The 115,343-nt window shown below is 70.1% G+C and carries 100 protein-coding genes and 1 pseudogene (2 of these 101 only partly in view); 36 read left to right on the top strand and 65 right to left on the bottom strand.

What is annotated here, in order from left to right:
* A protein-coding gene (locus tag EBN03_RS15155) for a M24 family metallopeptidase (RefSeq protein WP_199742778.1) crosses the window boundary here: on the bottom strand, window positions 1–1,036 show its 5' portion. Its footprint begins 92 nt before the window's first position; only the first 1,036 of its 1,128 coding nucleotides appear in the window; its start codon is at window positions 1,034–1,036; its stop codon lies off the left edge, out of view.
* Between the two features lie 154 nt (window positions 1,037–1,190).
* On the opposite strand from EBN03_RS15155, the gene EBN03_RS15150 reads away from it, so the two are divergent.
* On the top strand, window positions 1,191–2,150 hold the full coding sequence (locus EBN03_RS15150) for a 5'-3' exonuclease (protein WP_267899292.1): 960 nt from the start codon (window positions 1,191–1,193) through the stop codon (window positions 2,148–2,150).
* A 37-nt stretch (window positions 2,151–2,187) separates the two neighbouring features.
* Here the strand turns inward: EBN03_RS15150 and EBN03_RS15145 are convergent, their stop codons facing one another.
* The 12 genes from EBN03_RS15145 to dop all read right to left on the bottom strand — a co-directional run bounded on the left by EBN03_RS15145 (window position 2,188) and on the right by dop (window position 15,452).
* Window positions 2,188–2,919, bottom strand: a complete 732-nt coding sequence (locus EBN03_RS15145) for a DUF4333 domain-containing protein (protein WP_122188656.1) — start codon at window positions 2,917–2,919, stop codon at window positions 2,188–2,190.
* 98 nt (window positions 2,920–3,017) lie between these two features.
* Window positions 3,018–5,717, bottom strand: coding sequence for a DEAD/DEAH box helicase (locus EBN03_RS15140; protein WP_122188655.1), 2,700 nt, complete (start codon window positions 5,715–5,717; stop codon window positions 3,018–3,020).
* A gap of 3 nt (window positions 5,718–5,720) precedes the next feature.
* Window positions 5,721–6,719, bottom strand: coding sequence for a twin-arginine translocase subunit TatC (tatC, locus tag EBN03_RS15135; protein ID WP_122188654.1), 999 nt, complete (start codon window positions 6,717–6,719; stop codon window positions 5,721–5,723).
* 94 nt (window positions 6,720–6,813) lie between these two features.
* On the bottom strand, window positions 6,814–7,077 hold the full coding sequence (gene tatA / locus EBN03_RS15130; RefSeq protein WP_122188653.1) for a Sec-independent protein translocase subunit TatA: 264 nt from the start codon (window positions 7,075–7,077) through the stop codon (window positions 6,814–6,816).
* Between the two features lie 97 nt (window positions 7,078–7,174).
* Window positions 7,175–8,185, bottom strand: coding sequence for a 2-dehydropantoate 2-reductase (locus tag EBN03_RS15125; protein WP_122188652.1), 1,011 nt, complete (start codon window positions 8,183–8,185; stop codon window positions 7,175–7,177).
* Window positions 8,182–9,147 (bottom strand): helix-turn-helix transcriptional regulator, encoded by a 966-nt coding sequence (locus tag EBN03_RS15120; RefSeq protein ID WP_122188651.1) that lies wholly within the window; start codon window positions 9,145–9,147, stop codon window positions 8,182–8,184. Before EBN03_RS15120 ends, EBN03_RS15125 begins: the two co-directional genes overlap by 4 nt.
* A gap of 73 nt (window positions 9,148–9,220) precedes the next feature.
* Window positions 9,221–10,219, bottom strand: a complete 999-nt coding sequence (locus EBN03_RS15115) for a helix-turn-helix transcriptional regulator (protein ID WP_199742777.1) — start codon at window positions 10,217–10,219, stop codon at window positions 9,221–9,223.
* A gap of 228 nt (window positions 10,220–10,447) precedes the next feature.
* Window positions 10,448–11,806 carry a Pup--protein ligase gene (pafA, locus tag EBN03_RS15110; protein WP_199742776.1) on the bottom strand — a complete coding sequence of 453 codons (1,359 nt, stop codon included), beginning with the start codon at window positions 11,804–11,806 and terminating at the stop codon, window positions 10,448–10,450.
* A gap of 188 nt (window positions 11,807–11,994) precedes the next feature.
* The gene (prcA, locus tag EBN03_RS15105) at window positions 11,995–12,762 is read right to left on the bottom strand and encodes a proteasome subunit alpha (protein WP_122188649.1); all 768 of its coding nucleotides are present in this window, start codon (window positions 12,760–12,762) and stop codon (window positions 11,995–11,997) included.
* Window positions 12,759–13,601: a proteasome subunit beta gene (gene prcB, locus EBN03_RS15100; protein ID WP_122188648.1), complete on the bottom strand. Its 843-nt coding sequence runs from the start codon at window positions 13,599–13,601 to the stop codon at window positions 12,759–12,761. The genes prcA and prcB overlap by 4 nt, the downstream gene beginning before the upstream one ends.
* Complete coding sequence (locus tag EBN03_RS15095; protein WP_122188757.1) at window positions 13,598–13,792, bottom strand: ubiquitin-like protein Pup; 195 nt, start codon at window positions 13,790–13,792, stop codon at window positions 13,598–13,600. The genes prcB and EBN03_RS15095 overlap by 4 nt, the downstream gene beginning before the upstream one ends.
* A 160-nt stretch (window positions 13,793–13,952) precedes the next feature.
* Window positions 13,953–15,452: a depupylase/deamidase Dop gene (gene dop, locus EBN03_RS15090; protein ID WP_122188647.1), complete on the bottom strand. Its 1,500-nt coding sequence runs from the start codon at window positions 15,450–15,452 to the stop codon at window positions 13,953–13,955.
* A 208-nt stretch (window positions 15,453–15,660) separates the two neighbouring features.
* On the opposite strand from dop, the gene EBN03_RS15085 reads away from it, so the two are divergent.
* Together EBN03_RS15085 and EBN03_RS15080 are read left to right on the top strand one after the other, a co-directional pair.
* Window positions 15,661–16,797 (top strand): permease, encoded by a 1,137-nt coding sequence (locus EBN03_RS15085; RefSeq protein ID WP_233608398.1) that lies wholly within the window; start codon window positions 15,661–15,663, stop codon window positions 16,795–16,797.
* Window positions 16,798–16,813: 16 nt separating this feature from the next.
* Window positions 16,814–17,551, top strand: a complete 738-nt coding sequence (locus EBN03_RS15080) for a TIGR03943 family putative permease subunit (RefSeq protein WP_122188646.1) — start codon at window positions 16,814–16,816, stop codon at window positions 17,549–17,551.
* A gap of 109 nt (window positions 17,552–17,660) precedes the next feature.
* Here EBN03_RS15080 and EBN03_RS15075 read toward each other — a convergent pair whose 3' ends face one another.
* The 8 genes from EBN03_RS15075 to EBN03_RS15050 form a co-directional block, all read right to left on the bottom strand.
* Window positions 17,661–18,026: an arsenate reductase family protein gene (locus tag EBN03_RS15075; protein WP_233608397.1), complete on the bottom strand. Its 366-nt coding sequence runs from the start codon at window positions 18,024–18,026 to the stop codon at window positions 17,661–17,663.
* 324 nt (window positions 18,027–18,350) lie between these two features.
* Window positions 18,351–19,223, bottom strand: a complete 873-nt coding sequence (locus EBN03_RS15070; protein WP_122188645.1) for a 5-oxoprolinase subunit C family protein — start codon at window positions 19,221–19,223, stop codon at window positions 18,351–18,353.
* The gene (locus EBN03_RS15065) at window positions 19,220–19,882 is read right to left on the bottom strand and encodes a 5-oxoprolinase subunit B family protein (RefSeq protein ID WP_122188754.1); all 663 of its coding nucleotides are present in this window, start codon (window positions 19,880–19,882) and stop codon (window positions 19,220–19,222) included. Before EBN03_RS15065 ends, EBN03_RS15070 begins: the two co-directional genes overlap by 4 nt.
* 57 nt (window positions 19,883–19,939) lie before the next feature.
* A complete protein-coding gene (locus EBN03_RS15060) occupies window positions 19,940–20,689 on the bottom strand; it encodes a LamB/YcsF family protein (protein WP_122188644.1) in 750 nt (249 codons plus the stop codon).
* 127 nt (window positions 20,690–20,816) lie between these two features.
* On the bottom strand, window positions 20,817–20,960 hold the full coding sequence (locus tag EBN03_RS34140) for a hypothetical protein (RefSeq protein WP_158675626.1): 144 nt from the start codon (window positions 20,958–20,960) through the stop codon (window positions 20,817–20,819).
* 398 nt (window positions 20,961–21,358) lie between these two features.
* Complete coding sequence (locus EBN03_RS35545) at window positions 21,359–21,481, bottom strand: hypothetical protein (RefSeq protein ID WP_267899291.1); 123 nt, start codon at window positions 21,479–21,481, stop codon at window positions 21,359–21,361.
* Window positions 21,482–21,825: 344 nt separating this feature from the next.
* Window positions 21,826–23,586: a proteasome ATPase gene (gene arc / locus EBN03_RS15055; protein ID WP_122188643.1), complete on the bottom strand. Its 1,761-nt coding sequence runs from the start codon at window positions 23,584–23,586 to the stop codon at window positions 21,826–21,828.
* Window positions 23,587–23,897: 311 nt separating this feature from the next.
* On the bottom strand, window positions 23,898–24,731 hold the full coding sequence (locus EBN03_RS15050; protein WP_122188642.1) for a tRNA (adenine-N1)-methyltransferase: 834 nt from the start codon (window positions 24,729–24,731) through the stop codon (window positions 23,898–23,900).
* A gap of 49 nt (window positions 24,732–24,780) precedes the next feature.
* Between EBN03_RS15050 and EBN03_RS15045 the strand changes: the two genes are divergently transcribed.
* A complete protein-coding gene (locus EBN03_RS15045; protein ID WP_122188641.1) occupies window positions 24,781–25,611 on the top strand; it encodes a RecB family exonuclease in 831 nt (276 codons plus the stop codon).
* 4 nt (window positions 25,612–25,615) lie between these two features.
* Here the strand turns inward: EBN03_RS15045 and hisG are convergent, their stop codons facing one another.
* The 5 genes from hisG to EBN03_RS15020 all read right to left on the bottom strand — a co-directional run bounded on the left by hisG (window position 25,616) and on the right by EBN03_RS15020 (window position 30,522).
* The gene (gene hisG, locus EBN03_RS15040; RefSeq protein ID WP_122188640.1) at window positions 25,616–26,467 is read right to left on the bottom strand and encodes an ATP phosphoribosyltransferase; all 852 of its coding nucleotides are present in this window, start codon (window positions 26,465–26,467) and stop codon (window positions 25,616–25,618) included.
* A gap of 81 nt (window positions 26,468–26,548) precedes the next feature.
* On the bottom strand, window positions 26,549–26,812 hold the full coding sequence (locus tag EBN03_RS15035; RefSeq protein ID WP_122188639.1) for a phosphoribosyl-ATP diphosphatase: 264 nt from the start codon (window positions 26,810–26,812) through the stop codon (window positions 26,549–26,551).
* Between the two features lie 220 nt (window positions 26,813–27,032).
* Window positions 27,033–28,880, bottom strand: a complete 1,848-nt coding sequence (locus tag EBN03_RS15030; protein ID WP_233608396.1) for a choline/carnitine O-acyltransferase — start codon at window positions 28,878–28,880, stop codon at window positions 27,033–27,035.
* 40 nt (window positions 28,881–28,920) lie between these two features.
* Window positions 28,921–29,730, bottom strand: coding sequence for a class I SAM-dependent methyltransferase (locus EBN03_RS15025; protein ID WP_122188637.1), 810 nt, complete (start codon window positions 29,728–29,730; stop codon window positions 28,921–28,923).
* A 12-nt stretch (window positions 29,731–29,742) separates the two neighbouring features.
* Window positions 29,743–30,522: a HalD/BesD family halogenase gene (locus EBN03_RS15020; RefSeq protein ID WP_456093812.1), complete on the bottom strand. Its 780-nt coding sequence runs from the start codon at window positions 30,520–30,522 to the stop codon at window positions 29,743–29,745.
* A gap of 565 nt (window positions 30,523–31,087) precedes the next feature.
* On the opposite strand from EBN03_RS15020, the gene EBN03_RS15015 reads away from it, so the two are divergent.
* Window positions 31,088–31,819: a hypothetical protein gene (locus EBN03_RS15015; RefSeq protein WP_147471596.1), complete on the top strand. Its 732-nt coding sequence runs from the start codon at window positions 31,088–31,090 to the stop codon at window positions 31,817–31,819.
* Between the two features lie 8 nt (window positions 31,820–31,827).
* Here EBN03_RS15015 and EBN03_RS15010 read toward each other — a convergent pair whose 3' ends face one another.
* From EBN03_RS15010 to metH, 3 genes are all read right to left on the bottom strand, one after another.
* Entirely contained in the window at window positions 31,828–32,502 is a 675-nt protein-coding gene (locus EBN03_RS15010; RefSeq protein ID WP_122188635.1) for an HAD family hydrolase, read from the bottom strand.
* 6 nt (window positions 32,503–32,508) lie between these two features.
* Window positions 32,509–34,068 (bottom strand): serine/threonine-protein kinase, encoded by a 1,560-nt coding sequence (locus tag EBN03_RS15005; RefSeq protein ID WP_122188634.1) that lies wholly within the window; start codon window positions 34,066–34,068, stop codon window positions 32,509–32,511.
* Window positions 34,069–34,143: 75 nt separating this feature from the next.
* Window positions 34,144–37,737 (bottom strand): methionine synthase, encoded by a 3,594-nt coding sequence (gene metH, locus EBN03_RS15000; RefSeq protein ID WP_122188633.1) that lies wholly within the window; start codon window positions 37,735–37,737, stop codon window positions 34,144–34,146.
* A gap of 147 nt (window positions 37,738–37,884) precedes the next feature.
* Between metH and EBN03_RS14995 the strand changes: the two genes are divergently transcribed.
* Window positions 37,885–38,772, top strand: a complete 888-nt coding sequence (locus EBN03_RS14995; RefSeq protein WP_122188632.1) for a PAC2 family protein — start codon at window positions 37,885–37,887, stop codon at window positions 38,770–38,772.
* A 49-nt stretch (window positions 38,773–38,821) separates the two neighbouring features.
* Here EBN03_RS14995 and EBN03_RS14990 read toward each other — a convergent pair whose 3' ends face one another.
* Window positions 38,822–39,166, bottom strand: coding sequence for a hypothetical protein (locus EBN03_RS14990; RefSeq protein WP_122188631.1), 345 nt, complete (start codon window positions 39,164–39,166; stop codon window positions 38,822–38,824).
* 312 nt (window positions 39,167–39,478) lie between these two features.
* Here EBN03_RS14990 and EBN03_RS14985 point away from each other — a divergent pair, with 312 nt between their 5' ends.
* The 5 genes from EBN03_RS14985 (at window position 39,479) to EBN03_RS14965 (ending at window position 49,071) form a co-directional block, all read left to right on the top strand.
* Window positions 39,479–40,687: an XRE family transcriptional regulator gene (locus tag EBN03_RS14985; protein ID WP_199742775.1), complete on the top strand. Its 1,209-nt coding sequence runs from the start codon at window positions 39,479–39,481 to the stop codon at window positions 40,685–40,687.
* A gap of 18 nt (window positions 40,688–40,705) precedes the next feature.
* Window positions 40,706–41,476: a DUF2127 domain-containing protein gene (locus EBN03_RS14980; RefSeq protein ID WP_122188630.1), complete on the top strand. Its 771-nt coding sequence runs from the start codon at window positions 40,706–40,708 to the stop codon at window positions 41,474–41,476.
* 290 nt (window positions 41,477–41,766) lie between these two features.
* Window positions 41,767–43,257 (top strand): TIGR02677 family protein, encoded by a 1,491-nt coding sequence (locus EBN03_RS14975; protein WP_122188751.1) that lies wholly within the window; start codon window positions 41,767–41,769, stop codon window positions 43,255–43,257.
* A gap of 14 nt (window positions 43,258–43,271) precedes the next feature.
* Complete coding sequence (locus EBN03_RS14970; protein ID WP_122188629.1) at window positions 43,272–44,612, top strand: TIGR02678 family protein; 1,341 nt, start codon at window positions 43,272–43,274, stop codon at window positions 44,610–44,612.
* Window positions 44,613–44,850: 238 nt separating this feature from the next.
* Complete coding sequence (locus EBN03_RS14965; RefSeq protein WP_122188628.1) at window positions 44,851–49,071, top strand: TIGR02680 family protein; 4,221 nt, start codon at window positions 44,851–44,853, stop codon at window positions 49,069–49,071.
* Between the two features lie 194 nt (window positions 49,072–49,265).
* On the opposite strand, the gene EBN03_RS14960 is transcribed toward EBN03_RS14965, so the two are convergent.
* The 5 genes from EBN03_RS14960 to EBN03_RS14940 form a co-directional block, all read right to left on the bottom strand.
* Window positions 49,266–50,009, bottom strand: coding sequence for a MerR family transcriptional regulator (locus EBN03_RS14960; protein ID WP_122188627.1), 744 nt, complete (start codon window positions 50,007–50,009; stop codon window positions 49,266–49,268).
* Between the two features lie 38 nt (window positions 50,010–50,047).
* Window positions 50,048–51,472 (bottom strand): serine hydrolase domain-containing protein, encoded by a 1,425-nt coding sequence (locus EBN03_RS14955; protein ID WP_122188626.1) that lies wholly within the window; start codon window positions 51,470–51,472, stop codon window positions 50,048–50,050.
* Between the two features lie 141 nt (window positions 51,473–51,613).
* Complete coding sequence (locus tag EBN03_RS14950) at window positions 51,614–51,868, bottom strand: hypothetical protein (protein ID WP_147471595.1); 255 nt, start codon at window positions 51,866–51,868, stop codon at window positions 51,614–51,616.
* Window positions 51,869–52,020: 152 nt separating this feature from the next.
* The gene (locus EBN03_RS14945) at window positions 52,021–52,482 is read right to left on the bottom strand and encodes a M15 family metallopeptidase (protein WP_122188624.1); all 462 of its coding nucleotides are present in this window, start codon (window positions 52,480–52,482) and stop codon (window positions 52,021–52,023) included.
* 35 nt (window positions 52,483–52,517) lie between these two features.
* On the bottom strand, window positions 52,518–52,985 hold the full coding sequence (locus tag EBN03_RS14940) for a MarR family winged helix-turn-helix transcriptional regulator (RefSeq protein ID WP_199742774.1): 468 nt from the start codon (window positions 52,983–52,985) through the stop codon (window positions 52,518–52,520).
* An 88-nt stretch (window positions 52,986–53,073) separates the two neighbouring features.
* Here EBN03_RS14940 and EBN03_RS14935 point away from each other — a divergent pair, with 88 nt between their 5' ends.
* Window positions 53,074–53,397, top strand: a complete 324-nt coding sequence (locus EBN03_RS14935) for a rhodanese-like domain-containing protein (protein ID WP_122188622.1) — start codon at window positions 53,074–53,076, stop codon at window positions 53,395–53,397.
* Window positions 53,398–53,434: 37 nt separating this feature from the next.
* Here EBN03_RS14935 and EBN03_RS14930 read toward each other — a convergent pair whose 3' ends face one another.
* From EBN03_RS14930 to EBN03_RS14920, 3 genes are all read right to left on the bottom strand, one after another.
* Entirely contained in the window at window positions 53,435–54,655 is a 1,221-nt protein-coding gene (locus EBN03_RS14930) for an MFS transporter (protein WP_122188621.1), read from the bottom strand.
* A 95-nt stretch (window positions 54,656–54,750) separates the two neighbouring features.
* Window positions 54,751–55,230, bottom strand: a complete 480-nt coding sequence (locus tag EBN03_RS14925) for an RrF2 family transcriptional regulator (RefSeq protein WP_122188620.1) — start codon at window positions 55,228–55,230, stop codon at window positions 54,751–54,753.
* Window positions 55,231–55,294: 64 nt separating this feature from the next.
* Entirely contained in the window at window positions 55,295–56,029 is a 735-nt protein-coding gene (locus EBN03_RS14920) for a DUF2334 domain-containing protein (protein ID WP_147471594.1), read from the bottom strand.
* Between the two features lie 167 nt (window positions 56,030–56,196).
* On the opposite strand from EBN03_RS14920, the gene EBN03_RS14915 reads away from it, so the two are divergent.
* Window positions 56,197–57,642: an FAD-dependent oxidoreductase gene (locus EBN03_RS14915; protein ID WP_122188618.1), complete on the top strand. Its 1,446-nt coding sequence runs from the start codon at window positions 56,197–56,199 to the stop codon at window positions 57,640–57,642.
* Window positions 57,643–57,743: 101 nt separating this feature from the next.
* Here EBN03_RS14915 and EBN03_RS14910 read toward each other — a convergent pair whose 3' ends face one another.
* The 5 genes and pseudogenes from EBN03_RS14910 to EBN03_RS14890 all read right to left on the bottom strand — a co-directional run bounded on the left by EBN03_RS14910 (window position 57,744) and on the right by EBN03_RS14890 (window position 62,081).
* Window positions 57,744–58,304: a DUF2247 family protein gene (locus EBN03_RS14910; protein ID WP_122188617.1), complete on the bottom strand. Its 561-nt coding sequence runs from the start codon at window positions 58,302–58,304 to the stop codon at window positions 57,744–57,746.
* Window positions 58,301–59,632: a hypothetical protein gene (locus tag EBN03_RS14905; protein ID WP_233608410.1), complete on the bottom strand. Its 1,332-nt coding sequence runs from the start codon at window positions 59,630–59,632 to the stop codon at window positions 58,301–58,303. The genes EBN03_RS14910 and EBN03_RS14905 overlap by 4 nt, the downstream gene beginning before the upstream one ends.
* A gap of 52 nt (window positions 59,633–59,684) precedes the next feature.
* Window positions 59,685–59,939, bottom strand: a pseudogene (locus EBN03_RS35065) (WXG100 family type VII secretion target); the annotation flags it as partial.
* Entirely contained in the window at window positions 59,939–60,241 is a 303-nt protein-coding gene (locus EBN03_RS14895) for a WXG100 family type VII secretion target (RefSeq protein ID WP_122188614.1), read from the bottom strand. The pseudogene EBN03_RS35065 and the gene EBN03_RS14895, both read right to left, overlap by 1 nt.
* A 163-nt stretch (window positions 60,242–60,404) precedes the next feature.
* Window positions 60,405–62,081 (bottom strand): fumarate hydratase, encoded by a 1,677-nt coding sequence (locus tag EBN03_RS14890; RefSeq protein ID WP_199742773.1) that lies wholly within the window; start codon window positions 62,079–62,081, stop codon window positions 60,405–60,407.
* Between the two features lie 170 nt (window positions 62,082–62,251).
* On the opposite strand from EBN03_RS14890, the gene EBN03_RS14885 reads away from it, so the two are divergent.
* From EBN03_RS14885 to EBN03_RS14855, 7 genes are all read left to right on the top strand, one after another.
* On the top strand, window positions 62,252–62,758 hold the full coding sequence (locus tag EBN03_RS14885) for a MarR family winged helix-turn-helix transcriptional regulator (RefSeq protein ID WP_122188612.1): 507 nt from the start codon (window positions 62,252–62,254) through the stop codon (window positions 62,756–62,758).
* A gap of 156 nt (window positions 62,759–62,914) precedes the next feature.
* The gene (locus EBN03_RS14880) at window positions 62,915–63,808 is read left to right on the top strand and encodes an STAS domain-containing protein (protein WP_122188611.1); all 894 of its coding nucleotides are present in this window, start codon (window positions 62,915–62,917) and stop codon (window positions 63,806–63,808) included.
* Between the two features lie 18 nt (window positions 63,809–63,826).
* The gene (locus tag EBN03_RS14875) at window positions 63,827–64,219 is read left to right on the top strand and encodes an STAS domain-containing protein (protein ID WP_122188610.1); all 393 of its coding nucleotides are present in this window, start codon (window positions 63,827–63,829) and stop codon (window positions 64,217–64,219) included.
* Window positions 64,209–64,619, top strand: a complete 411-nt coding sequence (locus EBN03_RS14870; RefSeq protein WP_122188749.1) for an ATP-binding protein — start codon at window positions 64,209–64,211, stop codon at window positions 64,617–64,619. The genes EBN03_RS14875 and EBN03_RS14870 overlap by 11 nt, the downstream gene beginning before the upstream one ends.
* A complete protein-coding gene (locus EBN03_RS14865; protein WP_199742772.1) occupies window positions 64,612–65,256 on the top strand; it encodes a SpoIIE family protein phosphatase in 645 nt (214 codons plus the stop codon). The genes EBN03_RS14870 and EBN03_RS14865 overlap by 8 nt, the downstream gene beginning before the upstream one ends.
* A 28-nt stretch (window positions 65,257–65,284) precedes the next feature.
* Entirely contained in the window at window positions 65,285–67,633 is a 2,349-nt protein-coding gene (locus EBN03_RS14860) for a SpoIIE family protein phosphatase (protein ID WP_233608393.1), read from the top strand.
* Window positions 67,634–67,747: 114 nt separating this feature from the next.
* Entirely contained in the window at window positions 67,748–68,128 is a 381-nt protein-coding gene (locus tag EBN03_RS14855) for an STAS domain-containing protein (protein ID WP_325052078.1), read from the top strand.
* 48 nt (window positions 68,129–68,176) lie between these two features.
* Here EBN03_RS14855 and EBN03_RS14850 read toward each other — a convergent pair whose 3' ends face one another.
* On the bottom strand, window positions 68,177–69,214 hold the full coding sequence (locus tag EBN03_RS14850; RefSeq protein WP_122188608.1) for an LLM class F420-dependent oxidoreductase: 1,038 nt from the start codon (window positions 69,212–69,214) through the stop codon (window positions 68,177–68,179).
* 172 nt (window positions 69,215–69,386) lie between these two features.
* On the opposite strand from EBN03_RS14850, the gene EBN03_RS14845 reads away from it, so the two are divergent.
* Both EBN03_RS14845 and EBN03_RS14840 read left to right on the top strand, forming a co-directional pair.
* Window positions 69,387–70,043 carry a cyclodeaminase/cyclohydrolase family protein gene (locus EBN03_RS14845; RefSeq protein ID WP_122188607.1) on the top strand — a complete coding sequence of 219 codons (657 nt, stop codon included), beginning with the start codon at window positions 69,387–69,389 and terminating at the stop codon, window positions 70,041–70,043.
* A gap of 110 nt (window positions 70,044–70,153) precedes the next feature.
* The gene (locus EBN03_RS14840) at window positions 70,154–70,918 is read left to right on the top strand and encodes a L,D-transpeptidase (RefSeq protein WP_122188606.1); all 765 of its coding nucleotides are present in this window, start codon (window positions 70,154–70,156) and stop codon (window positions 70,916–70,918) included.
* 33 nt (window positions 70,919–70,951) lie between these two features.
* Here EBN03_RS14840 and EBN03_RS14835 read toward each other — a convergent pair whose 3' ends face one another.
* A complete protein-coding gene (locus EBN03_RS14835) occupies window positions 70,952–71,803 on the bottom strand; it encodes a bifunctional 5,10-methylenetetrahydrofolate dehydrogenase/5,10-methenyltetrahydrofolate cyclohydrolase (protein WP_122188605.1) in 852 nt (283 codons plus the stop codon).
* Between the two features lie 197 nt (window positions 71,804–72,000).
* Here EBN03_RS14835 and EBN03_RS14830 point away from each other — a divergent pair, with 197 nt between their 5' ends.
* Both EBN03_RS14830 and EBN03_RS35060 read left to right on the top strand, forming a co-directional pair.
* Window positions 72,001–72,846, top strand: a complete 846-nt coding sequence (locus EBN03_RS14830) for a YdcF family protein (RefSeq protein WP_122188604.1) — start codon at window positions 72,001–72,003, stop codon at window positions 72,844–72,846.
* Window positions 72,847–73,478: 632 nt separating this feature from the next.
* Window positions 73,479–74,264: a putative protein N(5)-glutamine methyltransferase gene (locus EBN03_RS35060; RefSeq protein ID WP_233608406.1), complete on the top strand. Its 786-nt coding sequence runs from the start codon at window positions 73,479–73,481 to the stop codon at window positions 74,262–74,264.
* Window positions 74,265–74,512: 248 nt separating this feature from the next.
* Here EBN03_RS35060 and EBN03_RS14820 read toward each other — a convergent pair whose 3' ends face one another.
* Window positions 74,513–74,896 (bottom strand): DUF3291 domain-containing protein, encoded by a 384-nt coding sequence (locus tag EBN03_RS14820; RefSeq protein ID WP_147471593.1) that lies wholly within the window; start codon window positions 74,894–74,896, stop codon window positions 74,513–74,515.
* A 270-nt stretch (window positions 74,897–75,166) separates the two neighbouring features.
* Between EBN03_RS14820 and EBN03_RS14815 the strand changes: the two genes are divergently transcribed.
* Complete coding sequence (locus EBN03_RS14815) at window positions 75,167–75,580, top strand: hypothetical protein (protein ID WP_122188601.1); 414 nt, start codon at window positions 75,167–75,169, stop codon at window positions 75,578–75,580.
* 45 nt (window positions 75,581–75,625) lie between these two features.
* Here EBN03_RS14815 and EBN03_RS14810 read toward each other — a convergent pair whose 3' ends face one another.
* From EBN03_RS14810 to EBN03_RS14795, 3 genes are all read right to left on the bottom strand, one after another.
* Window positions 75,626–76,300: a hypothetical protein gene (locus EBN03_RS14810; RefSeq protein WP_122188600.1), complete on the bottom strand. Its 675-nt coding sequence runs from the start codon at window positions 76,298–76,300 to the stop codon at window positions 75,626–75,628.
* Window positions 76,301–76,342: 42 nt separating this feature from the next.
* Window positions 76,343–77,923 carry a hypothetical protein gene (locus tag EBN03_RS14805; protein ID WP_267899290.1) on the bottom strand — a complete coding sequence of 527 codons (1,581 nt, stop codon included), beginning with the start codon at window positions 77,921–77,923 and terminating at the stop codon, window positions 76,343–76,345.
* An 841-nt stretch (window positions 77,924–78,764) separates the two neighbouring features.
* Window positions 78,765–79,973 (bottom strand): SPFH domain-containing protein, encoded by a 1,209-nt coding sequence (locus EBN03_RS14795; protein ID WP_122188599.1) that lies wholly within the window; start codon window positions 79,971–79,973, stop codon window positions 78,765–78,767.
* Between the two features lie 644 nt (window positions 79,974–80,617).
* Here EBN03_RS14795 and EBN03_RS14790 point away from each other — a divergent pair.
* Window positions 80,618–81,874 carry a cation:proton antiporter gene (locus tag EBN03_RS14790; RefSeq protein ID WP_122188598.1) on the top strand — a complete coding sequence of 419 codons (1,257 nt, stop codon included), beginning with the start codon at window positions 80,618–80,620 and terminating at the stop codon, window positions 81,872–81,874.
* Here EBN03_RS14790 and EBN03_RS35540 read toward each other — a convergent pair.
* From EBN03_RS35540 to EBN03_RS14775, 3 genes are all read right to left on the bottom strand, one after another.
* Window positions 81,808–83,889, bottom strand: coding sequence for a TPM domain-containing protein (locus tag EBN03_RS35540; RefSeq protein WP_122188597.1), 2,082 nt, complete (start codon window positions 83,887–83,889; stop codon window positions 81,808–81,810). The two genes, EBN03_RS14790 and EBN03_RS35540, sit on opposite strands and share 67 nt — an antisense overlap.
* A gap of 168 nt (window positions 83,890–84,057) precedes the next feature.
* Window positions 84,058–86,070: a phosphocholine-specific phospholipase C gene (locus EBN03_RS14780; protein ID WP_199742771.1), complete on the bottom strand. Its 2,013-nt coding sequence runs from the start codon at window positions 86,068–86,070 to the stop codon at window positions 84,058–84,060.
* Window positions 86,071–86,422: 352 nt separating this feature from the next.
* Complete coding sequence (locus tag EBN03_RS14775) at window positions 86,423–87,256, bottom strand: SDR family NAD(P)-dependent oxidoreductase (protein WP_122188595.1); 834 nt, start codon at window positions 87,254–87,256, stop codon at window positions 86,423–86,425.
* 123 nt (window positions 87,257–87,379) lie between these two features.
* Here EBN03_RS14775 and EBN03_RS14770 point away from each other — a divergent pair, with 123 nt between their 5' ends.
* Window positions 87,380–88,063, top strand: coding sequence for a TetR/AcrR family transcriptional regulator (locus EBN03_RS14770; RefSeq protein WP_122188594.1), 684 nt, complete (start codon window positions 87,380–87,382; stop codon window positions 88,061–88,063).
* A gap of 144 nt (window positions 88,064–88,207) precedes the next feature.
* Here the strand turns inward: EBN03_RS14770 and EBN03_RS14765 are convergent, their stop codons facing one another.
* The 4 genes from EBN03_RS14765 to EBN03_RS33750 form a co-directional block, all read right to left on the bottom strand.
* The gene (locus EBN03_RS14765; protein WP_122188593.1) at window positions 88,208–88,642 is read right to left on the bottom strand and encodes a hypothetical protein; all 435 of its coding nucleotides are present in this window, start codon (window positions 88,640–88,642) and stop codon (window positions 88,208–88,210) included.
* Between the two features lie 151 nt (window positions 88,643–88,793).
* Window positions 88,794–89,303, bottom strand: coding sequence for a hypothetical protein (locus EBN03_RS14760; protein ID WP_147471592.1), 510 nt, complete (start codon window positions 89,301–89,303; stop codon window positions 88,794–88,796).
* Window positions 89,304–89,331: 28 nt separating this feature from the next.
* Window positions 89,332–90,516 carry a DUF6973 domain-containing protein gene (locus EBN03_RS14755; RefSeq protein WP_122188591.1) on the bottom strand — a complete coding sequence of 395 codons (1,185 nt, stop codon included), beginning with the start codon at window positions 90,514–90,516 and terminating at the stop codon, window positions 89,332–89,334.
* A gap of 5 nt (window positions 90,517–90,521) precedes the next feature.
* Window positions 90,522–90,854, bottom strand: coding sequence for a hypothetical protein (locus EBN03_RS33750; protein WP_147471591.1), 333 nt, complete (start codon window positions 90,852–90,854; stop codon window positions 90,522–90,524).
* Between the two features lie 67 nt (window positions 90,855–90,921).
* On the opposite strand from EBN03_RS33750, the gene EBN03_RS14750 reads away from it, so the two are divergent.
* Entirely contained in the window at window positions 90,922–91,425 is a 504-nt protein-coding gene (locus tag EBN03_RS14750) for a hypothetical protein (RefSeq protein WP_122188590.1), read from the top strand.
* A 182-nt stretch (window positions 91,426–91,607) separates the two neighbouring features.
* Here the strand turns inward: EBN03_RS14750 and EBN03_RS14745 are convergent, their stop codons facing one another.
* Window positions 91,608–92,027: a Zn-ribbon domain-containing OB-fold protein gene (locus EBN03_RS14745; RefSeq protein WP_122188589.1), complete on the bottom strand. Its 420-nt coding sequence runs from the start codon at window positions 92,025–92,027 to the stop codon at window positions 91,608–91,610.
* Between the two features lie 181 nt (window positions 92,028–92,208).
* On the opposite strand from EBN03_RS14745, the gene EBN03_RS14740 reads away from it, so the two are divergent.
* Entirely contained in the window at window positions 92,209–94,521 is a 2,313-nt protein-coding gene (locus tag EBN03_RS14740; RefSeq protein ID WP_122188588.1) for an ATP-binding protein, read from the top strand.
* Between the two features lie 27 nt (window positions 94,522–94,548).
* On the opposite strand, the gene EBN03_RS14735 is transcribed toward EBN03_RS14740, so the two are convergent.
* From EBN03_RS14735 to recC, 5 genes are all read right to left on the bottom strand, one after another.
* The gene (locus tag EBN03_RS14735; RefSeq protein WP_122188587.1) at window positions 94,549–94,788 is read right to left on the bottom strand and encodes a hypothetical protein; all 240 of its coding nucleotides are present in this window, start codon (window positions 94,786–94,788) and stop codon (window positions 94,549–94,551) included.
* Window positions 94,789–94,794: 6 nt separating this feature from the next.
* Window positions 94,795–96,255 carry a flavin-containing monooxygenase gene (locus tag EBN03_RS14730; protein ID WP_122188586.1) on the bottom strand — a complete coding sequence of 487 codons (1,461 nt, stop codon included), beginning with the start codon at window positions 96,253–96,255 and terminating at the stop codon, window positions 94,795–94,797.
* A gap of 321 nt (window positions 96,256–96,576) precedes the next feature.
* Complete coding sequence (gene recD, locus EBN03_RS14725) at window positions 96,577–98,460, bottom strand: exodeoxyribonuclease V subunit alpha (RefSeq protein ID WP_122188585.1); 1,884 nt, start codon at window positions 98,458–98,460, stop codon at window positions 96,577–96,579.
* Between the two features lie 232 nt (window positions 98,461–98,692).
* Window positions 98,693–102,805, bottom strand: a complete 4,113-nt coding sequence (locus tag EBN03_RS14720) for a UvrD-helicase domain-containing protein (protein WP_233608391.1) — start codon at window positions 102,803–102,805, stop codon at window positions 98,693–98,695.
* Window positions 102,802–106,218 (bottom strand): exodeoxyribonuclease V subunit gamma, encoded by a 3,417-nt coding sequence (recC, locus tag EBN03_RS14715; protein WP_122188584.1) that lies wholly within the window; start codon window positions 106,216–106,218, stop codon window positions 102,802–102,804. The genes EBN03_RS14720 and recC overlap by 4 nt, the downstream gene beginning before the upstream one ends.
* A 380-nt stretch (window positions 106,219–106,598) precedes the next feature.
* Between recC and EBN03_RS14710 the strand changes: the two genes are divergently transcribed.
* The 7 genes from EBN03_RS14710 (at window position 106,599) to EBN03_RS14680 (ending at window position 113,122) form a co-directional block, all read left to right on the top strand.
* Window positions 106,599–106,760: a hypothetical protein gene (locus EBN03_RS14710; RefSeq protein WP_233608390.1), complete on the top strand. Its 162-nt coding sequence runs from the start codon at window positions 106,599–106,601 to the stop codon at window positions 106,758–106,760.
* A gap of 52 nt (window positions 106,761–106,812) precedes the next feature.
* On the top strand, window positions 106,813–107,667 hold the full coding sequence (locus tag EBN03_RS14705) for a class A beta-lactamase-related serine hydrolase (RefSeq protein WP_233608389.1): 855 nt from the start codon (window positions 106,813–106,815) through the stop codon (window positions 107,665–107,667).
* 100 nt (window positions 107,668–107,767) lie between these two features.
* On the top strand, window positions 107,768–109,177 hold the full coding sequence (locus EBN03_RS14700) for an NAD(P)/FAD-dependent oxidoreductase (protein ID WP_122188582.1): 1,410 nt from the start codon (window positions 107,768–107,770) through the stop codon (window positions 109,175–109,177).
* Window positions 109,178–109,275: 98 nt separating this feature from the next.
* Window positions 109,276–110,115, top strand: a complete 840-nt coding sequence (locus EBN03_RS14695; protein ID WP_122188581.1) for a hypothetical protein — start codon at window positions 109,276–109,278, stop codon at window positions 110,113–110,115.
* 211 nt (window positions 110,116–110,326) lie between these two features.
* On the top strand, window positions 110,327–111,412 hold the full coding sequence (locus tag EBN03_RS14690; protein ID WP_147471590.1) for a hypothetical protein: 1,086 nt from the start codon (window positions 110,327–110,329) through the stop codon (window positions 111,410–111,412).
* 302 nt (window positions 111,413–111,714) lie between these two features.
* On the top strand, window positions 111,715–112,458 hold the full coding sequence (locus EBN03_RS14685; RefSeq protein WP_122188579.1) for a crotonase/enoyl-CoA hydratase family protein: 744 nt from the start codon (window positions 111,715–111,717) through the stop codon (window positions 112,456–112,458).
* A 142-nt stretch (window positions 112,459–112,600) separates the two neighbouring features.
* On the top strand, window positions 112,601–113,122 hold the full coding sequence (locus tag EBN03_RS14680; RefSeq protein ID WP_147471589.1) for a hypothetical protein: 522 nt from the start codon (window positions 112,601–112,603) through the stop codon (window positions 113,120–113,122).
* 125 nt (window positions 113,123–113,247) lie between these two features.
* On the opposite strand, the gene EBN03_RS14675 is transcribed toward EBN03_RS14680, so the two are convergent.
* From EBN03_RS14675 to EBN03_RS14665, 3 genes are all read right to left on the bottom strand, one after another.
* The gene (locus EBN03_RS14675; protein ID WP_122188744.1) at window positions 113,248–113,892 is read right to left on the bottom strand and encodes an urease accessory protein UreD; all 645 of its coding nucleotides are present in this window, start codon (window positions 113,890–113,892) and stop codon (window positions 113,248–113,250) included.
* Entirely contained in the window at window positions 113,882–114,601 is a 720-nt protein-coding gene (gene ureG / locus EBN03_RS14670; RefSeq protein ID WP_122188577.1) for an urease accessory protein UreG, read from the bottom strand. The genes EBN03_RS14675 and ureG overlap by 11 nt, the downstream gene beginning before the upstream one ends.
* Window positions 114,602–114,715: 114 nt before the next feature.
* Window positions 114,716–115,343 carry the 3' portion of an urease accessory protein UreF gene (locus EBN03_RS14665; protein WP_122188576.1) on the bottom strand. The gene runs 2 nt beyond the window's last position, so the window shows 628 of its 630 coding nt (coding positions 3–630); the start codon is cut by the window's right edge — 1 of its three bases falls inside, at window position 115,343; the stop codon is at window positions 114,716–114,718.

Below are 115,343 nucleotides of genomic sequence, written 5' to 3'. Positions count from 1 at the left end.
GGCCGCGGAAGTAGATCCCGGGCTCGACACTGAACGCCATGCCCGGCTCCAGGATCAGGTCGTTGCCCGCGACGATGTACGGCTCTTCGTGCACCGACAGGCCGATCCCGTGCCCGGTGCGGTGGATGAACACGTCGCCCAGGCCGGCGGCGGCCAGCACGTCGCGGGCTGCGGCGTCCACCGACTCCGCGGTCACACCCGGCCGGGCGGCGGCCACGGCCGCCGCTTGGGCGCGCTCGAGCACCGCTACCGCCGCGGCGGTCTCGTCGTCCGGCTCGCCCAGGACATAGGTGCGGGTCGAGTCGGAGAAGTACCCGGGTTCGACCGGGCCACCGATATCGATCACCACCACGTCACCGGGCTCGACCACCCGGTCCGACACCTCGTGGTGCGGGTCGGCCCCGTTCGGGCCACTTCCCACGATCACGAACTCGGCGCCGGTGTGCCCCTCGGCCACGAGCGCGGCCGCGATGTCGGCGCCGATCTCGGCCTCGGTGCGCCCCGCCGTCAGCCATTCCCCCATCCGGGCGTGCACCCGGTCGATGGCGGCACCGGCGCGACGCAGGGCGTCGATCTCGGCGGCGTCCTTGGTCATTCGCAGCTGCCGCAGCATCGGCGTCGCCGACACCGGCATGGCGTGGAACTCCCCGGCCAGCGGCAGCAGGTGCAGCGCCGGCATCGAGTCGGCGACCGCGACCCGGGCCCCGACATTGAGCACCGAGCGCACCAGCCGGTACGGGTCGGTGCCGTCGGTCCAGTCCAGCATCTGCAGGCCGAGTTCACCGGCGGCCGAGGCGCCCAGCCCCGCGAGTTCCAGCTTCGGCACCACCACTGCCGGGGTCTCCCCGCTGGACGGGATCACCAGGCAGGTCAGCCGTTCGAACGACTGCGCCCGGGACCCGATCAGGTACTGCAGGTCGGGCCCGGGGGTGATCAGCAGCGCGTCCAGATGTGCCGCCCGAGTCAGTTCCGCCGCGCGCGCCAGCCGCGCCGCATAGACATCCACTGCGAACCGGGTCCCCGCGTCTGCACTCATGCTGTCCGACACTACGCCGCGGAACCGACCGGAACGTCCGCACCGGCACAGGAGCGTCGTTCACTCGGATGCGCCGCTGTGCGGCTGTCGCGGACCGCTTCCCCGCGCCGGGCACGACGGCGCATGTCACCCTCGCGGAGTACCGTCAGCACCCGTGACTACACCCGAGACCGGTCCGCTGCTGCTGCTCGACGGTGCCAGCATGTGGTTCCGCGCCTTCTACGCGATCCCGGAGAAGATCACCGCCCCGGACGGCCGGCCGGTGAACGCCGTGCGCGGCTTCACCGACATGGTGGCCGCGCTGATCACCACACATCGGCCGTCCCGGCTGGTGGTCTGCCTGGACCTGGATTGGCGCCCGGCCTACCGGGTCGCGCTGTTGCCGTCCTACAAGGCGCACCGGGTCGACGAATCCGCCGGTGCCGCAGCGGGTTCGGAGGAGGTGCCGGACACGCTGATCCCGCAGGTCGGCATGATCCTCGAGCTGCTCACCGCGGCCGGTATCGCCACCGCCGGCGCCGAGGGCCTCGAGGCCGACGACGTGATCGGCACGCTCGCGACCCGGGAACGCGCCGACGAGACGATCGTGGTGTCCGGCGACCGGGATCTGTTGCAGCTGGTCCGCGACGACCCCGCACCCCCGGTGCGGGTGTTCTACATCGGCCGCGGCCTCGCCAAGGCCGAACTGTGGGGCCCGGCCGAGGTCGCCGCGAAATACGGTGTGCCGCAAGGGAACGCGGGCCCGGCCTACGCCGATATGGCGACGCTGCGCGGCGACGCGTCCGACGGCCTGCCCGGGGTCCCCGGAATCGGCGACAAGTCCGCCGCCACCCTGATCTCCCGCTTCGGCAGCCTGGATGCCCTGATCGCCGCGGCCGCCGATCCGGCCACGGATCTGGCGCGCGGGGTGCGCGCCAAACTCGAGGCCGCGGCGGACTATCTGGCGGCCGCCGCACCCGTCGTGCGGGTGGTGCGGGACGCCGATGTCGTCGTATCCGGTCCCGACCTGCTGCCCGCCGCACCGGCCGACCCGGTGCTGCTGGCGAAGCTGGCCGCCGCGTACAACGCCGAACGGCCGGTCGCCCGCCTGCTGGCCGCCCTGGCGGCAGCCTGATCACCCGGCCCGGCCGCCGTCGGCCGGGCCATCGGAATCAGTTCGGGCGGCCGACCTCGTAGGTGCCGTCGTCCTTGGTCACCTTGATGGTGACGGTCTTCTGCTCGCCACCGACCTTGAGCGAGCAGGTGAAGGTGTTGCCCACGGTCACCTTCTGCCCGGACGGGCAACTCACCGACTGCACGTCGTCGATGCCGTAGGAGTCCTTGAGCACCTTCTGCACACCCTGTGCGACCGCGTGGTCGTCCAGCTTGTCACTGCCGAAGAACACGAAGCCCAGCACCGCCAGCACGACCACCACGACCGCCGCGACGACCCCGCCGAAGATCAGCGGCTTGCGGTTCTTCGCGGGCGTCACCGTCAGCGGATTCTGGTCCCAGGAGGTCTGACCGGCGGCCTGGGCCGGCGGCTGCCCCCACTGCTGACCGGCGGCGGTCGGCTGCTGCGCCCACTGCGGCTGCCCGCTCCACTGCTGCTGCGTGGACTCCCATCCCGGTTGCGCGGGCTGCGCGGGCGCGGCCTGCGGCCACGACGGCTGACTCTGCTGCGCCCACTGCGGCTGGCCGGCCGCGGGCTGCTGCGGCGTCGCCGGCTGCTGCGGCCACCCGGTCTGACTCTGCCCCCACTGCGGCTGGCCGGGCTGCGGAGCCGCCCACTGCGGAGCGGCGGCGGGCTGGGCGGCCGGCTGCCCGGTCCACTGCTCGGTCGGTTCGCTACTCCGGTCTCCCCCTGGCGCCGGGGCGTCGTTCGGACCATACGGGCCGCTCATGTGCCTGCCTCCACTCACATTCGTCGTACTCTGTCCCCCCGCGGGAATTCACTCACCACGGTGCGTAGCCAGTTTGCATCCAATCACAGTCGAATTCGCTACGCGGAGTCCACCGCGACGACACCCCGGCGCATCGCGCGCACCGCCTTCGCGGCCGTCGCGGCCACCTCTACATCATCGGCCGTGTTGTGGATCTGGTCGAGTAGGTCGATCACTTGCCGGCACCATCGCACGAAGTCACCGGCCGCCAGCGCATTGCCCTGATCGCCGCTGGCCAGCAGCGATTCGGCCAGCCCGTCGCCGCGCGCCCACTTGTGGATCCCGTCGACGAACCCGAGATCGGGTTCGCGGGTCGGCGGCAGCTTGTGCCGGGCCTCGTCGGTGCGCAGTTCGCTCCACACCGTGATCGTCTCGCCGACCGCGCGCCGGATCGGCGCGGTCGGTCCCGTCGCCGCGAGGAGGCCACCGGCCTCTTGGCGCGATTCGTACACCAGGATCGACACCACGGCCGCCAGTTCGGCCGGACCGAGCCCGCGCCACGAGCCCCGGCGCAGGCATTCGGCCACCACCAGATCCGCCTCGCTGTAGATGCGGGCCAGCCGCCGGCCGTCGGCGGTCACTTCGCCGTCGGCGACGTAGCCGCGCTCCTCCAGCAGGCCGACGATCCGATCGAACACGCGGGCAAGCGAATTCGTGGTGGCCGCCACCTCCTGCCGCATCTTCTCGGTCTCCCGCTCGAGCCGGACCATCCGCTCACCGATGCGGGCGAGCTGTTCGCGGTCCGGGCGGCTGTGCGCGGGATGCGAACGCAGTGCCCGCCGCAGCGTGTCCAGCTCCCGGTCGTCGGCGCCCTTGGACCGGGTGCCGCGGCGCTCCCGGCCGGGTGGGACCAGACCGGTGCTGCGCAGCGCCGACGCCAGGTCGCGGCGGGTGCGGGCGGTGCGGTGGTCGACGTGCCGCGGCAACCGCATCCGGCCCAATGTCTTCGCCGGCGTGGGGAAGTCGGCCGCCGACACCCGGCCCGCCCACTTGTCCTCGGTGAGCACCAGCGGCCGCGGGTCGCCCGGCGTCGCATCCGGTTCGAGGATGACCGCGAGCCCCTGCCGGCGGCCGCTCGGAATGGCGACCACATCGCCGCGGCGCAGCGACTCCAGCGCCGCCACCGCCGCACCGCGCCGATCGGAGCGCCCCTGCTGCTCCAGATCCCGTTCCCGACGGCGGATCCGGTCCCGCAGCGACATGTACTCCAGGAACCCGTCGTCCCCGATCTGGCTGCGCAGCTTGCGCAACTGGCCCTCGTTGCGCTCGATGCCGCGCACCAGGCCCACCACCGAACGGTCGGCCTGGAACTGGGCGAACGAACGCTCCAGCAGCGCACGGGATTCCGCCGCGCCCATCCGGTCGATCAGGTTGATCGACATGTTGTAGCCGGGCCGGAACGAACTGCGCAGCGGGAAGGTCCGGGTCGAGGCCAGGCCGGCCACGGCGCTGGTGTCCACGCCCGGACCCCACAGCACCACCGCGTGCCCCTCGACGTCGATGCCGCGGCGCCCGGCCCGCCCGGTGAGCTGGGTGTACTCCCCCGGTGTCAGCTCGGCGTGCGTCTCGCCGTTGAATTTCACCAGCCGTTCCAGCACGACCGTCCGCGCGGGCATGTTGATCCCCAGCGCCAGCGTCTCGGTGGCGAACACCGCACGGACCAGGCCGTTGACGAACAACTCCTCCACCGTGTGCCGGAAGGCCGGCAGGATCCCGGCGTGATGCGCGGCGAACCCGCGGTGCAGCGCCTCCCGCCAGCCCCAGTAGCCCAACACCTCCAGGTCCGCCCGCGGCAGATCGCCGGTGTGCTTGGCGATGATCGCCTCGACCTGATCGAACTGTTCGGGATCCGACAGGTCCAGGCGGGAGCGCACACACTGCGCTAGGGCCGCGTCGCACCCGGCCCGGCTGAAGATGAACGTGATCGCCGGGAGCAGACCCTCGTCGTCGAGGCGGGAGATCACCTCGGGCCGCGGCACCGGCCGGAAGTCGCGGCGCGGACCGCCACCGCGCCCGCGCGGGCCCGGACTCCACGAGTTCATCCGGTCGGCGGCCTCGCGCTGCTTGATGTACTGCTGCAGATCCCGGTCCACGACGATCTTGCCGGCACTGGACTTCGGGTCGAACAGGTCGAACATCCGCTTACCGACCAGCACGTGCTGCCACAGCGGCACCGGGCGGGTCTCGTCGACCACGACGGCGGTATCACCGCGCACGGTCTCCATCCAGGCGCCGAACTCCTCGGCGTTGCTCACCGTGGCGGACAGGCTGACCAGCCGCACATCGGGCGGCAGGTGCAGGATGACCTCCTCCCACACCGCGCCGCGGAACCGGTCGGCCAGATAGTGCACCTCGTCCATCACCACATGCGACAGCCCGCGCAGCGCGTCGCTGCCGGCGTAGAGCATGTTGCGCAGCACCTCGGTGGTCATGACCACCACGTCCGCGCCCGGATTCACCGACTGGTCGCCGGTCAGCAGGCCCACCGCGTCGCGGCCGTAGCGTTCGACCAGGTCGTTGTACTTCTGGTTGGACAGCGCCTTGATCGGCGTGGTGTAGAAGCACTTTCCGCCGGCGGCGCGGGCCATGTGGACCGCGAACTCGCCGACGATGGTCTTACCGGCCCCGGTGGGCGCGCAGACCAGCACACTGTGCCCGGACTGCAGCGCCGCGCAGGCCTCGCATTGGAACGGGTCGAGGGGGAACGGCAGTTCCGCGGCGAAGGCCGCCAATTCGCCTGTCAGCGACGGTGATGTCACCCGTCAGAGCGTATCGGACCAGTCCGACACCGGGCGCGCGGTTTTTTCCGCTGTCGCGGCGCCGGGGCCGCTGATCGGGGTGGCCGCGGCGATCGGCTCGGCGGCCGCCACCGGGGAGACCGCCGCGACGGCGTCCGTGCCGCCCAGCGGCGAGGCCTCGTCGTCGGACAGTTCGCCCCAGCTGTCGGACCGGCGTGCCTTGGTCTTGTCGCTGATCCGCGAGATCTGGACGGCCACCTCGAACAGCACGGTCAGTGCGCCGGCCAACGCCAGCATCGAGAACGGGTCCTGCGGGGTGACGACGGCCGCGAAGACGAACAGGCCGAAGATCAGCCCGCGCCGCCATTTCTTGAGCCGCTCGTAGGTGAGCACGCCGACCTGGTTGAGGCCCACGATCAGCAACGGCGTCTCGAAGCTGACCCCGAAGATGACCAGCAGCTGGATGATGAAACCGAAGTACTGCGAACCCGACAGCGCCGTGATCTGCACATTGCTGCCGATGCCCATCAGGAAGCTCAACGCGTGCGCGACCACCCAGTACGCGAGCACCGCGCCCATGACGAACAGCACACTGCCGCTGATGACGAAGGCCACCGCGTACCGGCGCTCCTTCGCGTACAGCCCGGGCGAGACGAACGCCCACAGCTGATACAGCCACACCGGGCACGCCAGCACCACGCCGGCGGTGAAACCGACCTTGAACCGGAGCATGAACTGCTCGAACGGCGCGGTCGCCAGCAGCCGGCAGGCACCGTCGGGGCTCAGATTGGCCCGATGGTCGGCAGGCAGCGAACAGTAGGGTCCACGCAGGATCTCACCGAGGCTCTCGACCCCGAAGAAACCGTGGGAGTACCACAGGAAGCCCAGCGTCGTGGTGACCGCGACCGCCAGCAACGCCTTGACCAACCTGGACCGCAACTCGTGGAGATGCTCGACCAGGGACATGGTGCCGTCGGGATTGACCCGGCGCTTGCTGCGCCGCGGGTCGAACGGTATCCGCATGGGTATGACTGCCTCGCTGATCGCCGGCGCCGGGAGAGGACAAGACCGGTCCCGGGACGAACTCGGTCGTCCCGGGACGGAGGAAACCCCAGGCTCAGGCCTGGTGTGCTTCGGGTTTCGGCGCCGCGGCGGGGGCCGGCTGCGCGGCCGGCAGTTCGGCCGGGGCGGCGGGCGCGGGGGCCGGCGCCGGGGCGGCGGTCTTGGCCGCGTCGGACTGCATCTCGCTCATCTCGCTCTTGAAGATGCGCAGGGAGCGGCCCAGTCCGCGTGCGGCGTCCGGCATGCGCTTGGCGCCGAACAACACCAGGACCAGCACCCCGATGATGAGCCAGTGTGTGGGCCCGAAAGTGCCACTCATCGAAAACCTCCAAAGACTGTGGTGCACCCGATGCTACCCCGAACCATGTCCGTGAACCGCTAGTCGCTCGAGTTCACGCCAGGACAGAGATGTCTGCTCACCGGGCCGTGGTCAACTGTGCCAGCAGTTCGGCACCGGTCCAGCGGCGTGGGTCACCCCGCTCGGCGCTCTCGATCAATTCGGTCAACCGCCGGTGGACCGGGGTGGGGACACCCGTTCGGTCGCCCAGCCGGATGATCTCACCGCTCAACCAGGGCATCTCCGTGATCCGGCCGGCGGCCAGATCGTCGGCCATCGACGAACTGGCCAGCGGATCCACCGCCAGCACCCGCCCGGCCACCCGCCGGAACAGCCAATCGGGAACGGTGAGCACCCGGCGCATCACGTTCGGCGGGATCGGCGTCAAGCGGGCCGGTGCGATACCTGCCGCACGCATGACGTTCAGCGCCTCGGCCTGGGCCAGCGCCAGACAGCGCCGGTAGTCGCGCCGGGCGAGTTCGTCGCGCAGGGTCCGCCCGGACAGCGCGTTGATCGGGTTGTTCAGGTTGAGCAGCAGTTTCGCCCACTGGACCGGCCGCAGATCCGGGTAACGCCGCAGCGCCAGCCCGGCCTGCGCGAAGACCGGCGCGAACCGATCCAGGGCCGGATCGTCGGCGACGGCGATGTACCCGTCGGAACCGCGGTGATATCGGCCCTCGCTCCGGTGCGCCACATTGAACAGCACCATCCCGGCGAGCACCACGGCATCGGGCAGCGCCGCGCGCAGCACCTCGTCGTTGCCGATCCCGTTCTGCAGGCTCAGCACCACCGTGCCCGGCCGGACCCGGCCCGCGAGCTGCGCGGCCACCGACTCGGTCGCCCCGGATTTCACGGTCACCAGCACCAGGTCGGCGGCGGCGGGATCCGGCTCGGTCGCCACCCGGAACGCCGACGGCTCGACCCGCTGGTCGCCGCCGTCGAGATCGGTGAGGCGCAGTCCGTGCGTGGTGATCTCCTCGAGTACCCTGGGCCGGCCCACGAACGTCACCTCGGCCCCCGCGCCCGCAAGTTTGCCGCCGGTGAACAACCCGATGCAACCCGCGCCGACGACGCAGACCCGAACGGTCATGCCACCTCGAGGTTTTCGTAGGCGGCCAGCGCGGCCCGGGACCGTTCCCGCACGGCGGTGACCAGCTCGGCCGGTCCGAGCACGGTTACTCCGGCGCCGAAACCGAGCAGCAGCCGGGCCATCCAGTCCAGGGTGGCGAACCGCATGGTGGCCTCGACACTGCCGTCGGGCCGCACCGACATCCGGTGCATCGGATACTGTTCCAGCACCCACCCGTAGTCGGGCCGGATCAGCAAGCGCGCCAACGGAACCGACGGATCGTCGGAGAACAGGTCCAGTGCGGCGGCCTCGTCGGTGGCGTGGTGCGGCGGACGGGCCGGCTCGTCGAGTTCGGTGGCCTCCTGGATCCGGTCCAGCCGGAACAACCGGGCGCCCTCGGCCTGCCGGCACCAGGCCTGCAGGTAGGAGTTGTTGTCCACCAGCACGATCCGGATCGGATCGACGACCCGCTCGGACACCGCGTCCCGGCTGGCCGAGTAGTACACCAGCCGCAGCGCGTGCCCCGCGGCGAGCGCGTGGCGGACCGCCGCCACCGCGGGCGCTTCCACCGGCGCGCCGGGAGCCGGTGCGTCGGCCGGCCGGTTGCCGGGAATGGCGGCCTCGATCTTGGCCATGGCGGCGTGCGCGGCCGTCGGATCGACCATCCCGGGCAGGTCGGCGATGGACCGCAATGCGACCAGCAGGGCGGTGGCCTCGATCGAGGTCAGCCGCAGCGGCCGATCGATACCCGCCGAGAACGTGACCTCGATGCTCTCCTCGGAGAACGACAGGTCGATCAGATCGCCCGGCCCGTACCCCGGCAGCCCACACATCCACAGCTGATTGAGATCGCTCATCAGCTGCTTCGTGCTGACCCCGAGCTCCGCGGCCGCCTCCTGGGCGCTGATGCCGGGATTGGCCAGGAAATACGGGACCATGTTCAGCAGCCGCGACAGCCGCGTGGAAAGCCGCCCGCCACTCATGCCGATACCCCCGTCGGCCTGGGCGGGGGCACTGCGTGGTTACGCTTCGCTGCCGCCTCCGCGCCTGACCCACTCATGCCGATACCTCCGTCTCCTCCAGCACGACGCGCAGCCGTCCGATGACGTCGGCGCGCAGATCCTCCGGGCCCAGCACCAGTGCGTCGGGGCCGAGCCCGGTGATCAGGCGGGCCAGCCAGTCGCGGGACCGGACCGGTACCTCGACCACGACGCCGGAGCGCCCGCCGACCTCCCGTTCCTCGAGTTCGGGTCCGAGCCGGCGGATCTCCTGACCGCGGTCCTTGGCCACCCAGACCGTCGCGGTTCCGATCACCGGCATCGCACCGGTGGCGCGAACCACCAGGGCCCGCAAGTCGGTGCCTTCGGGTTTGCGCACCGCGTCGGCGGGACCGTACGCGGTGACGTCGGATCCGATCCGAGACAGCCGGAAAGTGCGCTGCGCGTTGCGATCCCGATCGTGGCCGACCAGATACCAACGGCCCTGGTGGGTGACCACACCCCACGGTTCGACATCGCGCATCAGGTACGGCGCACTGTGCGAGCCGCGGTGTTCGAACCGCACCGCACGGCCCTCGTCGATGGCTGCGAGCAGCTTGCCCAGCGCCGCCTCCGAACCGCGGGTGCGGGCCGGCACCGACGGCACCGACGCCGGCACCACCGCCTCCGGGTCCACATGCACGCCGGCCGCCCGGAGTTTGAGCAGCGCGCCCTCGGCCGCGGTCGCCAGCTCCGGCGACTCCCACAGCTGGACCGCCACCGCGACGGCGGCCGCCTCCTGCTCGGTCAGGTCGATCTCGGGCAGCTCGTAGGCGTCCCGGTTGATCCGGTAACCCTCCTGCCCGGAGTGCCGCCCGACCGGCCCGACCTCCAGCGGAACACCCAGATCCCGCAGTTCGCTCTTGTCCCGCTCGAACATGCGGCTGAACGCCTCGTCGCTGGCCGACTCCTCGTAGCCGGCGACACTCTCCCGAATCCGCTCGGCGGACAGGAACTGCCTGGTCGACAACAGCGCGATGACCAGATTCATCAGCCGCTCGACCTTGGATATCGCCACGGAGACAGGATAGCTATATCGAACGGGTGACCATCATGCTGTCCAACCAACCCGCACGCCACCGTGCTCGGCCGCAACCGACGCAACAGTCCCGCTCCGGGTCGAACTTCCCGCCGGTGCGGCACGACGATGTCGCGCACCGGACGATCCGGTGTCCAACCAACGCGCCGCGCCCCGCCCGGACGGGTCGTCCGGGCGGGGCGCGGCGGGTTCAGCGGATTTCGGCGCCTACATCGAGGCGATGAGCCGCTCCACGCGCTCGTCGACGGCCCGGAACGGGTCCTTGCACAGCACCGTGCGCTGCGCCTGGTCGTTGAGCTTGAGGTGCACCCAGTCGACGGTGAAGTCGCGCCCGGCCTCCTGGGCGGCGGTGATGAAATCGCCGCGCAGCTTGGCTCGGGTGGTCTGCGGCGGGGTGGTGACCGCGGCGTCGATCGCCTCGTCCTCGGTGACCCGCTTGACCAGACCCTTGCGTTGCAGCAGGTCGAAGACACCGCGGCCGCGCTTGATGTCGTGGTAGGCCAGGTCCAGCTGGGCGATCTTCGGGTCGGACAGCTCCATGTTGTAGCGGTCCTGGTAGCGCTGGAACAGCTTGCGCTTGATCACCCAGTCCACCTCGGTGTCGACCTTGGCGAAGTCCTGGCTCTCGACCGCGTCGAGCACCCGGCCCCACAGCTCCACCACGGCGTCGACCTGCGGGTCGCGGTCACGGTTGCGCAGGTGCTCGACGGCGCGAGCGTGGTATTCGCGCTGGATGTCGAGCGCGCTGGCCTGCCGGCCACCGGCCAGCCGCACCGGACGCCGACCGGTCAGGTCGTGGCTGACCTCGCGGATGGCGCGGATCGGGTTGTCGAGCGCGAAGTCGCGGAATGCGACCCCGGCCTCGATCATCTCCAACACCAGCGACGCCGTGCCGACCTTCAACATGGTCGAGGTCTCGGCCATGTTCGAGTCGCCCACGATCACGTGCAGCCGGCGGTACTTCTCCGCGTCGGCGTGCGGTTCGTCACGGGTGTTGATGATCGGGCGCGAGCGGGTGGTCGCCGAGGAGACGCCCTCCCAGATGTGCTCGGCCCGCTGCGAGAGGCAGAACGTGGCCGCCTTGGGCGTCTGCAGCACCTTGCCGGCGCCGCAGATCAGCTGGCGGGTGACCAGGAACGGCAGCAGCACGTCGGAGATCCGGGAGAATTCCCCGGCCCGGACCACGAGGAAGTTCTCGTGGCAGCCGTAGGAGTTCCCGGCGGAGTCGGTGTTGTTCTTGAACAGGTAGATGTCACCGCCGATCCCCTCTTCGGCGAGCCGCTGTTCGGCGTCGATCAGCAGTTCCTCGAGTACTCGCTCCCCGGCCCGGTCGTGGGTGACCAGTTGGACCAGCGAGTCACACTCGGCGGTCGCGTACTCGGGATGGGAACCGACGTCCAGATAGAGCCTGGCCCCGTTGCGGAGGAACACGTTCGAGCTCCGCCCCCAGGAAACCACGCGGCGGAACAGATACCGGGCCACCTCGTCAGGACTCAACCGACGGTGACCGTGGAACGTGCACGTCACCCCGAATTCGGTCTCGATCCCCATGATTCGTCGCTGCACACCAACGACATTACCGCTCCGGCCACCGCGAAACCGGAAGTGCCGACAAGCGATTGCATACGTCTTCGCAACGATTCGGCAGCCGATGCAATTCTGCATTCGATGCAAGGACCGGCAACGGGCAAGACCCCTTACGCCGGAGGACTTCCGGCGTAAGGGGTCTCGAGGTTCCGGTTCGTGCGGTAGAGCTACGGGTTCGACGGATCTCCCGCGGAGGGCGTTTCGTCGGACGACTTCTCCCCCGACTTGTCGTCGGTGGCCAGCAGCCGCTGCAACGACTCGCCCTGCACCCGGCGGAAAGCCCGCCGCGGCCGGGCCTGCGCCAGGGTCGCCACCTCGAGGGCACCGACACCGAGCGCACGCTGCTTGTCCGATTCCGGCGCCGCCTTGCGGAGCGCCGCCACCGCCACCTGCACGGCCTCGTCGAGCGTGAGACCGGGCCGGTAACTCGCCTTGAGCGCGGTGACGATCGGATCGGTGTTGCCACCCATCACCACGAATTCGCGCTCGTCGACGATGGATCCGTCGAAATTGATGCGGTACAGCACCGCCTGCTCGGCCTGCTCCGGGTACCCGACCTCACCGATGCAGATCTCCACCTCGTAGGGCTTGAGCTGGTCGGTGAAAATGGTGCCCAGGGTGGAGGCGTACATGTTGGCCAGCGCCCGCCCGGTGACATCGCGCCGGTCGTACTGGTAGCCGCGCAGGTCGGCCTGCAGGATTCCGCCGCGACGCAGGCTCTCGAACTCGTTGTACTTCCCGACGGCCGCGAAACCGACCCGGTCGTACAACTCGCTCACCTTGTGCAGTGTCGCCGAGGGGTTCTCGGCGACGAACAGCACGCCCTTGTCGTACACCAGCACCACGACCGACCGGCCGCGCGCGATGCCCTTGCGCGCGAGCTCGGTCTTGTCGCGCATGATCTGCTCGGCGGACGCGTAATACGGCAGTGTCACTGCTCGACTCCCCCTTCGCTGCGGCCGGCCACGATCTCGCGGGCGATGGCGGCGAGCCGCTCGTCGTCCACTTCGACCGCGCCCTCGGCGTCAATGACCACCGCCGTCGGGTAGATACCGCGCAACAGGTCGGGACCACCGGTGGCGGTGTCGTCGTCGGCGGCGTCGAACAGCGACTCCACCGCGATCCGCAACGCCCGGTCCTGATCGATGCCCTGCTGATAGGTCTTCTTCAACGACGACTTGGCGAACATCGAGCCCGAACCGACGGCGGTGTACCCGAAGCGTTCCTCCGAACGGCTGCCCACCACGTCGAACGACACGATGCGCCCGGCCCGGTTCGCGTCGGTGGCCGCCGGGTCGTAACCGACCAGGATCGGGACCACCGCCAGGCCCTGCATGGCGGCCGGCAGGTTGTCGCGCACCATCTTCGACAACTTGTTGGCCTTGCCGTCGAAGGTCAGCGAGACACCCTCGATCTTCTCGTAGTACTCGAGCTCCACCGCGAACAGCCGGATCATCTCCACCGCCACGCCCGCGGTACCGGCGATGCCGGCCGCGGAGAATGTGTCGGTGATGTAGACCTTCTCCATGTCCCGGCTGGCCAGCAGGTTGCCCTGCGTGGCCCGCCGGTCACCGGCTATCAGTACGCCGCCGCGGTAGGTCACCGCGACGATGGTCGTACCGTGCGGAGCGAGGTCCCCCGCGTCGCCGACCGGGCCGGCGGCGCGGCCGAAACCGTTGGCGGGCAACAGTTCCGGTACGTTCTCGCGCAAGTATTCGGAAAAGGAGGACAGGGCGTAACCCAGGTGGAGGCGCAACGGGTCAGCGGCTGTCACTGGCCGCCCTTCTGGACGTACGCACGCACGAAGTCCTCGGCGTTCTCCTCGAGCACGTCGTCGATCTCGTCGAGCAGATCGTCGGTCTCCTCCGCGAGCTTTTCTCGACGCTCCTGGCCTGCCGCGCCGTCAGTGGCCGGGCCCTCGTCCTCGTCTCCACCACCGGCGCGCTTGGTCTGCTCTTGTGCCATGGCAGCCGACCTCCTCTTCACTGATCACACTGTGCTGATCATCGGCGAGCACCGGAATCCTCCGATGCTCGTGTCACCAACACTACCCACGCACACCGACAACATGCCGGATTACACCGCAATGTGGCCGGTCCGCGACCGGCCACACTGCGGTTTTCGATCAGTGGGTGAGCTGGCGCACCAGTTCCGCGGCCGTGCTCACGCCGTCGAGCAGCTTGCCGACGTGATGCTTGGTACCGCGGCGCGGTTCCAGCGTGGGGATCCGCACCAGCGAGTCGCCGCCCAGATCGAAGATCACCGAATCCCAGCTCGCGGCGGCGATATCGGCGCCGAAGCGGCGCAGGCACTCGCCACGGAAGTAGGCGCGGGTGTCGGTCGGCGGGTTGGTCATCGCGTCCAGCACCTGCTGCTCGGTGACCAGGCGCTGCATGGATCCGCGCGCCACCAGGCGGTTGTAGAGGCCCTTGTCCAGCCGCACATCCGAGTACTGCAGGTCCACCATGTGCAGCTTCGGCGCCGCCCACGACAGGCCCTCCCGCTGGCGGATCCCTTCGGCCAGGCGCAGTTTGGCGGGCCAGTCGAGCAGATCGGCGCAGTCCATGGGGTCCCGCTCGAGCAGATCCAGCACGTGCGCCCACTTCTCCAGGATGTCGGTGACGCGGGCGTCGTCGGTGCCCTCCCGGCTGTGGAACTTCTCCACCCGGTCCAGGTAGATCCGCTGCAGCGCCAGACCGGTCAGCTCCCGGCCGTCGGTCAGCGCCACGGTGGCTCGCAGCGTCGGGTCGTGGCTGATCGCGTGCACGGCGGTGACCGGGCGGGCCAGCTGCAGGTCCGAGAGGTCCTCGCCGGCCTCGATCAGGTCCAGGACCAGGGCGGTCGTGCCCACCTTCAGGTAGGTGGACCATTCGGCCAGGTTCGCGTCGCCGATGATCACGTGCAGGCGGCGGTACTTGTCGGCGTCGGCGTGCGGTTCGTCGCGGGTGTTGATGATGCCGCGCTTGAGGGTGGTCTCCAGGCCGACCTCGACCTCGATGTAGTCGGCGCGCTGGGAGAGCTGGAAGCCGGCATGGTCACCGGACTGGCCGATTCCCACCCGCCCCGAGCCACAGATCACCTGCCGCGAGGCGAAGAACGGCGTCAGGCCCACGATGATCTGGGTGAACGGCGTACTGCGGCTCATCAGGTAGTTCTCGTGGGTGCCGTAGGAGGCGCCCTTGCCGTCGACATTGTTCTTGTACAGCTGCATGCGGGCCGCGCCCGGCACGCTCGACGCGTAGCGGGCGGCGGCCTCCATCACCCGCTCACCGGCCTTGTCCCAGATGACCGCGTCCATCGGGTCGGTGACCTCGGGGGCGGAGTATTCGGGGTGCGCGTGGTCGACGTAGAGCCGCGCGCCGTTGGTCAGAATCATGTTGGCCGCGCCGACCTCGTCGGCGTCGATGACGGGCGCGGGGCCGTTGAGCCGGCCGAGATCGAATCCGCGAGCGTCCCGCAGCGGGGACTCCACCTCGTAGTCCCACCGGGTGCGCTTGGCCCGCGGCACCCCTTCGGCCGCCGCGTAGGCCAGAACGGCCTGCGTGGAGGTGAGAATGGGGTTGGCGGTCGGCTCGGTGGGAGTCGAAATGCCGTATTCGACCTCGATCCCGATGATGCGCTGCATCCGTCGAGCCTATCGGTGAGCGCTGCACGCGCGCAGGCGCACGCCTCGGTTGTGCCCTGGATGTGTCACGGGGTTCGCGCAGCGGCGGCAGCACGAATCCGCTGTGCGGCTGTTCTGCCGACCGTAGGCGAGGCCGACGCTCTCGGCTAGATTCGAAGGGCGGGCCGGATGCGCTCGCGGTTCCGGCGGCCGAGCGCGGGAGGGGACGATGGCGCAACCGCAGACCGGTCCACCGGCCGAGCCGGTCACCGAACCGGACGATCTGCCACACACGGTGCACCAGCACGCCGATCGCGGCCGAGAGCAGGCGGGACCCCCGTGCTCGGTTCCGGTCGAACACCCCGGCCCGGAGCACGCGGACCACGGCGCTCCCCGCTCGGCGGGCAGCTCGACCTACGTCCTGGCTCTGCTGCTGGCCGCCGGACTGATCTTCGCCGGGCCGCTGTCGCGCTGGGTGGGCGGCAACGCGCGCCTGTCCACCGCCACCACGGTGTTCACCGGGGTCTTCGTGCAGGCGGTGCCGTTCCTGGTCCTGGGGGTCGCGATCAGTGGCGCGATCGCCGCGTTCGTGTCGCCGGAGGTATTGCGAAAGATTCTGCCGCGCAACGAATCCGCGGCCGTCGGGGTGGCCGGGCTGGCGGGGATCGCGCTGCCGGGTTGCGAATGCGGAGTGGTACCGGTGTCGCGGCGGCTGATCGATCAGGGTGCGCCCGGGGCGGCGGCCTTCGCGTTCCTGCTGTCGGCACCCGCGGTGAATCCGGTGGTGCTGGTCGCGACCGCGGTCGCGTTCCCGGGCGAGCCCGGCATGGTGGCCGCGCGGTTCGCGGGGTCGCTGGCCACGGCGTTCGTCATGGGGCTGCTGTGGTCGAGATTCGGCCGCCCGCAATGGTTCACGCCACGGCCGCGCGGGCACGAGCACCGGTCGGCGGGCCGGTCGCGGTTCGAGACCTTCACCGAGGCCGCCCGGCACGACTTCCTGCAGGCCGCCGCTTTTCTGACCGTCGGTGCCGCCGCGGCCGCCGCGCTGCGCGTGCTGGTTCCGGCGACGTGGTATCAGGGCCTGTCGCACCGACTCTGGGTGTCGATTCTGGTGATGGCGTTGCTGGCGGTGGTGCTCGCGCTGTGCTCGGAGGCGGACGCGTTCGTGGCGTCGAGCATGTCGAGCCTGCCACTGCTCGCGCGATTGGTGTTCCTGGTGGTCGGGCCGGCGGTGGATGTGAAGCTGTTCGCCATGCAGGCCGGCACCTTCGGCCGGCGCTTCGCGATCCGCTTCGCACCCGCTACCTTCGTGGTGGCCACGATCTGCGGCACCACCGCGGGATATCTGCTGGTGGGTGCGCGATGAGACCACGGGAGGCCCGATGAACCGGGTGGCACAGAACTTCGTGCTGCTGCTGATCGGCGGTGCGATCTGCAAGATCGCGCTGGACGGCACCTACCTGCGCTATGTCAAGCCCGGACTGCACCCCTACCTGGTGGTGAGCGGGGTCCTACTGGTGCTGCTCGCGCTGTCGGCGATCGGCCGCGACATTCGCGGCCGCGACGCCGGTTCCGGACACCACACCGAGCGCCCGCACTGGCTGCTGCTGGCACCGATCGCCGCACTGCTGATCGTCGTCCCGCCGGCCCTGGGCGCCCGGTCGGTGCAGACCGGCGCCGCGGCCCAAGCCGACATCGCCAAACCGGCCGGTGACGACGGAAAATTCGCCTTCCCGCCGCTGCCGTCCGGCGCCGCGCCGACCATCCGCCTATACGACCTGATCGATCGCGCGGCCTACGACTCGAGCGGTTCCCTGGACACCCGCGACATCACCGTCATCGGGTTCATCGTGCACACCGCCGAGGACGGGACCGCGCGCCTGGACGGCTCACACGACGGCCTCGATCTGGCCCGGCTGGTCATCACCTGCTGTGTGGCCGACGCCCAGACGATGCGAATCCACTTGGGCGGCAATGTCCCCGAGCTCTCCGACGACACCTGGGTGCAGGTCCGCGGCCGGGTCGTCCCGGGCAGCGCCCGCCCGGACAACCAGATGACGCCCACGGTGAATGTCGTTTCCCTGCAGCAGATTCCGCAACCGGCCCGAGTCTACGGCTGACCCGATGCCGGAGGGTACGGGCGGCTGCCGACCGGACCTCGTGGAACACACCGGATCCCGGAGCACGCCCGGGATCGAGGCGCACCGGTGGCCGAGCCGCGCCCCGGACTTACGTCAGCGAACGCAGGGTTTCTTCGTTGCGGGCCACGACCGCGTTCCCGTCCCCGGTGATCACGATCGGACGCTGAATCAGCTTGGGGTGGTTGGCCAGTGCGTCGATCCAGCGCGCGCGGTCGGCGTCGGTGCGGGTCCAGCCGGCCAGGCCCAGTTCCTTGGCCTCGGCTTCGCCGGTGCGGGTGATGTCCCAGGGCTCGAGCCCGAGGCGGCCGAGGATCTCGGTCAGTTCGGCGACGGTCGGCGCGTCGTCGAGGTAGCGGCGTTCGACGTAGGCGATTCCGGCCTCGTCCAGAGCCGCCTTGGCGGCCCGGCTCTTCGAGCACTTCGGGTTGTGCCAGATCTCCATCTGCTCACTCATGGCGCCAGCCTATCCGCGCCGGATCGGCCGGCCGGCCGGTGGTGTGCGGCCGACCCCCGGCATCGGCCGCACACCCGCGCCCGCTCGCGCTTACGCCCCGGAGCTCACGCTCTGCAGCAGGATCAGCAGGCCGCTGACCAGGCCGACCGCGGTGGACAGCGTGCTCGAGCCTGCGGCGCCCATGTCGAATGAACCCTGGAACATCTGACTTCCCTTCGCGAAACGACATCCCACTTGTGTGGAACGTGCGCATTTCATCCTAGGCGCAGCAGCCGCCGAGCAACCCGGAAATCATCCCATGATCCCACTACTTGAACGGGTCGGTCAGCCCCAGGCAGGCGCCGGGCGGAACACGATCCGCTGCCCGGGCCTCGCCTGCGCCAGCAGATCCACATCGTCGGCCACGACCGTCCCGATCACGGGATACCCGCCGGTGATCGGATGGTCGGCCAGGAAGACCACCGGCTGCCCGGACGGCGGAACCTGGATCGCGCCCAATGCCATTCCCTCGGTGGGCAACTCACCGGCGTCCAGCCGCGTCAGCGCCGGCCCGGACACCCGATCCAGGCGCGCGCCGACCCGATCGGTGTCGGTGGACACCCGCCAGGAACCGGCGAACAGGTCACGCGGCCGACGGAACCAGTCGTCCCGCGGGCCCAGAATTACCCGGGCGGTGACCGGGCCGGACGTGACCGGCGGCACCGGCGCCACGTCGACGTTCGGCCAGCCCCGGCCCGGCCGGCCGATCGGGACCACCGCACCGGCCCGCAGCGGCTCGGGCCCCAGCCCGGCGAGCGTGTCGCGGCTGCGGGAGCCGAGCACGGGCGGCACGTCGACTCCACCGCGCACGGCGACATAGCAGCGCAACCCGGCGGAAGCCACGCCGATCCGCATCCGCTGCCCGGCACGCAGGAACAGCACCGAATCCGTGGGCTCGGCCCGGCCGTCGACGGTGAGCGGCACCGGCGCGCCCGTCACCGCCAGCACCGCGTCGGCGGCGGTCTCCACTTCCATTCCGCCGAGCAGACATTCGAGTACCGCGGCGGATTCGTCGTTGCCCACCAGGCGATTCGCGAGCGTGAGCGAGCGGCGGTCCGCCGCACCCGAGACTCCGACCCCGGCATGGAACCAGCCCGGACGGCCCAGATCCTGGACGGTGCACAGGGTTCCGGACCGCACCACCCGCAACTCGGTCATCGCGCGCTCTCCTCGACAAAGCGCACCCTGGTCCCCGGCCGCACCAGCGCGGGCTGCGGCCGGTCGACGTCCCAGAAGACCAGATCGGTGCTGCCGATCACCTGCCAGCCGCCCGGCGAACTGCGCGGATACACCGCGCTGTAGCCGGCGGCGAGCGCGACGGCACCGGCGGGGACCCGGGTGCGCGCCTGGCTGCGGCGCGGGACGGCCAGCCCGGCGTCGGGCGCCTCCAGGTAACCGAACCCGGGCGCGAAACCGACGAAGGCACACCGCCATTGCGCACCGGTATGCCGTTCGATCACCTCCGCCGGCGAAATCCGCAGCAGCGCGGCCACTTCCGCCAGATCGGCGCCGTCGTACCGCACCGGGACCACCAGCTCACCGGATCGGGCGCCGGCCGAATCGGCGGCCGGGGTGAGCGATCGCAACCGGTCGGCGACCCTGGCCAGCGCGCCCGGGGCGACGGTGACCAGGACGGTCCGGGCGGCGGGCAGGATGTCCCGCACTCCCTCGGGAGCGTGGGTGCGCAGCGCGTCCACCAGCCCGGGCAGCGTCGCGGGATCGTCGGGTTCCAGCAGCAGCGCGCGGTCGCCCGCCGGGAGCACACGCAACCGGGCGGAGCGGCCGTCGACGGCGTCCGCGAGGCTCCCGTGCGTCACCCCGGATGTCACCACACCAGCATCCCACGGCCGCGGCCGGCGCTCGGCCGCTTCCGGTCAGGAGAAGGGCCGCAGCTCGATCCCGTTGCCGATCAAGGCATCCCGGATCGCGCGGGCCATGTCCACCGCACCGGGCGAATCGCCGTGCACACAGAGGCTGCGGGCCGCGACCGGCACCGGCGCACCGTCCACATCGGTCGCGGTGCCGGCGGTCGCGATCGAGACCGCTTGGGCCAGGGCCGCTTCCAGCGGCAGGACGCTGCCCGGGAGTTCGCGGGCGACGAGACCACCCGCGGGAGTGTAGGCGCGATCGGCGAACCCCTCGCCGTAGTGCTCCAGGCCGGCGGCGGCCGCGGCCGCGAGCAGCTGCGAGCCGGGCGGGCCGAGCACCGCGGGGACGCCGGCCGCGACGGTGGCCGCGACGACGGCGTCCGCGAGCGCGCGATCGCCCGCCGCGGCGTGGTACAGCGCGCCGTGCGGTTTCACATACCGGACTCGGTCGCCGGCGGCGCGGGCGAAGGCCGCGAGCGCGCCGATCTGGTACAGGCATTCGTCGGCGAGTTCGGCGGGCGGCACACTCATCGCCCGGCGGCCGAACCCGGCCAGATCGCGGTAGGACACGTGCGCGCCGATCCGGACCCCGCGCGCTACCGCCGCTTCGCACGTGCGCCGCATGATGCCCGGATCGCCGCCGTGGAATCCGCAGGCGATATTGGCGCTGGTCACCAGGTCCAGCAGTGCGGCGTCGTCGCCCATCCGCCAGGCGCCGAATCCTTCGCCGAGATCACTGTTGAGGTCGATCGTCACCCTGCCAGCATGGCACCGTCGGTAACCGGCGTTCCGGGCGCTCCGGCCCCGGACACGGCGCGAGCCCATCGGGAGGGGTCCCCATGGGCTCGGACGGCTGCCGGTGCCGACGCCGGCCGATCGGCGATCAGCCCGAGAAGCTGGCCGGCTTCGGCTGCGGCTGGCCGCTGGCGCTCGCGCAGAACGAGGCGAGCAGCTGCTCCGCACCGGCGACGACACCGGCGGTCAGGGCCGCGCCCAGCACCGAGGGGACGAGGGAGGCAGTGGACATGATGTCTCCTAGCAGGGTCGATCGGGGGTCGAAACAAGTGAAGCATGGCGTATTCAAACCAGTTTGGCACCGGTTCGGCGAAAATCGAGCGCCGACCTGGCAGCCGAGGCGACGAGCCCACCCGGCACACCGTGCCCGATGAGCTCGTCGAACTCACATCCCGACAGCTCAGATGTGGTACATGGCGCTGAGCGCCGAACTGCCCAGCTGGCCACTCTCGGTGGCGATGACCTGCAGGATGGCCTGGGTCAGGACGTCGGTCCCCACGGTGGTGGCTGAACCCATGATGAAACTCCTTCAAGGATGAGAAAGGCTTCGAACCATGCGCCCACCGGGTCCGCGCTCCCGGTGGGCACAGGCGCTACGCGGCGTGATCACTCAGCCGCGCATCGAGGCACTCAGTGGTGGCCGCTCAGGGAGCTGCTGCCGGCGGTGATTTGAGCGCTCTCGGTTGCGATCACCTGGTTGAGCGCGCCAACGAGGATGTTCGCAAGCAGCGTGGAAGCGGAACCGGTGTCCATAGTCTTTCTCTCCTTTGTCGCCATCGAAATGAAACGGCGAGTGAAGCATGCCCGATTCACACCGGATTCGTGCCGGATTCGCAGAATCCGGACAGCTGCCTCGAGCAGCGAACCACGGGGTGAGCGGGTGTGGAATTGGTGGCGGCGCGAGACGAACGCCGACGCCACACCGGCGCCCGGCATCGAGCTCGCGATCCGGAACGCCCTCGGGCGGACGGACAATCTGAATAATGACCGATTCAAATTGTCTGCGTACGTGATTCGCAGAAAACGGACCACTGTACGGTGCCGCACGACAACGGGGCCGCGCTCCGAAGAGCACGGCCCCGGCGGGATCCGACGAGCTACAGGTACTGACCCGTGTTCGACTCGGTGTCGATCGCACGGCTGGCACTGGCGTTCTTGCCGGTGACCAGGGTGCGGATGTAGACGATGCGCTCGCCCTTCTTACCCGAGATGCGCGCCCAGTCGTCCGGGTTGGTGGTGTTGGGCAGGTCCTCGTTCTCGGAGAACTCGTCCACGATCGAGTCGTAGAGGTGCTGGATCCGCAGCCCCGGGTTGCCGGTGTCGAGGACCGCCTTGATGGCGTACTTCTTGGCCCGGTCCACGATGTTCTGGATCATGGCGCCGGAGTTGAAGTCCTTGAAGTACAGGACCTCCTTGTCACCGTTGGCGTAGGTGACCTCCAGGAAGCGGTTGTCCTCGCTCTCGTCGTACATCCGCTCGACGACCCGCTCGATCATGGTCTCGACGCACTTGATCCGGTCGCCGCCGAACTCGGCCAGATCGTCGGCATGCAGCGGCAGGTCGCCGACCAGGTACTTGGAGAAGATGTCCTGGGCCGCCTCGGCGTCGGGCCGCTCGATCTTGATCTTCACGTCCAGTCGGCCCGGCCGCAGGATGGCGGGGTCGATCATGTCCTCACGGTTGGAGGCGCCGATGACGATGACGTTCTCCAGGCCCTCGACACCGTCGATCTCACTGAGCAGCTGGGGCACGACCGTGGTCTCCACATCGGAGGAGACACCCGAGCCACGGGTCCGGAAGATCGAGTCCATCTCGTCGAAGAACACGATCACCGGGGTGCCCTCGGAGGCCTTCTCCCGCGCCCGCTGGAAGATGATCCGGATGTGGCGCTCGGTCTCGCCCACGAACTTGTTCAGCAGCTCGGGACCCTTGATGTTGAGGAAGTAGGACTTGGCCTCCTTCGCGTCCTCACCGCGCGCCTCGGCGATCTTCTTGGCCAGCGAGTTGGCCACCGCCTTGGCGATCAGGGTCTTACCGCAACCGGGCGGGCCGTAGAGCAGCACACCCTTGGGCGGACGCAGCGCGTACTCGCGGAACAGATCCTTGTGCAGGAACGGCAGCTCGACCGCGTCGCGGATCTGCTCGATCTGCCGGCCCAGGCCACCGATGTCCTCGTAGCCGACGTCGGGCACCTCTTCGAGAACCAGGTCCTCGACCTCGGCCTTGGGGACGCGCTCGAAGGCGAAACCGGCCTTGGTGTCGACCAGCAGCGAGTCGCCGGGGCGCAGCCGCCGGATCGGGCGGTCGGGGTCTTCCTCGTCGTCGGTGTCGACCAGCTTGGTGAGCGGACCGGACAGCCAGACCACCCGCTCCTCGTCGGCGTGGCCGACCACCAGGGCGCGGCGGCCGTCGTCGAGGATCTCGCGCAGGGTGCCCAGCTCGCCGATGGAGTCGAAGAGACCGGCCTCGACCACCGTGAGCGCCTCGTTCAGCCGCACGGACTGCCCGTAGGCCAGCGTGGCGGTGTCGATGTTGGGCGAGACGGTGAGGCGCATCTTGCGGCCGGAGGTGAACACGTCGACGGTCTGATCGTCGTAGACCGAGATGAGCACGCCGTAACCGCTCGGTGGCTGTCCGAGCCGATCGACCTCCTCACGCAGCGCCACCAACTGCTGACGAGCCTCTTTCAAGGTGTCCATCAGCTTGGTGTTGCGAATCGTCAGCGAATCGACGCGGGCTTCCAATTCCCTTGCGCGGTCCGGCGAATCAGCAAGTTGCCTGCGGAGTGCAGCCGCCTCGGCACGTACCGCCTCGAGTTCCCTCCAGGCCGCCGAATCCGAATTCTCGATGGGGCTCATGATGCCGCTCCTCCCAGTCCCGGTCTATCAACGCTACCGGGCGCGAACCGTTTGCGCTTTCCGACATGGTTTCTTCGTGATCACATCTCAGCGGCGGTCAGCTGCCGAGTGGCCGATGGTAGCCCGGGCCGACCCACCCGGGGTACGGATTTTCGGCAGTGCCGCATGCCGTTACGACCATTCCAGCATGCGCCACCGACAGATTCCGGCGATCGGTGTTCGCCGCCAGCGGACGGCCCCGGCCGGGGCCGTCGCGGCAGGTCGAACCGCCCGGACAGATCGGACGGAACGCCCGTCGGGCGGCTCGTTCGTCAGCCCTTCGACGGACGCCGCTGCGGCTTGGGCGCCACCGCGCCGTCGGCCAGGCGGCGGGCACTGACCAGGAACGCCGTGTGCGCCTGCATCCGGTGCTCCGGACGCACCGCGAGCCCCACCACGTGCCACGGCCGGACCATGGACTCCCAGGCGTGCGGTTCGGTCCAGCACGCCTGCCGGCGCAGGGCCTCCACCACCTCCGACAGCTGGGTTGTCGTGGCCACGTACACCACCAGCACACCGCCCGGGACCAGGGCTTTCGCGACCGCGTCGAGCGCGTCCCACGGCTTGAGCATGTCCAGGACCACCCGGTCGACCTGCTCGCCGTCGTAGTCGGCGAGGTCGGCCAGCTTGTACTCCCAGTTCGGCGGCACCTCGCCGAAGAACTTCTCGACGTTGCGGACCGCGTGCACCAGGTGGTCGTCCCGGATCTCGTAGGAGATCACCTTGCCCTCGGGACCGACCGCGCGCAGCAACGAGCAGGTCAGCGCGCCGGAACCGGCTCCGGCCTCCAGCACCCGGGCCCCGGGGAACACGTCGCCCTCGTGCACGATCTGGGCGGCGTCCTTGGGATAGATGACCGCCGCGCCGCGCGGCATGGACAGCACGTAGTCGGTGAGCAGCGGCCGCAGCGCCAGGTACGGGGTCCCGTTGACGGTCTGCACCACCGAGCCCTCGTCGGAGCCGATCAGATCGTCGTGCTGGATCAGCCCCTTGTGGGTGTGGAATTCCTTGCCCGCCTCGAGGACGACCGTATGCTTGCGGCCCTTGGCATCGGTCAACTGCACCCGGTCGCCGGCGCTGAAGGGGCCGGTCGGTCTGGCGGTCATGGATCTCCGTTCTGCGTGTTTGTCGGTACCTCTGGTTAGCCTGCCAGGTATGTCCACGTCACCGACGACTACCCCGGCCCCGGACGCCACCGAGGAACGCGCGCCGGCGTTGTCGCCTTCGCGGGCAATAGATTTCAAGCAGTGCCCGCTGAAATACCGCTTCCGCGCCGTCGACCGGATTCCCGAGCGCCCGTCGCGATATGCGGTGCGCGGCACCGTCGTCCACGCCGTCCTCGAGTCGCTCTACGAGCTACCCAGCAGTGAACGCGACGTCGAGCGCGCTGCGGCCCTGGTGGCGCCGACCTGGGCCCGTTTGCTGGCGCAGGAGCCGCGCCTGGCCGAGGTGCTCGACGACGGCGACACCGATTCCTTTGTGGCCGAAGCGGATCGGCTGGTCCGAGGCTACTACCGGCTGGAGGACCCGACCGCGTTCGACCCGCAGTCGCGCGAGGAACTGGTCGAGGCCACCACCGCCGACGGCACCCCGTTGCGCGGCTACGTCGACCGCATCGACGTCGCCCCGACCGGGCAGCTGCGGATCGTCGACTACAAGACGGGCCGCACCCCCAGCACCGAACGCGAGGGCGCGGCCCTGTTCCAGCTCAAGTTCTACGCGCTGATCCTGCTGCGTTCCCGCGGCATCCTCGCCGACCAGCTGCGCCTGCTCTACCTGGCCGACGGCGAGATCCTCACCTACGCGCCCGACCGCACGGAACTGCTGCGATTCGAGCAGATCCTGGCCGCGCTGTGGCGGGCCGTCAGCGCCGCCCGCGAGTCCGGCGACTTCCCGCCGAACCCAGGAACCTATTGCCGCTTCTGCGACTTCCAGCCGCTGTGCCCCGCGTTCGGCGGCACGACGCCGCCGTACCCGGCGCAGTGACGGCTCAGAAGGCGCGGCAGGAGCGGATGTCGGTGGCCAGGATCGCCTTGGCGCCCAGCTCGGCGAGCTGATCCATGACCCCGTTGCCCTGCTTGCGCGGCACCAGCGCGCGCACCGCGACCCAGGCCGGGTCGTTGAGCGGGGACACCGTCGGCGACTCCAGGCCCGGGGTGATCCGCACCGCCTCGTCCAGCAGCGCCTTCGGGCAGTCATAATCCAGCATCAGGTACTGCTGCGCGAAGACCACGCCCTGGATGCGAGCGACCAGCTGATTGCGGCCCTTGTCGTCGTGGTCGGCGCCGGCGGCCTCGATCAGCACCGCCTCCGAGTCGCACAGCGGGTCGCCGAACGGGGCCAGCCCGTGCTGGCGCAGCGTGCGGCCCGATTCGACGATGTCGGCGATGGCGTCGGCCACGCCGAGCTGGATGGAGATCTCCACCGCGCCGTCGAGCCGGATCACCTCGGCCTCGATCCCGCGCGCGGCCAGATCGGACCGGACCAGGTTGGCGTACGCCGTCGCGATGCGCTTGCCGGCCAGGTCCTCGACCTTCCACTCCCGGCCCGCGGGCGCGGCGTAGCGGAACGCCGACCGGCCGAAGCCCAGCTGCAGCCGCTCCTGTACGGGGGCGCCGGAGTCCAGCGCCAGATCGCGGCCGGTGATGCCGAGGTCCAGCTCACCCGAGCCGACGTAGATGGCGATGTCCTTGGGCCGCAGGAAGTAGAACTCGACCTGGTTGTTGTGGTCGAGCACCGACAGGTCACGCGAATCGGTGCGCTTGCGGTATCCCGCCTCGGACAGGATTTCGACGGCAGAAGTGGACAGGGCACCCTTGTTGGGTACGGCAACGCGAAGCATCGGAGGTGGTGTCCTTTCCGGACAAGCTGAGTGTGTGCCCGGCACCGCCGGGGGTGTGATCGGTGAGCGCGCGGGGCAGGCTCACAGATGTCGGTACACGTCCTCGAGCCGCAGACCCCGGCCCACCATCAGCACCTGAACCCAGTACAGCAACTGCGAGATCTCCTCGGCCAGGTGCTCGTCACTCTCGTGCTCGGCGGCGATCCAGACCTCGCCGGCCTCCTCCAGAACCTTCTTGCCCTGCGCATGCACCCCGGCGTCCAACGCCGCGACGGTCCCGGACCCTTCGGGCCGGTTGACCGCACGATCCTGCAGCTCGCCGAACAAGGTTTCGAAAGTCTTCACGGGCGTTCATACTAGCCGGACCGCCACCCCTGACCGATTCGCGGGCAGCCGAGCGCGGCCACCGGTCAGCTAACCGTCGCGGCGGTCACCGAGGACACCGATTCCGACCGTACCCGGCGAGTTACCCAGGCCACACGACAGTGATCCGCAGCAGCGGCAGCGATTCCCACCGGCCACCCGGCCACCGAATCGAATCCGGCGGCCGGGTGCCGACGAGTCCCTACTCTCCGCTCAGCAGTTCGGTCAGCTCGGTGGCGGCGATCCGCAACTGGGCCGCGAACTCGTGCATCTCGTGCTCGACCGCCGTCGGGGTGGCCAGGTACAGGTTCCACCGGTCCGGCAGCAGCACGTACGCGATGCCGATGCACTTCGGGCTGGTGCAGCCGAAACCGAAGTAGTGGATGTTCTTCGACGGCGCCGAACTGGTGCTCAGGTAGTCGTCCCGGGTGATCACCCAGCCGGGGCTGTCGAAGAACGGCATGGGCTCGGTGGCGCCGAGCTGTTCACCGCGGCGGCGCTGGATCCACTGCAGCTCCCACAGGTGCTGCTCGGGGGCATCGCCGCGCTGGCACTCCTTGGCCCGTTCGACGTGGGCGTCGGCGGCGGTGCGCAGCGCGGCCAGCTTGCCGGCGGCGTCTGCGGCCGGGTCATCCATGGTGTCGACGAATGCGACCATCTCCGGAGTGACGACCCGCATCGCCTCGGTACGGCCGTTGCGGTACTGCCGGGTGGCGATGGACTCGTAGGTCGCGCCGGTCAGGCCCTTGCTGCGCCGGTGCGCGAGCTGGTAGGCGAGCTGGGCGAACGCGTCGGGCGAGATGCGCAGCGACTTGGCCTTGTCCGTGCCGAAGTCCGGGAAGGACACGGTGAGGGTGGCGTTGTCGGCCGCGAACTGCGCGAAGGCGGCCGCCGCGGACGCGACCGTCGCCCGCTGCAGCGGGTTGAACGCGAATTCGATCCGCTCGTACGCGGGCACGCCCTGCTCGCGCGCGCCGGACCGTTCGGCGTGGTCGGCCACGCCGGACTCCAGCAGCATGTCCACGAAGGACAGGATCGTGGTGCCGTCGAGACCGCAGTGTTCGACGTTGATCCCGGTGTCGCCGTTGCCGAACACCACGAACGACACCGCCTTGTCGAACCAGCGGTTGCCGCTGTCACCGGCGAGCAGCGCGTCGCAGGACTCTTGCAGATCGGCCGGGTCGACGTCGTCGAGGCAGACGCAGAACAGCGCGGTCTCGATGGTGTCCAGCGCGGCCCGGTTCACCGGGTCGGCGGCGAGTTCCGTACGGACACCGGCCCATTCGGCCCGCGCCAAGGTGGTCAGGTGCCCGGCGGCGAGGTCGGTCGGCACCGGCTCACGCACCGCGCTCAGGATCTCCCGCAGTCCCGCGGCGAGGTCGGCGGTGGCGTAGGGCACGCCCTCGGCCCCGATCACGTCGAAGCGGAACATGGCGCCGCGGCGCAGCACCACGATGTGGCGGGCCCGCGAGGGGCCGGGCCACTCGTCGGTGTAGGGCACGCGCACGGAATCCTGTGGGCTGCCCGGGATCCGGGTCTCGGAGAACAGGAACTTGTTCTGCGCCATGGACAGTCGCGTACCCCGTTGGGTCGCCGGCGGGATCGCCTCGACGTCGAGGCCCAGCTTGTAGTTCACCGCGGCGGTGATCAGCGCCGCGGCGCGGTCGGCCTGCTCGGCCGAGGTCGACCGCGCCAGCGGTGTGTCGTCGCGGAAGTGGAAGAAGAAGTTCGCGTTCAATGCGATCCGGTCGCGCCGGCCCAGATACCGGGAGGGCCAGAACTCGTCGAGCCAGCTGCCCACGCCGGGTTTGGCGTCGAAACGCTCCAGATCCGCGGCCAGGATGCGGCCGGGGCCGTCCGGGCGCAGCAGATCCGCCACCGCCCGCTCGGTCTCGGCGTACTCGGCCTCGGTCAGCAGCGGTGCGCACCAGCGCAGGAAGCGCGCGCAGCTGTCGTCCAGGGTCGGCAACGGCACACGGGGAAGCTGGTCGTCGAAGGCGAAGGTGCCCTCGCCGGTATCGGGAAGGTCGGTCCAGGTCGACACTGTCACTGATTGTCCTCTTCGAAGAAGGGGGGCAGGTTACGGGTCTTCAGGCACGGGCGGGTTCATCGGGCACACACAGAAACAGCTCCGCATGCAGCCACCCGTCGGCCTCACAGCCGGTCGGGTCGATTCCTTTGGCGTGCAACGACTTCAATACCTGATCGCGCTCGGCCTCGGAGGCGAATCGGCGCTGGGGGAAGGTACCCGGCACCCGTTCGATCCGGTACCCGAGGTCGGCCAGCTGCCGTGCCATCGGCTCGAAACTGAACATGCGCAGTACGAAGTGTGCCATCCGCGGCAGGCGCTGTCCCGAGGCCCTGGCCACTTGCAGCAGCGTGCGCTCGGTGACGTAGCCCACGCAGCCGGTGGAGACGACCAGATCGGCCGACGCCAGCAGTTCCCGCTGCGCCGGGGTCGCCTCCCCGGACTCCAGATCGGCGTGCACGTAGTCGTGCAGCAGGCCGGCCGCGGTCGCGTACTCCAGGGCCGGGGCCGCGATGTCCATGCCGATGAACCGCACGTCGGGCAGGAGATCGCGGGTGGCCAGCAGTTCCCGGTCCCGGGCGATGTGCGTGGCGGTGTCGCCGTCGCGATAGTGCTCGCTGAGGTACTCGACGGTGGTGTCCAGCCGCAGCAGGGCCGCGATGACCCCGTAGGAGCAGCCGATGTCGAGCACGGTGGGCGCGGCGCCGGTGTCGGTGCGCCAGTCCTCGATCAGCTTCTGGAAGGTCGGTTTGGCCAATTCGGGTATCCGATAGTCCAATTCGGACATTCGGCGGTAATAGTCGCGAGGATCGGGCCGCTCGTAGATGTCGTCGAACGACGCTTTCCCGGTGGTGTCCAGCGAAACCGTCACGGGATTCCCCTCTCAGTCGAGCAATTGATCGCCGCGAACCGAATTTCCGGTCGCGGCCAGATGAGCCGGGAGAACGCGCCCGAACAACTGCCGGGTGCGTTCGACGGCGCCGATGACGCCCGGCTGTTCGCTGTAGGCGAAGATCGCGGTGTGCCGCTGCCGCGTGCCCGCCACCGGTGAGACCCGGTGCAGGGAGAACCGGCCCTGGAAGAGCTGCAGGTCACCGGGGCGCAGCGTGATCCGGCGGATCAGGTCGTCGCCGGAGCCGGTGAGCACCCGCCGGACGTCGGCGAGGTTCTCCGCCTGCGGCGAGCGAATGGCCGGGCAGTATTCGAAGACTCCCCCGGATTCGGGCTCCTGGGTGAGCATGCTGACGGTGAATTCGTTGGTGTCGAAATGCCATGGATGCGACATACCGGGCGACACCACGTTCAGTACCAGACCGGCGAGCGGGTCGGTGTATTCGTGCAGTTCGGCCAGGCCAAAACAGTCGGCCACGAATCGCCGGAACTGTTCGTGCGAGTACAGCACTTCGATGAGCGCCGTCGCCGGAATGAGATCCCGGGCAACGAACGCGTTACCGCGTTCCATCACGATCCGGGCCGGATGATCCGCGGGCAGCTCGGCGTCCAGCGGAATGTTGTAGGCATTGACTCGCTCCACCGTGTAATAGCCGTGGGGCGCGAGTAATTCGCCTTCCGCGCGTAACTTTTCCAGAAGTTCGGCCCGGACGAATCCGGGAAGAATGCAGCAGCCGTCGGCTGCCAATTCGGCCCGAGCGCGGTCCAGCACCGCCGCGCGTCCGGCCGCTCCCGCCTCGAGAGGGTACCGGTCGGTATCTACCAGATGACCGATTCCACCCGGATTCCCTTGCGCTGCCCCGTCTTCCGAGCCAACCCCCGTCACCTGCCCCGCACTCGACGTCATAAAGCCATTCTGACGGCAACGGCCGGAAACCGCCTCCCGTTCGCGAGATATCGGCGCGATTCGGCATGCGACCCATGCGGGCCGGTACATCACAGCAACTTTCGAAATGTGCGACTTTCGCGGAATCCGGACAGCATCGGCGGCAGGAGGTTTCACGAGGCCGCATATGGGCACCGAATGGACACACCGGAATTCGGCCGCATCGATTTCGGCCGGAGAAGCGGCACGGACGCCGGATCGGCAACCGGCAGGCACACCACCGGTAATAGCGCATCGACATAGTTCCGCGACCTACCGTGATTTCGATACGCCCGTGCGCCACTGCGACATTCGGCCTGAACCGGACCGGTAGACTGACTCGGATCCTGTTCCACCGGTTCCACGCCCCCACGGCCCGTGAACCGGGCATCGTTGTTGTGGAGGCGAATCCGTGGCCACTGCGATGCTGCTGGTGTTCCTGGTCGCCGGCTCGGTCGCCTACTACGACTACAGCAGCGGCAGTCCGGAATTCGGCACCATCTTCGGGCTCATCGCGCTGGCGCCGCCCACGATCTGGTTCGTGCTCCTGGTCCCCGCCGGCTACCGGAAGTTCATCCTCGTCGGTGTGGCGGGAATCATGGCGCTGCTGCTCGGCTATGCCGCCTACTGGACGGTTTTCGCGCCCAAGCAGCACGTCGGCGACGTGCGCCAGCTGGCGGACCTGCAGCAGGCCTGCGCCGGGCGGATGGCCCGCCAGTTCTATCCGCAGACCTCCGCCTACCGCGGGGCGCGACCGCACCCCGTGGCGCTGTTCATCGAGGACAGCACCGACACCATGGTCCGCCCCGACAAGCTGCCCGCCGACCGCGCCACCGAATGGTCCGGCGACGACCTGAACCCGCGCAACGTCCAGTTGGTGGCCTGCATGGACCGCGACGACGACGGCAGCTTCCTGGCCGACTGCCCGATGGGTGACCGCTCGGTACCGCTGTTCCAGGCCAGCTACCTGGTGACGATCTTCGAATCCGCCACCGGCCACGAGATCGGGCACGACCGGCTCGCGGGCAACCCGCAGGCCACCTGCCCCAAGTTCTCGCTGAGCTACAGCAAGAACCCGAAGATCTTCGCGCAGCCGCTGTTCAGCGAGTACACCCGGATCCTGTCCCGCTACGTCGAGCAGTAGCTAGCGGGTCACCCCAGCGCGATCCGGTCCACCCGGCCGGCCAATTCGGCGACCGTGAGCCCGATCAGCGTGTCGCGGAACACGATTCCCGGCGCCGGCGGCACCACGATCTCGCACGGCACCACCAGCACCACGCAGCCGGCGGCGACCGCCGACCGGCTGCCGTTGATCGAATCCTCCACGGCCACACAGGCACTCGGGTCGACACCGAGCAGCTCGGCGGCGCGCAGGTACGGGTCGGCGGCGGGCTTGGGCGCCGACACCTCGTCGCCGCAGACCGTGGCCGCGAACCACTCCCGCCCCAGCGTGTTCAGCGACAGCTCGGTGATCGACCGATTCGTATTGGTGACCAGCGCCATCGGGACACCGGCCGCCCGCACCGCCGCCAGCGCCTCCCGGGCGCCCGGCCGCCACGGGATCGGCCCGTCCATCAACTCGCTGACCCGCGCCTCGAGCCAGGCGGCGGCCTCGTCCAGCTCGGCGGGTGTGGGCTCGCGGCCCACCGCCCGGAACACCGTGACGAGCGAATCCAGGACCGGCGCACCGACCAGCGCGTGCCGGGTCGCCTCGGTCAGCGGGCCGCCCAGCGCCAGCGACAGTTCCCGGACCGCGACGTCCCAGAGCTTCTCCGAATCCAGCAGCGTGCCGTCCATGTCCCACAGCACCCCGGCGAGTTCGGTCATCGGAGTTCAGCCGATCTGCGAGTCGAGGATCACCTGGTGCCCGCTGCCGTCGTTGCCGACCCGGAACCAGCGGTGCTCGGAGGTGGTCGAGCCGTTCTTGTAGGTGTAGGTGACCGTGCCGGAGGTGGTGTCACCGTTCTGGTTCAGGCCGGAGACGGCGACCGCCGCGAACTGCGCCCAGAACTGTTGGTAGCTGCCGTAACCGCCCGCCGCCGACTGATACGACGGCGACAGCATCGACCAGGCGCCACCGACGTTGCCCGGAAGCATGCCGTAGTACCCGGCGACGAAACCGGCAGCGTTGGCCGCCACCGGGATCGGCGCGGCCGAGGTGGTCGTGGTCGTGGTGGAGGTGGCCGACGCGGACGCGGACGTGGACGTGGCCGAGGTGGTCGTCGTGGTCGGACGCGCCGCGGTGGTCGTCGCCGCCGTCGTCGCGGGCGACGTCGCCGACCCGGAATCGGCGGGCAGCGGCGCGACCGGCGGTGCCGTCGACGTCGCCGAGGCTTGCACCTGCGGGCCGTCGGACCCGTTGCGCATCACCAGAACGACACCCAGCACCACCACCAGCACCCCCACCGCGACGGTGAGCATCACGACGGTGGTGCGCTGCGAGTTCGGCGCCGCCACCGGGACCGGCGCCGCGGCCGCGGCCGGCTCGGCCGCCGCGGTGCCGCCGGGCAGGACCGTGGTCTCGTCGGCGGCGGGCTCCTTCGGCTGCGGCAGCACCAGCGTCGCGGAAGGCGCCCGGCCCTCGGCGACCGCCTCCAGTTCCCGCTGCGCCTCGAGTGCGGTAGGCCGCGTCGCGCGGTCGGCTGCCAGCAGGCTCATCAGCACCGGGCCCAGCGCGCCGGCCCGCACCGGCTGCGGCACGTCGGCGCCGGCCACCGAATGCAGGACCGCGAGCGGGTTCTCCCCCTCACCGAACGGCGGCGCGCCCTCCACTGCCGCGTACAGCGTGGAACCCAGCGCGAACACGTCCGACGACGGCTCCGGGTCCTCACCGCGGGCCACCTCGGGCGACAGGTAGGCGGGGGTACCGGCCAGGAATCCGGTCGAGGTGACGGTGACATCGCCGGTGGCCCGGGAGATGCCGAAGTCGGTCAGCTTCACCGTGCCGTTGTCCGCGACGAGGATATTGGCCGGTTTCACGTCCCGGTGCACGATTCCGGCCGTGTGCGCGGCCGCCAGCGCGGCCGCGACCTTGGCACCGATGTCGGCGACCTGCTGCGGCTCCATCTTGCCCTCGTCGCGCATCAGGGCGGCGAGACTGCGGGCGTCGACGTACTCCATGACCAGCCAGGGCTGGCCGTCCTCCTCGGTGATGTCGAAGACGGTGACGGCGTTGGGATGGTGCAGGCGGGCGGCGATCCGCCCCTCCCGCATCGCGCGCAGCTTCGCCTCCAGCGCCTGCGCCTTGGTCAGGCCGGGCGCAAGCAGCAGCTGCTTGACCGCGACGGTGCGTCGCAGCCGCACGTCCTCCGCGCGCCAGACCACTCCCATGGCCCCCGAACCGACCGGATCGACTAGCCGATACCGCCCCGCGATCAGCCGGTCTGCCGTCATCGTCTTGCACCCCTCCTGAGAGCTCACACGCCGAGCCGCCCTGCGAATGCGTGCGGAGCCCGAACCTGAATCAACCTATGCGCTGAAGTATTTCGCCTCCGGATGCAGCAGCACGAAAGCATCCGTGGACTGCTCCGGATGCAACTGCAACTCCTCGGACAAGGTCACACCGATGCGCCCGGCGTCCAACAGCGAGACAAGTTTCGCACGATCCTCCAACTCCGGGCACGCGCCGTAGCCGAACGAGTAACGCGCGCCACGATATCCGAGCTTGAAGTACTCCGACACGTCGGCCGGGTCCTCCGTGGAGACCGAATGTCCTTCCAGCACAAGCTCTTCGCGGATACGACGGTGCCAGTATTCGGCGAGCGCCTCGGTGAGCTGCACACCGATGCCGTGCACCTCCAGGTAATCGCGGTAATTGTTCTCGGCGAACAGGCGATTCGCGAAGTCGGCAATGGGCTGACCCATCGTGACCAGCTGGAACGGCAGCACATCGACCTGGCCCGTTTGTACCGCCAGCTCGCGGGAACGCACGAAATCGGCGATACACAGGAATCGGTCCCGTTGCTGCCGTGGGAAGGTGAATCGAACCCGTTCGGCCGCATTCGGATTCGGCTCGGTGAGAACAATCACATCGTCGCCCTCGGAAACCACCGGGAAATAGCCGTACACCAGCGCGGCGTGCTGCAGCACACCCTCGGTGGACAGCCGGTCGAGCCACGCCCGCAGCCGCGGCCGGCCCTCGGCGGCCACCAGTTCGTCGTAATCGGGCCCGTCGCCGCCGCGCTGGCCGCGCAGGCCCCACTGCCCCAGGAACAGCGCGCGCTCGTCGAGCATGCCCGAGTACTCGGCGACCGGCAGGCCCTTCACCACGCGCGTGCCCCAGAACGGCGGCACCGGGACCGGCAGGTCGGCCGCCACGTCGGACCGCGCCGGCACCTCGACGGGCACCTCGGCGGCCTTGCGCTCGGCCGCGATGCGCTTGGACCGCTCGTGCCGGGCCTTGCGCTCGGCCGCCTTGGCCTTGGCGGCGATCGCCTCCGGACTGTCCGGGTCGAGCCCGCCGCCACGCTTGACGGTCATGATCTCGTCCATCAGCCGCAGGCCCTCGAACGCGTCGCGTGCGTAGTGCACCTCACCGGCGTAGATGTCGGCGAGGTCGTTCTCGACGTAGGCGCGGGTCAGCGCGGCACCACCGAGCAGCACCGGGAACTGGTCGGCCACCCCGCGGACGTTCATCTCCTCGAGGTTCTCCTTCATCACCACCGTCGACTTGACCAGCAGGCCGGACATGCCGACGACGTCGGCCTTCTTGTCCACGGCGGCGTCGAGGATGGTGGCGATCGGCTGCTTGATGCCGAGATTCACGACCTCGTAGCCGTTGTTGGACAGGATGATGTCGACCAGGTTCTTGCCGATGTCGTGCACGTCGCCCTTGACGGTGGCCAGCACGATCCGGCCCTTGCCGGAGTCGTCGGTGGACTCCATGTGCGGTTCCAGGTACGCCACCGCCGTCTTCATGACCTCGGCGGACTGCAGCACGAACGGCAGCTGCATCTGGCCGGACCCGAACAGCTCGCCGACGGTCTTCATGCCCGACAGCAGGGTCTCGTTGATGATCTGCAGCGGCGGGACCTCGGTCATGGCCGCGTCCAGGTCGGCCTCGAGGCCGTTGCGGTCACCGTCGACGATGCGCTGGGCCAACCGCTCGAACAGCGGCAGCGCCGCCAGCTCCTCGGCCCGCGACGCCTTCGACGAGGCCGCCGAGACACCCTCGAAGAGGGCCATCAGCTTCTGCAACGGGTCGTAGCCCTCGCGGCGGCGGTCGTAGACCAGGTCCAGCGCGGTCTCGCGCTGCTCCTCGGGGATCCGGGCCATGGGCAGGATCTTCGAGGCGTGCACGATCGCGGAATCCAGTCCGGCCTGGACACATTCGTGCATGAAGACCGAGTTCAGCACCTGCCGCGCGGCCGGGTTCAGACCGAAGGAGATGTTCGACAGCCCCAGCGTGGTCTGCACGTTCGGGTGCCGGCGCTTGAGTTCGCGGATGCCCTCGATGGTTTCGAGGCCGTCGCGCCGCGACTCCTCCTGGCCGGTGCCCAGGGTGAAGGTGAGGCAGTCGACGATGATGTCGGATTCGTCGAGCCCCCAGTTGCCGGTGATGTCGGCGATCAGCCGCTCGGCGATCTCGACCTTCTTCTCGGCGGTGCGGGCCTGACCCTCCTCGTCGATCGTGAGCGCGACCACGGTGGCGCCGTGCTCGGCCACCAGGGCCATGGTCTGCTGGAAGCGCGACTCCGGGCCGGCGCCGTCCTCGTAGTTGACCGAGTTCACCGCACAGCGGCCGCCGAGCTTCTCCAGACCGGCCTTGAGGACCGGCGTCTCGGTGGAGTCGAGCATGATCGGCAGCGTGGACGCGGTGGCCAGGCGACCGGCCAGCTCGGCCATGTCGATCGCACCGTCACGGCCGACGTAGTCGACACACAGGTCGAGCATGTGGGCGCCGTCGCGGGTCTGGTCCTTGGCGATGTCGACGCAGCGCTGCCAGTCCTGCGCGAGCATGGCCTCGCGGAAAGCCTTGGAGCCGTTGGCATTCGTCCGCTCACCGATCATCATGATCGAGGCGTCCTGCTCGAACGGCACCGTGGTGTAGATGGAGGAGACGCTCGGCTCGTGCTCCGGGTGCCGCACCGCGGGCTGCACCTCGGCGACCGCGGCCGCGACCTGCCGGATGTGCTCCGGTGTGGTGCCGCAGCAGCCGCCGACCAGCGACAACCCGAAATCGGTGACGAAGCCGCGCAGCGCGGTGGCCAGCTCGTCCGGCGCCAGCGGGTACTCCGCGCCGTTGGCGCCCAGCACCGGCAGGCCCGCGTTCGGCATCACCGACACCGGGATCTGCGCGTGCTTGGACAGATGCCGCAGATGCTCGCTCATCTCGTCCGGACCGGTGGCGCAGTTCAGGCCGATCATGTCGATGCCCAGCGGCTCGAGCGCGGTCAGCGCGGCACCGATCTCACTGCCGACCAGCATGGTGCCGGTGGTCTCGACCGTGACGTGGGTGATGATCGGGATGCGCCGCCCGAGCCGGGCCATCGCGTCGCGGCTGCCCAGCACCGCCGCCTTGACCTGCAGCAGGTCCTGGCAGGTCTCGATCAGGATGGCGTCGGCGCCACCGTCGAGCATGCCGAGCGCGGCCTCGAGGTACGCGCCGCGCAGCACGTCGAAGGTGGTGTGGCCGAGCGTGGGCAGTTTGGTGCCCGGGCCCATCGAGCCCAGCACGTAGCGCGGGGTGCCGTGGGCGGTGAGTCCCATCTCGTCGGCGACCTCGCGGGCCAGCCGGGTGCCGCGCTCGGACAGGTCGCGGATGCGGTCGGCGATGTCGTAGTCGCCCAGATTCGACAGGTTGCAGCCGAAGGTGTTGGTCTCGACCGCGTCCGCGCCGGCCTCGAAATAGGCCCGGTGGATGTGACGCAGGACATCGGGCCGGGTCTCGTTGAGGATCTCGTTGCAGCCTTCCAGACCGCGGAAATCGTCGAGCGAGAGATCGGCGGCCTGGAGCATGGTGCCCATGGCGCCGTCACCGATCAGGACACGCGACGCGAGCGTGTCGAGCAGTGAGGTGTCGAATGTGGAGGTATCGAACCCGGCGCGAGAGGACCCAGACATGCCCCCAAGCGTAGTGGGAGCCGCCGACACGAACCCCACACGCCCGACAACCGTGGCCGTTACCCGATTCCCGCCCGGTGCCGCGCGACACGCGCGTTCGCTCGATATGCGATGAAGACCCGCCGCCTTACACCGTAGGCTTGCCGGGTGAACCCCAGTGCAACACCCGATCCGGACCTGCCGACGTTGCGTAATCCGATCCTCGTGGCGGCGTTCGAAGGGTGGAACGACGCAGCCGACGCGGCCAGTGGAGCCGTGGAACACCTGGAACTGATCTGGGACGCCGAACCCCTCGCCGAGCTGGACTCCGAGGACTACTACGACTACCAGGTGAACCGTCCGACCGTCCGCCAGGTCGACGGGGTCACCCGGGAGATCCAGTGGCCGTCGACGACCCTGTCGGTGTGCTCCCCGCCCGGCAGCGAACGCGACGTGGTGCTGCTGCGCGGCGTCGAACCCAACATGCGCTGGCGCAGCTTCTGCACCGACCTGCTCGAGGTGGTGGAACAGCTCGGTGTGACGACGGTCGTGATCCTGGGCGCCCTGCTCGCCGACACCCCGCACACCCGGCCCGTGCCGGTGACCGGCACCGCCTACAGCAAGGAGGCGGCCGAGCGGTTCAACCTCGAACAGACCCGCTACGAGGGGCCGACCGGGATCACCGGTGTGCTGCAGGACGCCTGCGTGCGGGCCGGTGTGCCGGCCATCTCGTTCTGGGCGGCGGTGCCGCACTACGTCTCGCAGCCGCCCAACCCGAAGGCCACCATCGCGCTGCTGCACCGGGTGGAGGACGTGCTCGACATCGAGGTGCCGCTCGGCGAGCTGCCCGGCCAGTCGGAGGACTGGGAGTCGGCGGTCGACGAGATGACCGCGGGCGACGACGAGATCGCCGAGTACGTGCGCTCGCTCGAGGAGCGCGGTGACGCGGCCGTCGACATCGACGACGCGATGGCCAAGATCGACGGCGACGCGATCGCGGCGGAGTTCGAGAAGTACCTGCGCCGCCGCGGCGGCCCGGGTGGCTTCGGCATCTGACGGCAGCGCGGTGGGCGCCGGCCACCCGGCCGGCGCTACCCGTACCGGTTCAGCGCACCTGGCCCCGCCGCGGTGCGGTCGGCGGGGACAGCTCGTCGACGGCCCAAACCCGTGCCGCCGCTTCGGAAGCCAGCTTCGCGATCAGCAGGTCGCGTGGGATCGTCTGCCCGGCAAGGTGATCCAACGACGGCACCACGACGTGGTGCGCGTCGGCTCGTTTCAACTCGGCGGTCAGCTCCGCGAACGCGGTGCCGTCGCCCGGAGTCGATTCATGGAACGTGGCCGCGAAGCACAAGCCTTCCGACGCGGCCAGCGTGCACATGGCGTCCTCCAGCTCCGCGACATGGTCGTCCGCCAGATCGTCACGCACGTATCCATAGATCAACGCTTCCACCCGAACCTCCGTTTGGATGTAATGGGACTCGCTGTTCTGTTGTCGGACATTTCCCGCATGATCCGGGCCGTTCGCGGGAGTCACCCTTTGCGGCCTCGGCTCCGGCCACCTGCGCGGCTCGGCCGATCACGGGGAAACCGACTCGGCTGCTGCCGGAATCGTCGCCCGTGTACAGGATGACGTACGCACAAATGCAATTGCAGATGTCAAGACGGTGACATCCATGTGCCCTATCCGGGCCATCTTGCGTTAACTGGTGGGATACTAACAAGCGTGCCGTCGGGAGACGATCGACCAGTGTGGGCAGTCCGCATGCGTTCCGAACGTGACGCGCGCGGCTGGTCCCAGGCCGATGCCGTTCGAGCCATGCGCGCCAAGGCGAACCACAACCTACCCACGGACAACACACTCCTGCGGAATTGGCGCCGTTGGGAATCCGGCGAGTCGCGCCCCGACGACTTCTACGCGCCACTGATCTCGGCCGCCTTCGACACCGTGACCGCGGCGTTCTTCCCGCGGGTCCGCCCCAACCGCGACGACGAATTGCTTTCCGCCACCGGCATGGACACGCTCGAATTCGTGAGTCGTCTTCGCATGTCGGACGTTTCGGACGCAACCCTGGACGCCATCACCATCACCGCCGACCGGCTGTGCCACGAATACTCCCGTGCGGAACCGCACGACCTGCTGCTCGAGGGCACGGCCTGGCTGCGCCGGATCACCTCGCTGCTCGACGGCCGGCTGACCCTGGCCCAGCACCGGCGGGTCCTGGAACTGGCCGGCTGGGTGGCGCTGCTGGTCGGATGTGTCGAATACGACCTGGGCCATCGCGGCGCGGCGGAGGCCACCCGGTGTGCCGCGCGATCCCTGGGCGAGGAGGCCGAACACGACGAATTGGTCGCCTGGGCAGCCGAACTCGCCGCCTGGTTCGCGCTGACCCAGGGCAACCGGCGCGGCGCGGCCGAGATCGCGGCGAGCGCCGGTGCCGCCGCGGGCCACACCGCCGCGGCGGTCCAGCTGGCCGCCCAGCAGGCCAAGGCCTGGGCCCGGCTCGGGGACCGCAGCGCCATGGAGACCGCCTTGCGGCACGGCCGCGCGGTCCTCGACCATCTGCCGCAACCGGTCGATCTGGACAACCACTTCGCCGCCGACGCACAGAAATTCGACTTCTACGCCATGGACTGCTACCGCGTCGCCGGCGACGACCGTCGCGCCCGCGACCACGCGACCGAGGTGCTGCGCACCGCCGTCGGCCCGGAAGGAGTGGAACGCGCCCCGATGCGGGTCGCGGAGGCGCACTTGACCCTCGCGGTGGTCGCGGCCCGGGCGGGCGATCTCGAACTGGCTGTGGCCGAGGGCGTGCGCGGGCTCGACGGGCGCCGCCGTTCGCTGCCGTCGCTGCTGTTCATCGCCGGCGAGGCGGCGCAGGAGCTGTCCACGCGCTTCCCCGGCGATCCCCGCACCCGCGCGTATCTCGAACCGCTGCGCGCGTTGACCGCCGACTCGGCGCGGACCTGCTGATCCGGATAGTCTCGCGCAATGGATTTCGCGCTCAACAGCTGCGCCTGGTCAGGACACGAGACCTACGGCCCCACCGACCACCCGGAACTGGCCGCGCGACTGCGGGTCGACACCGCCGCTGGGCAGGCGTGGCGCTGCCTGCGCTGCGGCGATTTCGTGCTCGGAGACCCACGCCGCAGCGGGCCCGCCGAGGATGCCCCGGAGATGCCGTCGGGCCGGTTGCTGCGCGACCGGCTGATCATGCGTTTCCTGGCCGTCGAACGGGTGCTGCGCGGGGTGGTGTTCCTGGCCCTGGCCTACGGCGTGTACAAGGTGCGCGGTTCCCAGCACAAGCTGAAGGACGCGTTCGATCGGGAGATGCCGCTGATCCGCCCGCTGGCCGACCAGATCGGCTGGAACCCGGACTCTTCCAAGATCGTGCACTTCATCGAGAAGGGCTGGACCACGTCGCCGACCATGTTGACCTGGGTGGCCGTCGGTTTGGCCGCCTATGCCGCGATCGAGATCATCGAGGCGGTCGGGTTGTGGCTGGTGCAGCGCTGGGGTGAGTACTTCGCGGTGATCGCGACCGGTATCTTCCTGCCGCTGGAGGTCTACGAGCTCACCGAGAAGGTGACCGTGCTGCGATTGGGCGCGTTCCTGATCAATGTGGCCGCGGTGGTGTGGCTGTTGTGGTCGAAGCGGTTGTTCGGCCTCAACGGCGGCGGTAAGGCCTACCACGCCGAACACCACGCCGAGAGCGTGCTGACCGTCGAGCGGTCGGCGCTGGCGGTTCCCGCCGCCGACTGAGGCGGGTGTGCGGCTGGGTGTGCGGCTGGCGGGTGCGGCGACGGGATCGGCGGTGACCGTACTACTCTGGGCCGGTGACCGAGTCCGCTGGGGGATTGCTCCGACCGGGATCCGAACCGCCGACAGCGCCGTCACCTGTGCCGTCCGCCGATACCGGGCGATACGCTGACGCCGCCGTTCCGGCGCCGGACCCGGCCCTGTTCGACGCTGCCGGTGCCGGCCTGTTCGACGGCCGGGCGCGAGTTCCGTTCGCGCCCGCCGGAATCGACGCCGCCACCGCCGAGGACCGGCTGCGCCTGTTCTCCTTCGCGACCGCGGACAAGCGCGGCGAATATCTGTGGGTGCTGCGGGCGTTCGATCACGCGCGCGGCGCCTATGTGGTTCTGCTGCACGCCAGCGAGGTCGCCGACACGCTGACCCGGCTGCCGGGCGCGCCGCAACGCACCGCCACCGAGGTCGGCCCGCTGCTCGAGCAGCTGCATCGGTGGGGTGTGCTGGAACGCAGCTACGACGGCAGCCGCGCCGCGACCCTGGCCGAATATCGCAACCGGCACTTCGTGTATCAGTTCTCCCAGGCCGGCTACCACGCGTACCGCACGGTCACCGAGGTGCTGGGCGCCCGCCTCGACGAAGCGGCCCTGTCCCGGCTGGTACTGCCGGAACTGCTCGCCGATCTGGAGGCGCTCGCCCAGGCCAATCGGGCCGGTGACGCGGAACGGGTGTACCGAGTGCTCAACCGCCTCGACACCGCGCTCTGCGAACTGGCCGACCGGGCGGCGCACTTCTATCTCACCCTGGGCGATCTGGTCCGGACCACCGAGGCCACCCCGAAGGCGTTCCTGGCCCACAAGGACGCCCTGCTGGCCCATATGCGCGAATTCAGTATGGACCTGGCCCGTTTCGCGCCCCGGATCGCCGCCGCCATCACGGCGGTCGAGGACACCGGGATCGAGGAGCTGATCGCCCGGGCCGGCGCGTGCGACGAGCGCGTGCTGCTCGGTGTGGACGAGCGCGCCGCCGATTGGCGTTCGCGCTGGCAGGGATTGCGCGGCTGGTTCGTGGCGGCCGCCGATTCCGGCGACGGGCATCTCGGTACCGAGGCCGACCGGCTGCGCGAGGCGACCATGAGCGCCATCGCCGCGGTGCTGTCGCTGTTGCGCCGGGTGACCGAGACCCGCCGCGGCGGGGTCAGCCGCGAATCCGCGCTGCGCCATCTGGCCGGCTGGTTCGCCGCCGCGCCCACCGTCGAGAGCGCGCACGCCCTCTACGACGTGGTGTTCGGTCTCGGCCGCCCCCGCCATCTGGGCCTCACCCACCCCGACGCCGATATCATCCCGCCGCACCGATCCTGGTGGGAGGCACCGCCGTTGGAGATCGCGCGCACCCTCGCCGAGACCGGCCGGCCACCCACCCCGGGTGCCCCCTCCCGGATCCAGCGCAACGACGCCGGGATCCGCCGGCTGCGCCAGGCCCAGCTCGACGCGCAGCGCACTCGCGCCGCGGCGGCCGCCGGGCTCGCGGCCGCCGGCCTGGACGAGCGCGTGCTCGACGAGCGGGAGACCGAGGTCCTGCTGCGGCTGCTCGACGCCGCCTCCACGGCCTGGGTGCCGGTGAGCGGGCGCACCGGCACCAGCGGCTCGGACGCCGGTGTCACCCTCACCGTGCGCGAACATCCCGGTTCCACCGTGGTGGCCACCGCGCGCGGCCTGCTGCACCTGAACAACCGGCGGCTCGAGATCCGCGAGAGTACCCGGGGCCGAACCGGTTCGGGGTCGTCGTGACGCACGCGCGGACCATGGATCCGCTCACCCTGGACAGTTACCAGCGGGCCGCCCGGGTCCTGCTGGCCAACCATCTGGTCACTGCGACCTATCCGGATCGCATTGCGCTGCCGCTGATCCGGCGCTGGGCCACCGAGCTGCGGGAGGACTTCGCCGAACTGTTCGGCTACCGGCTCGAGGTCACCGAGACCACGGCCCGGTTGTTCCCGGTGCTGGACCGCCTCGACACCGGCCGCCCGGCCCGCACCCCGCACGATCGGGTGTTCGACCGCCGCCGCTACGCCTATCTCGCGCTGGCGCTGGCGACGCTGGGCCGGGCCGGCGATCAGATCACGTTGTCCGAGTTGGCCGATCACGTCGCCGCGCACGCCTCCCGGGTGCCGGGCCTGGAACTGGAGACCGATCGGGCGGGCGACCGGGACGCCTTCGTCGACGCGGTGGCCTGGCTCGCGGCGCGCGGCGCGGTGACCCTGGCCGACGGCGACGCCGGCGGCTGGGCCGCCGACCCGACGGCCGGTGAGGCCCTCTACGACATCGACCGATCGGTGTTGTTCGCGCTGTTCCGGCCGTCGCGGGCGCTGCAACAGCTGGCCGGGGTCGCCGATCTGCTGGGCGAGGACGGCGAGGGCCGTTCCGCCGGAACCGAATCCGCGAAGGCGGCGCGCGCGGTGCGCCGGGCGCTGATCGAGCGCCCGGTCGTCTACGGCGCGGATCTCGACGCGACCGGGCGGGCGCTGCTCGGCGGGGAGCAACTCGTCGCCGACGTCGAGCAGGTCACCGGTCTGCGCGCCGAACGCCGCGCCGAGGGTGTGGCGCTGATCGATGTGTCGGGTCGCTTCACCGATGTGCGTTTCCCGGGCACCGGCACGCTCGCCCAGGTCGCGCTGCTGCTCATCGGTGAAATCGCCGACCTGGTCCAGGATCTCGACCATCCCCTGCCCCGCTGCCCGTTCCCGGTCGATACCTATTCGGCCGCTGCCGAGCTGGACGCCGCACTCCCCCGCCACGCGCTGCCGGCCCCGATCGCCGAACCCGATGAGCCGGAAGAGGTTCCGGACGACGCCGACCCACCGGTGGACGAATACCCGGTCGTAGCCGGTGCCTGGGTCGCCGACACCGTCCGTGCACTCGCCGACCGCTACGGCAGCACCTTCGCCGCGCAGTGGCAGGCCGACGTCGGGACGCTGACGACCGAGGTCGTCGGCCTGCTGACCCGGCTGCGACTGGTCGCACCGGTCGGTGACGGTCTCGCGGTCCTGCCGGCACTGGCCCGATATCGCGGCGTCGTGGTCACCGTACGCACCCGCGCCGAGACCGAACTGTTCGCCTCGGCCGCGTCGGCGGGGTCGCAGTGAGCACGGCGATCACCGGTCGCGTCCTCTGGCCGCGAATCGCGGCGCAGCAAGCCAGCGCAGCGCGGTATCGCTCGGCGAGTCGGAGCGGCGGTTCCACGTGCGACGGCGGCGCAGTGCGACACAGCGATTCGACCCAGCCCGGCGAACAAACGCACCGTGCTGCCGCGGCAGGCAGCTCGGGACGGCAGAGGTCGGCGGCGCGAGAGTGTTCGGTACAGCAGGGGAAGGAATTCCGACGATGACCCTCATTCACGGTGGTATCCGGTTCGTGCCCACCCGGGCGGGGATCATCAACCTGTGGGACTACCGGGACCAGGAGTTCTGCTTCGCCGACGGGCGGCTGGTCCTGCGCGGGCCCAACGGGTCCGGCAAGACCAAGGCGCTCGAGGTGCTGTTCCCGTTCGTGCTCGACGGGCGGATCGAGCCGCGGCGGCTCAACCCGTTCGCGGGCGAGGAACGCACGATGAAGTCGAATCTGCTGTACCGCAAGCAGGAATCGGCCTACTCGTATGTGTGGATGGAGTTCGCGCGCGGCGAACTGGAACGGCCGGAGGTGGTGACGGTCGGGATCGGGATGCGGGCGTCCCGATCCTCGGACAAGGTGACCCGCTGGTACTTCGTGGCCGACGGCCGAGTCGGGGTCGACTTCTCGCTGATCGGCCCGGACGACCGCCCGCTGACCCGCAAGCAGCTCGCCGAGCAGATCGGCATCGACGCCATCACCGACCGGCCGGTGGACTACCGGGCCGCGATCGACGCCCGCATGTTCGGCCTCGGCCTGCAGCGTTACGACCAGCTGATCAATCTCATTCTGACGCTGCGCCGGCCACAGCTGGCCAAGAACCTGGACCCGCGCGGCCTCTCACAGGCGCTCACCGACGGGCTGCGCCCGCTCGACGACCAGCTGGTGCTCGACGCCGCGCGGTCGTTCAGCGATATGGAGGAAGTCGGGCGCACGCTGGAGGGCCTGGTACAGGCCGACACCGCGACCCGCAAGTTCCTCACGGTGTACCGCAAATACCTTGCGGTACAGGCCAGAACGGATGTGGATCAGGTCCGCGCCCGCCTCGACGCGGTCACCGCGGCCACGAGTGCGCTGTTCGCGGCGGACGCCTTGCGCGAACGCCGCGACGCCGAGCGCACCGCGGCCGACGCCCGGGCCGAGGAGGCCGACCGGGGCTACGAGCAGGCTCTGACCGATCGCGAGACCCTGCAGCGGTCCAGCGCCTACGAGGGCAAGCAGCAGCTCGACGATCTGGCCGGCGCGGTCCGCCGCCTGGAGGCGTCCGCGGCGGTGCACCGGGACAAGGCGACCAAGGCGGCGCAGGCCGTCTCCCAGCGCGCCGACGAGGCCGAGCGTGCGACCGCCGCCGCGACCGCGGCCGCCGCGGCCCTGGCCCGCGGCGAGGACGAACTCCGGGCCGCGGCCGAGGAGGCCGGGATCGCTTGGGCCGCACTGCCGGAGCAGGCGCGCGGCGACCACCTCATCACCACGGTCCGCAGTCACGCCGAGGAGCGCGACGCCGACGTCCGGGCGGTGCGCCAAGCGCTGTCGCTGGTCGAGGCCGCCGGTGCCGATCGTGCCCGCGCCGAACGGGCCGGGCAACGGGCCACGGCCGGGCGCGACGCCGCGGCCGCCGCCCTGGCCGAGGCCGAAGCCGGTGTGGCACTGGCCCGTTCGCGGGCCGCCGCCGCGCTGCGCGATTGGTGGGATCTGCACCGCGACAGTTACGGCCCGGTGCGGACCGGGCTGTTCGAGGCGCTGGACGCCGCGCTGGCGAACGTGGGCGACGACGAGGCCCGCAGTCCGGCCGAGGTGCTCGGCGAACACACCGAACCGCTGTTCGAGCAGTTGCGGGAGCGGCGGCGCCTGGCCCGCGCCGCGGCGGCGGCCGCGCGGGAACGGACCGCCGAGCTGCGCGCCGAGCAGCGCCGCATCGCGGACGAGACCGACGACGCACCGCCGCCTTCGCTCGCCCGCACCGCGGACCGCACGGCCCGGCCGGGTGCGCCGCTGTGGCGCGCGGTCCGCTTCGCCGACCCGGTCACCGCCGAACAGGCCGCCGGGATCGAGGCCGCCCTGCAGTCCGCGGATCTGCTCGACGCCTGGATCCTGCCGGATCCCGCACTGCCGCACGATGATTCGGACCACTACCTGGTCGCACTGCCCGAATCCGACCGACCGGCGGGCCGCACCCTGGCCGACTTCCTGGTCCCCGACACCGGCACCGACCGGGCCCTGGGCGAGTCCGGTTCCGTGCCGCCCACCGTCGTCGCGGCCATCCTCGCCTCGATCACGGTGCACGACGGCGTGCTCGACAGCGACAGTGCCGCCCCCGCCGTGACCGTCACCGGCAAGTTCCGCCAGGGCGTGCAGCTCGGCGGATTCGGCAAGGACCACGCCGAATTCATCGGCGCGACGGCCCGGGCCCGGCGCCGCGCCCTGCGGCTCGCGGAACTGACCACCGGTATCGCCGACAGCGAGGCGGCCGAGGCCGCGGCGCGTGAGGCGGAGGCGGCTGCCGACGCCGAGCTGGCCGCGATCACCGCGGCCGGCAAGGCGCTGCCGCGCGCCACCGCCGTGCCCGCCGCACTGCGCGCGGTGGCCGAGGCGGCCGGGGTGCTGCGGTCCCGCGCAGATGCGGTGGCGCAGGCCGAGCGGGATCTGGATCAGGCGATCGCCGACGGCGCCGCGGCGGACAAGAAGGTCCGGGCGGTCGCCGCCGAGCGGCACGCGCCCCGCGACCCCGCCGAACTGGACGCGCTCGCGGCCGCGATCCGGCACTTCGAGACCACCGGCACCGGCCTGCTGCGGCTGCGCGGCGACCATCAGCGTGAAGCCGAGCGCGCGCGGGAGACCGGTGACCGGCTCAGCGAATCCCGTGATCTCGCCGAGGCTTTCGCCGAGGAGGCCGAGGCGGCGAACACCGGGTACGAGGAGCAACTGCGCACCCTGGAGACGTTGCGGGAAGCCTTGGGCGCCACCGCCGCCGATATCGACCGGCAGCTGGAACAGGCCCGCGAGCGGATCGATGCCGCCCGGGCGGAACAGAAGTCGGCGCGCAAGGCCGCCGCCGACGCGATCGAGGCGGCCGGCACCGCCGAGGGCGCCTACCGGGCCGCGCACACCACCCTGGGCACCGCGCTCACCGAATTGCTCACCGACGTGCGGCAACTCGCGCCGTACGCGCATCCCGACCTGCTCAGCCTGCTCGGCGCGGCCGGCGAGAGCCGGTGGCCGGCGACGGAGGCGGCGTTCTCGACCACCGACCAGCTGCTCTATCGGATCGGCACCGCCACCGCCGACACGGTGCCCCCGGTACTGCCCGCCGAGGTCACGGCCCTGTTCGAAAGTCTCGCCGCGGCAACGTCTTCGGTGCGAGCCGGGGAGTCGGCGCGCAAGTCCACCCGCAGCGCGGTCACCGCCGCGCTGCAGGAGTTCGACTCGGCCCTGTCCACCACCCACCAGGACTACCGCGTGCACTGGGACGCCGCCGACGGCCTGACCGTCGTCCAGGTCCACGACGACCAGGGCATCGCCACCCTCGCCGATTTCGCCGACCGCATCGCGGCCGCCCGCGCCGACCAGGAGCTGCTGCTCACCGACGCCGAGCGCCGCATCCTCGAGGATGCCCTGCTCACCGGCCTGGCCCAGCAGATCCACGAACGTACCTGCGACGCCCGCGATCTCATCGCCAAGATGGGCGCCGAGATGAAGCAGCGCCGCATGTCCTCCGGCAATACGATCGGGGTGCACTGGGTCCTGGCCGACAACCTCACCGAATCGGCCCGCGCGGTCTGCAAACTCCTCGACCGCGACACGACCGACCTCGGTGCCGACGAACTGGCCACCATCCGCGCCCACTTCGCCGCCGAGATCCGGGCCGCCCGCGCCGCCCACCGCGAACGCTCCTACCCCGAAATCCTCGCCACCACATTGGATTACCGCACCTGGCGGGTGTTCTCGTTCAGCATCGTCACCGCCGACGGCGCCGAGGACCGGCTCACGGTGGCCCGCCACAGCGCGCTCTCCGGCGGCGAGCAGTCGGTCTCCCTGCACCTGCCCCTGTTCGCCGCGGCCCACGTCATGCTGGATTCGGCCGACCCGCAGGCCCCCCGCCTGCTGGCCCTGGACGAGGCCTTCGCCGGTGTCGACGACAACGGCAAGAGCGAACTCCTCGGCCTGTCTGTCGATTTCGACCTCGACCTCTTCATGACCGGCTACGACCTGTGGATCACCTACGCCCACGTCCCCGCCTGCGCCCACTACGACCTGGCCCATTCCGCGGCCGAACACACCGTGAGCGCCACCCTGCTGGTCTGGGATTCCGCCGACCTGCTCGCCGAACACGACGGCGGCGACCTCACCGCCGCGCTGGGCTCCCCGGACCGCCGCCGCGTCCCGCACTCGATCGAGGGCGGGATTCCGTTGGTCGAAGCCCTGGAGCTCACCTCATGAGCCGCTGCCAGGCATACCACCCGAGCCGCAGGTCGGCGAGCTCGCGCGGGGACGGTCTGCGCCGGAGAATTCCGGGCCGGCGGTAGCGCCCGAAGCCGCTGTCCAGCACGGGTTCCGGATCGTCGGTGCGGAATTGCCACCCACAGTTCGGGCATGGACCGGTGCGGTCCGTTTCCGCGCTGATGCGGTCGGATTCAGTTCCCCGAGCGGCCGCGACGGCTGCGGCGCCGTGCCAGCGACGTGAGTTCGTCCCAGGCCGGTGACAGCTGTTCGGCGCTCTCGGCCGCCAGTTGTGCCGCACCGGGATCTGACGGTGTCTCGGCCCGTTCGGCCTGCTCGCGCTGTTCCATCCAGCGCTGGGACCGTTCGGCGAGTTCGGCGAGGCGGGGGTCGTCGGGCGCCCAGTCGAAGGCCGCATCGAATTCCCGGTACAGGGCGACGAATTCGGGGTCGCGCAACGCGTCGAGTTTGTCCGCGATCCAGGTGGCGGCGTCGTCGGGGTTGGTGGCCTGCATGAGGATCCAGCCGTCGCGCTCCATTTCGATGGTGCGCTTGCCGATGCCGAGCTCGCGCAGGGCGTCGAGATAGTCGGCGACGTCTTCGGTGACGAACAACCTGTCGCCGGAACGCAATTGGGCGATGCGGGCGCGAGTGCGGCGGATCTCGGCGGCCTTCGCGCGCAGGGCGGCGTCGACGTCGCCCAGCGCGGCGCTGAATTCGTCGGGGTCGGCGGCCAGGAGTTCCTTGATCCGGGCCAGGGGCACACCGGCCTGCGCCAGGGTTTTGATCTTGATCAGGTCGATGGCGTCGCGGGCGGTGTAGCGGCGATAGCCGGAGGCGTCGCGTTCGGGCTCGGCGAGCAGGCCCTTGTCGTGGTAGACCCGCACCGCCTTGATCGTGACGCCGACATAGCCGGCGAGCTGTCCGATGGTGATCATCTCGTTCTCCTGTCGAATCGGCTCGCCGGCAACGGAACTCACTGCTGCGCCCGCCTGGTCATCCGGCCTCCGGCGCTGCGGAAGCGGGCACCGTCCGGGCCGACCTCCAGATAGCTGACCAGCAGTTGCCGGCAGTATCCGGAGAACAGCGACGCGGGCATGCCCGCCGGGGCGAACAGGTCCGGGCCGACCGGCACGTAGCGTCGCGGCGGCGCCTGGAACGATCCGCCCGCGAAGTTCGTGAAGATCCGTTCCTGTTCCGCGTTCACCGGCTCGTAGCCGAACCTCTCCTCCAGCTGTCCGTCGACGATGGCGACGTCCACGCACAACTGGTTCGACCGATAGGTTCCCACATACGGCGTGAGGTCGGCGATCGGGTACGAACCCGACACCAGGTCCGGCACGTCGACACCGAGGTGGTCGCGCAGGATGCCCAGCAGCACTTCGTCGTGCAGCATCAGTGAGCCGGGGCTGTTGCCGTACGCCGCCAGGACCAGGTCGTGCTCGGGCACGACGACCAGAACCGAGACGCCGCCGGGGGACGCGCCGGACATCGTCCACACCGTGGTGTCGCCGAAAGGCATGAGCAGCCAGCCGAATCCGAGCAGCGGGATGTGTGCGGCACCCGGGTCGAACTGCACCGCGTGCATGGCCGCGGCCGATTCCGCGGCCAGCAGCCGGGCACCCGACGGCGCGACACCCTCGGCGAGGTGGGTGCGGCCGAAGGCGAGCAGGTCGCCGACGGTGCCGGTGGCACTGCTGCCGGCGCCCGCCCAGGAGTCGGGCAGTTTGAACATGTCGGTGACCCGCGGCGCCGTGGTCTCCGGGTCGAGGAAGTGGCCGACTGCGGTGCTGCGCAGGATGGCCTGTTCGGCGCTGGTGCCGGCGCCGGTCATGCCGGCGGGGGCGAAGATGTCCCGTTGCACCAGTTCGAGATACGGCGTGCCGGTGACCACTTCGAGCAGCCGGGCGGCGAGGTTCATCCCGCCGTTGGAGTAGCTGACCTGGGTGCCGGGTTCGAACAACGCTTCGCAGTGCTTCGCCATCCCGTCGACCAGCACGCTCAGCGCGCCGGGGCCGTTCGCGTCGGGGCAGTACAGGTCGGCGTCGATGCCGTTGGTGTGAGTGAGCAAGTGCCGCACCCGGATCCGTTCGGCGGCGCCGTCGGTGGCGAGCCGGAACTCGGGCAGGTGGTCGACCACGAGGTCGTCGAGGCCGAGGGTGCCGCGCTCGACCTGCTGCATGATCAGGGTCGCGGTCAGCACCTTGGTGATCGAACCGAACAGGAATCCGGTGTCGGCGGTCATGGGTGCGCCGGTGGCGAGGTTGGCGGTGCCGTGCGCGACGACCACCTGCTCGCCGCCCTGGTACACCCCGGCCACGAAACCGGGGACGCCCTGTTCGGCGTGGCGGACTGCCAGCTCCGCGATCCGCTGGGCCACCGACTGCAATGCGTGCGACATCCGTCTCACCTTCCGTTCGTCCCCGGTGTCTCCGGGGTCTCACGAAAGCTTCCGACTCTGCCCCGGGGGCAAGGTCAAGCCGGGATGTCGGCGACGTTCGAAATCCGCTTACCGGACCGTCCTACCCGCTTCGTTCGCAGGTCAGCGGCCCGGATCCTGCGGGGCAGGGGCCACGACGGCCGCGCGCGGGCGGTCTGTGTTGTCGTGCTGGAGGTAGCCGAGCCAGCCGGTGCCGACGAACGCCGCCAGCAGCAGCGCCGTCGGCAGTTCCAGCAGCATCCAGCCCGGAGACCACAACGGCGCCGGCTCGGTGCCGCGCCGCACGCCGGTCCCGCCTGCCCGGGCGACCCGCTGGACCGGAACCGCCCATCTGGCACCCGCATCCTGCCGTCCCACTGGACCTCCTCACGGTTCACGACGGCAGCTCCCGGCGTTTGCCGGACGGTGCCGTCGATAAGTCAGAATGGCGGATCCGCGCCGGATCCGTAGGTGTTATGCGCAGGATTCACCCGCCGTACGGCCGATTTCACCCGCCGCCGGGCGATTACTCAGCGGTCGCTGGCATCCGGCAGCCGCGGCGGACAGGGCATTCCCGGCACGGTGGCCAACTCGAAATGCCACCACTCGTTGTCGAACGATCTGCACAGTCCCCACCGGTCGCCGTGGTCCTCGAGCCACTGCGCGCCCTCCCGCGGACCCACATCGACCGCGTGGCCTTGGACGTGGGTGGACTCCTCCGGCGGCAGCACCCAGTGCCGGGCGGCCTCCGGGCTCCCGTAGGTCACGATCCCGTCCTCCCACAACGCTTCCTGCTGTTCGGGCGTGCGGTAGCCGGAGGTGATCGACAGCGGGACCCCCTCCTCGTGTGCCTCCGCCTCGGCGGCGCTGTAGGCCGCGGCGAGCATCGGGTCCAGGCCCTCGATTCCGGGTGCGTCGGCCCGGGCCGCCGGTGCGATAGCCCCCACCCCACCCCCGACAAGCAGCAACACGACAGCAATCCCGGCACGCATGATCTCGATCCTAGATCATCCGGGCGCGCGGCAGTTCAGCCACGCAACGCGGGATCAGGCAGGCCGGCCGGGCCCAGCACGGTGCGCAGGGTCGCGGCCAGCGCCTTCAGGTCGGCGGCGGGTACCGCGGCGAAACGCTCTTCGATCCCGGACAGGTAGTGCGGCGCGGCGGCGCGCAGCCGTTGCCGGCCCGGCTCGGTGATGGCGACGAACGCCGAGCGCCCGTCGTCGGGGTTGGATTCCCGGCGCACGAGGCCGTGGGTCTCCATTTCCGAGACCAGCCGGCTCACCCGGGTCCGGCTGAGCACGACCCGGTCCCCCAGGTCGCTCATCCGAAGGCGTTGCGGCGCATCCAGTTCCAGCAGGACGTCGTACCAACTCAAGGGCAGACCGGTGGCGCGCCGCAGGTCGGCGTCGAGTTCGGGCACCAGTGTGGCGTGCACCCGCAGCAGGGCCGACCAGGCGGCGACGGCTGGGCGGGTTCGGTTCGCGGGTGTCGGCACCGCACCAGCATAACCGTTTGCGTGCACGCGCACATATTTAGTAGCGTGCACACGCATATAAATTTCGTGTTCGAGAAAGGCCAATGTCATGACCGCACTTATCACCCGCGACGAACTCGCCCAGCTGATCGAGACCGGATCGGTCACCGTGATCGACGCGCTCGGCGCCGAGTACTACGACCGGGCCCACCTGCCCGGCGCGGTGAACCTGGTCGTCGCCGACGTGGAAACCGCCGCACCGCGGCTACTTCCGGACAAGTCGGCCACGATCGTCACCTACTGCTCGGACACCACCTGCGGCAACAGTCAGCAGGTGGCGACCAAGCTGGAAGCCCTCGGCTACACCGATGTCCGCAAGTACCGCGAGGGCATCCGGGACTGGGCGGAGGCCGGGCTCCCGATCGAGAGCTGACCGTGGATGGGCCGGCCGCGGTGCTGCCGCGGCCGGTTCAGACGGTGTCCGGCTCGCCCTGCGGGCGCGGGTCACGTGCCGTCCAGCGGACGTACCCGGCGGTCGCCGCGGCGAGGACCGAGGCCACGCTCAGCAGCGTCACCGGTTCGGACACCAGCAGTCCCCCGCACAGGGTGCCCAGCCCGATGCCCACATAGATGCCGGAGGCGTTGAGCGCCACCACGATTGCGGCCTGCGCGGGCGCTGCGGTGATGAGGCGGTGCTGTTGGGGCGGGCTCTGGCTCCAGCTGGCCGCGCCCCAGCCGACGGCGGCGAGGGCGACCAGCGGGACCGGGGCCGTGTGGGTGGCTGCGATGATCGCCAGGGTCGCGAAGGTGAGTGTCGAGACCAGGTAGCCCGTCGAGAGCACCCGGACCGCTCCCCTGCGGTCGGTGCTCCAGCCGGCGAGCAGATTGCCCGCGACGGCGCCGAAACCGTAGAGGCACAGCATGATCGCCACGGCACCGGCGCCGATGCCGACCGCGCCGAAGACGGGAACGGCGTAGGCGTACGGGAGGTATGCGGCGGCCATGCCCAGCACGGTCGCGGGCAGCACGGCGAGCACGGATCGGTTGCGCAGCACCGAGAACCGTTCGCGGACACCGATAGCCGGGCCGCCGGGCAGTCGCGGGATCAGCAGGGCGACGCCGGCGGCCGCGATCAGGCACACCGCGGCCACCGCGGCGAGCGCCGTGCGCCAGCCGGTCCAGTGGCCGATCACGTCACCGGCGGGCACGCCGAGCGCGGTGGCGACCGTCAGCCCGCCGATCACGATCGCCAGTGCCCGGCCCCGCATCCGTTCCGGCACCAGCGCCGACGCCACCGCGCCCGCGTTCGGGGTGTAGGCGGCGGCGCCGACGGCGGCCAGCGCCCGGGTCGCGAGCAACACCGGGAAGGTCGGCGCCACAGCCGATCCCAGGTTCGCCAGGCCCAGCAGGGACAGCGCCGCGACCAGCACGGTGCGCCGGGGCAGCCGGGCGGTCGCGGCGGCGAGGACCGGTGACAGCAGTGCGTAGGTGGCCGCGAAAATCGTGATCGCCCACCCCGCGACCGCGACCGGTACGTGCAGCGCGGCCGCGGTGTCGGGCAGGAAGCCGGCGAGGACGAAGGCGTCGGTGCCCACCGCGAAGGTTCCGAGGGCGAGCACCGGAATGCGACCGAATTCCGCTCGCGCCGTGGTGGAACCGGGACCCGCGGGTGAATTCAGGATAGTTTCCATCCCGATTTTCCTTCCGAAAATGCCCGGCCGCGCGGCCGGGCTCGATCAACGTTCGCCGGCGGACGTGCGCCGGTCGCGGACGACCTACTCGACGGTCAGCCGCCGAGCCGGTCGTAGTACCGCCTGGTCCGATCCCGCGCGGCACGTGGTGTTCCCGCGACGAGGTCGGCCACCGTCTGCCCGGCCAGTTCCCGGCGCCAGGCCAGTTCGGCGCGCCGCATGGCGGCCGAGATGCCACAGGGCTCGGCGAAGTCCGCCGCCACGGCGGTGGTCCCGGCGCCACGCTGCCGAATCTCGGTGCACCGGAACGCTTCCACCCGCCCCTCCACGGCCGCGACCACGTCCATCAAGGTGACCCGTTCGGGCGCGGTGCCCAGCCGATACCCTCCGCGCGCGCCCGGGGTCGACTCCAGAACCCCGGCCCGCACGAGCGGCTGCAGCCGCTTCTTGAGGTATTCCGGCGGCAGGTCGAACAGCTGCGCCAGCCGCGCGGTCGGGATCGGCGCCCGATCCTCGAGCCAGGTCAGCACCACACAGCAGTGCAGCCCCCACTCGACGCCCTCACCCATGAACATATCCGGGATACTACACGTCCCGATTGCCCCGCCGGAAGCTCGAGCCGGTGGTGATGCCGCAGACTCAGCGGAAATCGCTCTCGGCCAGCAGATCCCGGATCAGCGCTGGCCGAAACCCGCGAGCAGTCAAGCTACGGATCCGCCCCACCGCGTCGCCCACCGTGCGATTCCACACATCGGCCGGCCGCAGCACGACAGTGGGCACCGCACCCGTCCGCAACGCCGCGATCCGGGTCGCGACCGCACCGGCCCGCGACGCCATCGTGAATCGCGACATGTTCGGGATCCGGGTGGCCAGCCGGATCGAACACCCGTCCACATCGGCGGCCGAGGCCCACCCCACTCGGTAGCGCAGACCCGCCGCGGCCAGCACGTATTCGTCCACCGCGCCGAATCGGTATCCAGGAGGCAGGAATCCGTCGATCCGCACGCCCAGTGCGTCGCCGAGCAGGTCGAGCCCGTCGCGCAGCGCCGTCTCGGCTTCGTCACGGTCCAGACCGGCGAATTCGTCTATGCCGCCGGATGTTACGGAGATCACACCGGTGCCGCGCACCCGCCGGTGCCGATAACCGTGCAACAGCAGTTCGTCGGCCCGGCCGACGATGATCCCCGCGTCGGCGGCGGTGAACGGCTCACCACCCCAGCAGGGCACGACCGCGGCGGACAGCGAAGTACCGATCATCGGCTGCACGGCGTCGAGGATCTCCGCGATCTCGCTCGCCCACACCGGAGCCACATCCAGCACCGAGACGTGAAAGAGGCCGGGCCGACCGCCCGACATGCCGGACGATGTCCCCACGCCCGAAACATAGCATTCCGCACCGGAATACGGCTACCAACGGGCACACTGACTGACTGAGGTTCGAATCGGTGCGGCGTCGCGTGTCGGGACGTGTCCGCCGCCGAACATCCTTCGGACCGCCGGGCGGGCGTCCCCGCAGGCAGATACGACACAGGGGTGTGGGTATGCGCGGCGACATCGGGCCGGAGCGCGGCTCGGCTGTTTCTCGTCGCGCCCTGCTGTCGGCGGCCGCGGGTGCCGCCACGTTCCTCGGCACCGGCATCGGGCGCGCCGATCCCCCGATCGCCGCCGGTGCCTGGGACGGCCTGCGCAAACAGTTGCGCGGCAGCCTGTTCCGGCCCGGCGACGATCGCTTCGCGACCACCAAACAACTCTTCGATCCCCGCTTCGACGGCTCCGACCCGGTCGGGGTGGTCACCGTCGCCGATGTCGCGGACGTGCAGGCCGCGGTGCGCTTCGCCACCGCGAACGAGCTGCCGATCGCCACCCGCGCCGGCGGCCACTCCTACGTCGGCGCCTCGGCCACCAGCGGCGCGCTGGTGGTGGATATGCGCAAGCTGACCGGCGTGGACGTCCAGGGCGAGCTGGCGATCGTGCGGGCCGGCACCACCCAGCATCCGGCGCTGACGCTGATGGATCCGGCCGGTCTGGCCCTGCCGGTGGGCACCTGCCCCACCGTCGGCCTGGCCGGGCTCACCTTCGGCGGTGGCCTGGGCCCGGACTCCCGCGCGTACGGATTGCTGTGCGACCGACTGGTTTCCGCGCAGGTGGTGCTGACCGGCGGCGACGTGATCGACGTGTCCGAAAACCAGCTGCCGGACCTGTTCTGGGCCCTGCGCGGCGGCGGCGGCATCATCGGCGTGGTCACCGCCATGACCTATCGCACCATCCCAGCTCCGGCGAGAGACGTTGTGCGCCTGCTATTCCCGGGCGATCATCCGGCCCACGTGCTGTCGGCGTGGGCGGACTGGATGTCCACCGCGGACCGCTCGGTGTGGGCGGGCCTCACCGTCGCCACCGCGCCGCACGGGGTGGCGGTGACCGCCCGGCTCGTCTGCCCCGCCGGTACCGGCGCCACCACCACGGCGGCCCTGGCCGGAGTGGTCGGTACCGCGCCGGTCGTCATCTCCCAGGCCACCGTGAGCCATCTCGACGCGGCGCTGGCGCTGGGTGGCGGCACCACGGCCACGCCGCGCACCGTGCAGGTCGCGGGCTCCGACATCGTGTCCGCCCTCACCCCCGCGGTGGCCGAAACCATCGTGGGCGTGATCGCCGACCGGTCCCGCGCCGGCGGCAGCGGCATGGTGTTGCTGGACCCGCTGGGCGGCGCGATCGCCGACACCGCCCCGGACGCCACCGCGTTCCCCTGGCGCCGGCACGCCGCCGTCCTGCAGTGGCTGGTCGAGGCGCCGCCCGACCCGGCCGCGGCCCGCAACTGGATCACCACCGCGCATCGTGCGGTGGCCCCGGTTTCCTCGGGCGCCTACCTCAACTACCTCGAGGTCGGCACCGACGCCCGCCGCTACTTCGGCCGAAACCTCTCCCGGCTGCGTACGATCCGCTGGTTCACCGACCCGGATCACCGCCTGGCCAACGGGATTCCGCGCTGAGCTGCTTTCAACGGCGGCAAATTCAGCCCGGGATCGCGGCCCCGGGCGCGGTGACGCATGATGGGCCACGTGTGTAATCGCGGCCGGTTGTCAACGCGGCGTCACAGCGGCGGGAGATCGATGCGCCGCTCCACAGTTGGCGCATTACCGCACTCCACGCCTGGATCCACCGCCTGCCGATATCCGGTTCCGAAGCGCTCCTGGCCGGCCCGGACATACGCCGCCCAGCGATCCATGAGCCCGGCGGCCCCCGGCTCGGCGCCCGGAGTCAGCGGCATATAGCGAACGAAGGGCCCCATCGAGTCCGGGTAGTCGAGGTCCGCATACAGCATCTCGACCGCCTGTAGCGGATCCTCGAATTCAGCGGCGTTGTCCAGGAGCCAATTACACGTCAGCCATACCCACACATCGGATTCGGCCACCGCGAGCTGCGCGACGAGCGCGGGGACCCTGTCCAGCTCGTCGGAAAGCAGAAGCGAAAGCTCCTCGACAGCCCCGGACGCCTGCGGTTCGGGTACCACGTTGTTCAATGCGAGTCTTACGACATCAGGCGCAGTGAGCCAACCCTGGTCATATCCGAACTTCAATTCACGGGGAGTCAACCGAGTACGGCACTCTACGAACTCCGCCGGAATCCTGAATTCGATCAGTTTGTCGGTCATTTCGTAATCGGCACCCCATTGATCGTTCCATTCTTGACAAACATCTGGTGAGTAACCTTGTCACCGTCGACGATCCATTCAAATCTGCCAGAAACACCATTGACTTCACCGGGCATCTGGACCAAGGTTCGGGTTACCCCGTCGCCACCTGTTATCTCGTATACGGTGCCCTTCTCCGCAATCTCGTCGACCGGGAAGGAAGCCGACCGATGCCAGGGATCGCCCTTGAGTCCGGATCCGGTCCGGTCTGCCTGCTCGATAATATCCTGAGCCTGCTGCGGCGTGGGCTTGGACCCGCCCGGCCCCGCCGAGTCCGGCGCGGACGTCGATTCTTCCAGTCCTTCGTCGACGTCCTGGCGAGTGAGGCTTCCGATCTCCTGCAGGTCGTCACCGGCACTGGCCAGTACGTCCTCTTCGGCCGCAGCCGATTCCAGGATTCCACCAGCCCCTTCGATTGCGGCGTCAGTCACAGCTTGCACCGTCTCATCAGCCGCGATATCGACAGCCGCATCCGCTGCGGCCACTTCGGCCGGAGTGAGACTGGTAGCGGCACCGGCAGAGAAGAAGTCCGCCGCAATCGACAGGATCAGTCCACCGGCGAGGGCCAAGTCGAGAGTATCCAGGATCTTATTGATCCGCTTACGCAGATCGTCGAGCGCCTTCTTCAGTTTGAGGACGTCGTCGATCAGTTGATTGCTTGTCCCCCACAGGTGCCGGGCCGTGTCGTAGAGAGTCGTGAGCTGCTCGGTGATATCGGCGATCTCGGGTGAATCCTGGGCCGACATCTGCTTCATGATGTCGTTGATATCGACGTCGGCGTTGGCCACGGTGTGGTCCTGGTTGAATGCCTTCCACGCGGTGGCGGCCGCACCGAGCTTGTCGGTGTTGCCGTCTGGAATATGGATGTGGATCTTGTCCAGCAGTTCAGCAATCGAAACCAGGCCGTTGCCCGGCCCGCCGGCAGAGGGTGGATGAACCCAACACAGATCGACCGGCTGCACGACCTCCGCCGGTTTCGTCGGCGGATCACCCTTGTTCGGATCTATATTCGCCTTCCAGTCCGCGTAGGCGTGGTTGTACCCGGCAAGCGCGATGAGAGAGCCGTAATACGGCAGGGTTTGACCCAGCTTGTGCGCGACGTCGACCGCGTGACCAGCGCGCTTGTCGTACGCGGTGGCCCATTTCTTCGAAGAGCCACTCGAACCGGACATCGAGCCGGTACCGGCCAGGGCTTTCATCAACGCCGTTGTGGCCGTCTCGATACCGGCACCGATATCCGTGAGCTTCTTCGCCGCGTCGTTGTAGACACGGACATCGACGTGGGACATCGACGACTACCGGCAGGAACATGCGGGTGTTGGCGGAATGGGCCCCGGTGTATGCGGTATGCGCAGCCTTCACCGCGTCCGACAGATCTCCCACTCCGGTATTGAATTCGCCTGCGGCAGCTGACCATTTGTCGTGCGCGGAGCGGTGAGCAGCAGCGGCGACACCGTCCCACGTTCCGCCGGTGTGCAGTGCTGCCACCCGGCGGTCCAACTCGGCAAGATGGTCGCTGATAAATCCGTTCAGGTTGCGCAACTGCGTGGTCAAGTTCTCGAGTGCATCGGTGTCGACGTGGATGTCCTCATCCATCACAGTGGCGGCAGGTCGAGGCTGGACGACTTCAATTCCGCAGCGAACTGATTGTCCGCGCCCGCGTGGGTCTCGGCGGTGACGCCGAGTGAATTCGCCATAGTGGTCAGGGCATCGATGATGGCCTCGCCGTTGACGCGACACTCATCCCAGCCCTTGGCGAAACTCTTCGAAGCGGTACTGCGCCAATCACTTCCGCAGGTCCTATCGACTTCCTTCGCAGCCGAACCAAGTGCGTTACGCAGAACGTCAGCAAGATCGTAGGCATATGTTCCCAGCGCGGACACCTCCGCCGGGACGATCGAGAGGTCCGGGCTCCCCCCCAGGATGGCTCATGAACGCAAGCGTAACAGGGCTTTTCCGGCGACGCAGCCTTGTACTTTGTCACTGCCCGGCACACGAGGGGCTGGCAGGAACAACAAGGGGGCCTGACCGAAACAGTCAGGCCCCCTTGCAGATACCGAGTTACACGCGTTCCTTCGAGCGTTCCCGCACGCGCAGTGCGATCGGCTTGGAGGTTTCGGCGAAGAAGTCGTTGCCCTTGTCGTCGACGACGATGAAGGCGGGGAAGTCTTCGACCTCGATCTTCCACACCGCTTCCATGCCGAGTTCCGGGTACTCCAGTACCTCGACGGACTTGATGCAGTCCAGGGCCAGGCGGGCGGCGGGGCCGCCGATGGAACCCAGGTAGAAACCGCCGTGCTCCTTGCAGGCCTTGGTGACCTGCGCCGAGCGGTTGCCCTTGGCCAGCATGACGAAAGAGCCACCGGCGGCCTGGAACTGGTCGACGTAGGAGTCCATGCGGCCGGCCGTGGTAGGGCCGAACGAGCCTGAGGCGTAGCCGTCGGGGGTCTTGGCGGGGCCGGCGTAGTAGACGGCCATGTCGCGCAGGTACTGCGGCATGGGCTCGCCCGCGTCCAGGCGCTCCTTGATCTTGGCGTGCGCGATGTCGCGGGCCACGACCAGCGGGCCCGACAGCGACAGCCGGGTCTTCACCGGGTACTTGGACAGCTCCGCGCGGATCTCGGCCATCGGCCGGTTCAGGTCGATCTTGACCACGTCGCCGCCGAGGATGGCGTCGGTCTGCTCCGGAAGGTACTGCGCCGGTTCGGTTTCCAGCTGCTCCAGGAACACGCCCTCGGGGGTGATCTTGGCCAGCGCCTGCCGGTCCGCCGAACAGGACACCGCGATCGCGACCGGGCAGGACGCACCGTGGCGGGGCAGACGGATCACGCGCACGTCGTGGCAGAAGTACTTGCCGCCGAACTGGGCGCCGATCCCGAAGGACTGGGTCAGCTTGAAGACCTCCTCCTCCAGCTCCAGGTCCCGGAAGCCGTGCGCCGCCATCGATCCCTCGGTCGGCATGTTGTCCAGGTAGTGCGCCGACGCGTATTTCGCGGTCTTCAACGCGAATTCCGCTGAGGTGCCGCCGATTACCACCGCCAGGTGGTAGGGCGGGCAGGCCGCGGTACCCAGCGAGCGGATCTTCTCGTCCAGGAACTCCAGCATCCGGGTCGGGTTCAGGATGGCCTTGGTCTCCTGGTACAGGAACGACTTGTTCGCCGAACCGCCGCCCTTGGCCATGAACAGGAACTTGTACGCCGGGTTGGCCGGGTCACCGGGGGTCGAGTACAGCTCGACCTGCGCGGGCAGGTTGGAGCCGGTGTTCTTCTCGTCCCACATGGTGATCGGCGCCAACTGCGAGTACCGCAGGTTCAGCTTGGTGTAGGCGTCGAACACACCGCGGCTGATCCACTCGGCGTCGTCGGTGCCGGTCAGCACACCCTCGGACTTCTTGCCCATCACGATCGCGGTGCCGGTGTCCTGGCACATCGGCAGGATGCCGCCCGCGGAGATGTTGACGTTCTTGAGCAGATCCAGCGCCACGAAGCGGTCGTTGCCCGACGCCTCCGGGTCGTCGATGATCCGGCGCAGCTGCGCCAGGTGCGCGGGCCGCAGGTAGTGGCTGATGTCGTGCATCGCCGTCGCGGTCAGCAGGCGCAGCGCCTCCGGCTCGACCTGCAGGAAGGTGCGGCCCCCGGCCTCGAAGGTGCTGACCCCCTCGGTGGTGAGCAGCCGATAGGGGGTGTCGTCGGCCCCGGTCGGCAGCAGGTCCGAGTACAGGAAGTCAGGCGCGGTCACGAGTCGCACTCCTTCGGGCAGTGAATTCAGGCCCGGTCAGCGTATCGAGGGCGTCCCGGCCGGTCACATGCGGGCCGCGCCCCTCCGGTTGCACCTTCAAGTTCGGGCGTGTACCTCTCGAAGCAGGGCGCCACCGGCTGCCCCCGCCCGACACGACCTGGAGAGGAATCGTGACCGTAGCTCGTTCACTCGACGATCTCGAGATGCGGACCTGGCTGGGCTACATGGTCACCCGGGACCTGATCGCCACCGCCGTCCACCGCGACCTCGCCGTCGCGGCCGAATGGGACCCGGCGCTACGCGCCAACCTCACCGTCGTCGAGTACGCGGTGCTCACCCAGCTGGCCGTTGCCCCCGGTCAGCGCCGCGGTTTCACCGAACTCGCGGAGGTGCTCGAATGGTCGCAGAGCCGTCTGTCGCATCAGATCACCCGCATGCAGCGGCGCGGCCTGGTGACCCGGGTCGCGGTTCCCGACGACGCCCGCCGCACCGCCGCCGCGCTCACCCCGCAGGGCGCGGAGCTGCTCGCCGTGGCCGCGCCCGCGCACACCGAGAGCGTGCGACGTAATCTGATCGATGTCCTCGATCGCGACCAGCTGCACGCGCTGGCCGAGATCTACGCCACACTACTGAACCACCATCGCGGCCGCCCTCCGGACGAGCCGGCCGCCGTGTGAAATACCGCACCCGCGTGCCGGATTCGACGCGCCCATGTTTGGTTTCCTCCCCGAAGGGCAACGGGTAGGACTAGGCTCGGCACCGGCGAGCAGCCGGGGTGCGAGCCCGATGAGGAGCGAACCGAGCTTCCCTCTACCGAAAGGGGCAGGACTTTCATGTCCGACGTGTCCATCGGCCTACCGCCGGAATCGATGCCGGCCGGACCGGTCGACATCCTGCTGCCACAGCTGGTCGAGCACCTGCGGCAGAACCGGACCGAGCTGCGTGAGGAATGGGCGCGCCGTATCACCGACGCCCAGCTGCTGACGGCCATGACGCCGGAGGAGATCTTCTCCGAGGCGACCTCGGTCTATGACAACTACGTCGAGGTGCTCGAGACCGGTAGCGTCGAGGCCCTGCAGGCCTACGCCCGCGACCTGTCCGAACGCATCATCCCGCGAGGCGTCGAAACCGACGAGGTCCTCGGCATCGTGCTGCTGCTGCGCGACGTGCTCGCCCGCTCGCTGTTCGAGAAGTACCAGACCGACTTCGAGCTGCTGAACAAGGTGCTCGACGCCTACGAGCCGGCCGCCAACCGCATCGCCAACACCGTGGGCGTGTCGTTCGTGCAGGAGCGCGAGCGCGTCATCCGCCAGCAGCAGGAAGCCATCCGCGAGCTGTCCACCCCGGTGCTGCAGGTGCGCGAACAGCTGCTGATCCTCCCGATCATCGGTGTGCTGGACTCGCAGCGCGCCCGCCAGCTGACCGAACAGCTGCTGCGCGCCATCCGCGCCAACCGCGCCAAGGTCGTCGTCATCGACATCACCGGTGTGCCCGCCATCGACTCCACCGTCGCCAACCACCTGGTCCAGACCGTCGACGCGTCCGGTCTGATGGGCGCCAACGTCATCATCACCGGCCTGTCGTCGGAGATCGCGCTGACCCTCGTCACCATCGGCCTCGATCTGTCGAAGATGAACGCGGTCGGTGACCTGCAGGGCGGCATCGAGGAGGCCGAACGCCTGCTCGGGTACGAGGTGTCCCGGGTCACCGACCGAGACGGACGGTAAGCCGAGGGGGCGGGCGCCATGCCGGTACCGATACTCAAACAGGGCACCTACCTGATCGCTTCGGTGCAGTCGGCGCTGACCGACGCCGATACCGAACGCCTGCAGGACGATCTGATGACCTACGTCAGCAAGTATCGAGCCCAGGGCATCATCGTCGATGTCACCGCCATCGACGTGATGGACTCCTTTGCCGCACGCTCACTGCGCACGATCGCGCACATGACCAAACTACGGGGTGCCGACACCGTCATCGTCGGCCTACAGCCGGAAGTCGCGTTCGCCATGGTCCAGCTCGGCCTCACCTTCGAGGACATGCACACCGCCCTCGACCTCGAGGAGGGCCTGGCTTGGCTGAACCGGAAACTGCCCGTCGTGCGTAGCCGGCCAGACGGACGTGATCGTGGTCGATGAGAAGGTGATCGCGGTGAAGGTGTCCAACGACATCGTCACCGCACGTCAGGCAGGACGGGAACTGGCCGCCGAGCTGGGTTTCTCGCTGACCGACATCACCATGATCTCGACAGCCATCTCCGAGATCGCCCGCAACATCACCAGTTACGCGGGTACCGGGGAGATACGGATCGCGGTGGCGGATCGCGAGGGCCGCCGGGCGCTGGTCGTGCAGGCCCACGATCAGGGGCCGGGTATCCGCGATATCGGGCGGGCGCTCGAGGACGGCTACTCGACCGGGCGCGGCCTGGGTTTGGGGCTGCCGGGAGCGAAGCGGCTGATGGACCGGCTGCAGGTGGATTCGGCGCCCGGCAGTGGCACCTTGGTGGAGATGTGGAAGTGGGTACCCTCCGGTGCATGACGACGGCTACGTCGGCGCGGTGGAGTGGGCAGTGGCCGGACGCGCACTGCCAGGCCAGCGCGTCTCCGGCGACCGCTCGGTCGTCCTCGACACCGGCGGCGGCTCGGTGCTGTTCGCGGTGCTGGACGGTCTCGGGCACGGCCCGGCGGCCGCCGACGCGGCCGACCGCGCGGTCCAGGTGCTCTCGGAGAACCGCGCCGAACCGCTGGATGTGCTGATGGTCATGTGTCATCGGGCGATGGCCGACACCCGGGGTGCCGCGGTGTCGCTGGCGCTGTTCGACGCGGGCGACCGGCTGCAGTGGCTCGGTGTCGGCAATGTGGACTGCCGGGTGATCGGCGCCGGTCCCGGGAAGCCCGTGGTCCGGGCGACCGCGCTGCTCACCGGTGGCATCGTCGGCTATCTGCTGCCCTCGAATCTGCAGACCCAGACGGTGCCGGTGCGGCCCGGAGACTTGCTCGTGATGGCCACCGACGGCATCGTCGGCGAGATGGTGGAACGCATCGATCTGCGGGCACCGACGGTCGAGATCAGCCGCGCGGTGCTGGCCGGGCACGCGAAGGACACCGACGACGCGCTGGTGCTGACCGCCCGGCGCCGCGGCGCGGTCCCCGATCCCGGGGCGGCTGCGGTATGAGCGCCGCGCATCACCTACGGAGGCCGTCGTGACCGTCCTCGCCGCCTTCCGGGAGTCGTATTCGCAGGCGCTGCGGCTGCATCTGGACCAGCCGTCCCAGGACACCCTGTCGGAGGGATACGAACTGGGCCGCCGTGCCCTGGTCGAGGGCATCAGCATTCTCGACCTGACCGAACATCATTTCCGGCTGCTGGAGGGTGTCGGGCTCGCCGATCCCGAGCACCGGACGCAGGCGGGGCCGCAGCGACCCAGCGGCGACCCGAAAGCCGAAGCGGCGCTGGAGTTCCTGCTGCAGACCCTGGCCGCACTGGACGTGGCGACCCGTGGCTTCCTGGACTCCACGCGCAGTTACGAACGGCAGCGGCTGCGCGCCGAGGATCTGGCCGGGCGCGACGCGTTCCGCACCGCGCTGGTCGAGTCGCTGCAGGACGGCTTCTTCGTCGCCGACGCGGACGGCACTGTGGTGGAAGTGAATTCGGCGTTCGGCGACCTGACCGGTTTCGGTGCCGCGGGCCTGCCCTATGCCGAACCGTACCCGTGGGCGCTGCCCGAGGTGCACGACTATCCGACGTTGGGCGCGGTGCTGCGGCAGGCGCCGCCGGCCGCCCGGTTCGAGATGCCGGTCCGGCACCGCGACGGCCGGCGGCTGTGGCTGGCGGTCAGCACCTCGTCGCTGCTGAAACCGGAGAACGACGAGCGGGTGTTCGTCGGCACCGTGCGCGACACCACCGCCGAACACGACGCGCAGGCCCGCGACCAGGCGGTGTCCCGGCTCGCGACCGCGGTCGGCGCGGCCACCAGTGTCGACGAGGTACTGACTGTCGGGCTGGAGGAACTGCGCCGCGCGGTCGGTGCCCGCAGTGCGGTCGTGTCGGTGTGGCCGAATCGCCTGACCGGCCCCGAGTTCTACGTCTGTGACCCCGACTCCGGTTCCGGCACAACCGATCTGCTGTCCCGGCAGGTGCTCGACGCGCGGGCGCGCGCCCTGCTGGAGGCGACCCGGCGGCTGCCCGGCCGGGCCGTGCACGCCATCCCGGAGGGCGCGGCCAGTCCCGAGGGGATCGTGGCGCCGCTCGGCGAGACCGGCGACGCCGCGGTGTGGCTGTCGTTCGCGGCGCCGCGCGCGGTGAGTGCCGGTGACTGGGCGCTGTTCTCGCTGCTGGTCGGTCATCTGAGCCTGGCGGTGCAGCGGGCGCGCAACTTCGACGCCGCCCGGTCCACCTCGCTCACACTGCAGCGCGCCATGCTCGGGCCGATCGAGCTGCCGCCACGGTTCGCAGTCCACTACGAGCCCGCGCTGCCACCGCTCGAGATCGGCGGCGACTGGTACGACGTGGTTCCGTTGCGGGACGGCACGATCGGGCTGGTGGTCGGCGACTGTGTCGGCCGTGGCCTGTCCGCGGCCGTGGTCATGGGCCAATTGCGCACGGCCGCACGGGCATTGCTGCTGCGTGGCGCCGGACCGGCCCAACTGCTGGCCGAACTGGACACCGTGGCGGCCCGCATCCCCGGCGCCATGTGCACCACGGTGTGCGCCGCGGTGCTGGATCCGGTGGGTGGCACCGTGCGCTACTCGAACGCCGGGCACATGCCGCCGATCCTGGCCGAGGCGGGCGCTCACGGCCGCGAGCTGGACGGCGGCCGGTCGGTGCCGCTGGCCACCTTCGATCCGCCGCGCCGCCCGGAGGCCACCACCGAACTGCCGCCGGGCTCGACCCTGGTCCTGTTCACCGACGGCCTGGTGGAGGAGCGCGGCGTCGACATCGATCTGCGGTTCGGCGACCTGAGCGACGAACTGGCCGGCGCGGCCACCCGGTCACCGCGCGAGGTGGCCGACGCCGTGCTGTCGCGGTTGCGCCCGCCTGCCGGCTACGACGACGACGTCGCCATGGTGGTGTACCGGCAGCCGCCGCCCCCGCTGCGGGTGGAGATCCCCGCCGAGGCCGCCCGGCTGTCCGGGGTGCGGCGGGAGCTGGCCGCCTGGCTGGTGGCGGCCGCGGTACCCGCCGAGACGGCCGGCGATGTGGTGGCGGCGGCGAACGAGGCGTGCAGCAACAGCGTCGAGCACGCCTATCTGGGCGGTCCGGCGGGTGCGGTGCGCCTGGTCGCCGACTGCACGCTCGACCGGATCACTCTCACGGTGACCGATACGGGGGTCTGGCGGCCGATGCCGCCCGACCCCGGCTATCGTGGCCGGGGGATCGCGATGATGCGGGCACTCAGCGACGAGCTGTCCATCGAACACCCCGAGGGGGTGGGGACCGTGGTGCGGCTCACCGTCGCGCTGCCTGCGGTCGAGTTCTCGGCGGCCGGTCGTTACCAGGGAGTGTCGCGCCTGGGACACACCGGCGCATTGTCGCCCGCCACCAACCCTTGATTCACCGAATATGCTGCGTACCTTTATATTCCACGACCACTACGAATCCGGGCCGACCGGCGAAGTTGACCGGGATGCAGCGCGCTGCGCGGGTTCGTGGCAGATTGGTTTGTTGTGACCAACATTTCCGGAGACACGAATCCCGTCGCCGAGTCCATGACCACCACGGTCACGGCAGGCGGCGAAGCGACGGTGCTCACGGTTACCGGCGAGGTGGATCTGGCGACTGCGCCCGCACTGGAGACCGCGATCGACGCGACCCTGGCGGACAACCCGGCCAACCTGATCATCGACCTGGCCCGCGTGACCTTCCTCGCCTCGGCCGGCATGGCGGCGCTCGTCGCCGCGTACCGGCGGGCCGGGGAACGGACCCGGATCGCGATCGTCGCGGAGGGCCCGGCCACCAGCCGCCAGCTCAAGATCACGAACCTGGACCAGGTCTTCGAACTCCACTCGTCACTGGACGCCGCACTGGCGGCGATCAGCGGCCGCTGAGCCGGGCCGCCCGGGTGGGTACGAGAACCGGACCCACCCGGCCCGCGGTCACACCAGCGCGCGCAGCTGCTCGATCAGCTTGACCCGCTCGGCGGCGGTCGCGGCGATCGGCGTCACGTTCAGCACGGTCACACCGGCCTCCTTGAACGCCTGCACCCGCTCGGCGACGAACGACGGCGAACCGATCAGCGAGATGTCGCGGACCAGCTCGTCGGGCACGACCGCGGCCGCGGCCTCCTTCTGGCCGGACAGATACAGCTCCTGGATCCGGTCGGCCTCGGCGCCGTAGCCGTAGCGGGTGGCGAGGTTGTGGTAGAAGTTCTTGCCCTTCGCGCCCATGCCGCCGATGTAGAGCGCCAGATGCGGCTTCACGAACTCGCGCAGTCCCTCGACGTTGTCACCGATCGCCAGCGCCGGGCCGGCGTAGACCTCCATGGCACCCAGCGCGGGGTCACGCTTGGCGGTACCGGCACGCAGCGCGTCACCCCAGACCGAATCGGCCTTCTCCGGCAGGAAGAAGATCGGCTGCCAGCCCTCGGCGAGCTCCGCGGCCAGTTCCACGTTCTTCGGGCCGAGAGCCGCGAGCAGCACCGGAATCCGCTCGCGGATCGGGTGGTTGATCAGCTTGAGCGGCTTGCCCAGCCCGGTGCCCCGACCCTCCGGCAGCGGGATCGTGTAGTACTTGCCCTGGTACTCGAGGCGCTCGCGGCGCCACACCTTGCGGCAGATCTCGATGATCTCGCGGGTGCGGCCGATCGGCGCGTCGTAGGGCACACCGTGGAAGCCCTCGATCACCTGCGGGCCCGAGGCGCCCAGGCCGAGGATGAAACGGCCGTCGGACACGTAGTCCAGGCCGGCCGCGGTCATGGCGGTCAGCGTCGGGGTGCGGGTGTACTGCTGCAGGATTCCCGACGCGAGCTGCACGCGGTCGGTGATGGCGGCGAGATAACCCAGGGCGCTCACCGCGTCGTAGGAGTAGGCCTCCGGTACGAAGATGATGTCGACCCCGGCGCGCTCCAGGTCGGCCACCTCGGTGGCCACCGCTTTGAAGCCGTCGGTGTAGTTGATACCCAGTCCGATACGCATGACCGGCACGCTACTCGCGCCGCCGGATATCCGGCGCAGGCACCCGGGCGAATCGGGCAGCAAAGTGTCGGCCGCGGGTCCGCGGGGGCCGGTCGGCCGGTTACTAGTACGGTATTGCGGGTATCACGCCCATTGTCCCACCCCACGTCACGTTCCGGAGGGTCGTTCGCTCATGTCTGCCGAATCCACGTTGTCGCACGGTGTTTCGTCCTTCGCCGACGCGACGGTAGGCGGCTATCTGAGCGACTTGGCGGCGAAGATCCCGGCACCGGGCGGTGGCGCGGTGGCGGCGCTGCACGCCGCCCAGGGCGCCGCGCTGGTCGCGATGGTGGCCCGCTATACGACGCGCGCCAAGGACGCCGACAACCGTCCGGTGATCGAGCGCATCATCGACGCCGCCGACGCGGCGCGTGAACGGGCCCTGTCCCTGTCCGACGCCGACGCCGCGGCGTTCACGGCGGTGGGCGCGGCCTACAAGCTGCCCAAGACCGACGGCGCCGAGTCGGCCGTGCGCGCGGCGGCGATCACCGCGGCGCTGCTGACCGCGGCCCGGGTGCCCGCCGAAGTGGTCGCCGTGGCCGACGATGTGGTGGCCCTGGCCGCCGATCTGCTACCGATCGGCAACCCCAACGTGATCACCGATATCGGAGCCGCGGTGGATTGCGCGCGGGCCGCCGTCACCAGTTCCCGGCTGAACATCGCGATCAACGTGGGCCTGCTGCACGACGGCGAGGGCGCGGAGTTCGCCCCGATCCTGGGCCGGATCGAGGAAATCGTGGCCCGGGCGGACGCGGTCGCCGCAGAAGTTTTCGCCGCGGTAGCCGGCTGAGATCACATCCGCCGGTCCGGGCACCGTTACGTCACATTGACTGTTCTGCGGCATATGTCCAGTTCTAGAATGGGACGTTCCTTGCCACAACCACTCGAAAGGGTGGAAACATGCGGACGTCATTTCGGCGGTTCTCTCTCGTGCTCGCCGTCGCGGCCACCTCGGTCGCGACTACGGCAGCAGTCACCGGCACAGCCGGCGCAGCCAGCATCGCGCCTCGCGTCTTCGCGGTGAGCTCGGTCTCCCCCTCATCCGGTGAACGGGTGGGTGTGGCGGCACCGATCAGCATCCGGTTCGCAAACCCGGTTTCCGACCGGGCCGCGGCCGAACGCACAGTCGCTGTCAGTACAGCGGCCGGCCCGCTCGCGGGCTCGTTCCAGTGGAGCGACGATCAGAACCTGGTGTGGAAGGCCGCTGCCCCGTTACCGGCGAACACCGGCATCGGCGTGCAGGCCGGCAGGGCCCACACCGATTTCACCACCGATTACGGCACCACCGCCGACGCGGACATGTCGGCGCACACCTTCACGGTGTACATCCCCGGCCAGGCGCCGCGGGTGATGCCGGCCTCGATGGGACGGCCCGGGCACGAGACCCCGGTCGGCACGTTCCCGGTCATGGAGCGCGACCGCTACCTGCAGTTCGACTCCGCGACCATCGGCATCCCGCGCAGCAGCCCGGACGGGTACTACTTCGTGGGTGACTACGCCGAGCGGCTCACCTCGGGTGGCGTGTTCGTGCACTCGGCGCCGTGGTCGGTCGATTCGCAGGGCGTGGAGAACGTGAGCCACGGCTGCATCAACCTGGCCCCGGACGACGCCGAGTGGTACTACGAGAACGTCAGCGTCGGCGACCCGGTGACCACCCACTGGTGATCACCGGGCTACCGGGCGGCGACGCCCGGTAGCTCAGCCGAGTGCCTCGGCCGCGGTCACCACGTGCCGCATCAAAAGTGCGGTGGTGACCGGGCCGACCCCACCGGGTACCGGACTCAGAGCGGCGGCCTTGCCGTCCACCGAAGCGGCGTCGACGTCACCGACGATGCCGCCGTCCGGACCCTCGTTGGTGCCGACGTCGATCACGACGGCACCTTCGCGAACATGGTCGCCGGTGATCAGACCGGCGCGGCCGACCGCCGCCACCACCACATCGGCGGCAGAGGTCGCCGCGGGCAGGTCGGTGGTGCGGGAGTGACACACCGTCACGGTGGCGTCCTCAGCCAGCAACAGCTGGGCCAACGGCTTGCCCACCACGTTCGATCGACCGACCACCGCCACATGCCGCCCCGACAGCGGCACGCCGTGGTGCTTGGCCAACTCCACGACCGCCTCGGAGGTCGCGGGTGGGAAGCCGGGCAGGCCGGCGGCGAGCAGGCCCAGTGACGCCGGGCTGACGCCGTCGACGTCCTTGGCCGGCGCGATGGCGATGCTGACGTCGTTGAGGCCGACCCCGGCCGGCAGCGGCGTCTGCAGCATCACTGCGTCCACCGCCGGATCGGCACTGAGCGCGTGCAGCCGCTCGCGGATCGCCTCTGCGGTGGCGGTGGCACCCAGATCGAGTGTGTCGCAAATGATTCCGAGTCGTTCCGCAGCGCGCTGCAGCGACTTCACGTACCAGCCGCTGGCTGGATCGTCGTTGGCGACCACCAACATCAGCTGCGGCGCCCGGCCGCGCGATTCGGTCAGCGCGGCGGCGCGCTCACGGGTGGCGGAATTGAGAGCGGCGGCAAGTTCCTTGCCCGGTAGCGAACTGGTTTCCACGGTTCACACCATATCCGGCGCGGTCGTGCGGGCGGCCACCGCGCCGCGGTGTCCGAATCCCATTCGGGACAAATCCGCGACTCGGCCGAGTTGCACCCGTATCGTGGTCGTGACGGTCAGTCACTTTCCAGCAACAAAAAGGTAAAACCCCGTTTGGTTCGAAAGGTGCCCTAGTGAGAATCCCTCGCTGCCTACGCATGGTCTTCGCGGCCTGCGTCTCCGCCATCGTCGTCGCCGGGCCGGCGGCCGGTATCTCGTTCGCCGACCCCACCGACGACCTGTACAACACCGCCCAGAACAACTTCGTCAACGGTGACGACCGCGGCGGCCTCGGCGCCCTGGCCGCCCTGCTCGCGCAGAACCCCGACGACACCCAGGCTCTGGCCCTGCAGGCCATCTGGTCCGACTACGTCGGCGACCTGATCACCCGGGAGGCCGCGCTCAACCGGCTGGCCGGCGTCGACGGCGGCATGGCGCAGGGGGTGCGCGGGGTGCTGGGTGCGATCGGCGCGGCTGTCGGCACCCTGCCCGTCCCGCTCCCGGCCCTGGTCGGCCCGCAGACCGGCATCGTGGTGCTCGGTTACGGGCTGCTGCCCGACGGCACGATGCGCTCGGAACTGCTGGAACGGCTCGGCGCGGCCTGGCTGCAGGCGATCGCGGCGCCCATGTCGCCGATCGTGGTGACCGGTGGCAACCCGCAGAACGGCATCTCCGAGGGCGCGGCCATGGCCGGCTGGCTGATCGGGCACGGCATCCCCGCCTCGCGCGTGCACGTCGAGGACCGGGCCGGCTCCACCGTGGGCAACGCCCTCTACAGCAGCCAGATGCTGCGCGACATCGGCGCGAACAGCGCGGTCGTGGTGACCTCGCCCAACCATATCCGGCGGGCGGTCGGCGACTTCATCGTCACCGGTATCCCGGTGGTGGGCGCCATGACCTCCGCCAACGAACTGGTGTCGTCGCTGCTGCCGCCGACGCGCCCCGCACAGCGCGGTATCTACGTCGACGTCAGCCGCACCTTCGGGCTGCCGGGCTCGCGCTGAGCCGCTGATCCACTGATGTGCCGAGCCTCGGGGCCGGCCCGCTCGGGCCGGCCCCGGCGCGTGTCCGGGGACGGCACAGCTCGCCGGCGGACCGGCGCACCCGAATGCCGACGGCCTCGGCTGCGCGGAGTGGGCATCGGCTGCGCGGGGTGGGCATCGGCCGCACGGGTGGTCCTCGGCCGCGCGGAGTGGGCATCGGCCGCACGGGTGGTCCTCGGCCGCACGGAGTGGGCATCGGCCGCACGGGGTGGTCCTCGGCTGCACGGGTGGTCCTCGGCCGCGCGGAGTGGGCATCGGCCGCACGGGTGGTCCTCGGCCGCACGGGGTGGTCCTCGGCTGCACGGGTGGTCCTCGGCCGCGCGGAGTGGGCATCGGCTGCGCGGACCGGGCCTCAGCCGCGCGGACCGGGCATCGGCTGCGCGGACCGGGCACGACAGCGTCGGCCGAGCCTGCCCGGGCGCAGCCGAACCTCCGCCAGCAGCGATTTCTCGGGCCGCCGTATAAATGCGGCCAGGCCGTTGCAGACCGGCATCGGGGACCAGCGCAGAATTGCGGTCGTGAGGACCGATGATCAGCACCACCCGGCACAGGCCGAGCCCGTACCACCGGCGGATTCGGCGACCGCGGCGGTCGTGGCCCGATTGCGGGCCGCCGGGTGTGTGTTCGCCGAGGACGAGGCGCGGCTGCTGATCGAGGCGGCCGGATTCGGGGACGAGCTCGACGCTCTTGTGACACAGCGGGTTTCGGGTACTCCGCTCGAGCATCTGTTGGGCTGGGCCGAGTTTCGCGGGCTGCGGGTGCGGGTCGGGCCCGGTGTATTCGTTCCCCGGCAGCGCACCGGATGGCTGGTGCAGGTGGCGCTGACGCGGGCGGCCGATACGGATCGCCCGCTGGTCGTGCTCGACATGTGTTGCGGCTCCGGCGCTCTCGGCCTGGCGATCGGCACCGAACTGCGGGCGGCGGGCCGGGCCGCGCAGGTGTGGGCCGCCGATGTCGAGCCGGCCGCGGTGGCGTGCGCGCGCGTCAACCTGGCGCCGTTCGGCGGCCGGGTCTGCGCCGGTGACCTGTTCGACGCGTTGCCCGCCGAGCTGGCCGGCCGGGTGGACATTCTGGCGGCGAACACCCCCTACGTGCCCACCGATCACATCGCCGACATGCCGCCGGAAGCCCGTGACCACGAACCACTTTCGGCTCTCGACGGCGGCGCCGACGGCTTGGACCTCGCCCGCCGGGTCGCCGCCGCGGCACCGCACTGGCTCGCCCCGGGCGGCACGGTACTGGTCGAGACGAGCACCGCGCAGGCGCCGGTGCTCGCCGAGGTCTTCACCGGGCACGGACTGCGAGCGGCGATCGAATACTGCGACGACCTCGACGCCACCGTCGTCACCGGCACGCGCATCCCGGATTCGACCGGGTAGGACCACCCGAAACCGTCGCCCGACCGGTCTTCGTCGATCCCGGCCGTAGTTGCGGCGCGGCCTCGCGCCGCCGGCCCGTGGTCCCGCAAGTCCTGTACTAGCAGGTGGTCTCGGCCGGACCCGTGGATGTCCAGCGATGCGGGCGCCGAGGTCGACCTGGCGCACCGAACCGGTCGGCGCCGCGATCGTCTAGGCGGTGTGCTGCGACCGGCGGGCCGTCACCACCGCCGCGCAACCGTAACGCTCGGTCAGCCGATACGGGTCCGGGCCTCGGCCCAGGACAGCGGCAGCTGGTCCGGCGTGGCTCGGGTCTCCACGAAATTCGCTTCGCCGAGCCGGCCGCGCATGTCGGCGAGCATCGCGGCGTGCGTGCCGCTGCCCGCGAAGGTGTCCATGGCCTGCTTGTCGGACCAGGCGGACAGGGTCCAGAACGTCTTGCGCAGGAGCTTGGCGTCCAGGGTGTATCCGACGCAGCCGGGGGCGGTCGCCAACTGGCGCCGGATGCGCAAGGTCCAGTACAGGAATCGCGGCACGTCGGTGAAGCGGGTCAACGGCAGCCGGGAGGTGAGCACGTGCAACTGGTCCGCCGCGGCGGGACGGTGCGATCCGGCGGTCCAGGGCAGGACGGGCATGACGGAATCCTTCGCCTCGTTCGAGCTTTCGGGCACGGCCGGTGCCTGGGGGCAGTGTAGGCCGCCCGGCGGGCACTCACCGGCACCGGGAACGATCACGGCGCGGCACCCGCATAACACCGCGGAATCGATGCGATTCAGTTTGCGCCACAAAATGATTCATAATTCGAACAGGTGTTCATAGGATCCGCTCCCCCGCCGATACTTTCACATATCGAGTCCGAATTGCCGGGACCGGCCGGCGATCGGTCGGGAACGGGAGTAAGAGACATGAACATTCGACTTCGGGGTGCCCGAATCGCGGTCGCCGCAACAGCGTTGGGCGCGGCGGCGCTCGCGATCGCATCGACGGCCCCCGCCGCGTCGGCGGACATCACCAGTGTTTCGGTGTCGTCCGGCCTCGGTATCGGCGGCGCGGGTGTGTACGGCACCGGTTGTCAGTACACGGTGACCGCAACCGTCAATTCCGATGACTCGGTCTATTTCTACGACAACCTCACCGGCTTCCTCGGTATGGCGACCAGTCCCGCCTACGGCACCGCGCAAGTGAGCTGGACTCCCGTCGGTCCCGGCGTGCACACGCTGTCCGCGGTCCAGTTCAGCTACTGGGGTGTCGCGTCCCGCAATATCCAGGTCCAGGTCGCGCCGGGCCTGAACTTCGGTTCGGTGTGCCTGGCGCTGTGAGGAATTCGCGGCCGGGGGCGGGTCGCCCCCGGCCGCGGCGGTCGGTCAGAACCGCCGGGTCTCGTCGGACGGGCCGGCCGCGCCGGGACCCTCCGCCTCCGGGTTGCGCGGCGGCTGCCAGGGTGCCGCGGGCGCGCTCGGCGGCGGCTCGATCGGCACCGACAACTGGGTCGGGGCGTCGCGCGAGGTGAGGTACGGGCTCGGCGGCACCGGACCGCCCGCGCCCAGACTGCGCTGGATGAGCGCGGCGTCGTCCACCCGGGCCTGCACCAGCGCCAGATCGGCGTCCAGCGCGGCCGCGTCGGGTTTGGTTGCCGCCGTGGCATATTGGGCGACACCGGCCTCGATGGCCTCGACCGCCCGGGTGGCCTCGGGCAGCTGGCGCTCCCGATGCGGCTGGGGCAGCGCGGAAATGGCGACCAGGTTGTCGTCGAGCGCCAGCGCCTGCTGTTCCAGCGCGACCCGCAGCCCCAGCGAGGCCGCGGTGTCGTAGGCGTTGACCGCGTGCAGCGCCTTCATGGCGTCCCGCAACCGCCGGTGCAGGCGGGGCTCCGGATCGTGCGACCCGGCCCAGGACAGCGGCGCGCGGCTCGGTGTCCCGGCGACCACCTGGTTGTCCGAGGTGAGCTGCTGCTTCTGACCCCGAGCGATCGCGAACACGACCGCGACCACACCCCCGGCCAGCACCAGCAGGGCGAGCAGAACCAGAAGCAGGATCATCTGCGACCTCCGTGTGTTGTGAGTTCCGGTGCGGCGGATGCGTTACCGATGATGGGTGGCGGGTGGCGGCGAGTAGTGGTGAGTCGGTGTCGTGTGCGGATGCCTGGTCGCCACGAAGATCGCGATGATCGCGACGATCACCAGCACCGCGGCGAGGATCGCGAAGAACAGCTTCACCTTGCTCCACGGCCGCTCACCGGACACCTCACCGGTCAGGCCGTTGATGTAGACCTGGAACGGCTTGTCCCCGTAGACGACTGTGAGCAGCCAGATCGGCAGCAGCACATGCTTGTACGCCAGCTGGTTCCAGGTGGACCGCAGGTCGTGGATGCGCTGCTGGTCACCACCGATATCGGCGCGGACCGTGGATTCGATGGCGCTCTCCATCTGCTGGCGCGCCTCGGGGAAGGCCTGTTCGGCGTCCTGGTCGTAGGTCCGGGCCAGGTGGCCGGCGAGGTACTCGGGCGAGTAGCTGATCGCCTCCGCGATCGGCCACGGCTCCAGCGCCTTCACCCGGCTGCGGTCGATCTCGGTGTTGGCCAGAACCGGCAGGTCGGCGAACTCGTTGTCGACCTGACCGGAGACCGGATACCAGTTCACCCGGGTCTCGTAGATCGGGTCGCCGTCGTCGTCGCGGCCCACCTGCACGGTGTACTCGATGCCCTGCTCACCGGTGTACCAGGTGCTGGTCTCGGCGTCGTAGGTGAAGTACGCGTGATAAACGCTGGCGAACGACCCGAGCCGCTTGTACTTCTTGAAGTCCGACGGCGCGAACCACCGGCCGGACACCCACTTCTCGACCAGCGACCGGCCGGTCTTCTCGTCGATCCGGAACGGCAGGACGCCGTCCACCGGCAGCCGGGCCGGCGCGTTGTACACATCGTCGCGCTGGATCGGGGTGGCGCAGTACGGGCACCGGGTGGCGGTCAGCGTGCCCGCGAAAGCCGTGGTACCACCACAGTTCTGGCATTTGACCTCGTGGTCGCCGGTCAGCTGCGGACCGGCGTCCTCGGCCTGCCATTCCCGCAGCTGCGCCATGGCCGAGGCCAGATCGTGGGCCACGATCTGCTCGCGCGGCGCGCTGATCTCGGCGTAGTTGCCGCAACTCGGGCAGCGCAGCTTCTGACTGGCCGGATCGAACGCCAGCTGGGAGCCACAGTTCGCGCAGGGATAGGTGCGGGTGAGCTCGGTGCGGTGCAGCATCGCCCGGTCGCCGGGGTTCGGATCGTCGGATTCCGATGCGGGCGCGGCCTTCTCGACCGGCGGCTGCGCGGACGGGCTGAAGGTGACCCCGATCGCCGGGCCGCCGGCCGCGGGTGGCGCGAATCCCGGTGCGCCACCGGGCCCTGGCGCGTACCCGGGTGGCGGGCCGAATCCCGGTGCGGGAGTGCCGTACCCGGGCGGCGGAACCTGCCCGTACCCCTGCGGCGCGGGCGGCATGTTCCCGGGAACCAGCGGCGGCGCATAGCCCTGCGGACCGGCCGGCGACGCATACCCCTGTGCACCGGGCGGGGGCGGCGGCACCTGGCCCTGGGGACCGCTCGACAGCGGCGGCGGCACCTGCCCCTGCGGTCCACCCTGGAGCGGGGGCGGCGTATTCCCCTGTGCACCAGCAGAAGGCAACGGCGGCACCTGCCCGTGGGGACCTGCCGACGGCGGCGGCACCTGGGGGCCGGGCGGGGGCGGCGGCACCTGGCTGTGGGGACCACTAGACAGCGGCGGCGGCACCTGCCCCTGCGGTCCACCCTGGAGCGGGGGCGGCGTATTCCCCTGCGCGCCAGCAGAAGGCATCGGCGGCACCTGGCCGTGCGGCCCGGGCGGGGGCGGAGGCACCTGACCCCGCGGATTACTCTGCGGCGGGAGCGGCGGGTTGCCCGGCGCACCGGGCGGCAGCGGCGGGGGCGCATAGCCTGGTGCGCCGGTCGGCGGCGGCACGGCGCCCGGCCGCGCCGGGGGCGGGAGATGTCCGCCCGCGCCGGAGTTTCCGCCGTAGACGACGGTGGGTGGCGCGGGTTGGGCGGGCGTATTCGGCGCGCCGCTGGGCAGCGGCGGCGGGCCCGCGGGGCCGGCGGAGTTGCCGGGGAGTGGCGGCGGGGCGCCGGCACCCGGCAGCGGAGGTGGACCGCTCGGGGCCGGCGGCGGGGCGGACGCGTCGCCGTCCCGGCGGCCCGGAAGCGGCGGGGGCACGTCAGAGGGGCTGCCTGTCACTGGGTCGATCCTCCAGCACTCGAATCCTGCGGCACGACAGGATTCGCACCACCCGATATCACAACATTTGCGCCGGCCGTACGTCGACCGCAGCGGACGCGGGACCGGTTGCGGCGCAGCGAATCGTGCTGCGCCCGGGGCGTCCCGTCCCCCGTGCGGCGCCCTCCGGCACCGCCAGCGGTCCCATCCGGTGAGTGGCGGGATCGGTTGCGGCCGTGGAGTTCTCTCCGCGGCCGCGAACCGGTCCCGCCCGGCGTCACTGGGCCGACGGCGGGGGCGGCGGCGTGCCCGGCAGCGGCGGCGGCGCGTTGAACAGCGGCTGCAGCGCGGGCACGGTCGACGCGGCTGCCCACGCGGCCATTCCGTTGCTCCAGACGTTGGTCTGCGGGGTCAGCTGGCCGTTGGACACCAGCTGGCGCAGCTGGTCCAGCGGGTACGGGCCCGCGGCCTGGCCGCCGATCTCGACGTGGAACAGCTGCTGGGTCGGCAGCGGCGGCGGGGCCGCCTGACCGTAACCCGGCTGCTGCTGCGGATAGCCCTGCTGCTGCGGGTATCCCTGCTGCGGATAACCCTGCTGGGGGTAGCCCTGCGGCGCCATCGCACCGGCCATCTGCCCGCCGAGCATCACACCGAACCCGGCCTGCACCGCGGCACCGGCGGCGCCGCCACCCTCGTTCTGCGCGGCGGCGAGCATGGCGTCGGCGGCCTGCGCCTGCGTGTAGCGGTTGAGGTCGACGTTGTTGATGAATCCGCTGGCCTCGACACCCTTGGCCACACCGCGGGTCATCGCCTGCTGGATCTCCTCCGGCAGCGAGATCGACATGGTGATGTCGTCGACGCCCAGACCGAAAGACTCGACCCGGGTGGCGACGAATTCGCGCAGCTTGCCGGACAATTCGACCTGCTTGCCCTGCAGGTCGATGGCGCCGAGGCCGCTGGCCAGCACCATGTCGGAGAAGGCGAGTGCGACGTTGCGGCGGATCAGATCGGTGATCTGCTCCATGTCGACGTTGCTCTCGGTGCCGATGACCTGGCGCAGGAACACCGCCGGGTCCTTGACTCGCACGGTGCCGGTGCCGTTGGCGCGCACCTGCACCATCTTGAAGTCGGGGTCGCGCACGGTGACCGGCTGCGGTGTGCCCCAGCGGATCTCGGTGACCGGGCGGGTGTTGATGTAGTACACCTCGGACCGGAAGGGGCTGTTGAAGCCGTACTTCCAGCCCTGCAGGGTCGACATGACGGGCATGTTCTCGCTGGTCAGGGCGTAGTGGCCCGGACCGTACTGGTCGGCGAGCTGGCCGCGGTAGACGAACATCGCCCACTGGCCCTCGCGCACGATCAGCTGCGCGCCGTTCTTGATCTCGTTGTCGTAGCGGGGAAACCGCCACGCCAGGGTGGTGTTGCCGTCATCGAGCCACTCGATGATGTCGATGAACTCACCCTTGATCATGTCCATCAGGCCCATGTCAGGTTCTCCGTCCTCCCTCGGGCATTGCCCGTCCCACCTGGGCCGATTGTGGCACAGGAGGCGCCCCCGAACACACGGGACCGACAATGTATCGGCCACGGCGTCCGGGCCGTTTACATAGCTCCTCCGACCCTACCGCGCGCGGCGAATTCCCGCCGTCGGCTACCCCGGCCCGCAGCGCGCACCGCGGCCCGCCGGCCACCGGCCGCGCGGCACGGTCGCCGGTTGCGCGCGACCGGCGGCCACTCGATCGGCAAAAGGCGCAATTTCCCACCCGGAACGATTCGCAGAATTACCCAATCCGTGCGAAATGTGCGCGTTTCGAGGTCAATTATCGAGTTGGCGTTGGAAATTCGGCCGGTGCGGTAGTCTCCCGACTACGCGCCGCGCACTGGGTACGGCGCCGGAATTCCGGAAGGGGTACGCGCATGATTATCGCTTTCTTGACGAATGTTCTCGCCAATTCCATCGACTTCCTGAACTGGCTGATCTGACCTCGGTCCGATACCGCCGCTCCACCGGCGCAACGGATTCGGAAGGACGCAGGGGCGCAGCTGAAATCGGCTGTACCCCTGCGATATTCGAATTGTCCCCGCTCGCCTACCACTACCCGCGGCGCCGATCCACTAGCGTCTGCCGTCATGTTCCTCGCGATCACCGCGACGATGGCGGTCATTCTGGCGTGGGCGTGCGTCTCGGGAGCCTTCGCCCGCTGGAGCGTCACCGCTCCGGTGGCGATGATCGTGGTCGGCCTGGTGGTCGGTGCCACCAGCGAACACTGGATTCTGGAGAGCCTCAATACCCATACCGCACAGCGGGTGGTCGAGTTCCTGCTCGCGCTGTCGCTGTTCGACGATGCCACCGAGATCCAGGCCCGGGTCGTCGGCCGCACCGGCGTGGCCCGCATGCTCGTCGCGTTCGTCGGCAGTCTGGCGCTGGCCACTTTCGCGGGAAAGTATGTGCTGGACCAGAATTCGTGGGCGTTGCTGCTGCTCATCGCCTGCGTCGTGATGCCGACCGACCTGGTGCCCGCGCGGGCCGTCCTCACCGACCGGCGGATCACCCAGCGGGTCCGGGACACGCTCAATATCGAGAGCGGGCTCAACGACGGCTTGGCGGCACCGATCTTCCTGTTCGCGCTCGAGGCCTGCAAGCGCAGCGCCGACTCCGACCAGGCACTCGAGGCATTGGGCCACGCGGTGCCGGCGGTGCTCAAATCCGTGCTGGTCGGCGTCCCGGTCGGCGCCGCCGCCGGAATCCTGCTCACCCGGTGCGCGACCCGCGGCTGGACCGAACCGCACACCGTGCGCTGCGGCCTTCTCGCGGTCCCGGTGCTGACCTACGCGCTCGCGGTGCTGATCGACGGCAACGGCTTCGTGGCGGCCTTCCTGGCCGGCCTGACCTACCGCACCGTGCACGGCGACATCCCCGGCGAGCCACTGGAACTCACCGAGGGCCTGGGCCGATTCCTCAGCCTGGGCCTGTGGTTCATCGTGGGCAATATCGCGATCGGCATTCCCTGGCTCGACTGGCACGCGCTCGTCTACGGGCTGCTCGCGCTGACCGTGTTCCGCATCGTCCCGGTCTGGCTCGCGCTGCTGGGCTCCCATTTCACCACCGCGGAACGGATCATGTTGTCCGCCTTGGGCCCCCGCGGTGTCGCAACGATCGTGTTCGGTCTGCTGGCGGTCAACGGGCTCACCGCCCGATCGGATATCAGACTGCTCGTGGGTGTCACCCTGTTCGTCGTCACCGGCAGTGTGCTGCTGCACGGCATCGGTGCCCCGCTGCTCGCCGACCGACTGAGCCGCCGACCGGAAACGGCTGCGGCTCAGAACCTTCCGCCACGGCTGATCCGGCGCGAACCGTCCGAACCGCCGAAGGAACCCGGCCCGTAGCCGCCGCCGCCGAAACCACCACCGCCCCAACTGGATCCACCACCCCAGCCGGATCCCGCGCCCCCGCCACGCAGCATGCTGTCGATCAGGATCCCGCCGAGAATCGCCCCGGTCGCGGAGCTGCCGGAGGTGGCGCGCTGCTGCCGCGCCTGCCATTCGCGCACCGAGGTCTGTGCGGTCTGCAGCGCCCGTGCGCCCAATTCGGCTGCGCGCTGGCCGAATCGGAGCGCCTGGTCGGGATCGGCGGCCGCCTGTTGTTCGGCCTGGTCCAGGCTGCGCTGCGCCTCGGCGAGACGAGTGCGCGGCTCGGCGTCCACGCCGCCGCGCCGGGTGCTGATGTAGTCGGCGGCCGCGTGCACCTGGCTGCGGGCAGCGGTCAGCGTCTGGTCGAGTCGGTGGCGCAGTTCGTCGGCGGCGCGCTTGCGATCCGTGGCGGCCGCGACGGCCTGATCGAGCGCGGTATCGGCGGCCACGGCCTGCTGGAAGGCACCGAGCGGATTCTCGGCACCCTGGGCGGCCGCCCGCTCCAGGGCGGTCCGCGCGGCCGCGACGGCCGCGGGCAATTCGGTGCCGCCGTGCTCGGACAGGCCGGCCGCGCCGACCAGATCGCGGCGCAACTCCTCGATCATGGCGGGCAGCCCGGCGCGGGCCTGCTCGATATCGGTCGCTGCCGTGTCGACCGCGTCGAGCAGGGTGCGCGCGGCATCCACGGCCGATTCCGCGGCCCGGATATCGGCGACCGCCGCGCCCTGCCGGCCCACCGGCCGGGCCGCCGCGGCGCGGCCGTCCGCGATCGCCTTCTCCGCGAACGTGATTCGCTCTCGCGCCATACCGACGTTGTCGCGGACGGGCGCGAGCACCGACGCCGGATGTCGCGCCACCAGCTCGGCGAGCGTAGCCTCCGACCCCGGCAGCCGCGCCATCAGTTCGACCGTGCCCTGGGTCAGTGTGTCCAGGCGTTCGCCGGCATTGATGAGCAGATTGCGCATGTCGTCGAATTCGGCGACCTTGGCGTCCAATTCACGATTCGCGCCACCACAGCTGCTGATCAGATCGACCAGCATCCCCTGCTGCTGGTCCGGAGTTTCGGGAATATCGTCGTCGAGCTGCTGGCGGATCGCGAACGCCTTCGCGAGGGCGTTGCGCGCGGCCTGCAGCGCGGCGGTGAAGGGGGCGGTGGCGGTGGTCCCGAATTCGTCGGTGGCCAGCCGTAATTCCTCGACACTGGTGCGGATGGCATTGTCGGTGTCGACCAGCGTGTCCTTGGACAGGGCATCGAGGACGGGTAGCGGGAGAGCCCGTAGTGCGGTGAGGTCGGCCGGATCGATGCGGCGGGCCGACTCCAGGGTCGAGCGGGCGCGCCGGGCTGCCCGCCGTCGCGACCACAGCCACACGCCCAGCACGGCCAGCGCTACGAGTGCCGCCAGGATCACCAGCGGAACCAGGTCGACGCCGCCGGACTTGCCGGTGGCGTTCGACAGCCCGGTCGCCGTGGCCAGGCCGGCGCCGGCCCAGTCCCCCGCCCGCAGCTTCGGCTCGACCTGATCGGTGAGCATCCGGTCCAGCTCCCGGTCGGTGATCGACTCGGGCACGGTTCCGCTGAACGCGTAGGCGCGGTCGTCGACGGCGACGGCGAGCAGTACGTCCCGCTCGCCGAAGCCGGACAGCCGCGCGGTCTGTTCGCCCCACGCGTGGGCGTCCAGCCCGGCGAAGTCGCGCACGTACGCGATCCACAGCCGCTCGTGATCCCGCGCGTACAACGTGTCGACGGCCTGCTGTAGTTCGGCGGTCTGCCCGCCGTCGAGCACCCCGGCGTTGTCGGTGACGTAGCCCGCCAGGCGCAGCGGGGCGTCGGCGCGCGCCGGTGCGGCGGGCCCGCCCGCCAGGACCAGCAGCGTCAGCACGCCGATCACGAGGAGCGATAGCAGCTTCGACGTCCACCGCCGCCGGACCGCGTGGCAACGGCCCGGCGGCCAGGCGGGGATGGGCTCGTAGCAGGCGCCCAGCCGGCTCATCCGTCACTCCCGTCCGTAGCGGGCCGAGAACTCGGCTCCGACGAGTTCGCTGCGGCCGGCCGATCACCGGCCGCAGCGTACAGCAGCGAGCAAATATCGAGCTATCCTACGCAACGGCCGGTGACGGGAGCGGCCTCGTGCGGATCTTGTGATGTTCGCGAATCCCGGTCAGCCGCTGATGCTGGCAGCCCCCGTTTCGATGTGGCCGGTGAAACGGCGGGACCACGAGGAGTCGGCGGAGCAGGTGAGGGTGAAGTCGTACCAGCCGTTGTTGTAGGCCACCGCGTTCCAGAAGTCGCTGACCGTCTGCCCGGCCTTCGCGGTATAGGTCCAGGGGCCGTCGGTGCGGTAGTTGTTCGACTTCACGGTGAACGTCACCTGGGCGGAAGTGCCGTTGACCATGTCGATCCAGAACGCGAGCTTGCCGGTGCCCGACTCCACGGCGATCCGGGTGTGGGCCTGCAACTGCTTGCCGGCGCCGGTGCCGTTGCCGATCAACCGGACCAGGAACCGGTTCGGGCCGACCGCGGTGAGGTCGTAGGCGTTCGACGAGACCGCGACCGTCGCCGAGGTCCGGGTGCCGCCCGCGACGGTGTACTGGCCCGGCACCGCGGTGGTCGTGTTGTCGTAGACCGCGAAATGCGCTGCGGCGGAATCGGAATTCGCGAGGGTGAGCGTGGCCTGGCCGTTGTTGCCCTGCCACGACCAGGCCGACTCGTAGGCGGTCGGCTGGTACGGCAGCGCCCGGGCCGGGCGGGTGCCGGACTCCGGTGTCGGCTGCGCGTTGGTGGTCGGGATCGGGTTCGCCAGCACCGAGCAGGTCGCGGCGCTGATCGCCGCGCCGGGCGTCGGCAGCGACGGCAGACCGGTGACCGGCTTGGTGAAGTCGAACGCGGAGGTGAGGTCACCGCACACCGACCGGCGCCAGGCGCTCAGGTTCGGGCAGGGCGCCGATCTGCCGATCGCCTTCGACCAGGTCTCCATGAACCGGATGACCGAGGTGTGGTCGAAGACCTGCGAGTCGACCCAGCCGCCCTTCGACCACGGCGACACCACGAGCATGGGGACCCGGAAGCCGAGACCGACCGGGACACCGTTCACGAATTCGTCGGCCACGCCGGCCGCGGGCGACGGCGGCGGCACGTGGTCGAAGAATCCGTCGTTCTCGTCGTAGGTGATGAACAGCGCCGTACTGTTCAGGACATTCGGATCGGCATTCAGCGCGCCGAGCAATTCGCTGACGAATCGCTCACCGTTGACCGGCGGCCCGATCGGATGTTCCGAAGTGATCTGGTCGGTGACGATCCAGGAAACCTGTGGCAATTTTCCGGCCAGCACATCGCTCTTGATTCCGGCGACGATATCGGTCGATGTCGCGCCCGTTCCGGTCGGAACGCTGGACATTCCGTTGATCCACAACGGCGAGGTGTGCGCCGCACCCGTGAATTGCGAGAAGTAGGCCAGTCCGTTGTCACCGTAATTGTCCGCGGCGTTCTGGTAGACCTTCCAGGTAATTCCGGCGTTCTGCAACGCCTCGGCATAGGTCTGCCAGCTGAGGCCGGATTCCGATCCCCCGTCGTAGGCGGGGCCGCCCTGACCGCCGGCCGCGTGGACGGTGCCGCTGAACAGATAGGTCCGGTTCGGACCGGTGGCGGTGAGGCCGGAGCAGTGGTAGCCGTCGCAGATGGTGTAGGCGTCGGCGAGTGCGTAGTAGAAGGGCAGGTCGGAGCGCTGCAGGTAGCCCAGCGTGCCGATCTTGTTCTTGGCGGCCATCCAGGAGTCGAGCCGGCCGTTGTTCCATGCCTTGTGCTGGTCTGCCCACGCGTGCGGCAGGTCGCCCTGGCACTGCGCCATCGTCTCGCCGGTCGATCCGGTGGCGTCCAGTGCGAACGGGTATTGCCGACCCGAACCGTTCGGCTGATCGAACACCGATTTGCCGCCGGGCAGCATGATCGTGGCGCGGTCACCGAATCCGCGCACACCTTTCATCATTCCGTAGTAGTGGTCGAAACTACGGTTCTCCTGCATGAGGACGACAATGTGCTGGACGTCGGCGATGGTGCCGGTGGCCGCCCGTGCCGTCGGGGCCGAAATTCCCGCGGACACCGAACCCAGAACTGCGCCGCCCAGTGCGGCGGCCGACCCGGCCAGAAAAGTACGACGATCGACAGAGGGCAACACGGGGATTCCTTCCCACACTCGCCGTCGCGGGTGCGTGGAAAGGCACCGGCGATGGTGGCGAGACCAGCTGGACACCGATATGAATCGGTTCCCAAACGGTGAGTGGGAAGTTCGTCGCGGGAATGACTCGGGCGTGACGCGGCGGCCAACTGGTCGTGACCGTTTCCGCATGAGGAACGGGCGCGTTAATTCCGCACCACGGATCGCCCCGCCGGCCGATTCGAGCTAATCAGGAATTCACCGACGGTTGCCGCCACGGGCGCCGGCTGCTCATCCGCGTGCGCCGCGAACGAACGCGGGGCGCAGCCGGATTCGACTGCGCCCCTTGCTGTCTCGGCCTCGCGGCCGACCCTCAGTTCTTGTGGCCGGTGAATTCGTCCATCGAGTGGTAGACGCCCACCGCGTTCAGGTAGAAGTCGCGCAGGCGCTGCGGCATGAGGCCGCCGATGGCGCGGTTCATCCGGGAGGTCCAGGGCATGATGTTCACGGGGGTGCCGTTCTTCATGCCGTTCCACGCGGTGTCGACCGCGTCCTCCTGCTTGATCATCGGGGTGAACAGCACGCCCTTGGCACCGTCGAACATGCCGGTGTTGATGTAGGTCGGGCAGAAGGTGCTGATCTTGACGTGCTTGTTGCCGGACTGCTCCAGCTCCAGGCGCACCGAGTCCGACCAGCCGAGGGCGGCCCACTTGGAACCGGCGTAGACGGCCATGCGCGGGTTGGACACCAGGCCCGCGGAGGAGGCGATATTGAGGATGCGCGACTCGGTGCCGGTGTTGGCGACCATGGCGGGCAGGAACTCGAGGGTGATGTACATCGGGGCCAGCGAGTTGATCGCCATGGTCTTGTCGATGTCGGCCTTGTTCTCGGTTTCCCAGAAGTAGCCGTTGCCGCGCACGATGCCGGCGTTGTTGACCAGGATCTCGATGTCGCCCACCCGCTCGCGCACGGCGGCGGCGGCGTCGGCGATGGCCTGCGGGTCGGAGACGTCGACCTGCTGGTGCACGATCTTCGCCTTGCCGCGCGCCTGCAGTTCGGCGGCCGTCTTCGCCAGCGCGACCTCGTTGATGTCCCACAGCACCACATCGCTGGCGCCCTCGTCGATCGCCCGCTCGGCGAACGATTTACCCAGGCCCATCGCGGCGCCGGTGACCAGCACCTTCTTGCCGGCGATAACGTTGCTCATACGAAGTCCTCTCCTGCAGTCCGCCGCGACCCCTGGCATGCGCGGTCGGCCCTGTTATTTCTAACAGTAGTGTTACATTAATAGATGGGGCGCGGCAGCTCAAGGAAACCGGAGGAAACGCCCATGACCGGCGACGTAGCAGACATCAGGACCCGGCGCGGGCGGCCACCACAGACCGCCGAGCAGGCCGAAGAGGTCCGAGCGCGCATCGTCGACGGCACCGCCGCGGTCTTCACCGCGCACGGTTCCCGCGGCCTGTCCGTCGCCCGGATCATCCATGCCGCCGGCATCTCCAGGCCGACCTTCTACCGCTACTTCGCCAATGCCGAAGGGCCGCTGCACGTCCTGCTCACGGCCTCCAACACCGGCCTGGTCGACGGCATCCGCGCCGCACTCGGCGACGTCGACGACCCGGTCACCATGGGCATCGGCCTGATCGACGCCTACCTCGACTGGGCCCGCAGCCACGGCCCGATGCTGCGCCCGGTGTTCGCCGAACTCCACGACCCCGGCTCACCCGTCTCCGGCTACCGCGTCCAAGCCCTCGACGGCGTCCGTGCCCTGGTCCGCGACCGCTTCACCGCCCTCGGCCGCACTCAGCCCGACCCCCTCAACCTCGACACCGCACTCCAGGTCTGCGAATTCTGCGTCTACCGCGTCACCACAGACCTCGAGCCCGACACCGAACCGACCCCCGAGGCCGTCGCCACCGCTCGCCTCACCATGATCCGCAGCGTGCTCGTCACACTGGGCGAGCGCACGGATATCGAACGGGCACTGGAGATTCCGGGGTTGTTCGACAGTTAGGCGGCCGGGTTCGAACAACCGCCGTGCAGGGGCATCGACAAAAAGGCATGCAACGGACGGCGCAGGGAAGGACGTTCTTGCGATGCCAGCGGATCAGTGGACACCGCAACAGGATTCACAACCGCAGGAAAAGGAAACCGGGGATCATGGTGCGAAGCTTTCGATCTCGGCCCGCCAGTAGTCCGGGGGTTGGTATCCGCCATCCCAAGGTTTCGGCGTGAATTTCCGGGCTTGGACGACCGATTGAGGAGTGGCGTATTTCAGGTTTTCGACATTGTGACGCGGCGTTCTGTCGAGAAAGGCGTACACCACCTTTCCCTTGTTCATGAATACCTGCACATCCGAATCGTCGAACGGCAATCCCGACCAGCGCAGATCGGTGCCGAGCCTCTGGTTCAGAATATTGCCCGTTGTAGCGTAGATCGAGTACATTCGATCCCATTCCCCGATGCCGATACCGGAGTCAGCAACCAGCGCACCCAGAGTCGATGTGCCGTGCTCCTCCTCGAGGTGAGTGAACTCGGCTTGCAGGGCTGTGCTTTCGTCTCGAACGGTCACGCCTTCCCGCAAGAACGGCACTCGACATCCGGCGACACTTCCGAGTATCGTCGCCAGAATTATCAGGAGAATACCCGATCGAGCATACGATGATTTTCTGTTCCTCACGGTTTCCTCCCCTCGCGACCAACCGTACGCCGGGTGTCGATGCAGCGAGACCGGAAGCCGTAAATCACGGCGCGAAGCTTTCGATCTCGGCCCGCCAGTAGTCCGGGGGCTGGTAGCTGTCCTGCCGGGCCGGAGTGATCTGCCGGGTTCGAACAACCGACTGCGGGGTGGCGAACATCAGGTTTTCGACATCGTGGTACGGCTCTCTATCGAGATAGGCGTAGACCACTTTTCCCTTGTTCATGAATATCTGGACGTCCGCATCGTCGAACGGCAATCCCGACCAGCGCAGATCGGTACCCAGTCTGCTGTTCAAGATATCGTCCGATGCGCTGGCGATCGAGTACATCCGATCCCACTGCCCGATACCGATCCGGGAGTCCGTCACCAGTGCACCCAGCGTCGAGGTGGCGTGCTCTTCCTCGAGGCGGGTGAACTCGGCTTGAAGAGCCGGACTTTCTTCTCGAACATGAACAGTTTCCCGGAAGAGCGGCATTCGGCATCCGACTACGCTTCCGAGCGTCGCCGCCAGTACCGCAATACGAATCGCATACAACGCGATTTTGCCTCTCACGATTCTCCGATTCCTGTTGCAGTAGGTATCACTTGGTGGATGGATTATTGTTCGGCGCCGGTACACCTGGCCTGTGCTGCGGGCCACTATTATTGAAGTCTACGGAAAGCGCGCCCTGTCCTTGCGCGACCTGATTGGTGGGACTCAGATGGAAGTCCTTGTTGATCATCACAGTATCGCCGTTATCGACAGCATTTCGGACAATTTTTCGGAGTTCGTCAGGATCGGCGTCCGGATTTGCCAGCCCGATCTGCCTGCCGATGTCGTTATTGTGGAGGTCCATCGCCTCGCGAACTGCAGCGTTGTCGTCTCGACCCTCATGCTTGGTGGTGTATTCCTTGGTCCAATCTTCGCCGAACACCTGCGTCATTCGCGCGTTCCAATACGCGTGCCGGTACGCGTCGGTGTGGTTGTCCTCGTCGGTTTGTCCGTTCTGAGGAGGGAAGGCTGCCTTGGCGGAGTCTTCGGCGTCCTGCATGATGCGGTAGAACTTTATCTGGTCGACCAGCGACAGATCGTCCAGCATTTGTGCTTCCGCGACTGTGATCGGCAGCGGATCCTTGCCTACGACTCCCATCAAGGTGGCCTTCAGCCCCGTGGGCCAGTTCGTCATCCCAGTGCTGTCGGAGTCGACCTGGTATTCCCGCTCTATCCAATCCATCTGCTTGTTCAGCGGTATCGGGACGTCCGCGAAGACATTGTCGATCGCTGTTCGTGCAGCTTCCGCGGCGTCCGCCGCAGCCCGCAGCTTCGCCTTGATGTCGGATTCGTGGATCTTGGCGAGATGGAGGAGGAGCATCTGGCTGGCTGCGATCTGTTTGTAGCCGGCGTTGACCAGCCAGGCGATGGTCGACTTGTCGTAGCCGACCGTGCCGTCCTCGCCGACGATGAAGCACGACTCTTCGACGGCCGCGATGGCGCCGACCGCGGCGGTTTTCGCGTCGACGAGGGACTGGACCATGTTCGTTGTGGCCGTCACCCCTTTGTCCAGGCCGGCGACCACCTTGGACAGGGATGCCATCGCACCCTGAGTTCCTCTGTCTCGCATGGCGTCACCGGCGGGACCGCGCCAGAATCCCGGTGAATCCGCCAACTGCCGGGATATCGAATTGTATTCGGTGGTGGCGGCCTTGGACGCGTTACTCCACTCCAGGGCCTGCGCGGCAAGAGGTTCGACGTTCCACTTGCGGATCTGGGACTTGGTGGGCGGCACGGAACTCATCGGATGCTGCCCTCGGCGGCGCGCAGTTGTTCCGCGGTGAGGCCGTCGACGTGGAAGTACTCGTTGATACTGATGCCGGCCGCGTCGGCGATCTCGGTGAGCTGAACACCGACGCCGCCCATGCTCGCATTCGCTCGCCACCCGGCTTTCGAAAATGCCGCTCCGAGACCGGATCCGGGTAGCGCATCCTCGATCCGGCCGAGTGGGTAGCCGGGCTCTGGATTCGATTGGCTCTGGGTCTCGATCCCGCCCAATGCGTCTCGGGAAGTATTGAAAGCCGTGATCAGGCCTTCGAGGCCCGGTCGGTCCACCCACAGGTCATCAGCCATCGTTCGTCCTCCCCCGAAATGCGCTATCTTCGAACTACCTTAGAGGTTACTGGGAGGGGTTGACAGCATGCGTCCGACCGGGGGCGATGTCGATCCGATCACCGGGCGGATGGAGTCCGTCGGCCGGGCGTTGCTCGCGGGGCGGGCGGGTGCCGCCCGGCACGGGGTCGCGGTCGAAGTCGGCGCGGACGGAACGCTGGCGGCGGTCCGGATCGACGAGAGCATCACCCCGTACGGGGCGTACCTGGGACAGCTGATCGCCGATCTCGCGCGGGAGGCCCTCGAGCGGGCGCGCGCTCAGGTGCTGGAGCAGCTCGACGAGTTCATGGCGGATCCGCGGATCATGGCCGCGTGCGATGCCCTGGAGAGTGCGGTCCAGCAGCCGAAACCTGTTGAGCCGCTATGGAATCAGCAGCCCCAGCCGAACCCTGGTGCGCCGGCGTGGAATCAGCAGCCGCAGGCGAACCCTGTTGCGCCGGTACGGAATCGGCGGCCGTTCGACGAGGATCTGTTGTCCGAGGAAGAGCTGATCGAAGAGAACGAGCGGTATAACCGGAGCTTGTGGTCCTAGCGCCGCGACGCGTTCGAGAGCCCAGTCGGCTCCAGCGGCCCGTAGCACCACGTCCGCCCTGCAGCCGGTGGGTCGACGACGGCGCGTTGGTCGGAGGAGGACGCGATGTCGATCGGTGAGGTCATACGCCGCTGCGGCGTCAGCACCGCCAGGACGGAAAGCCGATCAGTTGCCGACCGCGCTCACGACAGCGCGGCGGCCACCAGGCTGTTCGGGGTCGGCGCCACTTCGAAGACCGGGAACCGGTCGTCGTGCGGACGCGGCTGGAACTGCACTCGCACCGGTCCGTCCGCCGATGCCGGCACCTCTCCGTCGATGCAGGTGTAGACCCACGGACCCTCATCGAGTTCGACGATGGCGATCGTCAACAGCTGGCCGCCGTTCACTCCGGTGGGGTCGCGGTCCACGACGCGCCAGGACACGATCGACCCGGCTCCGCACGACGGCACGGACTCCAGGTCCCGCGACGCGCAGGAGGAGCAGCTGTCCGTCGGCGGCGCGTACAACTTGTCGCACGCCGCGCACCGGCGGATCAATACTTGATCCTCTGCTCGCGGCGCGACAGCGGCACTGGTGTTGGTGTCCAATTCGGACGTAATCATCGAGACCTCCGGGGACGGTTGCTGGCTACTGCTACAGCGTCTCCCGATCCCGCCGTCAGGGGGACGGTAGATATACCCGTTTTTGCCGCGCACCGTGGTTCCGACCGCGGTTCGGCGGGGGGTGGCGCGGCGTAATCTTGCAGGTGGATCCCTGTTGCCACCGACTGGAGGTGCGCAAACAATGCCTGCCGCCGCCTCTGGCACGCTGGGAAATCTTCCGGCGGAACTGACCCGCTTCGTCGGCCGCGGACACGAGATCGGCGCGGTCAAACAGCTGCTGTCCGAGTCGCGACTGGTGACTTTGACCGGTATCGGCGGGGTGGGCAAGACCCGGTTGGCGATCCAGGTGGCCGAGGCGGTGCGCCGCGCGTTCGACGACGGGGTGTGGTACGTCGAGTTCGGCGCGGTCCGCGAGCCCGAACTGGCCGCCGGTGCCGTGGTGTCCACGCTCAAACTCCGCGGACAGCCCACCCAGACGCCGATGGAGTTGCTGGCCGACTTCGTCGCCGCCCGGCATGCCCTGCTGTTGCTCGACAACTGCGAGCACCTGATCGACGCGGTCGCCGCACTGGCGGACTCGCTGCTGCGGGCCGCGCCGCGCCTGCGCATCCTCGCCACCAGCCGGGAACCGCTCGGCATCGCCGGCGAGGTGGTGGTCCCGGTGCCGCCGCTGACGGTCCCGGCCGGCGAGTTACCAGCGAGCGGGCGGGCGCTGCTGCGCTGCGACGCGGTCGCGCTGTTCCTCGACCGCGCCCGCTCCGCCGTGCCCGGCTTCGAACTGACCGAGGACAGCACCGTCGCCATCGCCCGCATCTGCCGGCGACTCGAAGGCCTGCCACTACCCATCGAGTTGACCGCGGCCCGGCTGCGAGCCCTGTCCCCCGAGCAGATCCTGCAACGACTCACCGACCGGTTTCGGCTGCTGACCGGAGGCGGCCGGGCGGCGCCGGACCGGCAGCAGACCTTGCGCCGGTGCATCGACTGGACCTATGACCTGCTGACCGATCGGGAGCGGGAGTTGTGGGCCCGGCTCACGGTGTTCGCGGACGGGTTCGAGCTCGACGCCGCCGAGGTGATCTGCGGCGAGGGGCTCGAGCCCGGCGCGGTCCTGGACCTGGTGAGCTCGCTGGTGGACAAGTCGGTGCTGATCCGGGACGACATCTCCGGCGGTGTCCGGTATCGGATGCTCGAAACGCTGCGCGAGTACGGCCGCGAGCGGCTGCGGGCCACCGGCACGGAAACCGCGTTACGGCACCGCCACCGCTCCTGGTTCGAGCGGCTGGCCGTGCGGGCCTACACCGCGTGGATCGGGCCGCGGCAGCTCGAATGGATCGATCGGCTCCGCCGCGAACAGTCCAATCTGCGCGAGGCGATGGAATTCGGCTTGTCCGAAGGGGACGAGCCCGAGTCGGCCGAGCGGATCGCGGCGTCGCTCTACGAGTTCTGGGTCGCGCGGGCGCGGGTCGGCGAGGCCCGGTATTGGCTCGGCCGGACCCTGGAGCGAACCGGTGGATCGGCGCTGGAACACGTCGCGGCGCTGTGCATGGACGCCGCTTTGGCGGCGATCGAGCTCGACGCCCGGTCGGGAGCCGAGCGGATCGAGCAGGCCCGCGCGGCGGCTGAGGCCGGCGGCGACCGGCTCCTGGCCGCCTATGTCGACGGCGCGCAGGGCCTGGTGTCGCTGTTCTCGGACGATTTCTCCGGTGCGGTGACGTATTTGGAGCGCGCCCTGCCGGTGTACGAGGCGGCCGGCGATGTCCTGCACCAGGTTTCGGGCATGCTGGCACTCGGTATGGCCTGCGGACGGTTGGGCGACACCGACCGTGCCGCCGCCTGTGAGTCGCGGGTGCTGGAACTCGCCACACAGCACGAGGATTCGGTGTACCGGTGCTACGCGCTGTCCCAGCTCGGCTACACGACCGTCGAGCGCGGTGACCTCGAGCGCGGCTCGGTGCTGCTGGCGGACAGCATGCGGTTCGCCCGGTCGATCGACGATCGACAGGTGGTCGCGACCGCGCTGGCGACCCTGGCTTTTGTTGCGGCGCAACGGAATCAGCCACAACGAGCCGCTGTGCTGGCCGGTGCCGCGATGGCGGTCGCGGAATCGCTGGGCAGCCAGGCGGTCACCTATCTGCAGGTGTTCCGCCATCAGGATCAGGCCCGGCAGTTCGCCGCTGCCACGCTCGGGCAGCGCGCCTTCGACGCGGCGTCCCGGCAGGGCCACGACCTCGACCTCGACGCGGCGATCGCATACGCGCTCGAAGAGCAACCGAAGACGGCGGACGAACCTCCCACCGCACTGGCCGGCCTGACCCGCCGGGAGCGGCAGATCGCCCAGCTCGTCGCCGAGGGCCTGACCAACCGGGCCATCGCCGAGAAACTCGTCATCTCGCAGCGCACGGCGGCCGGACACGTAGAGCACATCCTGAGCAAGCTCCACTTCACGACCCGGGCACAGGTCGCGGCGTGGATCGCGGCCAACACCCCGCGGTAGCCCGCCCGGGTGGCGGGACGCGCCCGGTCAGTTCGCCGCAGCGGCCCCCGCGCTGCCGCTGATCGCCGCACCGAGCAGGCCGTTGAGCACACTCGAGGCGAGCGCCGACACGGCGCCGCCGGGGGCGCCGGGGGCCATACCACCGGCCGAGCCGGTGACGTAGTCGTGCGCCGGCCCGCCGGCCGATCCACTGTTGTCGCCGGGCAGGTCGTTGGCGAGCTCGCCGAGCAGGCCGCCGGCGGAGGCCGTGCCCAGGCCGCCGAGCACGCCGCGCTATGCGGCGCGCGCGAAGCGCAGCGCCCGGTCGGTGATCCGGCCGTAGCGCAGCAGCGGGACGTCGAGCAGGTAGTTCATGTGCAACCGCCACGGGTGCCGGTCGCCCTGCGCCGGGAGCGTCGCGGCCGAGCGCTGGATGTAGCCGGGGTTGAAGTTCGTCATGTACGGTGCCCGCTCGACGGCCGGATCCGGTTGCGGGGTGACCGAGGCGTAGCCGTGGTTGCGCATGTGGCGCAGCAGGCGAACGGTGAACTCCGACACCAGATCCGCCTTCAGCGTCCAGGATGCGTTCGTGTAGCCCATGACGAAGACGAAGTTCGGGACACCGGACAGCATCATCGCCTTGTACGCCATGGTGGTGGCGGGATCCAGGGGGACGCCGTCGATGCTGAGGGTGAGGCCGCCGAACATCAGCAGGTCGAGGCCGGTGGCGGTGACCACGATGTCGGCGGGCAGGTCGGCGCCGGATTCGAGGTGGATACCGGTCTCGGTGAAGGTGTCGATGCGGTCGGTGACGATGTCGAGGGTGTCCTTGCGGATGGCCCGGAAGAAGTCGCCGTTGGGCGCGAGGCAGAGCCGCTGCTGCCAGGGGTCGTAGCTGGGTGTGAAGTGGGTGTCGAGGTCGTAGCCGTCGGGCAGCCAGCGTTCCTGCAGGCCGCGCATCCACGCCTTCATGCGCTCCGGATACCGTTGCGTCAGTTGGTACAACGCGGTGGTGTAGGAGACGTTCTTGGCCCGGGTGAGCGCGTACGCGGCGCGCGGCGGCAGGAACTGCCGCAGCCGGGCGTTGATCTTGTCCCGGGCCGGTGCGGCCAGGATGTAGCTCGGCGAGCGCTGCAACATCGTCACGTGCGCACCGAGTTTCGCCAGCGACGGGCCGAGTGTGACCGCGGTGGCACCGGATCCGATGATCACCACCCGCTTGCCGTCGACCTCGAGGTCCTGCGGCCAGTGCTGCGGATGCACGATCGGCCCGGCGAAACGCTCGGTGCCGGCGAACTCCGGGGTGTGGCCCTGGTCGTAGCGGTAGTAGCCGGCGCAGCAGTACAGCAGGCCCGCCGTGAACGTGACCGGCGCACCGGCCACCTCGGCGGTCACCGTCCACTGGCCCGCGTCCGCGGACCAGCCCGCCGACACCACCCGGTGCCCGTACCGGATCCGCCGGTCGATCCCCGCTTCGGCGGCGGTGTCGCGCAGATACCGCAGGATCGAGTCGCCGTCGGCGATCGCCTTCTCCCCCAGCCACGGGCGGAACCGGTAGCCGAGCGTGAACATGTCCGAGTCGGACCGGATTCCGGGATAGCGGAACAGATCCCACGTGCCGCCGAGGGTGTCGCGGGCCTCGAGGATCGCGTAGGACAGCCCCGGGAATGCGGTCTGCAGATGGTGCGCCGCGCCGATCCCGGACAAGCCGGCACCGATGATGAGCACCTCGACATGCTCGGGGGTATTGGCCATGGTTGCCGGCTCCTCCTGTGAAACGCGCACCTGTCCCGCGCTCCCAGCCTAGGACCGGGCGATGGGCCGCGCCAACAGTCCCCCGCCGCACCGGACCCGACCCTGGGCCACCGGGCACCCGATCACCGCAGGGTACGGACGTGCGTGATCCGGCCGCATTCCGGCACTCCTACCTGGGTACGTCCGATCGGGCCGGTGACGGCCGCTGCGGTGTACGGCGACCACGAAGGCCGGTTTCGGGCGGCGACTCCGGCGGACCGCGCCGATCGGCCGGACGCGACCGCCGCCGAACCGTGCGCGATCGGACGCCGGCCCGGCCGGTCAGGCCCGTAATCCGCTGGCGCGCAACACCCGTCGCGCGATGCCCGCCCGCAGCGACTCCTCGGTGCCCAGGATCCGCACTCGGGTCCGCGCCCGGGTCACGGCCGTGTACAGCAGTTCCCGGGTCAGCAGCGTGGACTCCGCGCCGGGTACCACCACCGACACGGCGCCGTACTGGCTGCCCTGACTGCGGTGGATGGTCATGGCGTAGACCGTGGTGACGCCGGGGAACTGGGTCGGGTGCACCAGATACGGTTCGCTGCCGCGCTGCAGGGCCGCGCGCAGCGAACCGTCCGGGACGCGCACGATGACACCGGTATCGCCGTTGTAGATGCGAGCCTCGTGATCGTTGGCGGTGACCAGCAGCGGCTGTCCCGGATACCACTGTCCCGCAGTCGATTCCGCGCCCTGCCCGGCGGCGGCGACCCAGCCGGCGGCCTGCCGGTCCCAGTGCTCGACGCCGTAGCGGCCCTGCCGGTGCGCGCACAGCAGACGGTGAGACTCCATGGCCGCCAAGGCTTCCAGCGCGTCGCCGCGTTCGGCGGCGACCATGGCGGCACGGGCGGCACCCACCACGTCGGCGTGCACCGCGGTGATGTCGTCGGGATCCACCAGCGACAGTTCGTCGCCGCCGTCGGCCAGCAGACCCAGCGCGGTGTCGGCGTCGCCCGCGCGGACCGCGACCGCCAGTTCCGCGATCTTGCCACCGAACCGGCGCCCCCGGGTCAGGCGGACGATGCCGCCGTCGAGCCGGTCCCGTTCCCGCGCGCTCAAGCCGTCCGAATGGTCGCTCGGCTCGGACAGCGCGCCGCCGAGCACCTGATCCAGCACCGGGTTCGGGCTCGCCTCCACCGGCCCGGCCACCAGGTCGGCCAGCACCGCGCCCGCGTCCACCGAGGCCAGCTGGTCGGGGTCGCCGACCAGGACCAGACGGGCGTCGGGCCGCACCGCGGGCAGTAGCCGGCTCATCATCGTCAGCGACACCATGGAGGTCTCGTCGACCACGATCACGTCGTAGGGCAGCCGGTTGTGTTCGTGGTGGCGGAACCGGGTCACGCCCCCGCGCTGCCAGCCCAGCAGCCGGTGCAGAGTGGCCGCGGTCAGTTCCGGCAGCTCGAGCGCACCGGCCTGTTCGCGCACCGACTCCTGCAGGCGCGCAGCGGCTTTCCCGGTCGGAGCGGCCAGCGCGATCCGCGGCGGCGGCGCGCCCACCGCGGCCTGATGCGCCACCAGCAGCGCGAGAATGCGCGCGATGGTGTGGGTCTTGCCGGTGCCGGGGCCACCGGCCACCACGGTCGTCCAATGGGTGGCCGCCAGCGCCGCAGCGACCCGCTGCCGATCCACCGGCTCCCCCGGCGCCTGCGCGGCGTCGAACAACCGATCCAGTTGTCCGCGAACGGTATCCGGGTCGATCAGCGGGAAACTCGCGGCCCGCTCGGTGAGCGCGCGGCGGATCGTCTCCTCCTGCGCGTGGTACCGGTCCAGGTACAGCAGCGGCCCGACCCGGTGATCCACCAGCCGCAGCGGGCACAGCGGCCCGGCCGGCCCGCCCGTGACCAGCGGGCTGCGCCGCAACGCGGCGACCACGGCCTCCACCTCCGGCCACGGCAGCGTCGCCGGATCGACCGGCTCGGCCTCCGGGTCGTACCCCGAACCCTCACCGTCCACACCGATCTCGTGCATCCGGCCCAGCTCGAGACACACCGACCCCGAGCGCACGGCCCGCACCGCCAGCGCCGCCGCCAGCATCACCGGTTCGGCGTCCTCCCCGCCCAGGCGGCCCAGCCGCAACGCCACATGCACATCGGCCGCCGACAGCACCCCGGCGGCGTTGAAGGTACGCAGCAGCCCGGTTGCGCGCTGCGCCAACTGAATCGAGGTCACCGCGAGTCCTTTCCGGTAGGCAGACGCGGCGGTGCCACGATCGCCGCAGCGCCGCAGCGCCGCAGCTGGGCGTGCGCGTCGACACCCGCCGGCACCTCGGCGTGGCGGAGCGTCCGCGGTGGCCCGGCAGCCCGCTGCGCCGGCGGGACAGGGGTCAGGGCGGGGCCTTTCGGGCACGTCGGTCCGTAGGCACGCAGCAGTCGCCGGGCTCGCCGCACCGGCCGAATCGAGGTCACCGCGAATCCCTTCCGGCCAGCAGGTCCGACAGTGCGAGGATCAGGTCCGACGGTGGACGCCAGTCGAAGACACCGCAACCGGGTGGCGTGGCGGGGCCGATCATGCCGCGGACGAACAGGTAGCGGACGCCGCCCAGGTGCCGCGCGGGGTCGTAGCCGGGGAGGCGCCAGCGTAGATAGCGGTGCAGGGCAACCGAATACAGCAGGGCCTGGAGTGGGTAGTGGGAGCGGAGCATCTCCTGCGCCATCCGCTCGCGGGTGAAGTGGGCGACGGTGAGGTCGCCCGCGCCGATCCGGTTGGTCTTGTAGTCCACGACGTGGAACGCGGGCTCGGATGTGCGCAGGACCGCGTCGATACTGCCGGTCAGGTAGCCGCGCAGGGGTGCGTCGTCCAGCTCGGCGAGCAGGTCGGGGTAGCCGGCGAACGGGTCGTCGGCGGGCAGGTGGGCTCGCAGCAGTGCGGCGATCGCGGGAAGTGTGGCATTGCGCGCCGCGGGGGTGTCGCCGCCGGCCAGCGGAAGCTCGAAGTCCAACTCCGCCAACCGGTCCGCGGGTGCGATAGCGGCGAGAGCGCCGAGTGCGGTACCGGGGGCCAGCGGGGTGCGTAGGACCGCGAGCAGTGCGGCGGACAGCGCGTCGGCGTCCAGTTCGGCGCGGACCTCGGCGACGGCGGCCGCGCAGCGGGCACGGACCTCGGCCGCGAGATCCGTTGCGGCGGTGTCGACATGCTCGAGGACGGCGTGCACCAGCGTGCCGAATTCGGCGCCGAAGGGCATCGTGTTGAACAACGACGGTGCGGCCGAGGCGAATTCGGCGTCGTCGGCGGTCAGCAGCGCCGGTTCGTCGGGTTCGTCGCTGAGCCCGGGCAGTTCGGGACCGTGGGCGGCGTGCGCGCCGGCGGTGAGCGCCGAGTACGAGGTGCGGCGCCAGGCGTGGTCGACGGTCCGGTCGAAGCGCGCCGCCGCCGGTTCCCCGGCCACCGCCGCCGGTGGGCGCCACGGAGTCGTCGCGGTCGCCTGGCCGCCGGCGGTCTCCACCGCGATCAGGCCCGGTCCGGCGGCCGCGGCCCACTGCGAGATCTGTTGCAGCGCGACACTGTCCGCCGCGACCCGGGTCCGCTGCGGTACCTCGCCGGTGCCCGGTGCGCGACCGGCGATCAGCCGGTGCAGCGGGGAACAGTCGGTGCCGAACGCCGGCGCCCACCACGCCACCACCTGGGACCGGGCCCGGGTCAGCGCGACATAGAGCAGCCGGAGCTCCTCACCGGCTTCCTCGGCCTCGCACAACGCCTTTCGCTCGTCGTGGCCGGGTGGCTTGTCGCCGCCGCTGCGGTCGCGCCCACCGCCGCCCCCGACGTCGAGGTACCGCACGCCACGCTCGTGGAACAGCATGGTGGTGCGGGTGAACGGTTTGGCGCTGTCCCAGGCGAACGGCAAGTATACGACCGGGAATTCGAGGCCCTTACTGGCGTGGACGGTCGCGATCTGCACCGCGGCGGCGTCGCGGTCGAGGCGGCGGCTGCGGTCGGACACCACGCCCGAGGCCGGGTCGCGCACCCGGTCGCCCAGCCACCGGGTCAGCGCGCTGAGCCCGAGCTGTTCGCGCACCGCGACCTGGTCCAGCAACTGCGCGATGTGGCGCAGGTCGGTGAGTTCCCGCTCGCCGCCGATCGTGCCCAGCAGCCGCGGCGCCAGTTCCGACTCGGTGGCGATCCGGTCGTACACGGCCGCGAACCCGGCGCGGCCGAACAGGCGAGCCGCGTCCCGCAGGCGGCTGCCCAGCCGACCCACCAGATCCGCACCGCCGGAATCGATCTCGGCCGCAGACACCCCGAGCAACGCGGTGGACGCGGCCAGGCGTACCCGGTCGGCTCGATGCGGTTGTTCCAGCGCGCGCAGCAGCCACAGCCAGTCCGTGGCGCTGCGGGTCGCGAACACGCTCGCCCCGCCCGCCAGTACGGCGGGCACCCCGGCCCGTTCCAGCGCGTCGCGCACCAGATCGACCTGGGCACGGGTGCGAACCAGTACCGCGATGTCACCGGCGCCCAGCGGCCGGTCGCCGCACATCGTCCCGGATTCCAGCAGGGCGACCACGTCGGCGGCCAGATCGGCAACCACCCGATCGCGCTGGCGGCCCACCACCGGGAAGCCGCTCTTGTTCAGCGGCCCGGCACCGGTGCGCGGAAAACATCGCAGCCGCAACGGGATCGCCGCACCCTGCGGCCCCGACAGCCGGCTGCCGGGGTGTACGCCCGAGACCGGCGGCACGGTGATCTGCCGGTGCCCGAGCTCGGCGCCGGTCAGCAGATGATCGAGCGCGGCCAGCAGGCCGGCGTCGCTGCGCCGGTTGGTGGTCAGCTCGTAACGGTGGTCGGCGGCTTCGACGGCGCTGAGGTAGCTCAGCACCTCGGCGCCGCGGAACGCGTAGATGGCCTGCTTCGGGTCGCCGACCAGGATCAGGGTGTGGTGGCCGTGGAAGGCCAGGCGCAGGATCTCCCACTGCAGCGGGTCGGTGTCCTGGAACTCGTCGACCAGGACCACGCGGTAGCGCTCCCGCACCCGTGCGCACGCCGCGGGTCCGTGGCGTTCGTCGGCGAGCACGCCGTGCAGCAGTTCCAGCAGGTCGTCGAAGTCGCGCAGACCCGAAAGCTGTTTGCGGCGGCGGGTTTCCGCGCGGGCCGCGGCCGCGAAGGCCACCTTCTCGGCGGCCGGGTGATCCCCGACGTCGGCGTCGTCGGGACGCAGCCGGGCGTGCGGATCGGCGACCGCGGCCAGGGCCAGCTGCCGGGCCTCGGCCAGCGGGAACGGCGGCTGGGTGCGCGCGTACCGGGCCAGATACAGGTCCTCGACCACGGCCTCGACCAGATCCTCGACGCCCTCCACCAATCGGGCCGCCGGATCCTGTTCCCCCGCCAGCCCCAGCTCGTCGAGCATGCGCTGACAGAAACTGTGCGTCGTCGCGATGGTCCCGGCGTCGAACTCCGACAGCGCGCCCCGCAGCCGGGCCCGTCGCGCCGCGACCTCCGCGGCGTCGGCGTCGGCCAGATACCGGACGAGTTCGTCCGCGCTCCCCCGCGCCCGTTCCGGCTCGGCCAGTTCCGCCGCCACCGCCACGAACCGCTCCCGCGTCCGTTCCCGCAGCTCCTGCGTAGCGGCCCGGCTGAACGTGACCAGCAACAACTGGCTGATATCGGCCACGCCCTCGGCCACATACCGCACCGCGAGCCCGACGATCGCGTACGTCTTCCCGGTCCCGGCACTGGCCTCCAGCACCGTGGTCCCGTCCGGCAGCGGCCCACACAACTCGAATCCGTCACCGCCGACAGCAGATTCACCGCGCGGCCGGACCTCGAACGCAACTGCCTGTCCCGCAACCGAATCCAGCAGAGCTTCGCCCGATCCCACCAGTGCGACGCCGCTCGCAGCGTCCGACGCGGTCGCCGACCGCGACAACCGCTGTATCGCACCCGATTCCGTACCCGCCTCACCGGCGAGCGCCAACCCATTCCTGCTCGCCGCGAAATCCTCGGCGAGCACACCGGCCGCGCCCTGCGACGAGCCATCGATCGACAGCACCGACGCCGAACTCGTCACTTCTTGCGCCACAGCCGATTCCGCGTCCAGCTCCCCAGCGAACGCGACCGAACGCCCTCGCGCCGGTTCACCCGCACCCCTCCCGGAGCCGTCGGTGCGGGCCCGATCGCCCGATCGCCCCGACACACCCGAGCCGACCGGATCGGCGGCGAACACACTGTCCGCGCCCTGCGACGAGGCGTCGGTCGAAAACACCGGCGCCGAGCTCGTCACTGCCTGCGCCACAGCCGATTCCGCAGACATGTCGGCGAAATCGTCGGCGGCGATGCCTGCTGTCAGGCCCGGCCCGGCGGATTCGTCGGCCGCTACAGTCGTCGTGTCCTCCGGCCCGTCGATGGTGCCGATGGCGAACAACTCCAGTCCCGGATCACTGTCGTGCCCGGTCCCCGCATCCGACGGCCCGTGGGTGACGCGCCCGGCGCCCGGCGCCGCCGTCGCCGTTCGCCCGCGGCCGCCGGCGCGGCGGCGCGGGGTGTGGCCGGTTTCCTCCGACAGCGGGAACAGTTCGTCGGTCACGGCTGGTCCTGGTTCTCGGCGGCCAGCAGCGGGGACCACAGGCGGCGCGCGCAGGCGCCGAAGCGGGTGGTCTCGCCGGAGCGGTCGGGGGCGGGCAGCGGAGTGTCGATGGTGTCCAGGCCGGTCATCGGGCCCCAGACGTAGCGCAGGCAGCGGTCGGTGTGGTCGCCGAAGGCCTTGGGGCCGTTGGGGCCGCCGAGGAACTCCTGGTCGGCGGCCAGCCGGGCGTCAGCGAGATCGGCTCCGGCACAACGCCGGTCGGCGTAGAGCGCGGAGGCGGTCGGGGTGATCGGCAGCGGTGCGGTCAGCCCTTCGTCGCGCAGCTCGGCCAGGTCCCGCAGGATCACCAGTGCCCCGGCGCCGTTCGGCGGCACCACGGTCGAGCGGCCGGCGGGGCGGCCGAACTTCCCGCGGCCGATAGTGACCGCGCGCCAGCTCTGGTGGCGGTGCGCGGCGGCCAGGGCCAGCACCCGGATCCACGCCGCCATACGATGTTTCGGCGCCAGCCGGGAGAACGTCGCCCGCACCACCGCGTCGTCGCGGATATCGGCGACGGTCCCGGTCAGCCGCCGGCCACCGCCGAGGTCGACCGCGATATCGAGGGTGTGTGCCGGGAGTTCGTGGATCGGGCGCGCCACCCGCACCAGCCGGTCCACGGTGTACTCGACATCCTCGAGCACCGCCGCGCCCAGCCCGAACGGCGGCAGGGTGCCGCGCCGCCACTCGGCGGCCCGCAGGACCTCGGGCGCGGTACCCGTGAGCCGGGCCGCCAGCATCCGTTCGCCGATGTTCCAGCGGGTCAGGCCGTCGAGTTCGATCGGCAGCCGGTCGTCGACCTCGTCGTCCTCCTCGGGCACCCGGATCCCGAGCCGCTGCCACAGGAACGCCCGCACCGGATGTTCGGCGAACGCGATCAGGTCCGCGAGCTCCACGTCCTCGATCACGGGCGCGGCCAGCGGCTGGGACAGGAACGGCGCGGCCGGTTGCGGCGGATGTGCCGCGGCCCGCGCACCGGCCAGCGCGAGCGGATCGAAACCGAACGGGCGCACCGGGTCGAAGTTGCGAGAGTCGAAGGCCTGCAACGGGTGCCGCGTGTGCACGGTGGCCAGCGGATGCGCGGTATCCGCCGCGACCGGACCGGTGAGCTCCCGCAGCACGTCGAGCAGTTCGGCGACCGGCACCGCGGGCGGACGGGGTGCGCCGGTCACCGGATCGGCACCGGTGTAGAGCAGGACCAGCTTGTCGCGGGCGGCCATGATCGCGTCCAACAGCAGCTGCCGGTCCTCGCTGCGGGCGTCCCGCTCGCCGATCCGGGGCGCCCGCGACATCACGTCGTCTCCGTCGATCCCGGTCGCGCGCGGGAAGACCTCGTCGTCGAGCCCCAGCAGCACCACCACCCGATGCGGCACCGACCGCAGCGGAGCCGGCCCGCACACACTGAGCTCCCCGGTGCGGAAGTTGGCGCGCCCGGCCTGCGCCGCGAGCCGCCCGCGCAGCAGTGCCGCGATGTCGGGCAACCGCAGCATCTGTGTGCCGGCGGGTTCCAGGGCGGCGGCCAGTTCGGTGCGGGCTTGCGCGGCCTGCCACTGCTGCCCGCGTGGCACCTCGGTCAGCAGGTCGAGGGCCCGTTCCAGTACTCGCAGCCATTCGGTGGCCGGTCGCGGGGTGCCGGCCGGTGCGCCGGGGACCGGTCCGCCGAGGTCGCGCAGGCAGACCGCGAGGCGGTCCACGAATTCGGCGAGCCGCCCGGCGAGGTCCACGTCGCCGGAGTCGACGTCGTCGAGCGGCAACGCCAATTCCAGCCAGTCCTCGGATGATTCACCGGCCGCGACGCCGAGCAGGATCCGGTCCACCGCGGCGTTGAGGGTGTTCTGCGCGAAGTCGCCGAGCCCGTACGCCTGCCGCTGGCGCTGTCCGATCCCCCAGCGGGCGCCGGTCTCGGCGGACCACTCGCGCAACCGTTCCAGATCGTCGTCGCCGAATCCGCAGCGCAGCCGCACCGGATCCGCGGCCGCCAGGTCCAGTACCGCGGTGACCTCGACCCGGCCGTCGGCCAGCGCGAACAGCTGCTCGAGTACGGCCAGCACCGGATTCACCGCGCCGGGCGAGCGGTCGGCGGGGCGGACCCGCAGCCCGTGCGCGGGATGCGGCAGCTCGTCGTCGCCGGTCCACTGGCCGCTCTGCCACTGCCCGAACGCCGCCCGCACCAGCGGCCCGTACCGTTCGACGTCGGGGCACAGCACCACCACGTCGCGCGGTTGCAGGGTCGGGTCGGCGGCGAGCAGGCCGAGCAGGATCTCCCGCAGCACCTCGACCTGCCGTGCGGCGCCGTGGCAGGCGTGGACGGTCACCGTGCCGTCGTCGGGTGCCGGGGCGGCCGGCGGCCAGCTGTCGTCTCGCAGTCCGGCCTGCAACCGCGAAAGTAATGTCGCGGAATCGCTTGCGGCGGACGGATAATGCCGGTCGGGCACGCTGGGCCGGACCGGTAGCCGAAGCCGCAGCTCACGTGCGTCCCGGCCGAGCGCGGCGAGCAGCGGATGCGCTACCAGCCGCGCACTGTGGTCCGCCGAGCGCAGCACCGGAATATCTTGCCCGGCAAGCACATCGGCACCGTCGATCGGCGCCGAGCCCAGCGCCGTCCACAGCGCGGGCGTCGAATGCACCAGCCACACATGGACATCGCGATGCTCGGCCAGCGCCGTCAACACGGCCAGCTGATCGTCCGGCAGCCGGGTCGGCGCGAACAGCGAGATCCGTTGCGGCAGTGCGACACAGCCCGGTTCGGCACGCAACCGGGCAACGGCTGCCGGCAGCCGTTCCGCCGGGCTCGCCACCCCCAGCTCGGCGCGCACTCGCCGCCACAGTTCCGGTTGCCAGCGCAGATCCTCGGGCAATGCCGCCCCGTAGCCGTCGGTGTCGCGGCCCGCCGCCCAATCCGTGATCAGTGTCGGCCGCTGCGCGGCATAGCCGTCGAACAGGGTCGCGATCCGGGTGGCCGTCGCGAGCCGCCGGCCGACCCGCACCGAGCTCGCGTCGCCGTGGCCGAGGTGCCGGGCCGGGACCGCCGCCCACGGCTCGTCCAGCGCGGCGTCCAGTGCGCGCAGCACCGGCCACGTCAGGCGCTCGACACCCCACGGATCCGCGGCGGCGGGAACTTCGCTCGCCGTGGCGAGCACGTCCGCCACCAGCGCCGACGGCGTCGGGCAGGCGATGTTCGCGCAGACGCCGTCCAGCGTGTCCGGCCCCACACCCAGGACACCGGAAAGCTGCTGTACCAGCCAGCGTTCCATGCCTTTGACCGGCACCGCGACGACCTCGGCGGCGAACGGATCCGGCAGCGGGATCGCCAGCAGCGCACTCAGTTCGGTGACCAAGGTCTCCGCGCGCTCGGCACGGTGGATGTGCAGTGCCATCGGTCCCCCTCTCCGTCGTGCCGCCGCATGGTTCGCCTGCCGGTTGCCGATCCTACAAACCCGGGTCGCGTCCGTGTCCGGCCGCGCGCTCGCGAGAGATCCACACCACGTTGATCGAACCCCAGCGAACCCCGAGCGGACCCGGATACTTCGACACTTATCCGGAAACTCGGTCATTCACCAAATTTCCAGCAACACAAGAGGATCCAGACAAAGGGCAGTCCCCGGACAGAACCGCGGCACGCCCCGCGTGTCACGCCGGAACGCGCCGCCTCCTGTGTCACAGTGCTGTTCGGGAGGGTTTGCACAGCGGTATCGAAAGGCTGGTTCCCGCAATGAATGCGACGGTGATTCCCCTACTTCCGAGATCAGGTTTCACGGTGCGCCGGGCCGGAGATCTCTGGGAGCTGATCCACTCCAGAACCTACGGCAGGGACGTGGTGCTGCACACCTGGCCCCGCGACGAGCACTCCGAGGCGTTCGCCCATTGCCACCAGCTCAACGGTGGCGCGGCCACGAACCTGATGGCCGCGCACCGCTGATTCACCCCCGGCGGTAACCCGACATTCGCGACGATTCGCCTATCGTGATCATGTGCGCGATTACCGGGTCCACACCGCCGCCGTCCTCGCCGCCTGCGCCGCACTCGCCGCAGCGACCGGACCGGCGGCCACCGCCACCCCGGCCCCACCGCTCGAACAGGCCTGCGGCCACCTCGCGACCTGCGATCTGGCCACCCAGGCCGCCGCGGTCGACGCCTACCTGGCCACCCGGCCCGGCACCATCGGTTACGTGGTGCGCGACCGGGTGACCGGCGCGCTCTACCGCAACGCGGCCGCCGACACCCGGATGTGGACCGCGTCCACCATCAAACTGGCCATCGCCGTGGACCTGCTGCAGCGCGCCCGGGCCGGCGCCCTCACACTCACCCCCGCCGACCGGGAGCGGATGGACGCGATGCTCGTCGACTCCGACAACGACGCCACCGACGCGCTGTGGGACACCTACTCCGGTCCCGACCGGCTCGCCTTCGACAACGACTTCCCGCGCTACGGCATGACCGGCCTGGTCGCCGAACCCAGCAGCGACCGGGCCTACCCGTATTGGGGGTTCGAACAGTGCACGCCCGCCGACCTGGACCGGCTGATGAACACCGTCCTGACCGGCATCCACCCCGACGACCGCGCCTACCTGCTCGACCGCATGCGCAACGTCGGCCCCGACCAGCGGTGGGGCATGTGGGGCGCGGGACCGGACATGCGGCCGGGCGTGAAGAACGGCTGGTCCGAAGAGGATTCGGGCTGGGTCACCAATTCGGTCGGATTCGCCGGGCCCGGCGAGCGCTACACCCTGGCGATCATGAACTCGCTGGGGCCCGACGGCGGATTCGACGACGGATCGCAAACCACCACCCAGGTCGCGGAAATCCTGTTCGGCGACCAGTCGTGACCGGAAATCCCGCGAATCGGACACATCGCGACCGAGCGGCCCGAGGCGACTACCGTATGGCAAGTCGGACACCGAAGGCAGACCTCGCAAGGAGCCCTCAATGAGTATCGAAACCACTAGCGCCCGGCGACACCGAGTGGTGGTGCTCGGCTCCGGGTTCGGTGGGCTGTTCGCCTGCCGGCACCTCAGACGAGCCGACGTCGACGTGACCCTGATCTCGAAGACCTCCACCCACCTGTTCCAGCCGCTGCTGTACCAGGTGGCCACGGGCATCCTGTCGACCGGTGAGATCGCCCCCGCCACCCGCCAGGTGCTCAAGAAGTACAAGAACACCACGGTCCTGCTCGGCGACGTGCACGAGATCGACCTGTCCGCGCGGACGGTCACCCACCGGCTGCTCGCCCACGACACCGTCACTCCCTTCGACAGCCTGATCGTGGCGACCGGCGCCCAGCAGTCGTACTTCGGCAACGACCGCTTCGCCACCTACGCCCCCGGCATGAAGACCATCGACGACGCGCTGGAACTGCGCGCGCGCATCCTGGGCAGTTTCGAGGAGGCCGAGGTCGCCACCGATCCGGCGGTCCGCGAACGCTTCCTCACCTTCGTCGTGGTCGGCGCCGGCCCGACCGGCGTCGAGCTGGCCGGTCAGATCGCGGAACTGGCCGGGCGCACCATGGTCGGCACCTTCCGCAACATCGACCCGCGCACCGCCCGCGTCATTCTCATCGAGGGCGCCGACGCCGTGCTCAAGCCGATGGGCCCGAAACTGGGTGCGGCGACCGCGAAGCGGCTGACCAAGATGGGTGTCGAGATCCAGCTCAACGCCATGGTCACCGATCTGGACGCGCGCGGGGTCACCGTCAAGTACACCGACGGGACCACGCAGCGCATCGAGGCGGCGTGCAAGGTGTGGTCGGCCGGAGTCCAGGCCAGCCCGCTCGGCAAACTCCTCGCAGACGCTTCCGACGGGACCGAGGTGGACCGGTCCGGCCGGGTCGTGGTGGAACCCGACTTGACCGTCAAGGGCCACCCGAACGTGTTCGTGGTCGGTGACCTGATGGCGGTCCCCGGGGTTCCGGGGCAGGCGCAGGGCGCCATCCAGGGTGCGACGTACGCGGCCAAGCTGATCCGCTCCGAGGTGGCCGGCAAGTCGACCGTCGCGGACCGGCAGCCGTTCAAGTACTTCGACAAGGGCAGCATGGCCACCATCTCGCGGTTCGACGCGGTGGTGAAGATGGGCCGGATCGAGTTCAGCGGTTTCATCGCGTGGCTCGCCTGGCTGGGCCTGCACCTGTACTACCTGATCGGGTATCGCAGCCGCCTGGTCACCGTGTTCGAGTGGATGGTGGCGTTCATGGGCCGGCACCGCGGTCAGATGGCGGCGACCGAGCAGTGGTTGTTCGCCCGGCTCGCACTCGAGGCGATCCAGGGCAACAACGAGGACGATCGCGAAGTCCACGCGGAACTGGGTTCGCCGACAGGCACATCGAAGGCCGAGGCGGGCTGAGCCCGGACGGTCCGCCGCCGGACCGTACCCATCCGAACCACCTTGCTGTTCCGAATGCAGAACGTCCAGTTCCATACTCGTAACGGAAGGGGCCCCCGATGGGCGAACGCTCGCACGTTCGTTCGATACCGCTGTCGGCACCGGCAGCCGCGCACGCGGAAGGTGAGGCTGAACCGGTCTCCACCCGATGGATCCGGCGGCGGGCGCCGCTGTTCGTCGCGGGAGCCCTGCCGGTGGCCGCGCTGCTGGTGGTGGGTCCGCCCGGCGCACCGCAGCCGATGGCGGCCGCGTATCCCGTGGTCACGGGCGTCGCCCACAGCGATACCGCGCCCGGGTGGAATTCCGGCCCGGCACTTGTCGCCGGGGACGCGCAGCCCATGTTCGACGTCGGCTATCAGTCCGCGGCCGGCGGCATGCTCACACCGACCGAGGCGGTCGCTACCCGGATCGACGCACAGCCGGTGAGCACGCTCGACGCGGACGACCCCGTCGGTCCGGGCGCACCCGGGGTCGATCCGGGCCCACCCGGGGCCGATCCGGCCCCACCGGGATTCGATCCGAACGTCGGAGGCTCGCTGACCGGCGCCGCCGCCGGCGCGGCGGTCGGCGCGGCAGTCGGCGCTGTCGTCGGCGCGACGGTAGCCAACGCGGTCGTCTCGCCGCTCACGGCGGCCGGCGTGGCGGTGGGCGCGGTGGCGGGTTTCATCGCCGGAATTCCGTTCCTGCCAGCCGGACTGGTGGTGGTCCCGATCATCGGCGGAGCCATCGGCGGTGCGGTCTTCGTGGTACCGGCCACAGTGATCGGTGGCGCGGTGGGTGGCGCGGCGGGCGCGCTCATCGGCGCGCCGATCGGCGCGGCCATCGGCCTCACGGTTCCCGTTCCGGGGCCCGGGCCCGACAACGCACCTCCGCCCCCGGCCGGCGATGTCGCCCCGTGAGGGCGAAGTGAGCTGATCGGCACCGCGAAGGCGGGCCTGGACTTCCGGTCCCGGCCCGCCTTTCCGTTCGGTGACCCAATCCGATTGTCGGCTATGTCGCACTTGGCATTTCGCGCCACGGCCGACCAATCCGAACCTCTGCCGGTTTCGAATGAACGACGTCAGTTCGACACTCGAAACGGAAGGGGCATCGATGGGCGAACGCTCGCACGTGAGTTCTCCAGTACCGCAGACGCCGGCAGCCACGCACGTCGAGGCTGAGGGAGAATCGGTCGCCACCCCGCGGATCCGGCGGCGGACACCGTTGTTCGTCGCGGGAGCCCTGCCGGTGGCCGCACTGCTGGTGGCCGGCCCGCCCGGCGCTCCGCAGCCGATGGCGGCCGCGCACCCGGTGGTGACCGACGACCTGGGCGCCGAGACCCCTGCCGGAATGCCGGACACGACCGTCGCCGAACAGGATCAGCCCGGGGCCGAGGTCATCGACCCGGGTGCGGCCGACAGCTACACCGCACCGGACTGGAACTTCGAGCAGTCCCCGGCGGCGGGAACCGACGAGGAGACCCCGGCGGTCGACGACCAGCAAGCACCCGCCGACGACATCGCCGAGGAATTCCCGGCACCCGATGCGGCGGCGGCCCCCGGCGTCGACCCGGCGGCCGCGGCGGACACCGCCCCGGCCGGTCCGGCGCCGCGGGTGCTGGTGGCACGCAATTCGCCGGTCGGCGCGCGCGCGATCCCCGGCCAGCGGCTCGCGCCGGTGGAGGTCGACAAGCTGCACCTGCCGAATCTGGCGGCGCTGCCGACCGTCGCGCCCATCCAGGCGCCCGACGGCGTGCTGCGGTTCGGCGACCTCGAATCCGGTTACCGCCCATTGCTTCCGGACGACGCGGCCGCGCAGATCAACGACGCCGCCGCACACTCCGAGGCACAATTCGCGAGCACGCTCGACGCCGCCGGTTTCGACCCGACCCGGTCGGACCGGATCGCGGCCTCCACCATGGCAGGCGGGGCCATCGGCACGTCGATCGCCAACACGGTTGCGAGTCCGCTCACCTCGGCGAGTCTGGCGGTGGGCGCGGTCGCCGGCTTCATAGCCGGAATCCCGTTCCTGCCGGGCGGTTTGGTGGTCCTGCCGGTTGTCGGTGCGGCCATGGGCGCCGCCGCGGTCGCGATACCCGTCGCGATGGTCGGCGCCTCGGTCGGCGCGCTGGTCGGCGCGGCCGCGGGTCTGGCCGCGCCGGCGGTCGACGCGCCCGACGATGTCATGCCGTCGGTGGACGACGCACCCCTCGGCTGAGCGGCACACACGCATCCGGGCCGGGACTCCGTGGAGTTCCGGCCCGGACTCGTTGTCGTGGACGCCGCCTGTGGACGAGTGGAACGTGACTACGACCTCGATCGCTCCCGCCGCGAACGGCGCCACCGAGAAGCCGTCGCAACTGATGGGTGCTGCCGAAACGCGTCGAACCTGGTGGCGCACCGCACAATCAGGTCGGAGACCGCGAGGCCTACCCCGCCGCGGGCCCACCATGCTAACTTACCGAAAAGTAAGATCGAGCGCCGCGGCGTCGGGCGGCCCGGCACGAAGGTGGATATTCGATGGGTCAGGTTTCCTTCCGGATCGCGGGCGATCGCGCCTACGTGACATTGGATCGCGCCGACAAACACAACGGCCTCACCATCCCCATGCTCGGCGAGCTTCGGCGCATCGCGGACACGCTGCGCGGCGCCGACGACGTCCGCAGCGTCATCCTGTCCGGCAACGGACCCAGCTTCTGCAGCGGCCTGGATATCGCCGGAACGGCTGCGAATCCGCTGGCGATCGCGCGGAACTTCCTGCCGCACCCGTGGCGCGGCACCAACACCTTCCAGGAGGCGTGCTGGGCGTGGCGCCGGCTGCCGCAACCGGTCCTGGCCGTCGTGCACGGCCACTGCTACGGCGCCGGCCTGCAACTGGCGACGGCGGCCGACTTCCGATTCGCAACGCCCGATTCGGATTTCGCGGTCATGGAGACCGCGCACGGTCTCGTACCGGATATGAGCGGGACCGTGACGTTGTCGCGCCTGCTGGGCGCCGATCGCGCGCTGCTGCTCACCCTGACCGCGGACCCGGTGGACGCCGCCTACGCCGAGCGGATCGGGCTGGTCACCGAGGTGGCCGCCGATCCGATGGCGGCCGCCGAACAGCTGGCCGACCGGATCGCGGCACGGTCGCCGCACGCGGTAGCCGCGGCGAAGCGAATGTTCGACCGCACCTGGAATACCGGACCGCGCCGCGCATTCGGCATCGAGCGCGCGACCCAGCTACCGCTGCTCGTACGGCGGGCGCTCGGCAAGCACTGACCGGCCGGCGCGAGACCCGCTGCCACCGGCCGACCCCCGCGTGGCGCGCGGCGACACACCGTGCTTAGGGGAATTTCCCATCCGGGCGCCGCATCGGTCCGAATGTCGGGCGAACCATCCACGCTCCAGAGAAAGGTCAGGTATGGCTGCACGCAAGCACAGAGCGCCGAACCCGAGTCTCCAGCGCGTCGGCGGAGTCGTCGCGGTCGGAGCGGTCCCCGTGGTGCTGGCAGTGGTCGGCGCCGGATCCGCGCAGGCGGCCCCCGCCGCCCCCACACCGCAACCGAGCACGGCGATGACCACGACCGGGACCGCACCGGCCGGTGCCGCCGATTCCCAGGACGCCCTCGGCGCGGGTGATCAGGCGCAGGCTCAGGTTCAGGCCACCGCACCGTCACCGAGCACGTTCCACATCGGCGACGTGCAGTTCAACGCACCGAGCTGGCTGGACGCCGGGCTGGTCAACTCGGTCAATCAGACCGCGACACAGGCCGAGTCGGCCGTGGACGGGGTCCTGGACTCGATCGGTATGGGCCGCGCCCACGCCGACGGTGCCGCGCAGAACTCCGGTGCCGAGCAGAACTCCGGTGGCGCGACCACCGACGCGGCCACCGCCGCCAAGAGCCCGGCGGCCGACCAGACGATGACCTCCGTTACGCGCTGAGGTCGCGGCTCAGGCGGCGATCTCGGCAGTCGGCGCGACCGTGTCGCGCTACCGCTTCCGACGCCGTCGGCATTCGACCGGCAGAGGCGCCGCTTCGGCGGCGCCTCTGGCGTTTCCGGGCCGATTCAGGCCGGTAGCAGTGCGCCCGTCCAGGTGCGCAGGCTGCCGCCGAGCGCCAGCGGCAGCACCGCCGCGTCGAGTCCGGTGGTCGCGGCCGGCGCGTCGTCGGGATAGCGGAGTTCACTGACCAGGGCGCGCGGGGCGCCGAGCAGGTCGTCGGCCGGCGCACCCACGTCGAGGGCGTGCCGCAGCAACGGATCCCGGCCGAGGTCGGCGCGCAGGCTGCCGTGCCAGCAGCCGTGGTCTTCACCGAACCGCCCGATCTGGACCCGCTCCCGCACCCGCAGCCGCGCGTCGGCGTCGACCCGGATCACGTTGTGCGCGTGATGTTCCGCCCCACCGGCGACCACCAGTGGTTCCGGGTCGACATCGAGTCGACCCCCGGCCGCCACCTCGAACGTCCAGTGCGACACCGAGATCGGCGTACCCCGGCCGGGCAGCGCCAGAGTCGCCGCCACCGACCGCAGCACCAGGCCCGCGCCCGAGCCGACGGTGACGGTCACCGAGATCTCGTCCCCGCCCAGCGGTGTGGCGGCCGTCCCGATCAGGTGCACCGTGCCGGGCGCGGTGTGCCGCGCGGCCAGGCCGCCGGTGGCCCGGATCCGCGGCAGCTCCCCCGCCCGGGCTGCGATGTGGACCTCAGTGCGCAAGCGCGCCACCGGTTTCCGCCGCCGCGTCGTGGTCCGCGGCGGCACGCAGCTGCGCCCGCACCCACTCCAGCACCGGGGTGGCCGCCGGATCCGCGGTGAGCGAGGTGAAGACGAACGGCCGGCCCTCGCGCACCGCGGTGGAATCGCGGCGCATCACCTCGAGGTCGGCGCCGACCAGCGGGGCGAGGTCGGTCTTGTTGATCACCAGCAGATCCGACCAGGTGACGCCCGGGCCGCCCTTGCGCGGCACCTTGTCGCCGCCCGCGACGTCGACCACGAAGATCTGCACGTCGATCAGCCCGGAGGAGAAGGTAGCGGTGAGATTGTCGCCGCCGGACTCGACCAGGATCAGATCCAGGGGCGGATTGGCCTCGATCAGATCGTCGATCGCGTCCAGATTGGCGGTGATGTCGTCGCGGATGGCCGTGTGCGGGCAGCCGCCGGTCTGGACCGCGGTGATCCGCTGGTCGGGCAGCACCGCGTGGCGGCGCAGGAAGTCCGCGTCCTCGGTGGTGTAGATGTCGTTGGTCAGCACCGCCAGCGAGAGTTCGTCGCGCAGTTGCCGGCACAGCGCCGCGACCAGCGCGGTCTTGCCCGATCCGACCGGCCCGCCGACGCCGATCCGCAGCGGCTCGCCGGGCACGCGCGTGCGCTTGGGCCGGTCGTGGTGATGCTGATGCGGTTCGCCGTCGATCAGGTGCGGGGGCATACTCACTCCTCGGGGTCGGAATTCGTCCCATCATGGCCGATGCACGTGTCGCGGGTGTTACCCACGCGGCAGCCGCACACCCGCGGGATCAGCCGCACACCTGCCCACCGTCGGTCAGGACGCGAACAGCGGCATGTCCCGGGTCGTGTGCCGCTGCGCGAGCACGTCCTGCAGCGGATCGGACAGCGCCACGAGTTCGGTTGTGGCCCGTGCCGCGATCTCGTCGCACAGTGGGGCGAGCCGGACCGTGACGGCCGCGACGCCCGCCGGATCCAGCGCGAGCAGCCGCTGCGCCGCCGTCGCGCTTCCGGTCATGGTCGTGTAGACGACGACGCCGGCGATCTCGTCGGGTGCCAGTTCCGCCGCCGCCCCGACCACACCGAACACCGTGGACAGGTGCGGCCGCGGGCCGAGTTCCCGGCCGACCTGCGGCCACACGCCCCGGGCCAGCCGCAACAACCCGCGCCCCTGCGCCCGCGACGCCATCCGCGCGGCCGGCGCCGGCATCCGGGCATCGGCCTCGAATTCGGCTTCGCGGACTTCGAGGTCACCGGCGCACACCGCCGCCGCCAGCGCGGCCGCGACCAGTCCCGTGGTCCGCACCCGACGCCGCAGATACGCCTCGACGGTCGGCAGATCCCGCACCACCCCGGACGCGATCGCCTCCTCGACCCCGCCCGAATGCACATGCCCGCCGATCGGCAACCGCGAATCGGCCAGAGTCAGCACCAGCGCCAGACTC

It is taken from the genome of Nocardia stercoris (assembly GCF_003696265.1).
Taxonomy (GTDB): domain Bacteria; phylum Actinomycetota; class Actinomycetes; order Mycobacteriales; family Mycobacteriaceae; genus Nocardia; species Nocardia stercoris.
The sequence above is the reverse complement of the archived record's forward strand: the minus strand, read 5'-3'. Positions and strand labels throughout refer to the sequence as shown.

Coding starts and splice junctions, on each gene's coding strand:
- EBN03_RS14795 (WP_122188599.1), bottom strand. CDS start 79,973: ATGGGCCTGATGGACATGATCAAGGGTGAGTTCATCGACATCATCGAG.
- EBN03_RS14775 (WP_122188595.1), bottom strand. CDS start 87,256: ATGAGCAACGTTATCGCCGGCAAGAAGGTGCTGGTCACCGGCGCCGCG.
- EBN03_RS14960 (WP_122188627.1), bottom strand. CDS start 50,009: ATGATCACCATCGGACAGCTCGCCGGCTATGTCGGCGTCACGATCAAG.
- EBN03_RS35540 (WP_122188597.1), bottom strand. CDS start 83,889: ATGAGCCGGCTGGGCGCCTGCTACGAGCCCATCCCCGCCTGGCCGCCG.
- EBN03_RS14850 (WP_122188608.1), bottom strand. CDS start 69,214: ATGCGTATCGGACTGGGTATCAACTACACCGACGGCTTCAAAGCGGTG.
- tatC (WP_122188654.1), bottom strand. CDS start 6,719: ATGCGGATACCGTTCGACCCGCGGCGCAGCAAGCGCCGGGTCAATCCC.
- EBN03_RS14740 (WP_122188588.1), top strand. CDS start 92,209: ATGCCTGCCGCCGCCTCTGGCACGCTGGGAAATCTTCCGGCGGAACTG.
- recC (WP_122188584.1), bottom strand. CDS start 106,218: ATGGCACTGCACATCCACCGTGCCGAGCGCGCGGAGACCTTGGTCACC.
- EBN03_RS14910 (WP_122188617.1), bottom strand. CDS start 58,304: ATGACCGACAAACTGATCGAATTCAGGATTCCGGCGGAGTTCGTAGAG.
- EBN03_RS14815 (WP_122188601.1), top strand. CDS start 75,167: ATGAACATTCGACTTCGGGGTGCCCGAATCGCGGTCGCCGCAACAGCG.
- EBN03_RS35545 (WP_267899291.1), bottom strand. CDS start 21,481: ATGGACACCGGTTCCGCTTCCACGCTGCTTGCGAACATCCTCGTTGGC.
- EBN03_RS33750 (WP_147471591.1), bottom strand. CDS start 90,854: ATGGCTGATGACCTGTGGGTGGACCGACCGGGCCTCGAAGGCCTGATC.
- ureG (WP_122188577.1), bottom strand. CDS start 114,601: ATGCCCCCGCACCTGATCGACGGCGAACCGCATCAGCATCACCACGAC.
- hisG (WP_122188640.1), bottom strand. CDS start 26,467: ATGCTTCGCGTTGCCGTACCCAACAAGGGTGCCCTGTCCACTTCTGCC.
- EBN03_RS14695 (WP_122188581.1), top strand. CDS start 109,276: ATGGGCGAACGCTCGCACGTTCGTTCGATACCGCTGTCGGCACCGGCA.
- tatA (WP_122188653.1), bottom strand. CDS start 7,077: ATGAGTGGCACTTTCGGGCCCACACACTGGCTCATCATCGGGGTGCTG.
- metH (WP_122188633.1), bottom strand. CDS start 37,737: ATGTCTGGGTCCTCTCGCGCCGGGTTCGATACCTCCACATTCGACACC.
- EBN03_RS14970 (WP_122188629.1), top strand. CDS start 43,272: ATGGATCCGCTCACCCTGGACAGTTACCAGCGGGCCGCCCGGGTCCTG.
- EBN03_RS15145 (WP_122188656.1), bottom strand. CDS start 2,919: ATGAGCGGCCCGTATGGTCCGAACGACGCCCCGGCGCCAGGGGGAGAC.
- dop (WP_122188647.1), bottom strand. CDS start 15,452: ATGCAGCGCATCATCGGGATCGAGGTCGAATACGGCATTTCGACTCCC.
- EBN03_RS14980 (WP_122188630.1), top strand. CDS start 40,706: ATGGATTTCGCGCTCAACAGCTGCGCCTGGTCAGGACACGAGACCTAC.
- EBN03_RS14700 (WP_122188582.1), top strand. CDS start 107,768: ATGAGTATCGAAACCACTAGCGCCCGGCGACACCGAGTGGTGGTGCTC.
- EBN03_RS14680 (WP_147471589.1), top strand. CDS start 112,601: ATGGCTGCACGCAAGCACAGAGCGCCGAACCCGAGTCTCCAGCGCGTC.
- EBN03_RS15085 (WP_233608398.1), top strand. CDS start 15,661: ATGGCGCAACCGCAGACCGGTCCACCGGCCGAGCCGGTCACCGAACCG.
- EBN03_RS14840 (WP_122188606.1), top strand. CDS start 70,154: ATGCGGACGTCATTTCGGCGGTTCTCTCTCGTGCTCGCCGTCGCGGCC.
- EBN03_RS14875 (WP_122188610.1), top strand. CDS start 63,827: ATGCCGGTACCGATACTCAAACAGGGCACCTACCTGATCGCTTCGGTG.
- EBN03_RS14880 (WP_122188611.1), top strand. CDS start 62,915: ATGTCCGACGTGTCCATCGGCCTACCGCCGGAATCGATGCCGGCCGGA.
- EBN03_RS15045 (WP_122188641.1), top strand. CDS start 24,781: ATGTCCACGTCACCGACGACTACCCCGGCCCCGGACGCCACCGAGGAA.
- EBN03_RS14845 (WP_122188607.1), top strand. CDS start 69,387: ATGTCTGCCGAATCCACGTTGTCGCACGGTGTTTCGTCCTTCGCCGAC.
- EBN03_RS14730 (WP_122188586.1), bottom strand. CDS start 96,255: ATGGCCAATACCCCCGAGCATGTCGAGGTGCTCATCATCGGTGCCGGC.
- EBN03_RS15050 (WP_122188642.1), bottom strand. CDS start 24,731: ATGACCGCCAGACCGACCGGCCCCTTCAGCGCCGGCGACCGGGTGCAG.
- EBN03_RS14945 (WP_122188624.1), bottom strand. CDS start 52,482: ATGCGTGCCGGGATTGCTGTCGTGTTGCTGCTTGTCGGGGGTGGGGTG.
- EBN03_RS15070 (WP_122188645.1), bottom strand. CDS start 19,223: ATGACCGAGTTGCGGGTGGTGCGGTCCGGAACCCTGTGCACCGTCCAG.
- EBN03_RS14745 (WP_122188589.1), bottom strand. CDS start 92,027: ATGATTACGTCCGAATTGGACACCAACACCAGTGCCGCTGTCGCGCCG.
- EBN03_RS15120 (WP_122188651.1), bottom strand. CDS start 9,147: ATGAGTGGCGGGCGGCTTTCCACGCGGCTGTCGCGGCTGCTGAACATG.
- EBN03_RS14915 (WP_122188618.1), top strand. CDS start 56,197: ATGCGCGGCGACATCGGGCCGGAGCGCGGCTCGGCTGTTTCTCGTCGC.
- EBN03_RS14830 (WP_122188604.1), top strand. CDS start 72,001: ATGGTCTTCGCGGCCTGCGTCTCCGCCATCGTCGTCGCCGGGCCGGCG.
- EBN03_RS14965 (WP_122188628.1), top strand. CDS start 44,851: ATGACCCTCATTCACGGTGGTATCCGGTTCGTGCCCACCCGGGCGGGG.
- EBN03_RS34140 (WP_158675626.1), bottom strand. CDS start 20,960: ATGTCCACTGCCTCCCTCGTCCCCTCGGTGCTGGGCGCGGCCCTGACC.
- EBN03_RS15125 (WP_122188652.1), bottom strand. CDS start 8,185: ATGACCGTTCGGGTCTGCGTCGTCGGCGCGGGTTGCATCGGGTTGTTC.
- EBN03_RS14770 (WP_122188594.1), top strand. CDS start 87,380: ATGACCGGCGACGTAGCAGACATCAGGACCCGGCGCGGGCGGCCACCA.
- EBN03_RS14790 (WP_122188598.1), top strand. CDS start 80,618: ATGTTCCTCGCGATCACCGCGACGATGGCGGTCATTCTGGCGTGGGCG.
- EBN03_RS14685 (WP_122188579.1), top strand. CDS start 111,715: ATGGGTCAGGTTTCCTTCCGGATCGCGGGCGATCGCGCCTACGTGACA.
- EBN03_RS15075 (WP_233608397.1), bottom strand. CDS start 18,026: ATGAGTGAGCAGATGGAGATCTGGCACAACCCGAAGTGCTCGAAGAGC.
- EBN03_RS14905 (WP_233608410.1), bottom strand. CDS start 59,632: ATGTCCCACGTCGATGTCCGTGTCTACAACGACGCGGCGAAGAAGCTC.
- arc (WP_122188643.1), bottom strand. CDS start 23,586: ATGAGCCCCATCGAGAATTCGGATTCGGCGGCCTGGAGGGAACTCGAG.
- EBN03_RS14985 (WP_199742775.1), top strand. CDS start 39,479: ATGCGTTCCGAACGTGACGCGCGCGGCTGGTCCCAGGCCGATGCCGTT.
- EBN03_RS14955 (WP_122188626.1), bottom strand. CDS start 51,472: ATGTCGCACGCATTGCAGTCGGTGGCCCAGCGGATCGCGGAGCTGGCA.
- EBN03_RS14750 (WP_122188590.1), top strand. CDS start 90,922: ATGCGTCCGACCGGGGGCGATGTCGATCCGATCACCGGGCGGATGGAG.
- EBN03_RS14935 (WP_122188622.1), top strand. CDS start 53,074: ATGACCGCACTTATCACCCGCGACGAACTCGCCCAGCTGATCGAGACC.
- EBN03_RS14930 (WP_122188621.1), bottom strand. CDS start 54,655: ATGGAAACTATCCTGAATTCACCCGCGGGTCCCGGTTCCACCACGGCG.
- EBN03_RS15005 (WP_122188634.1), bottom strand. CDS start 34,068: ATGACGGCAGACCGGCTGATCGCGGGGCGGTATCGGCTAGTCGATCCG.
- EBN03_RS15010 (WP_122188635.1), bottom strand. CDS start 32,502: ATGACCGAACTCGCCGGGGTGCTGTGGGACATGGACGGCACGCTGCTG.
- EBN03_RS14810 (WP_122188600.1), bottom strand. CDS start 76,300: ATGATCCTGCTTCTGGTTCTGCTCGCCCTGCTGGTGCTGGCCGGGGGT.
- EBN03_RS14820 (WP_147471593.1), bottom strand. CDS start 74,896: ATGCCCGTCCTGCCCTGGACCGCCGGATCGCACCGTCCCGCCGCGGCG.
- EBN03_RS15080 (WP_122188646.1), top strand. CDS start 16,814: ATGAACCGGGTGGCACAGAACTTCGTGCTGCTGCTGATCGGCGGTGCG.
- EBN03_RS15095 (WP_122188757.1), bottom strand. CDS start 13,792: ATGGCACAAGAGCAGACCAAGCGCGCCGGTGGTGGAGACGAGGACGAG.
- EBN03_RS14925 (WP_122188620.1), bottom strand. CDS start 55,230: ATGTTCATGGGTGAGGGCGTCGAGTGGGGGCTGCACTGCTGTGTGGTG.